Here is a 115,343-nt window from a genome sequence, read left to right on the forward strand (position 1 = left end):
GCACTATTGATAAAGATACTAACCTTGGCCTAAATGGTTCTCCTGGTCGTTATGATAGTGAAATTGATGCTGATTTATTTGAAATCAAAGCATTTGGTGCCTTTGAATTGTTTGGTAAAGAGCACCAAGCGAGCTTTGGGGTAAGCCATGCAAAAAGTGATGATGTGATGTATCAGCACCCGTTTGATTTTGCAAATACACCAGCGGCCGGACCAACGCCTGCGTTCCCGTACGATTTAGATGCGATCCCAGAACCTGAATGGTTAACGCCGGTTCTGTATTCAGATATTGAACAAAAGCTAACCCGTTACTTTGGCTCTGCTCAGTTAAATATTACGGATAAATTATTTACTGTGGTTGGTTTTAACGCTATTGAATTTGAACGCTCAGGTATGAATGCCGGTGCATCTATCGATAATGATGAGAGCGAAACTAGCCCATATATCGGTTTTACCTATAAGTTAAACGATGATTTAAACTTATATGCTAGTTACTCAGATATTTATCAGCCACAAGAGCAAGCTGATTACAACGGCCAATACTTAGCACCTACCAAAGGCACTAACTTTGAAACCGGTGTTAAGGCTTCTTGGTTTGATGATGCCCTAATGACAACATTTGCTTATTTTACTGCTGAGCAAGATAACTTTGCGCAATACGCAGGCCTGACAGAAGATGGCATTTATTACTATGAAGGCGTGTCTATTGAATCAGAAGGCTATGAATTTGAAGTCACAGGTAAAATCACCGACGCTATGAATATCGTCGCATCTTATACGCATATTGATGTAACAGATGAAAATGGTGATGACACCAATAAATGGGCACCTCGCGATGTTGTTGGTGTAACAGTAGACTATGCATTAACAGATGCAGTGGTTGTTGGTTTAAATGGCCGTTGGCAATCTAAAATCGAAAGCACTGATTACAATGTTAAGCAAGGTAGTTACGCGCTGCTAAACGCCTTCGCGCGTTGGAATATTAATGACCAAGTTGCAGTACAGGCAAACGTTAATAATATTACTGATGAGCAATACATCAATAGCTTACAAACTGTGGGTTATTATGGCGCGCCAACAAACGGTAGCCTAACTCTGACTTATAAATTCTAAACGCTGTTTAGAAAAAAGTGTCGCCCGAATGGGCGACACACATCTATTAATTAGGGCAATTACCTAATTCATAATACCCAGCACTAGTTTGCGCTAAGGTACTGGTATAAAAAGTGTTATAAAGACCTAGGTTATCACCTGAACCCACCGCATAAGCGTAAGAACCATTCGTGGTTGCGCGATTTGCTTGCACATGTGCATAGTTGCTTGAAGTAGTTTCGCTGCATTGGTAATCACCATTCGGTGTTGAGTCACACGCATCACCCACACCATCTGCATCACTATCCAGTTGATCACTATTGGCCACCAGCGGGCAGTTATCTAGGCTATCACTAACACCATCGCTGTCAGAGTCACTCGTTTCACCATCAGGAGTGCTGTCACACACATTACCAATCCCGTCATTATCGTTATCAGCTTGATCAGCATTCGCTACATTCGGGCAATTATCTGCGCCGTCGAGCACACCGTCGTTGTCTGCGTCATTAGTCGGTTCAGTGGTGGTTTTGCATGCTTGTAATGGCCCTGCACAACTTGAATCATCATCAGCAATCCACTGACATTGATTTGTACCCGCTGAATACTCGCGCATTGTAAAGGCAGCGGTTCCAAACGCTAAATAACAGGCAGAATAACCTTCACCCCAGCTAATATGGCCTTCGTTGATATGAAGATTGTAATCGCCTGTCACGCCAGCATCGATGACAAAACTAATGCTATCTGTTGATGTCAGCGCGGTATCATCTGTTGCGGTGATCACTGCGCTATTATTGCCGCCAGCTAGATTACATTGCTCAGCAAAATACTCAAGCCCATTCACTGTAGCTGTCACATCACCATTGCTAAAACTGACCACTACAGTACTTAAGTTTTGATTATTATCAATCACCGTTCCCGTCACTGTAGCGCACTGCCCGTTTACACTAGCCGCAGTATCACTCAGTAGTGGTGCTGTAGCTGCAGGCTCTGGTCCAACGCGTACCGTAAGATTAGCTTCATCACCTTGTTTCGCTTCATTATCTGTTGCACTGACACGCACTTCATAAAGTCCATCGCTGAGTGCACTTGTCACCCCGCTAAAGGTATTATTCGCATCGATTTGCACGTTCAGTGACTCAATTAAGCTTGCCGCGCCACTGACTAGGCTATACACGTTAATATCAACATTGGTTACACTGCCTTCTGGGTCGACTGCACTGCCTGTAATGGTGAGCTGATTATTACTGTCTGTGGCAGTTAAATTACTAATTTCAGGGCCTGCATTACGATCAACTCGTTTATTATTAGCCGCAAAGTACTCACCGAGATAGGTTGCAAAATTAATACTGTTTGCCGCCACATAATCGCCAGACGCACCTTGCCCGCCCGACCACGAATGATCCAAATTATTAAACCACAGCATAGCAACCCGATTCTCTTGCCAAAGTGACTGCTCAGCGTTACGCGTTGCATCATCACTTATTGTCGTTGTGCCTGAAAGTTGATTAACCCCATAAAGGGCAGCAAAGCCATCTGCGTTTTGCTGGTTGTAACAGGTATTCACTGTGGTATCGGCAGTACCATGACCAATCACCGCTATTTGTGTGGCAAAATGATCTTTATAACTGCCAGCATAGCTTTCACAGCGGGATACAAAGGTGTTTTCAGACACTGTTTCACAGGTCGAAATTGCCCCACTTGAACTTGTGCCGATGGTTGGCCCAGCGCTTGGTGCAACCCCAGCAAATACATCAGGCGCTACACAAGCCGTTTGTGCAGCCATTGCGGCTCCAGATGATAAGCCTGCAATATACACTTGTTTAGGGTCAATATTACGCGTTGCATCAGCGCTCAATGTATTGGCTAAATTAACCAGATTTTTATAATCGCCAGAGCTGCGATTGATTGCTCCTTGCCAATATGACCAGCAGCTATAGCCTGCTTTATTCATAGCATCAGGAACGGCTATTACCATGCCATGGGCTTCGGCTGCATCTTCGAGATTCGCAGTTAAGTAGTTATTAATGGGTTGCACGCAGCCATGCAGTACCAGCATCAAAGAATGGCCATTGCCTATGCTTGATTGCGTATCAGGAGTGTAAATATGAACATTATTAAAACCGCCAATGCTGACATTTTGCTGCCAACTCCCTGCAAAACTTGGCTGCGAGAAAATAGCAGCACAGAGCACTGCGAGCGGAGTAAACGACGCTGATTTTCGTTTACATAATTGTGTTACTTTTTGCATATATCGCCTTTATAGTCGTTATCATTGTTGTCTGTCAGTTGATGACTAACTCAATGTAGTAGAACTATTTAAAAAGCGACCTATAACTATAGTGCTACATCCATAAGAAACCTTAACCCTAAACAATCACTTTTTATTAATGCACTTTAGTGGATTAAAACAAAAAAGCGCTGCAGGTTTCTGCAGCGCTTTTACTAAAACGAGTAACTCTTTGTAAATTAGTATATCGTTAGCTTGATATTGTTTATTCCTCTTTCTGCCACAGGTCGACCTTGTGGACCAAGGTGATGTGCAGCGTGGAACTTAGACCCTATTGCACTAATTCTGTGTAAGAAGCTAATTTCTTCATCATATTTAAGTGCTAATGTATTATCAGGGCGCTCACCATCATCAGGCTGCATAATTCGCGCATATAGTTCCGGAGTTGCAGTAGAGAAAGTGATTTCACTTTGCTGAGAGCTTAATGTAAGCCACTGAACATCCGAGAAGTACCCTTTAAATTCAGGTAATTCCCAGCGCTCGCCAGCAACGCCTTCATTATAATCATTTTCCCAAACAGAGTAGTTTACACCCTCTAAGCGGTTAGCCCATACACGGTAAGGGCCATCACCTAACCAACGTTTATGCTCAATTGCTTTTTTCGGATAATTAAAACCAACGCCATGAAGGATGTATTCACCGTCAAGCCAGTAATCAACATCCATTGATAAATGACCTTCAGGGTGAACAGTCCAAGTTAGCTTTGTAATGCCTGCTGGCGGGTTCATCACTTCAATCACTAAATCATTAGCAATAATTTCAGACTTTAATTCTGTCGGTTTTTTATCTTGTTGCGCTTCTTTCTCAGCATTTGGATCATGAGTTAGCCATGAACCAATACCATTATAAACCCCTTTATTTAGTGAGTTATCAGAACGAAGTAACCTAGGACCATTAGTCAACGCCGCAGTTTGACCTTGCTTACTGTATGACTTTAATAGACCTGTTGTTGCATCAAAAATAATTGTTCTATCAGCAGCCTTAACCGCTAACTCAGATTCGTTTTGACTAACAATTTGAGCTGGTTTAGTTGCTGATGCCTGATTTTCAAATTGCTCTTGAGTTAATTTTGCAAGTTTAGCCGCACTCTGGATAGGCCAAGCATCTGTCCAAATTGAATTCTGCTGCTGGTCAAAAAATTCAACCTCTAACCACCCATTTTGCTGCCAATTGTCAGGTAAGTTCAATTGTACTGTTCCTGTCGAGTCTGGCTTAATAGCAGGGAGTGTGGCTTTATTGCTCGCTACAAGCTGCTTTTTATCAGAAAACGCTGTCACTGGCTGATATAAACGCCATTCGAGCGACATAGTTGATAGATCAACAAAGTCATACAGGTTTTTAACTTGCAACTGACCGTCAAAAGAACCGGCAAGTAACTGGCCATTCTTTAAGTTTTCAACTTGGATTGGTGACCAAATTTCTTTAATTGTAAAAAAGCTCGCTTCTTTTTCACCATAAGGTCCAACAATACCATCTGGCGCATGGTTAAAGTCGGTATCAACACGGCCATTTTGATCTGTACGCTCAACACCCTCATCAGCAAACACCCATAGGAAACCACCGGCACCAACAGGAGTTGACATCATGAAGTCCCAAAAATCTCTCAAACCTGCACCATGGCCACCATCATACAAGCCATGTAAGAACTCGGTTGGGAAAAATACTTCATTACGGGCTTTTTTAGCTACTAGTTCCGAGTAAGTTGGGTAATGATCAGTATCGATATTACGGAACAACTCCCAAGGATGAAGAATTGGACGGTTTTGAATGTCATAAAGGTGATAATCATCATCAACATCGGTATTAAAACCGCCTTCATTACCGTTCGCCCAGAATAAAATACTTGGGTGTGCTTGGTCGCGTTTAACAAGCTGTGCAACGAGGCGTCTCGCTGATGGCGTATCAATAACTGGCTTTTGCCATGTGCCTAACTCATTAATAACATAAATACCAAGACGATCTGCCGCTTCTAAAAAGTGCACATCGGGTGGGTAATGCGACATTCTAACAGCATTCATGTTCATGCTTTTCATCGTCTTAATGTCATCGATGCTGGCTTGTTTAGTCATAGTACGTCCAGTTGCTGGACGGAAGCTGTGACGGTTAACCCCTTTAAGGATAATTTTTTCGCCATTTAAATATAAGCCGTCATGTGGGCGTAATTCAAAAGTTCTAAAGCCAAAGGTTTTATCGAAACTATGTAGAGTTTTAGAGCCTTCTTTTAAATCAATACGTACTTGATATAAATTAGGCGTCTCGGCACTCCAAAGCTCAGGAGAGTCAACATTAGTGGCTAAGTGCACTTTGTTACCATCAAGTTTGGCATTAAACGTTTCACTTACTGGGTTGCCATCTAAATCTAAAATTTGTGCTTCAACTGCAGAAGCATTTGATTTATCTAGTCCTTCAAGATAAACATCCATTTTAAATTCACCAGACGCTTTTGCATCTAATGAAACCCAGTCAATATGAGATTGTGGCAAAGACTGTAAAAAGACTTGACGATAGATACCACCGAACACCCAATAGTCTGCTGCGCGTTCTGCTGCTTCAATACTTTTGTTAGCCGAAACTTTATCTACCACAACCTTTAGCTCATTAGCTTCACCACTTTTTAAAAATGGCGTTATGTCATAGCTGAATCGATAAAAACCACCTTGGTGAGTTGGCCCCACTTGTTGTTGGTTCACAAACACAGTGGCATCTGTCATCACACCATCAAAAACAATTTCAATTTTGCGACCAGACCAATCAGCAGGTAGGCTAAAATCACGACGATAAATACCTTGTTCGCTATGTTTATCTGGGATGTAGCCGTAATCATAGTTACCGAAGCCTTGTTGCTCCCAGTTAGAAGGAACATCTATTTTGCTCCATTGACCACAGTTTTGCCCTTCACTACAGTAAAAGTCCCATTTCACCGCATCGTCACTGCCAGTCCCACTTAACATCATTATGTCTGTTTTAGCGTCATCATTAGGCTGAATGTCAACACTTTGCTGACTATTACAGGCTACAACCAAGAAGCTCAAGCAAGCGATAAACGCATTTCTTAATATACTGGTTTCAAACCATGCTGGTTTGCTTATTAACCTTAGCTTTTTTTCAAGCCGGCCAAAATAATCCTTCCTCATATGTGTTCCTCTAACTGTTGAAATTATAATGTTTTTAGAAAATTTTTAGTCTACACAAGCTAATATTACCATTAAGTATATACATATCATAATACAATTGCCACCGGTAGCATTTTGAGATTTCATCCACCTTGTTCACGTGTTTTACTCATCATATTTGACGCTAAAAAACGACCTACTGCATTAATTTTAATAAATAAATTAACAATTATGTCATTTGTTTTTTGTCTTGCACCAAAAAGAAATCAAACCTTGCACTACAACTGAACCCTCTCTTTATGAAGCATAAAAATAATACGAACTGCTATGTAACTACATTCTCATGCTCTTTTTTCGAAATTCCACCGGAAAAATAAACACCTGATAAAAAACAACTTATTTTAGAAAATAAGCAGAAACATGTAACAAAATATTAAAAAGAATATAATAATACTTAAACATCTAAATTTTCTGTGTTATAAAATTTAGGAGCGTGGTTAGGGGGATGAAGACAACACAATAAGCCTGGCATGCTTACTTGCGGTGCAACTATTTGGCTAAAAATGCCACCGGTGGCAAAAATGCAGGGAAAATACACTTAATAAAAAAACACACGATATCAGCACCTTGTCGAACATTAGAGGTTTTTCTAATGATGCTGATTTAACACTGAATCAAATAACTTCTGTTATTGATTCGCATTAAAATAATTTTGGAGGTTATTTTAAATGTTTAAGAAAACGACATTAGCCAGCACAATTTGTATGGCCCTTTTTGGGCAATGTGTTTATGCAGCAGATGAGGCTGCAGAGCAAACACAAAACGCTCAAGCAAATGACAACAATGATTCCCTTGAAATAATTGAAGTTGTTGGGATCCGAAGCAGCTTAAATAAAGCCGTTAATATCAAGCGCCAATCAATTCAGGTTGTTGATGCGATTGTTGCCGAAGATATTGGTAAGTTTCCTGATAATAACCTTGTTGAGGCTCTGCAACGTGTAACAGGTGTACAGGTAACAGACCGCGCATCGGGTGAAGTAAATACTGTTACAATCCGTGGCTTAACCGATGTTACAACTACAATTAATGGCCGAGAAATGTTCACCGCAGCAGGGCGTCAACTTGCTGTTGCAGACATACCTGCGGCACTACTTGAAAGTGTAGAGGTATACAAAACACGAAATGCCAGCCAATTAGCGAGCGGTATTGCGGGTCAGCTTAATGTTCGCACCCAACGTCCATTTAATTTTGAAGGCTCAAAGGTTGTGGTCAATGCCCGTGGCGTTTATCAAGACCAATCTGAAGAAACCGATCCTATCGTAAGTGTGCTTGCCAGCAATCGTTGGGAGTCATCTGTTGGTGATGTAGGCGCATTAATTAACCTTTCATTTGCTAGCACCAGCTACCGAGATGAAAATAGTGCGCCAGGTGGTTTCGTGCCATTTAGAGCTGATAACTTAAATCGTATTTACCCATGGCCAACTGGCCTTGAGCACGGTATGGACAGAACGCCAGGGGCAACCATGTATGACCCTGCAACTGACAGTGAGGTTGAGTACTATCTAAGTCGTGACGCACTAAATCAGTCAGCTCTAACTGGTAAACGTGAACGCCCAGCAGTAAACCTGTCATTTCAATGGGCACCAAATGATACATCAGAGTATATTTTCGAAGCATTTTACAATGGCTACCGCAACGAAAGTAATAACCACCTACTATTCTCATACGCAGATTCTTCACGGGTAGAAACCGTGACACAACCAGTGTTGTTTGAAGGCACAAATGTCATCAAATCTCGTGCTTGGGGTGACTCAGGTGCATTTACCAGCGGCGACTTTTCTAAGAGCCAAACTGATAGCTACATGTTTGCATTAGGTGGTAAATGGGCGCTATCTGAAGATGCGACACTAAAATCTGAGTTGGTCTATCAAACAAGTAAATATGAACGTGAGTTTGTTGCTATGCAGGCAAATACTCGTTTTCCATTTGTCATGGCAGACTTCAATCATGAAGACGGCATCATGGCATGGACTGTTTACGATGAAGAGTTTGGTACCCCACTTGATTTAACCGATCCAAGCTTATGGACCACCAGTACCATGTTCGATAACGGCGGTGAAGATAATGGTGATGGCTTAACATTCACGCTTGACCTCGACTTCTATGTTGACTGGGGTATCTTTACAAAAGCTAAAGCAGGTGTTCGTTATGATAAACGTACAGCTGATAGCAGTAGTCGTGATTCTAATCGATTTAACCCTATTCCATTAGCATCTCTAGGCTCAGAAGCGCACTACGTAAATAGTGATTTCTTTGATGGGAAAAGTGATTTGCCGAGATCATGGGTTGCCTTTAATGCAAAAAACTTATGGCAAAACCGTGCAGAGTATCGTGATACGTTTAATTTCTACGATAGCGCCGATGGCGAGCGTCGAATGACGCTACAAAAGAACTTCGATATCGACCAAACTTCATGGGCTGCATATGTGCAAAGCCAATTTGAAACACAACTTTTTGGTAATCGATTAGACGGTGATATTGGTCTTCGCTATACCTACGCAGGCGCTGACATGGACTTTTACCACTGGGATGGAGAAGTTGGTGGCATAGTACAGAGTACTGGCCGAAATAGTAGCGCAAAGTTCTTACCTAATTTAACGCTACGCTATCATTTAAGCGATGATTTAATTACTCGTTTTGCTTATACACAAACCTTACGCCGCCCAGAGTTTGGCCAATTAAATAGTTTTATTAATTTACGTCCAGACACTACAAATGTTGGCTACGGCAACGCAAGCGGTGGTAATCAAAGCCTACGCCCAGTTGAATCTACTAACTATGACTTCTCACTAGAATACTACTTTAATGAAGGTAGCTCAGCGTATGCGACCTACTTCTACAGAGATATTGAAGGGTTTGTTTTTGATTCATTACGCCAAGCTCAATTTCCAAACCCAGAAACCGGTGAGATGGAAGATTATATACTTTCTCAACCTGGCAACACCTCCAATGGTGTTCTGAAAGGCGTTGAAGTTGGCTTAGTTTACTTCCCTGAATCTGTTCCACAGTGGTTAGATGGCATTGGCCTTCAAGCAAGTGGTACCTTCTTAGATTCGGATCAAGACATTCCAATCTTTAGCAACGAAGGTGTGTTAACAGGATACACAAACAGAAGCGTATTTGGTGTTTCAGATACCTCTTACAGCGGTGTATTAATTTATGAACGAGAAAATTTCAGCACTCGCCTCTCTTACGTTTGGCGTGACTCATTCTTAAATCGCTATGGCTCAGGTCGTTTCGCACATCCACGAGGTGTTTATCGTCGACCAGAACAAAGTTTAGACTTCCAAGTAAGTTACGATGTCACTGAAGACTTAGTTGTGACATTTGATGCGACAAACCTTACAGATGAGGTTTATCGTCAATACTACGAACTACCAACTGTTCTAAACGACTCAGCCTCTATTTATAGTCGTACATTCGGCTTAGGGTTCCGCTATAGCTTCTAACTAAGTTTAGCAAAACCAAGGAAGGTTTATTTGATTTCCCCATCAAGTTAGAAAATAAAGCACTGTACCCTTAGGGTCAGTGCTTTTTTCATTTTAGATAGACTAGATTTATCTACGCGTAACAACATTGCCACCGGTGGCAATGTTTGCTAAAGTTGATTGCATAAATAACAGCCTTAGGCCATTAAAAAACAACTAACGTGCCTAAGTTACTCACTGCTAATTAAGTTTAGTCATTACATATTTAAATTTTGCCACAGCTGGCAACGCAAGATTTTGAGGAACCTTATGTCAATTAAATCACAGCCGCTTTCACTTCACCCTGATAGGCTATTCTCGAGTGACCCGGCAATTGTTAGTGTTGCCCGAGAACTTTATGAAGAAATAAAAGATCTTCCAATAGTCAGCCCACATGGCCATACAGACCCAAAGTGGTTTAATAAAAACCCTAACTTTGGTAACGCCACTGAACTCTTTATAAAACCAGATCACTATGTATTTAGAATGCTTTACAGTCAAGGTATTGATTTAACCGAGCTTGGTATTCCTGAGCATGGTATCGATGGCGATTTAACACGATCAAAAAATGCAGATCCAAAAAAAGCTTGGCAGATTTTTGCGGATAACTATTACCTATTTGCAGGTACCCCAAGTGGCTACTGGTTAGATGCCGTTTTTTGTGATGTATTTGGTTTTAAAGAAAAACTTAACTCTGAAAACGCACAACAATACTACGATAAAATCACCGCTGAACTTGCAACAGATGCTTATAAACCGCAAGCATTAATGGACCGCTTTAACATTGAGCTCATAGCAACTACTGAAGGTGCATTAGATTCACTTGAACACCATAAAGAAATGGCTGATACAGCTATGGCCAAACGAGTTATAACCACATTTAGGCCTGATGATGTTGTGGATGCGAGCCGAGAAGACTTTACTGACAATCTCGCTAAGCTTGGTGAGTTAACAGATCAAGATACCAGTACTTGGCAAGGTTATTTAGAAGCAGTTCGCATTCGTCGCGCTTACTTTAAAAAGGAAGGTCGAGCAACTGCAACCGACCATGGTCACCCAAGTGCGATTACTGCTGATTTATCACTATCTGAATGTGAAGCATTATTTAAAAAATGCCGCACAGGTAACGCAACAGAACAAGAGCAAGAACTATTTCGTGGCCAAATGCTAACGGAGCTGGCAGGTATGAGTATTGAAGATGGCCTTGTGATGCAAATTCATCCTGGTGCACATCGTAATCATAACCAGCCAATTTTCAATCAATTTGGACGTGATAAAGGCGCAGATATTCCAAGCCAAACCGAGTATGTTAATGCGCTTAAGCCTCTTTTAAATAAATATGGTAATCATCCAAAGTTAAAAATCATTTTATTTACCCTAGATGAAACGACTTACAGTCGTGAGCTGGCACCGCTTGCTGGTCATTACCCTAGTTTAAAACTAGGTCCGGCATGGTGGTTTCATGATAGCCCTGCAGGTATGCTGCGTTTTCGTCAGCAAACAACTGAAACCGCAGGTTTCTATAATACCGTCGGTTTTAATGATGACACGCGAGCTTTTCTATCGATTCCAGCAAGGCATGATGTAGCACGTCGAGTTGATTGCCGCTACTTAGCAGAGCTTGTTACAAATCATCAAATAACGATTGAAACAGCCCACCAGCTTGCTTATCAACTGACTTATGGGTTGGTTAAAAAGGCGTATAACTTATAAAAATCTAGCACGGCATTATTGACATAATGTCGTGCTTATTCAGGAACTCGAGATGTTGATTCGCGTGTCACCAAATGTGGCGTTACTGTTTTTGGCATAGGTAGTTTGTCTTGATTACCACGAGAGCGATTAATCAACTTTTGTACGGCTAAGCATGCCATATTAAATACAGGTCGGCGTATTGTTGTCAGCGATGGAATGATCCGAGATGCAAGAATATTGTCATCGAACCCCGCGACCGATAACTGTTCCGGCACTTTAATACCTTGGTTGTTAGCCACACGGAGCACAGCTGCAGCCATCTCATCATTATTAGCAACGATTGCTGTTGGCCTAGGTTGTTTGCTTAACAACTCCCTAGCGCACTCTAAACCACTGTCGTAACTATTTTTGCCTTCAACAATATATTCTGAGGGTAAATTTACATCATAAACCTGCAATTCAGCTAAAAAGCCAGCTAAACGCTCTATTGATGAACGATAATTTTGTGGGCCAGAAATAAAGCCAATGTCCTGATGGCCTAATTCGACTAAATGGTCTGCCATATCACGCATTGCTGCACGCTCGTCAGATACAACAATATTATCAGCGTCATCCAAATCAACTGATGCAAGCCTTACGTATGGACAATCAACATCTCTTAAAGCTGCAGCGAGCTCTTTGTTTTCTGATACCGGAGGCAAGATAATGACGCCATCTAATTTTGAACGAGCGATAAAACGTAAGCAGTCATCAACAAAATCTTCGCGTTTTGCAGAACCTGGGTGTACTACTAACTCGTAGCCTAATTCAGCACAGACACTCAATGCACCTCGTTGCACTTCATCAATATAGAGTGCATCAGGGTTATCATAAATTAGCCCTAACAAATACGAACGGCTTGAGGCTAAACCCCTGGCTTGCTTATCTGGCGAGAAGCCTGTTTGCTTTATTATCTCAAGCACTTTTTCACGTGTTGCTTCACCTACCGCAGGTGAGCTATTTATTACACGAGAAACGGTACGTTTTGATACCCCCGATAAGCGGGCAATATCATTAATTGTCACTGACATAGAAGATCCCGAAATAACTAACTTAGCTATAGTAGCACCAAGCTTTTATCCATAAAAGCTGTTAACTCTAGCAAAGCAATTGTTTTTATTAATCAATCAACCCTAGTAAGCGAGGTAAAAACTCACTTATGGCAGGTAAATAGGTCACCAACATAAGCACCATAAACATCACACAATACAAAGGTAGCATTGGCTTAATGATTTTATGAAGCGAAGTTTTTGCTACTGCGCAGCTGACAAACAATACACTACCAACCGGCGGCGATACCAAACCGATTGATAAATTAAGCACTATCATTACCCCAAATTGCACTGGTGACATGCCAAACTGTGCTGCAACGGGCAAAAAGATCGGAGTAAATATAAGCACTGCAGGTGTCATATCGATAAAGGCACCCACTAATATCAAAATGAGATTGATTAATAACAAAATCAGTAATGGGTTATCACTTAAGGTTAAGAAAAATTGACTCACTATTTGCGGAATGTGTGAATAAGATAAAACCCACGACATCGCACTAGAAGCGGCAATAATAAGCATCACGATTGCCGTTGTTTCACAAGCTTTTAGCAGTAGTTTAGGTAACTCATCTAGCGATAATTCTTTATACACAAAAACAGCTAAAACCAGTGCATATAATACAGCGACAGCCCCTGCTTCTGTGGCTGTGAATACACCTCCTATGATACCGCCAATAACGATTATGATGAGTAGCAAACTAGGGATGGCTGCAATCACTTTTTCTAAAACCAAAGCAAGTGGTAAACGTGCTGCTACTGGGTAGTTGTTTTTTAAAGAATAGATGGCACAAACCAACATCAGTGTTAATCCCAGTAAAATACCTGGTAAATACCCAGCAACAAACAGTGCCGCGATCGACACTCCGCCACTTGCTATAGCATAAATAATTAAGATGTTACTTGGCGGTATTAGCATACCCGTGGTTGCTGCGCTGGCCGTAACTGCGGCGGCGAAATTTTCACTATAACCGTGCTTTTTCATTTCTGGCACCATAAAGCTGCCTATCGCCGATGTGGCCGCCACTGCAGAACCAGAAATTGCGCCAAACATCATACAAGACATCACATTGACCAGCGCTAATCCGCCCGGTAAAAAACCGACCATAGCCATAGCAGATTCAATTAAACGCCTAGCTATGCCCCCCTGCCCCATGATCAGACCCGATAAAATAAAAAACGGAATGGCCAGTAGTGCAAAGCTGTCTATTCCCCCTATCATTTGCTGCGCAATTGTCGTTGCCGCTGGGGTAAAATCCATGTGTAAAACCAGTGCTAACAACGTCGACAGAGCAATACTAATCGATATCGGCACATTGATTAGCAGCAGTGTGAAAAAACAAACAAGCAACAAGATGGCTGTCATTTCCATTATTCTTGCTCCTGTGTTTGTCTAAAAAAATAAATGATATTTTCAATGCAATTGAATGTGATGAGTACGCCACTAATTGGCAAAGCAGCGTAAATAAACCCCATATTGATCCCAAGAGCAGCTGAACGTTGATCTAATGCAAAGCTTAAGTTCATCAACATACCGCCTCCATAAACTAATAGGCTGAGCGCGGTAATCAGTACTGAAAACTCAATTAAAAATGAACACTTACGACGTATCGTTGGAATCATCTTTTGATAGAAAAGATCAAGCCCTAAGTGTGCTCGGGTACGATAGGCATACGAAGCACCTAAAACGCCAATCCACATAAGTAAAAAACGAGCAAGTTCTTCAGTGTAAGAGTTAGGGGACCGCAAAATAAAGCGTGAGAACACCTGCCAACTAACGACTGCAACAATGGCAAACATCGCAACAATTAATACCCATTCAATGAGCTGATTTATTTTCGCATTAAACTCTTTCATAACGCCTCCTGCATCGCTTTTATTGCCGCAATTTGTGCGGCGATAGGCGTGCCTTTAAATGAGGCATGAAAAGGGGCTACTTTCTCTTGAAACACTTGTTTATCTGGGTAAATAACCTCAACACCCGCATCAACAACGGCCTGTAATGCCTGATCAGATGCTGATTGCCACAAACTACGTTGATAGGTAACAGAATCTTGCATTGCCAACTTCAGCCAGTGTTGCTGCTGAGTCGTTAATTGCTGCCAAACCTTTTGACTAGCAACTACGATGTCAGGCACAAAAGTGTGTTCATCTAGGGTGTAGTACTTCGCAATTTCATAATGACGAGATAGGTAATAGCTAGGCGGGTTATTTTCTGCACCATCGACAACACCTTGTTGCAGCGCAGAATAAAGTTCACCCCACGCAATGGGAGTGGCAGCGCCACCTAAAGACTGCACAGTAGCAATAGCCATTGGGCTAGTTACAACTCTAATTTTGCTACCAATTAAGTCATCGGGCGTTCTAATAGCTGCATCTGTTGTGTAAAAGCTGCGACTACCCGCATCATAATAGCCAAGCCCTTTAAGGCGAGCTACAGCTAGGTCATCAAGCAATTTTTGCCCAAGCTGACTATTGAGTACTTTCCAAAAGTGCTCACTATCGTTAAATAAATAAGGCACTCCAAATACTTTCATTTGAGGCACAAAGCCTTCAAGTGGGCTTGACGATACTTTTGTCATCGACAAACTACCGATTTGTAATAGCTCTATTAACTCTCTTTCCGTGCCTAATTGTGCTGCGGGATAAATCACAATTTCCATTTGATTATCAGAGTAATAAGCTAAACGCTCTGCCATATACTCCATGGCTTGATGGGTAACATGACGGGTATCTAATGTATGCGCCATTGTTAGGCGAATAACCTTGTTGTCGTCACTGCAAGCACTGATAAAAAGTAAACAGCAGCAGAGAAATAGCGTGCTCAGAAGAATTTTATGCATTGTTGTGTCTTCTTTGTGTGTTCAGTTGTGTGTTCATGTTGTCTTATATAATCCTTTATATTTCATTAAGGTACACGGCAATCCAAGCTATGACCTGCGTATCCATTTAAAAAATTTTGTGAGTTTTAAATGGAAAGCTATAAACAAACGTTAATTGTATTACTTATTTGTTAAAGGCCAGTTTTGACTACCGGTAGCAAATTGTCAAATCTTATTTGCCACCGGTGGCAAAATTAACTACTATGTTCTGCAATACACTGTAACAATGCTAAGAGCGGGCACAAAAATGCAAACTTTAAATCGTAAAAACTTTAATAAAAACAAATATCCAACGAGTATAATGCAGTTTGGAGAAGGCAATTTTTTACGTGCATTTGTCGATTGGCAAATAGATAAGCTTAACGAACAAACAGGTTTAAATGCCGGTGTTGCTATCATCAGACCCATCGACTACGACTCGCTGCCGCTTCTTAATACACAGGATGGCTTATATACCTGTATTATTCGTGGTATCAATGAGCAAAACAAAGCTGTTTCTGAGCAGCGTATTATCAGTTGCGTTAACGAAGAAATCCCTGTTTACAAAGAGTTTGATAACTATTTAAAGCTTGCTGAGAACAGCGACCTTAAAGTCATTTTTTCGAATACGACAGAAGCCGGCATTGAATACATTCCCGAGGACAAGTTATCTGATACACCTGCAAAAGCATTTCCAGCAAAACTAACACAATGGTTATTTCACCGCTTCAAGCACTTCAATGGTGCAAGTAGTAGTGGCATGATCATAATTCCTTGTGAACTTATTGATTATAATGGCGAAAAGCTTAAAGATATTGTATTGCAGTACAGTCAGTTATGGGATTTACCAAGCGAGTTTGTGAACTGGCTTAACGAGCACAATCATTTTTGTTCATCTCTCGTTGACCGTATTGTGACGGGCTTTCCGCGCGATGAACATCAAGCTTTACAGCAACAATGCGGTTATTACGACAACTTCATGGTAACAGCAGAATACTTTCATTTATTTGTGATCCAAGGACCACAGCATTTAGCTGATGTATTACACCTTAAAGGCAGTGACTTAAACATTAAGGTTGTTGACGATATTGCGCCTTATAAGCAGCGTAAAGTGGCTATTTTGAACGGTGCGCATACCGCTATGGTTCCACTTGCCTATATGGCAAATATTGATTCAGTTGGCGAGGCTCTCGCTTCACCTCTTCTTGAAAAATATGTTACTAAACTGATATTTGATGAAATCATCCCTACTCTATCCTTGCCTAAAGAAGAGTTACAGGTTTTCGCTAATGACGTTTTAAACCGCTTTAGAAACCCTTATATATGTCACCTACTGATGTCTATTTCATTAAATAGCATGACTAAATTCAAAACACGCCTGTTACCTCAATTAGAGCAATATATTAGCGACAACGAAACTGTACCACTACTCATCGCAACAGCTTTAGCTGGGCAAATATTGTTTTATCGTGGCGAGCGAAATGACGACAAAATTGAATTAGCCGACAATCCAAAGTGGTTGGCTTTATTCAACGAGCAATGGCAACAACATCAGCAAGGATCAATAACAACCAATGAGCTAGTAAGCTCTGTGTTAGCTGCTAAGTGGCATTGGGATAAAGACTTAAATGAAATTGCAGGCCTTACAGATAAAGTGACTGAGCAACTAAATCTAATGCTATCAAGCTCAGTTGAACAAACGCTTGTTAACTTATTGGAGTCATAAGCATGAGCAGACTATTACGACTTCATAATACTGATGATGTGGCCATTGCCTTACAGCCAATCAATGCAAATGAAAGAATCGAATTTGAAGGCTTTTCTTTTACAACGTTAGAAGATATAGATAAGGGTCATAAAGTTGCGCTTAAGCCGATTGCTAAGGGTGAGCGAGTCATTAAATATGGCGCCCCAATTGGTTTTGCACTTGAAGATATTAATCCTGGCGCATGGGTACACACACATTGCATCAAAACAACGTTGCATGATGAATTAACATACCAATATCAGCCAGAGTTCGTTGCACAAGCCCCCGAGGAGCCATCACCTGAGGTTAATATTTATCGTCGTGCCAATGGTGAGATTGGTATTCGTAACGAGATATGGTTGATCCCCACCGTTGGCTGCGTGAATGGCATGATCAAACAAATGAAAGATGAGTTTTTACGTAACCATGCTGAACTTGAAATTGATGGCGTACACATATTTCCACATCAATTTGGCTGCTCTCAGTTAGGCGATGATTTAGCAACCACAAAAGTTTTATTGCAAGATATGGCCTTACACCCTAATGCCGGTGGCGCGTTAATCGTTGGTCTAGGTTGCGAAAATAACCAATTAGCAGCGTTTAAAGCGGGTTTAGGTGAAATAGACGAATCACGAATTAAGTTTTTAATTTCACAGCACTCTGATGATGAAGTTGAAGATGGCGTAGCTCTGCTTGAACAAATCTACAACGTCGTTAAACACGATAAGCGAGAAACCGGCAAGCTCAGTGAAGTAAAATTTGGCCTTGAGTGTGGAGGCAGTGATGGCCTATCTGGGATCACAGCCAACCCCATGCTTGGCTACTTCTCTGATTACTTAATTGCTCAAGGAGGCACGACAGTCCTAACGGAAGTCCCCGAGATGTTTGGTGCAGAGACATTACTCATGTCTCGCTGTAAAGATGAAGAAACCTTTAATCAACTTGTCAGCATGGTTAATAACTTTAAAGGTTATTACAAAGCACACAATCAACCTATTTACGAAAACCCTTCTCCTGGCAATAAAAAAGGCGGAATTAGTACATTAGAAGATAAGTCGTTGGGTTGTACACAAAAGGCTGGCACAAGCAAAGTACAGGCTGTGCTTGAGTATGGTGAACGCTTAAGTGTCGCTGGTTTAAATTTACTTAATGCACCGGGTAATGATCCCATTGCCACCAGCGCACTTGCCGCTGCAGGCTGTCATATTGTGCTATTCACAACCGGTCGAGGTACGCCTTATGGTGGCTTTGTGCCGACTTTAAAAATTGCTACGAACTCAGAGCTGGCAAATAAGAAAACGCGCTGGATAGACTTCGATGCCGGTGTGCTAGTCGGCGGTAAAAGCATGCCTGAAGTGCATCAGGAATTTGTCGATTTATTAGTTGAGATAGTAAATGGTAAGCCAACTTGTAACGAAGTTAATGATATTCGTGAAGTCGCCATTTGGAAAAAAGGAGTCACTCTGTAATGCAGGCTAAAAAAGTCGCCATTATTGGAGAGTGTATGGTGGAATTGTCTGGCGAGCTGTTCACAGCCATGCAACAAAACTTTGGTGGTGACACCATGAATACCGCAATTTACCTAAAGAAATTAGCGGGCGAAAAAGTCGATGTCTGTTATATAACTGCCATGGGTGAAGATGCATTAAGCCAAGCTATGATAGCTCGTTGGCAGGATTATCAAATAAATTGCGACTTTGTTCTCAAAGATAAGCAAAGACACGCTGGCCTTTATATGATTCATACAGACCAACATGGCGAGCGTTCTTTTCAATATTGGCGCAATAATTCTGCAGCAAAGCACCTTGTTCAGCAGCCCAAATTTTATAATATCATCAATAAATTAACTGAGTTTGATGCTATTTATTTATCAGGCATTAGTTTGGCAATTTTGCCCCCAGATGATTGCTATGCATTACTTAACGAGCTGACAAACTTAAAACGCGCAGGTGTAAAAATTATTTATGATAGCAATCACAGGCCTTCGTTATGGCATTCGATGCAATACTGTCAGGATATTAATAAGCGGATGGCGCAATTAGCCGACCTGGCTTTGGTAACGTTTGATGATGAAGCAATGATTTGGAGTTGCAAAGATATTTCAGCTTGTAAAGTGTGGCTTCATGAATTAGGCGTTAAAGAACTTGTAATTAAAGATGGTGGAAATGGTTGCCAATACAGTACTTTAGAGCAGCAAAATGCAACGCATTATCCTACCAATAAAATTAATAAAGTCATTGATACAACAGCGGCAGGAGATGCATTTAATGCTGGTTTTTTGTCGGCTTGGCTGCAGGATCAGGCTATTGAAAAATGCGCAAAACAAGGAAATTATATTGCAGGGCAAGTCATTCAGCACTACGGCGCTATCGTTGAGATAACAACCTAAGTTTTACTAAAATAAGGTTTAACCACCAATTAACTTAGTGGTTAAACCTGCAAATACGAATAACTTAATAATTATTTAAAAGTTAAAGCCTAGAGAAACCCAATAACGTCGACCATCTTCAACATATCCGTATTCATCTTCAGTGATTTCTTTATCAAACAGATTATAAACACCAAATCCTAACTTAATGCTGCGGCTTAAATCGTAGTTACCACCAATATCAGCCAAGGTGTAATCTGGCGCAATTAAGCTGTCTTGCGACGGGCCTGTTGTCGGCTGGCTTTCTTCGCCGCGGTAATGAACACGCAGCCAGGTACCTAGCTTATCAACCGGGCGCCAATTAAGTGAAGTTTGTAAAATATGCTTAGGTAATTGATTAAGTGGGCTGCCTTTGTATTCACCGGTTTTTTGCTCAGAGTCGGTGTAGGTATAGTTGGCACTGACATCAAGCTCACTGGTAATGTCGTAAGATACTGATAACTCAAAGCCTTGTGTAACGGCTTCATCTACATTGACATAGGTCGTTGGCATCGAACCGAACTGGTTTGGCCCATCAGTACACTGGGTGAGTGGGCACGAAATACGGGTAATTTTATCTTCAAATTCGTTGTAAAAAACCGTACTTGAAAGTGATAAATCACGGTTAGCATCATAGTAGATACCCATTTCGTAGTTTACTGATTTTTCAGGGCTTAAATCTGGGTTACCGTAAATATTACCACCTCGGCTCACTTGCCCCCACGCTGCGGTAGATTGACGAATATTCGGCGCTCTAAAGCCTGTTGAGATACCGCCTTTCACCGTCAACGACTTAGTTGCTGTATACACACCATATAAACGCGGGCTGAAATGGCCTGAAAAATTGCCATCATGGTCATAACGAAGACCGGTAGTGAGTTTAAATTGCTTGGTTGCTGCCCACTCATCTTCTGCAAATACTGACCACTGCTCGTTCTCAACATGCGTTAAGTCACTAATGCGGTTACTGGTGTAATCGTCCAGCTCTTCTTTTAAATATGACGCCCCAAATGCAGCATTATGATTGGTAAAAGGTAAAGTCCAGCTTGTTTGCGCATCAGTATTTTCGACGTACATTTCACGAGAGGTATTATCGAATTTATCGTACTTTAAGTAACTGCGTGATGAACCAAAATCATAAAAACCATTATGACTTAGTGAGTAGCTTTCTTGGTCATACTCTGTAGTGGATGACTCTGGGCAACCATTACGGCCACAGCTTTCACCTTCAGCTAAAGGAGCAACTGTTTTGCCTAATGTTTCGTCGAGTTTTTGTTTTGCAGAGCCTACTTCAAGCATAATTTCATGGCTATCAGAGGGCGTTAAGATAAACTTAGCTTTTATATTGCTTTGCTCTTTACCACGAAAACCAGCTTCAAAATCGTCTTCGTCACGCTTTGAAAACTGACCTGATAACTGCATACCTAATAACTCAGGAATTAAGCCACCCGCAGTAAAGAAACTGCCTTGGTTGATATTACCCGAGTCACTTGATTCTTGAATCGTGCTGTCTAAACGCAGTTCGCCGTACCATTTTTCTGGTGTTTTACGGGTAATAATATTGATAACACCACCGATTGCATCTGAGCCATATAGTGAAGACATAGGACCGCGAATAACCTCGATACGCTCAATTGCTGAAATAGGTGGAGTCCATGCTCCTTCTACACCTGGGCCATCACTGTTTGGACGAGTTTCGCGTGAGGTTTGGCGCTGGCCGTCAATTAAAATCAAAGTATATTGACTTGCCATCCCGCGAAGACTGATATCTTTTCTGTCGCCACCACCTGTGACAACCACACCGGGAACATCGGTCATTGCATCGGTTAGATCACGGTAAAAACGCTTTTCAAGCTGCTCACGGTCAATAACACTGATACTGGCTGGCGCCTCTTTTAGCATTTGCTCGTAACCAGAAGCTGATACAACGATTACTTCCATGTCTTGTTTTTTGTCATCAGCGTATGCAAAATGGGAAAGACCTGCTAACACAGCAGCGGTGAGTGGTAAAACAGAAGAAACAACCCTCGTCATAATAATACTCCGTGACTTTTTGTTTATAAATGATAATAATTAGCGTTTGCATACTAATGAGAAGTCCCGATTTTCACAATTTACGATTTCTTAAAACTGAATTAAGAAGGCCTGAACCATGAATTCCAAGCTGATAAAAACATTACGTGTATTTTCTCGTACTGTTGAAACAGGCAACATGAGCAGTGCAGCTGCAGAGTTATCGATGACCACATCGGCTGTCAGTCAACACATTAAGCAATTAGAACAAGAAATCGGATTGAGCCTATTTAACCGCAGCCCACGCGAACTCACGTTAACCGAGGCGGGCCATCTGTATTATCAAAGCTGTTTAAAAATACTGGCACTAGCTGATCAGGCCAGTACGCAATTGCAACAATTACAAAATAAGCCCAGTGGCGAGCTCAAATTAGTTGCGCCAGTGGGGTTTGGCGGTGGCCTATTAAGCGAGCCATTAGATCGCTTAATTAACGAGTTTGATGATTTACGTATTCAGTTAATTTTGACTGATGAGCCAATTGATATGATCAAATGCGGTGCTGACCTAGCGATTGCGATTGGCCCATTAACTGACTCTAACCTCGTTGCTCGTAAATTAGCTACTTGGCCGTTAAAGCTATGCGCTCATAAAGACCATGCAATTAGCAAACTCGATAAAGCAAGTTGGGATGACCTTGGCAACTTTGCCCGTATCGCTCATAGCAACGCCGACAGTAATGCGTTTAACCCATTGACGCTGGCAAGCAAGCCATTACCAAAAGCGAAGATCACCGTAAATAATATGCAAAGCTTAATTAAATTAGTGTGTGATGGTGTTGGCTATGGCGTGCTACCAGAGCCAGAAGTCAGGCATTTATTAAAATCGAAAGAGCTGGTTGAAATTGCACCCGAATGGGCAATGCCAAATTACACTGTTTATGCCGTAACACCTGCAAGAGACAGCTTAGCGGCAAAAACAAAAACTGCCATTGATACGTTAAAACTGTGCTTTAACCATGTGTCTAAGCAAGTTGAGTTAGTTGATTAAGACGCTACAAGGATAATACCCATTTGCCGTATTCGGATGGGTATCATCCAAATTAGTATTAGCCTAGCGCCAGCCAAACGCCCACACACATCATTAACGCGCCAGCAATACGGTTTAACCACTTCACATTATCGCCTTTATCCAAAAACAGCCTTAAGCTTTTACCGCCTGTTGCGTAAATCAACATACAGATAAATTCGCTCAGCATAATAATGCTCACTAATACCGCAAGCTGAGGAGCAACCGCTAAATCAACATTAATAAACGGAGGGAGTAAAGAAATCATAAATGCCCACCCTTTTGGGTTTGCAATGGCAGTAATATAACCCTGCGAAAACAATTGCCCACGACCAATTTGTTGCTGTGTATCATCGTTAGGTTTAAAGCTGGTTTTAGCGCGCCACATATTAACCCCTAGGTAAATTAAGTACGCACCACCTAAGTATTTTAAAAAGGCAAATAACTCAGGGTAATTAAGCATAATACTGGCAACCCCTATCACCGCAGCAATGGCTACCGTAGCAACGCCTAACACTTCGCCGACCATCATCCACAGCGTACGTCTAACGCCTACACTCATTCCTAACGTCATGGCGAGCGTCATACACATACCTGGTGTAATAGAAACAAAGAAAAAGGTCGGAATAAAAACCGCGAGTACTGCTAAATCGAGCATAAATGCAATCACATGTTTATTGCTTAAAAAGAGAAAGCGATTAAATCACATTCACTTAAATAAGCAAACAAACACGCGATTGCTAACAGGGTTATAAAAACATACCACCCGATGCTTCAATGCGTTGCCCGGTTACCCAACGGTTTTCATCACCGAGTAATTGCGCAATCATAGGGCCAATATCATTAGCTTGACCAACGCGCCCCATAGCTGTAAATGAACTCACTAATTGCGCAACCTGCTCATTATCACGAACAGCACCGCCACCAAAATCAGTGGCAATTGCGCCCGGCGCGACGACATTCACGGCAATATTGCGACCAGCAAGTTCTTTTGCCATGTATTTGGTCAATACCTCAACGGCACCTTTCATGGTGGCGTAGGCCGCTTTTCCTGATAATGCAAAGCGTGTCAGCCCAGAAGATAAGTTAATAATACGCCCGCCATCATTGATCATCTCATGCAATGTTTGCGTTAAGAAAAACACACCTTTTACATGTACATTCATCAAATTATCAAACATAGCTTCACTGGTATCAGCAAATGCACTATCACTGCCATGGCCTGCGTTATTAATTAAATAATCAAATCGAGATGTTTGCCATTGTGTTGCCAAGGTACTTTCAAGTGTTTGTTTAAATTCAGCAAAACCTAAAATATCGCTCACATCAAGTTGAATGGCGACGGCTTTTGCCCCTAGTGCGGCTACTTCCTCTACAACGTGCTGCGCTTCATCTTTATGGCTTCTGTAAGTAAATACGCAATCAATGTTCTTACGTGCCAAACTCAAAACTGTATTTTTACCTAAACCGCGATTACCACCTGTGATCACTGCAATTTTGTTGCTCATCGTGTTGACCCTTTTGCTTTGAAGTAATTGTGATCAACCAGTATATTTACACTGCAAATTCAGATAAACCATGTAAAATTGAATTAACTGTTCGTAAATAACAAACAATCATGAATGAACTAAATGCCATGAAAACCTTTGTTCAGGTTGCAGAGCAAAAAAGCTTTTCGGCTGCAGCACTTGCACTGAGCATGCCTAAATCATCTGTTTCGCAGTTAGTCAAACAACTCGAAGATACGTTAGGTGCTCGGCTTTTAAACCGCACAACAAGGCGAGTTACGCTGACCAACGAAGGCACGGTTTTTTATCAGCGCTGCAAAGATATGCTTGCTGATATAGACGAACTACAAACCCTATTTCATAAAAAAGACGAAGCGTTATCAGGGCGTCTTAGAGTAGATATGCCACAGCCAATTAGTCGGCGCTTAGTGCTGCCGAATCTAGACAGCTTTTTATCTTCACACCCGCAGTTAGAGATTGAACTGAGTAGTTCTGACAGACGAGTTAACCTAATTGAAGAAGGCTTTGATTGTGTAGTGCGAGTCGGTAATTTAGAAGACTCATCGCTGATTGCGAAAAGAATTGGCCACTGCCCGATGATTAACTGTGTAAGCCCAGCTTATATTAAAAACTATGGCAACATTACAGAACTTAGCGATTTAGCCGAGCACTACATTGTTCGCTATTGCCAAACACTCGGCCAACTTGACCCCGGCTTTGAATACCAAGATACACAAGGCGATTGGCAAACCCTCACCATGAAATCACAACTTACAGTTAACAATACAGATGCCTATAAAGCTGCGTGCTTAGCTGGGCTTGGTCTTATTCAAGTGCCACGTCATGGTGTTCTCGACGAGCTTAGTCGAGGTGAACTTATCCAAGTTTTACCTGACTATAATTTGCCGCCCATGCCTATGAATATCGTCTACCCAAATCGACGTCATTTACCAAGGCGCACCCGAGTGTTTATTGATTGGTTAAGCGAGCAACTAAAACCGATTACGCAGAGCTAAGATGCTTGCTATATGCGCTTCAGTTTAACTACCTTTAATTACAGATAGCAGAAGTTGATCAATTTCATTATTCACTCCACCAACGCTACTATTGTTTAAAATTACGTAACCAATATTTTTATCTGTCACAGAGCGAGTTAATGATGTCCAGCCTCTATTAAACCCTGCAAAACCTAGACTGTTATTCTCAGAGTCTACGACATAACTCATACTCCATCGCCCTTCTGTGTGAGGCTGAGCTTGAATCATATTTGCAATAAGCTGATTTGATAAAATATTTGAACCAATATAATTACCTTGCTCATTTTTTAGCACTGCCTGATTAAACTTAGCTAAATCATCTGCAGTTGTTATAAAGCCAGCGGCAGCAGTTTCTGTAAAATACACCATAGCTGTTTTGTTGCCATTCTCATCGTAAGGACTAGCCAGGTTTGCCGGAGAAATACTATTGATATCAAACGAAGAATTTGTCATTCCGAGGGGTAGAAGAACGTTTTCAGTCATAAAATTACTGAAAGATTGATTAGTCAGGTCTTCAATTAACAGCTGAACTATCGTGTAACCACCACCTGAATATGACCATTTAGTATCAGGTTCATGAATAATTTTAACGGCTCCATCACCCGTGTTATCGCCTTCTAATGACTCTACAAGAGTAGGTAATGGATCTTCAGCGCTCCATCCATTGTACCCACTTAATGAAAGCCCTGCAGTATGAGAGAGAATATTACGTAAAGTTACCTTGTTAGCATCAAACTGAGAATTCGGTATTTTCCAGCTTTTTAAATAATCATTAATTGGTTTATCAAGTTCAACTTTACCTTGTTCAACTAGTTTCATTGCGCCCCAAGCCGTAATCACTTTAGAAATGGAGCCAACATTGAATAAAGTTTTGTGTGTGATTGGGGTTCTATTTTCAGCGTCAGCATAGCCATAAGAATATGAACCAAGCACCTCATTCCCTTGAACAATCGATATAGCAATACCACGCGCTTTGCTTTTTTCAAGAATTAAAGGGATCTCCTTATCTAGCACTTTAGAAAATTCTAAACTTTTGGTTTGTTTTGCATGTAATGAGCAAGACGATATTAAAAATAATATTAGAATTATAAACTTATTCATGAGCATCCTTGTAATTATAACTGCCACTTTAATGGCTTAAATTAATTGACTAACCGCTTATCACTTAATAAAAATATAAAAGTAGGCAATATAAAAATCCCCGCTAAAAGGGCGGGGATTCCTAATATAACCATTTCACAAATTACTGAGTAACGCCTTCCGCGGCAACTGGCTCTGCGGGTTTTTCGTCACTTAGTAAGTATTTATCTAACCACTGCTCTTGCTCCCAAAGTACATGCAGCAAGCTCTTACGAGCGCGATAGCCATGCGCCTCATAAGGTAACATCACTAAACGGGCTTCTTTACCTAAGCCTTTTAATGCAGCATACATACGCTCACTTTGCATTGGGAATGTACCCGAGTTTGGATCTTCTTGACCGTGGATCATCAGCATAGGCTCATTGATTTTCTCAGCGTGGAAAAACGGTGACATTGCCGCGTACACATCTTGTGCTTGCCAAAAATCACGTTCTTCACCTTGGAAACCAAATGGCGTTAGGGTGCGGTTGTATGCACCACTGCGGGCAATACCGGTTTTAAATAAGTCGCTGTGCGCTAATAAATTCGCCACCATAAAGGCACCATAAGAGTGACCTGCAATGGCAATGTTATCTTTATCTGCCACCCCTTTTTCAACAAGTACATCTACTGCAGCCTTAGCACTTGCCACCAGCTGCTTACGGAATAAGTCGTTTGGCTCTTTACCATCAACACCCACAATTGGCATTTTCGGATCGTCAAATACGGCAATACCTTTTGCCAGATAAGGCATTGGCCCCCAATAACCGATATAGGTAAATTCATACGGCGACTCACGCATTTGTGACGCAACGGCTTTATCTTTATATTCAAGCGGATAAGCCCACATTAGAACCGGTAACGGGCCTTGAGTTGAATCATAGCCCGGCGGTAAATAAAGCGTACCACTAAGTTCAACACCATCATCACGCTTGTATCGAATTAACTCTTTAGTCACCCCTTTAAACTCTGGATAAGGGTGCTCAAAAGTCGTAAGTTGAGTCAGGGTTTTATCGTCTAAATCACGAATAAAGAAGTTAGGTTGCTCAGTTTTAGATTCTCGAATCGTAATTAAACGCTCGCCTTTATCATCAAGCATTGCACGCACACGCTCATAATATGGCGCTTCTGATTGCCAAATGCGTGTTGTGGTATTGGTCTTTACATCATAACGGTCTAAAAACGGGATATTGCCCTTTTCAGATGCACCATTACCGCGTAAGAAAAGATAACGTCCACCAACGACTTTTAATACATCAGCGCCCAAATCATTTTTTTCATAAATTGGGTAACCTGGGTTTTTGTAGGCATCGTTATAACTGCGTTCGGAAAATAGCACACGGTTTTTATCTGCATTACGTGGTTGAATAACAAATGTGCGAACTTGTCGGTCGCTAAAGCGCCATTCAGATAACAGAGCAACATTACCGTTGCCCCAAGTAATTGAATCAAAACGGCGTTCAACTTTAGCAAATAACTTAGCATCACGTTTAAATGGTGCTCTTAGGCTATAAAGGTAATCGTGATGAGGAACGTCAGTTTTCATATCACCGCCGTCTTGTGCTTCTGCCCAAATGACTTCAGCGCCTTGATCTGCTCGCCATTGAAATTCGCGGCGACCAGTACGCACACTGTCATAACCTTGTGGAATGTTATCTGCTAAAGGCTGCTTCGCAAGCTCTGCTAGCGTATAGCCACGCATTCCCCAAATTTGCCAAGTCGCAGCAAATCGGCTGTAAGGCACTTGATAAGAAAAAGGCTCATCAATCATGCCAACCAAAATATTGGTTGAATCAGGTGAGACCGAAAACGATTTGATTAAGCCCGGTTGACCAATTGGTTGGCCTTGACCACTAAGCGGAATATAAGTCAGCTGGCTTTGCGCAAAAAACTTAAATTGTGCTTCATCATATGGGCTAGTTAACAAGTTTTGATAAGTACGCGCAGGCGCTTTTTCACCACTACTTTGCTGAATAACTGGCACAATCTGCGAGCTGTCGTTGCTGATACGTGCTTTACCAATATTAACCGCTGCATTAGCTACAATGGCGCTGCTATCTGGCAACCAAGTATAAGGCGTGCGCGTTAGCACTGAATTGAGAGGTGTATCACTTAACTGGCGGGCTTGCTTAGTACTTACATTATAGACCCACAAGTTAGCACTCGATGCTTGTTCAACCACAAACGCCAAGTATTGACTGTCGCTTGACCAACTTGGTGAGCGTAAAATGCCGTTTGGCAAACCAGATACAACAATTTCAGAACCGGTTTCAACATGCTTAAGCACTAAAGATGTGAATTTATTACGCACTCGTGAGCGCGAAAAATTAGCAGGATTAAGCTTAATACCCGCAAGTTTCAACTCTTCTTTGGCTAAGTCTTGTAAGGTATCGATGCGTTTTCTATCAAATAACGCCAGCCACTGGCCATCATTTGATAAATAACTACTCGGTGCAAGCTTAGCATCAACCACAGCAGCCAGTGCGGGCGATGGAGTTTGATAACCTTGATTAGCAAAACTGGGTGTGCAAACAGCTGCGCCAATAACTAGCGCAAAAAGCAGTTTAAATGCTTTCATGTTCGTTCCTTTTTCGTTTTTATTTTCGATTCTGTAAACAAGTAGAACATGTTTGCAGCATTTCATAAAGAGTTTAGGCCCTTTTGGCAGCCAATCAGTGACTTAAACAGCTAAATTACGCTAAAATAAAAGCACTCTATTCGCCACTTTTTGCTAATAAAAATGAAAAAATCGACAGGCAAAGTCACAATTTGGGATGTTGCTGAACAAGCACAGGTTTCAAAATCAACGGTGTCTTTGGTCCTTACCAACAGTGATAAGGTCAGTAAAAAAAGTAAAGAAAAAGTACTGGCTGCCATTGATAAGCTTGGCTATGTGTATAACCGCGATGCTGCAGCACTACGCAGCAAGCGCTCAAACCTAGTCGCGTTGGTTATAAACGACTTAACCAACCCGTATTCAGCTCAGCTTGCTGTTGGCCTCGAAAAACACATCTTTGAGCTTGGCATGCTGCCAATGCTGGTGAATATTGCGGAGTGTGTCGAAAGGCAAACTCAAGTGGTGAAAACCCTAAAAGAATACAACGTATCGGCGTTTATTATGTGTCCGGCACCGGGGACTGAGCAACAGTGGCAAGATGATTTAATAAATAGTGGTTTTCCGGTTATTAATATCATGCGTGAAATTCCGTTTTCAGCAGCGCCGTGTATTTTGCCTGATAACAAAAAAGGCACGCATATTTCGACCAGCCATATTTTATCGCAAGGCATAGAAGAAATTGCCTTTTTAGGTGGCACGGCAGAAATATCTGATTATCATGAGCGTTTAAGTGGCTTTTTAGCTGCGCTTGAGCAATTTAATATCACTGACGAAAAACCGGTTATTCAAGCGCCGACAAACCGCCAAGGTGGCCGAGAAGCCTTCAATACCCTTATAAAACAAGCACCAAATACCAAAGCCATTGTCTGTTTTAATGATGTGATTGCTTATGGCGCGATTGAAGCTATGCGCCAACACGGTCTAGAGCCGGGTAAAGACATTAAAGTTATTGGTTTTGATGACCTAGAAGATTCGCGCTTAATGCTGCCATCTCTTTCAACCATCGCCATTAATGCCGATGAAATCGGTAAACGCACCTGTCAGGTGCTAAAAGAACTATTAGATAAATCAACACCACCCGTTCGCACCTTGGTGGATGTTAACTTAAAAATACGAGATTCAAGTCAATGAAAAAAGTGTTAGTGATCGGCTATGTATGGCCTGAGCCTAATTCGTCGGCAGCCGGCACCCACATGATGTCACTCTTGCGCGCCTTTCGTGCAGAAAACTGGCAAGTTGAATTTGCAAGCCCAGCGCAAAAAACCGAACACATGGTGGATCTCAGCGAAGATGGCATTACCACACAGGTCATTGCATTAAACTGCTCAAGCTTTGATGAGTACGTGCAAGCGTATAACCCTGATATTGTGATGTTTGACCGCTTTATGATGGAAGAACAGTTTGGTTGGCGAGTCGACAAATACTGCCCTAATGCACTTAAAGTTCTCGATACAGAAGATTTACAGTGTCTAAGAAATGCCCGTCACGACGCTCATAAAGCAGGTAGAGAATTCAGCTATGGTGATTTACACAGCGATATTGCCAAGCGAGAAATCGCCGCTATTTTACGCTCAGACATCAGCTTAATTATCTCGCATTACGAGATGCAGCTACTCAATGACGTTTTCAAAGTCGATAACGCCCTACTTCACCACCTACCATTTTTGGTTGATTTACAGCATATCCCCACCAGCACCAAAGCATTTTCAGAACGTAAACACTTTATGACCATTGGTAATTTTCGTCATGCGCCAAACTGGGATGCAGTGCTGTACTTACAACAGATTTGGCCGCTGATCCGCAAACAATTACCCGATGCCGAACTCCACATTTATGGCTCTTACCCACCACCTAAGGCTACAGCGCTTAACAACCCAAAAACCGGCTTCTTGATCAAAGGCTGGGCTGATGATGCTTATCAAGTGATGGAAGATGCCCGAGTATGTTTATCGCCACTGCGTTTTGGGGCTGGTATTAAGGGTAAGTTACTCGAAGCGATGATCATGCAAACGCCGAGCGTAACAACTCCTATTGGCAGTGAAGGCATGCATCAAGATGAGCCTTGGTCAGGCGCAATCTGTGAAGATGCACAGCAATTTGCAGACGCAGCAGTGGCACTTTATCAAGATGAAGCGTTATTTACTCAGGCACAGCAAAATGGCCAGCAGTTATTGCAAAAATATTATGATAAATCAAAACTTCAGTCGCAGTTAATCGCTAAAATCACCGCCATTAGTGAGTCATTAGCGCAGCATAGACAGCAAAATTTTACCGGCCAAATGCTTAAACATCACACCATGCGTTCGACCCAATACATGGCGCAGTGGATTGAAGCAAAAAATAAGTAATTTTGCCGTAAATAACACTAGACATAGCGGCTTTTGTCGCTAAAATCGCGCTGGTCAATTTAAGCGATATAGCCTAGCTATTAGACTATATCTTATTGAATTTTGGTCTATCCTTAACTGAACAATTTAACCTTTGGTTCAAAACGCCTTTGAAAACCGCAACGTTTACTGAAAAACGAAAATTTATCGTGAAGCTTGGCAAAATGCTTCATAAATACGGTACACCTGCATACCGACTAGAAGCGCACTTAATGGAAGTTGCGACTTACCTCGGTTTGAAATCATCTTTTGTTATGTCGCCAACATCAGTGACATTTGTTATTTGGACAGATGGGCACGAAGAAGAGTACACCCATGTTGCGCGTGTAGATCCGGGCGATCATGACTTAGGCTCGCTGGCAGATACCGATGACTTAGTAAACAAAATGCTTAATGGTGAGCTGACGCTACAAGAAGTCGATAAACAGCTCGATATTATTTACACCATGCCAAACCCATATAATAAATTTATGACTGGCGTTGCGTTTGCAACCTCAGGTGGTGCATTTGCCATGTTGATGGGTACTAGCTGGAATGATGTATTTTGGTCAGCACTTATTACCTTAGTGGTGTATTTATTTGTACTTTGGTCAACACGCTCTAAACGTGTTGCACATATGCTTGAGCCATTAGTAGCCATTGTATCGGCGATTATAGCCTGTGCTATTAGTGTCTATATTGATGCCCAAATTAACATACGACTGGTGGTACTTTCAGCCATCATTGTGTTTATACCCGGCTTAGCATTAGCCCTAGGTTTAGCAGAGTTAGCGGCAAGGCATTTAGTGTCTGGTACCGCTCGGGTGATGGACTCATTCATGCTGCTGTTTAAGCTGTATTTTGGTGCTTTTATTGGTATTGGTATTGGTTTTGCTATTTTTGGCCAAAGTGACTTTGTGCAACCTGAGCCTTTACCTAAATGGACGGCTTGGCTAGCTATATTCATGCTATGTAGCAGCCTAATCGTGATTTTTAGAACCAAGCTAAAGCATGCTGTTTGGTCTATTGCATCTGGCTTTATAGCGTATGGTACAAGTATTGGTTCAGCTATGTACCTAGACTACACATTAGGCACATTTGTAGGAGCATTAGCCGTGGGCGTTTTTAGTAACTTGTTTAACCGCGTTGTCAATGCACCCGCCTCTATTGTAGCTATGCAAGGACTGATCGTATTGGTACCTGGTAGTAAAACCTATATTGGCTTGAACTCACTTATTGAAGGCCAAGATTTCGTTTATGCAGACCATATTGGCCAGCAAACATTTTTGATTTTCATGTCATTAGTAGCGGGTCTTATCTTTGCTAACGTCGCGCTGCCACCGAAAAAAAGTTTATAACTTACTAAGCCCGAGTTTCTCGGGCTTTTTGTTTTTATTTCACCTTACATCCCTGATTTTATTGCTGCTGTTTGCCTACCTGACTTTGCTTATCAATAACAAACTGATATAACTCTAAGTGCATGTGGTAAAAATAAAAAGGATTTATTCAGTGATGAGATTGGCTTGGCTGTTATGCAGCTTTTTCGCATTTAGTGCATTTGCAGAACCTCAGTGTGTGAACTGTCATCAAAGCCAAGTTGAAGACTGGCAAACATCCCATCATTTTCATGCTATGGAACAAGCCACTCCCGCTTCGGTGCTTGGTAATTTCAACGAACAAACCCTCGACTATCAAGGCCAGCAAGCGCGCTTTTATCAACAAGACCAACAACTATTTATAAGCATGCCAAACCTTGAGGGCAAGCTCACTGACTACCCCGTTTTATATACATTTGGCTATGAGCCATTGCAGCAATACATGTTTGATATGGGTCAAGGCCACATTCAGCTGTTTCCATTTGCATGGGACTCACGCAGTAAAGCAGACGGCGGTCAGCGCTGGTTTGTACTGCACCCTGAGCAGAAAAAACACGACCTATTTCATTGGTCTCAAAAAGGCCAAAACTGGAATCACATGTGTGCCGATTGCCACTCCACTGATTTCAAAAAGCAATTTGACCTTAAAACGAATAGCTTTGATTCAACTTATTCAAGCATTAACGTGAGCTGTAAAGCGTGCCATGGCGATACACAAGCTCATTTAAAATGGGCTGATGGCGATAGCAGTATTACTGATAAGGGTTTTACTCATAATATTAAAAGGCAAACCCCGCTGTTTACCCAACAGGCCGATGGCAGTATGCAAAGTGTGCAGCCACTGGTAAAAAGCGAGCAAGTGCAAGTGTGTGCAACCTGTCATGCTCGCCGCTCACAACTTGATGACCGCAAAGACCCACATAGTTTTTTACAAAGCTTTCAAGGCTCTTTACTCACTCCTGAGCTTTATCATGTTGATGGTCAAGTGTGGGATGAAGACTATGTATGGGGCTCATTTTTGCAAAGTAAAATGTTCAATGCGGGGGTTACCTGTAGTAACTGTCATAACCCTCATTCGGGTAAATTAAAGCTACCGGGCAATCAAACCTGTACGCAATGTCATAGCCAAGAGGTGTTCGACACACCTAAACATCACGGTCACAAAGTGGCAAGTACTGGTAGCCAATGTGTTGATTGTCATATGCCTGCCACCACCTATATGCAAGTTGATGCAAGGCGCGACCACAGCTTTCGGGTACCACGCCCAGACTTAACATTAAAAACAAATGCACCAAATGCTTGTAATAGCTGCCATGAAGACAAGACGCCGCAGTGGGCGGTTAGCAAAATAAAAGACTGGCATCCAAATTCAAAACACCTTGGCACTGCGCATTTTTCTGAGGCGTTTTATGCCGCCGATAACCGTTTACCTAATGCCTCAACCATGCTGACCAAAATCGTGCAAGATAAAAGCTTCCCTGACATTATTCGCGCTTCAGCATTAAGCCGTTTAGCCGCAAGCCCAGATAACAACGCTGTCGTTGCGATTGCTCGCTCAGTAAAAGACAGCGAGCCATTAAAACGCCAAGCAGCCATTGAAGCGGCCATGCCTTTTGATATTAACCAGCGCTGGCGCTTATTAAACCCGCTTTTAGATGATGAGCATTTACCTATCAGAGCGGAAGCTGCAAGAGCACTTGCAGGTATGTTAATTCAACCGTTCCCTACGGGGCTCAACGAGCAAGACAGCAAACGTTTAAATTCAGCCCTTGATGAGTATAAAGGCATTCAAGAGTACCAAGCAGAGCGTGGCTATTCCCATACCAATTTAGGTAATCTGGCGCTCACACTACAAAAGCCCGCGCAAGCTAAAGCACATTACCTAGAAGCAATCAGTATTGAGCCTATTTTTGCTCCCGCTTATGTCAATTTGGCTGATTTATACCGAAATCAAGGCGATGAAAAAGCAGCACAAGCTATTTTAAAACAAGGCTTAGACGTTAACGCCCAAAGCGGCGATATTCATTATGCCCTGGCAATGAGCCTTATTCGCACAAAACAAAAAGACACCGCTCTTACTCATTTACAAAAAGCCGCGCAGTTCGCACAAGAAAATGCAAACTATCAGTTTACCTACGCCCTGCTATTACAAGATTTAGGCAATATGCCAGCTGCAATATTAGCCCTTGAGCGTGCTTTTAACCTAACACCGAATAACCCAGATATCAGCTACAGTTTGGCGCAGTGGTATGTAGCAGAAGAGAACTACAGCCAAGCGCTGTTTTATGCCAGAAACCTAGCCCGCCTGGTACCGGGTAACCAGCAAATTGAGCAGTTTGTGAAACAGCTGGAAATGATGAATAGCATTAATCATTAAGCATTAAAAAAGGGCCAAGTAGGCCCTTTTCAACTTAACTTATGGTTAATAATTAATGACCATAGTTTAGTGATTTTGCTTTTTCGATTGCTTCATTCACGTTAAGAGATGCAGACTCTTGACGCGGTGGGAACTCTACAAAAGATTGTACATGTTCGTTTAACTTAGCAATGATTGGCTGTAACAACCAGCTCTTACGCATGATTTGGTGGAAACCTGTTACTCCATCATAGTGCTCTAATGGATCTTTACGTAAGTTAAATAGTTTAGGCATGCTGTGAGTTACCATGTCTTCGTAATATAAACCATTTGGTTTAGTCGCAAAGTGCATTTTCCATGGGCCAAAACGAACTGCTGTAAGCTGAGACTCATAGTAATAGAAGAAATAATTACGTGCAGACTTATCCGCCTTACCTGTCCAATAAGCTAGGTTGTTTTCACCATCAATATACACTTTGTCTGACTTTTTAAGTTTTTCTCGTAAGTTCTTTTCACCTAGCGCAGCAGCAACAGTTGGGAAAACATCTTCATGTGAAGAAATACCATTTAGCTTTAAGCCTTTAGGTATTTTGTTTGGCCAACGAACTAAGAAAGGCACACGCACGCCCCCTTCCCAGGTTGTCATTTTTTCACCGCGGAACTCAGTTGTACCCGCATCAGGCCAGCTTGATTGCTCAGGGCCATTATCACTGGTGTAAATAACTATGGTGTTATCAGCAATTTTTAGCTCATCAAGTTTATCAAGCAATTTGCCTACGTGGCCATCATGCTCCATTAAACCACTACCAAATACGTCTTCTTCCGAACTAATGCCCGTCGCTAAATGACGGCTTTCTGGTTTTAAGTGAGTGTAAACATGCATACGGCTCGTTGCATGCCAAATAAAGAATGGCTTTTTGGCTTTAACTGCACGTTCCATAAAGTTAAGTGAGCGCTCTAACACTTCTTCGTCAAAGGTTTCCATACGTTTGCGAGTAAGCGGGCCAGTATCGATGATTTTTCCATTGGCGTAAGATTCAATAACACCACGTGGGCCAAATTTTTTCACAAACTCAGGATCTTTTGGGTAATCCGCTTGTTCTGGCTCTTCAGATACATTGAGGTGGTACAAGTTACCGTAAAATTCGTCAAAGCCATGCTTTGTTGGTAAGTGCTCATCTAAATCACCTAAGTGGTTTTTACCAAATTGCGCAGTCATATAACCGCGATCTTTTAAAAATTCAGCTAAGGTAGGATCGGCTTCTTTAATACCTAGTGGGTTACCCGGTTGGCCTACCGTTGTTAGGCCTGTTCGAATTGGTAATTGCCCCATTAAAAACGCAGCACGACCCGCTGTACAACTAGGTTGTGCATAGTGGTCTGTAAACAATGCACCTTCGTTAGCAATGCGATCAATATTAGGGGTTGGGTAGGTCATACCATGCGAATATGCACTGAGTGAGATTGGCGCAACGTCATCAACCATTATGGCTAATACGTTTGGTTTATCTGCAGCTAAGCTTACCGTTGAAACTAAACCACAAATAGCCGCCGCTATTAGTTTTTTCATAAATCATCCCTTTTCATTAATAGTACCATTTGCTCTTGATAAGCACCTTTTAGTATAGATTAAAAAACAACCCAGTCTAGTCTCTAAAAACGGCAAAAACGATTTAAATCAAATTTACACAAAAATCACACAATTGTATTAAACAACTGAAAAACAATAGTAAAACAATACTTAAGTGCTTTTTGATGGCCTCGTTTTATTTACTGAGGCTTGTTCGCTTTTTGTGCTCGCCTTTGTCACTATTTTTATGCTATTTTTATTTTAGAAAGGAATAAATTGATGCCTCTTTAGAGGCTGAAGTCGAATATTTATTAAGCCAAAAGTATCTAAATTCAACTTAAATAAACTAAACATTTATTATTCAACCTTTTGTGTAAGGAAAACACATGACTTCTCTTCGGTTCCCCTCTTTACTAGCACTTATGATTGCTGCTTCAAGCCATGCGGCTGAGCAAAAAGAAGTACAGGATATGTCAGATCCTCTGGCTGTTTATACACAAGCAGGAGTCGGTGTTACAAACAAAGGGCTCAACTTTAAAGTTGGCCAAGCATACGATACAGGTATCGCAACCACTGCTGGTATGAATGTTTTTGAAGTAAAAGGCATATATGGCGATGCGCTAGGCTGGGAAAGCGACAGCAAAACGACAGATTCTATTGATTCTTTTCGCTTTCGTAATTTCTCAGTTGACCTAACCACTACAATCGCAACGCAAATTGATGCTAACTATAACCTTAATGCCAACCTTGTCGCTGACGAAAGTATGGATGTTTCTTATAGCTTTATAAAAGCTTTAAAACCTATGGGGCGCTTTACGTTTTACCCGTTAGCTGGGGTGGGTGCATCACTCGGTGAAAATACCCTAGAAGATGACGGCAGTCGTGACAGCGGTTATTCCATTATGGGTGCTTATGGTTTAGTCGGTATGTACGCAAAAATAACCATTAACGATAAAATTTGGCTTAACTACAATCCATTTTGGCTAACAACTATCGGCGGTAGCGATAACTATAAAGATCACTACTACGGTCTAAACCAAAGCCATATTTTGACTCATGAATTTGCAGCAAGTTACCAAATTAACCCGCGTATGAATCTACGCTATTTCGCAAACTGGAATGAAAACGTTGACTTTATGGATGGCGATCATCGTCTCGAATTTAATTATCAGCTATAAAATTTGAAGTAACAAGAAACAACAAGGTAAGGGATTAAGTGAAAAAAGTTGTACTAATAAATATGCTTACAGCAAGTTTGCTAAGCACACAAAGCTTTGCATCAAGTTACGATGAATATGCAATAAAACCTGCAGAACAGCAATTAAGTAATCAACAACAAAAAGTTGATGAACCGATTTCATTTTTACCCATACCGACTTTTATTACAGAGCCAGCTGTAGGGCCTGGGCTTGGTGTTGTTGGCCTTTTTTTTCATGACAACGAAAAGAAGGCCAAAAAGAAGAAAAAAGAAGGCTCTACCCTACCACAAAGCATTAGTTTAGTGGGGCTAATGGGCACTAAAAATGGCACCAAAGGCGGTGCTGTTGGCCACATTACCTTTTGGGATGAAGACCGTATTCGCTATCAAGGGATTGTTGGCTGGGCGAGTATAAACCTTGATTTTTATACCTTCGACGAGATCAAGCTACTCACACCATTGTCGTTGAATATTGAAGGCCCAGCGGTGTTTCAAAACCTTAAGTTGCGCTATGACGACAGTAACTTCTTTTACGGCTTTAAACAGATTTATCGTAAAGTAGAAATAAGCTTAGCCGAAAACCCTATCGAAGATTTTCTGCTCGAAAACGATATTATCAAAGACCACCTTTCACTTGATGTAAATACGTCAGGTATTGGACCATTAATTGAGTACGATAGCCGAGATAACCCCCTAAACCCTGAGCGAGGCTTTAACTACAAGGCTGAGTATTTATATTATGATGAGGCTATTGGCAGTAAGGTTGATTACACCAGTCTAAAGCTTACCGCCTTAAATTACTGGCGTTACACCGATAAATTCAACTTTGCCCTGCGCATGCAGTATGACTCAGTTAACAACCGTGGTGAAAAGCGCTTACCGGTTTATATTCCGCCAAGTATTAGCCTTCGCGGTGTGTCTGCAACTCGCTATCAAGGTCTCGATGTATTTGTTACCGAAGCAGAAGCGAGCTATAAAATCACTCACAAAATAAAGCTCAATGTGTTTACTGGTATGGGCTGGGCAGCCGATAACTTTTCTGACTTATCGAAAGCTGAAACCATTGATACTGTAGGTGCAGGCTTTCGCTATTTAATTGATGAGCATTACGGAATTAGTATTGGCTTAGATGTAGCCCATGGCCCTGAACAAAACGCAATTTACATTCAAGCGGGGTCTACTTGGTAACCAAAACTAATACTTTTGTTATTATTTTAACAGTAATTTAAACCTAAAGATTGAATTAATTTATTTCATTGCTATTATCAATAGCTCAATAAATATTCAGGGATTGAACGGATGCATAAAAAAGTATCAACCAACCATTATCCATTCAAAGATTTTAAACCCCATGGGCTTGTCGAGTTTTATCAACGTGAACATGTGCTTTTAACGACTGCTACTGGGCCTTTCAACGAAGAGATTATTGACGCGCACTCTTTTATGCAAAAAGATTACATCAACAAGCTCAGCGCTGATTATGGTCAATGGTTTGAATTGGTTGAGTTTGAAAACTCATGCATGGCAACACCAGGGGCGCTTGAAAAACTAATGGTGTATTTTGTTGAGCTTCGACGAAAAGGCATCGCACCGGCCAAAACAGCTTTAGTGATAAAAGAAGGGCTTGAAGGCGGTAGTTTGCTTAGCGATACCTACTGCAATTTATATAAACGAGCAGGCATGGTAATGAATGTATTTAAGTCAAAAACAGCGGCCCTTAACTGGTTAGCAGAAGAGCCTGTGACTGAATTAGCCTGTTAACACACTATTTAATTTAAAAAGTGTTGCTCTTCTTCCCGCAAGGTCAACACTTCAACTCCCCTCTGGGTCTCCCAAACGCTTAGCTAAAGATACAGCTTAATTACAACTCGGCTATCATTTGAACAAGCACTGGCACATTGTCCTGGCACAATCACATAAACAGGTCTAGTAAACTGACTGGCGTTTTTTGACAAGTTTAGAGCTGTAAAGATGAGTGATAAGTAAAGCGTCAAGCGTTTCATAAAAATCCATTTTAAATAATTATTATGTTTAAAAAACACCCTATTTAATCACTAAGGCATTGTTATGACAATAAAAAGGACTTCACATGTGAATAGATTAAAAAAATTCATCTATCAGGTTTATTTTAATCGTTTGTCGATTTAGAGGGATTACTCTAAAGTTAACTCATCAGCGCTTTTAAGCTAAACAGCTTCACACCATTGAGAGTGTTTGCGCTAACCGAATTGTTGTCACAAAAAGTCTAGTTTGTGTGTTCTCTGGGCTTTTTATATACCGAGTTACTGCACACGCGGTAACTCAACCAAATTGTTGTCAAAAGCTTAGCTTGTGTGTTCTCTAAGCTTTTTTATTCCGAGTTACTGCACACGCGGTAACTCAACCACATTGTTGTCAAAAGCTTAGCTTGTGTGTTCTCTAAGCTTTTTTATTCCGAGTTACTGCACACGCGGTAACTCAACCGCATTGTTGTCAAAAGCTTAGTTTGTGTGTTCTCTAAGCTTTTTTATTCCGAGTTACTGCACTTGCGGTAACTCAACCACATTGTTGTCAAAAGCTTAGTTTGTGTGTTCTCTAAGCTTTTTTATTCCGAGTCACTGCAATTGCGGTGACTCAACCAAATTGTTGTCGAAAAGCCTGGCTTGTGTGTTCGCCGGGCTTTTTTATGCCCGTTATAAAATGACTTGCCAATAAGCTACATCAATCCACTGCCCGAACTTTTTACCAACTTGCTTAAAATGAGCGACTTTTTGCATATTATGCTTCTCATGCAAGGCGATACTTGCTTCATTAGGTAATGCAATGCCTGCCATAACAGCATGTACATTTTGCGTTTTTAACTGAGTAAATAGAGTGGCGTAAAGTTGGGTGCCAATCCCCTTTGTATGACTATCAGCATCTAAATAAACCGAGATTTCCACTGAGTGTTGGTAAGCTTTTCGTGCTTTCCAAGGTGTTGCATAACAATATCCAATGACATTACCTTCAGCTTCAGCAATCAACCAAGGTAAGTCAGCATCAAGATTAGCCTGTATTCGCTTGGCTATTTCAGTACCTGTGATTGCCTCAACTTCAAATGTCACCGTACTATTAACAACATAGTGATTGTAAATTGCAGCAATGGCTTCACTATCATCAATCCTTACATTTCTGATCATGATTGAAAATTCCTTACCCAACATTAATTAATTGGTTAATTAATAACAGAAAAGCAAGTTTGGAAATACATATACGCAAAATAAAAACGCCACTAGATGTGGCGTTTGGGTAGTTTCGACAACAATAAGAAATTGCTTTTAAAAGAAGCCCAGTGGATTCTCACTGTAACTTACTAATAGGTTTTTAGTTTGTTGGTAATGATCAAGGGCGAGTTTATGTGTTTCGCGGCCTATGCCTGACTTTTTATAACCGCCAAACGCAGCATGGGCAGGGTACATATGATAGCAGTTGGTCCAAACACGGCCCGCTTCAATCTTACGACCAAAGTGATAAGCACGGTTCATGTTTCGACTCCACACACCAGCACCTAAACCAAATTCTGAGCTATTAGCAAGTGCTAATGCTTCGTCTTCATCTTTAAAAGTCGACATTGAAATTACCGGCCCAAAAATCTCTTCTTGGAACACGCGCATGTCGTTAGTGCCTTTTAATAGTGTTGGTTGAATGTAGTAACCGCCGTTAAACTCATCAGACAGTTGTTCGACTTCGCCGCCCGCAAGCACTTCGGCCCCTTCTTGTTTACCAATTTCGATGTAGCTTAGGATCTTATCAAACTGAGCTTGTGATGCTTGAGCACCCACCATGGTTTCGGTATCAAGTGGATTACCCCGTTTAATTTGTAGAGTTCGGGCAAGAACACGCTCAATAAATTGCTCGTAAATATCTTCTTGAATAAATAAACGCGATGGGCACGTACACACTTCACCTTGGTTGAAGTACGCAAGTACGGCTCCTTCAATCGCTTTACTCAAAAATTCATCGTCTTTTTCCATTACATCGTTGAAGAAGATATTTGGCGATTTACCACCTAGCTCGACCGTCGAAGGAATAATATTATCAGCAGCACATTTTAAGATATGTGAACCCACTGGCGTTGAACCTGTAAAGGCAATCTTCGCGATTCGAGTACTGGTTGCCAGCGCTTCGCCCGCTTCTTTACCATAGCCGTTTACCACATTTAGAACACCTGCAGGCAATAAGTCACCAATCACTTCAAGCAGCACTAATATAGACGTAGGCGTTTGTTCAGCAGGTTTTAAAACAATACAGTTACCCGCAGCAAGGGCTGGCGCAAGTTTCCACGCAGCCATCAACAATGGAAAGTTCCAAGGAATAATTTGCCCTACTACACCTAGTGGCTCATGAAAATGATAGGCCACCGTGGTTTCGTCTATCTCACCGATTGAGCCTTCTTGCGCGCGCACACAACCTGCGAAATAACGAAAATGATCAGCCGCTAAAGGCACATCTGCCGCAAGTGTTTCACGAATTGCTTTACCGTTATCCCAGGTTTCGGCCACTGCCAGCATTTCTAGGTTTTGTTCAATACGATCGGCAATTTTTAATAAGATATTGCTACGCTCGGTGACTGACGTTGTTCCCCATGCCGCTTTTGCATCGTGGGCTTTATCAAGTGCCAGTTCGATATCTTCTTTTGATGAACGAGGTACTTTACAAAACACTTTACCGTTTACTGGGCTAATGTTTTCAAAGTATTCTCCTTTTACAGGGGCAACCCATTGGCCACCAATATAATTCTCATACTGCGCTTTAAAGTTAACTTTTGCGCCTTCACTACCTGGATTTGCATAAATCATAATGTGTTCTCTCTTCAAATTGTTGTGTTTTATTTAGCATTGACTAAATTATGCGGTAGGTTATTGTTTAATGAACCGCTAACAATTGAAGTTAGCTCAGTTACTGAAAACACACTTGATTCCTAGTCCAGACTTTTTGACTATTTGTCCAGAATTTAGGACGACAGCGAGGCAACAATGAACACATCAGTTAGTAACAGAAGTTTAGATAAAAAACGACAACGTATTGATGTGCTTATTGAAAATAAAGTCAGTTTTGCGGGCGAACATGCCGAATTAAGTATTTACGACACCTATTTAGATGCCCAAAAAGTGGCCTTACATTCCACTGAATTATTATTTTGTGGCATGATCAGCGGTAAAAAAATCATGCATGTTGCCGACAGTGATTATCATGAAGAGTTTTTACCAAACCAATCATTTGTACTTGCCCCAGAACAAGGGGTGCTAATCGACTTTCCCAATGCATCTCTCAATCAACCAACAACCTGTTTAGCGATTGAAATCAGTACCGATAAAATAAGCCAAGTAGTTGATGCTCTAAATTTTAACCAGCAAATTACCCAGGATGACTTTTTCCAATATCAAGCCAAGTTAGTGCACGCCCAGCATAATCCGCAAACTCAACAACTGCTTGAGCGCATGATCACCCTATTTAGTGAAAATGAGCAACACCGCGATTATTTAATTGATTTATCGCTCAATGAACTCATAACCCGTCTGTTACAGCAGCAAAGCCGAGACTTAATGATAGCAAGTTGTAAGCAAGGCAAGCTCGCAACCCCATTAAGCCATGTAGTAAGTTATATTGAACAGCATCTTGCTGAGAATATTGATATCGATGTGTTATGTAAGATAGCCTGTATGAGCCGCAGTAAATTTTATCAGCAATTTAAGTTAGCCTTTGGTGTTACGCCCGCTCTTTGGCAACAACAATTACGCTTGCAAAAAGCGTATAAACTACTCGAAAAAGGTGAGGCGATTAGCCAAGTTTGTTACCAATTAGGCTTTAATAACCCAAGCCATTTTAGCCGAGTGTTTAAACAGGCCTTTGGCGCAACACCTAAAAGTATCGCTAACCATTAAGTTCTGGATTGCGATGAGAATAAACACGATAGGTCAAGGCAAGTAAGATACAAATAGCACTTGGCACATAAAGCGCCGCAAAGCTCATTTTTGCAAATAACCATGCCCCTGCTAAGCCGCCAAAAATAAACCCTAAAATGATTAGGCCAAACAGTTTAGCCTTACGTTTATCAAGTGCCTCGCCACGTAAAACGCGACCAAACATAATACCTAAATCAGTGAAGATCCCCGTTACATGAGTGGTACGAACAATTGCACCACTGTAAGTTGTTGCTAAGGCGTTTTGTAAACCACATGCCGCAGAGGCTAAAAAGTGCCCGTAACCCGAGCCATTAAACAATAACCAAAGTGCGCCCAGTAAAAGCCCTGCTTCAATCAATAATGCCGTGTCGTAATGACGACCTAGTTTAAGTGCTGAACTATGCAGCAAGAACCCAGCAATACCAGACCCAACTAAAAATGACAGTAATACACCTAATAAATGTAAAGCATCAAGGCTATTGCCATGCATGAGATCTGCGCCAAGCAAGGTTGCAGTTCCTGATAAATGCGATACCGCTTGATGTTCAAAGCTAAGTAAACCAACCGCATTCACACACCCAGCCACCAGCGCCAAAATAAATGCGCCAATCTCAACCCATTTTGGTAACTTAGAAATCACTCACTATTCGCCTTTTTCTCACACTCGTACTCATTCTTTTATGGTACGCCTATTTTTATGACTAAAAACACTTTTTTTCGACTCTTTATATGGTAATTTACCATTAAGTAAATCGATTAAGAACCTACAATGACAAAGCCAAAAACTTGGACGCTAAAAAGTATTGCCAAAGAGTTAGGCGTTTCAAATGCCACCGTATCAAATGCCTTTAATCGTCCTGATCAATTATCGAAAGCACGCCGCGAAGAAATTTTGGCGGCCTGTAAAAAGCTCGGCTATTTTGGCCCAAACAAGGCGGCGCAATCATTACGCCGAGGCACCTTTAATATTGTTGCTTTAGTATTGCCAGACAGCGTTGAATATATGGTATCAGATCCGGTTGCTAGCAGCTTTATGCGCGGTGTATCAGCAGTGCTCGAAAAAAATGGTATTAACCTTTTATTATTTTCTGGTAACAGCGATAACCTAAATAGCGTAGTCGATTTTGTTGATGGCTTTATTTGTTATGGTCGCCCTCGTAATAAACAACTTGTTGAACAGTTAAAACAGGTTGCCAAGCATGTTGTAACGGTTGATTTTAACATCGGTCGTGATGCCTCTGTAAACGTAAATAACCAACAAGCCAGTTTCGATATTGCCAAGCATGCACTACAAAAAAATGATGATCGGGTTGCTATTTTAGGCCTGCGCTTACTCGATAACGACGTATTATGCCGAGTATACGAACATCATGAGTTTGAAGCCGGTCAGTCGATTGCTCATCAACGACTGCGCGGTTATCACCAAGCAATCAGCGATGCTGGCATCACCTTGGGTGATGATAGAACATGGAATATTCCAGAAAGCAGTGAGCGCTATGCCAGCATTGCCGCCAAAGAAGCGCTTAGCAGCACTCCAAGACCAAACGTACTATTGTGTATGAGTGATTTAATCGCCCTTGCCGCCATGCGCGAAGCATTAAAAATGGGCTTATCGATTCCTGAAGATGTCAAAATTGTTGGTTTTGATGGCATAGATGAAGGCCAACGATTTGTGCCAAAACTCACCACTGTCCATCAAAATAGCGAAGAAAAAGGCCGCATTGCTGCGACCTTGTTTCTATCGAAAGAGCAGCAAACAGCCGAAATCGACTATCAACTGCAATTGGGTCAAAGTAGTTAAGCTAAAAAGTCAGCCAAATTAACAATGCTTTGTTCGCCGTCTCGGTGATCGACAATGATCACTTCACGGCTAGCAAAGTCAACTTTTAACTCGATTGAGCTGGTATCATCATGCCAGCTTAACCGACACACACTGCCTTCACCTTTTGCAATAAACTCACCGTTAAATGCTGGATGCTCATTACGTAATTGAATCAGCTTAATCAACCCTTTCACAACAGGTTTAGCAAGCGCAGCATCAATGTCTTGCGCATTTAAGTAAGGGCGATTGATATCACGACCTACATTGGTGCGGGCCAGTAATTCCATATCGTTTTTACAAGCGAATAGGCCACCATAATAAACTTGTGGAATACCTGGCGCGAAGAACTGAATTGCACGCGCTAATAAGTAATCAAAGTCATCTGCGCCCAAGGCATTGTAGTATGTGCAGTTAACTTGATATAAATCGACATTACTTGCTGCTGCACCAGTTGCTAGGCGGCTTTGCCCTTCACTCTTTTCATGAATGGTTTCAACCAAATTATCAATTTCTGCTGCGTTTAATAAACCCGGTTTATCACCCATAGGGCCTGCGTCAATGATGCCAATGCCATCATGGGTATCAAGTACCGTTAAACAGTTTCGCGGCGAAATGGTTAGCCAATTCAGTAAAGCTTGCGCATCATTGCTAAACAAGCTGTGTAAAATAAGGGGTGGTAAAGCAAAGTCATAAACCATATTTACACGCTTTGCGACTTCAACCTGAGTCTGGAAATGGCTGTGGATCTCGGCAATGGTTTCCATACCCGCTTCATTAGCTTGTGCCGAAAGCTTATTTAAATACTCAAAAGTTTCATCCAACATAAAGCAGTTTGTGCCAGCTTCTTTAATCGCATAGCCTGCCGCATCTAAACGAATAATATTGACATTATTATCAGCAAACTTGCCAAGCACCGTATTTAAATACTCGATACCCGCCGTTGATTTCACATTAATATCAATTTGGTTATCGGTAAATGTGGTCCAAAAATCATAGGTTTGGCCATCACCACACGCAATAGGTGTAAAGCAGCTACCAGGACGCGGACGGTAAATCGCTTGTTGCTCAACCTCAGACATGCCATTTGGGAATACATCGTCTTTAGTTAAAAATAAATCCCAAAATTCAGATTGCTTGCCTTTAGCGAGTACATCTTTAAATTGGAAAGATTGTGCTGAAACGTGGTTAACAATTAAGTCAGCCATAAGGTCATAGTTTGCACCAAGCACGTTAATATCGTCCCAGCTACCAAGGCGCGAGTCTACTTCACTATGATCAATAGGATCAAAGCCAGCATCACTGCCATCAATCGGATTATAAAATGGCAACAAATGTACACCTGCAAACACATTGTTAAGTGGGCCATTTAATAAATTACTTAATTCATCAATACCTTGACCAGTAATACGGTCTGCGTAGGTGATTAATTGCACTTTATTGTTGATCATAATTGTTAATACCAAGTTGAAACTTAATCGATTAAGATATATCTTTAACCACGACAGCAAATTATTCAAGCAGTTTTTATAGTTTTTATACACTAATATACATAGTAAAGGCGCAGACCTTTCGGTGGGGATACAACAATGAATAGAACACACGATCCTTTGCAAACCATTAGATGGCTGACATACATGATGTTTTTTATGTTTGCGATGACCTCTGATGCGGTTGGTATGATCATTCCTGAGCTTATCGAAGAATTTAATTTAAGCATGACCCAAGCCAGTGCTTTCCATTATGCACCTATGGCACTTATTGCTTTTAGTGGCCTGTTTTTAGGTTTTTTGGCCGACAGTTTTGGGCGCAAACAAACCATCATGCTGGGGCTTGGCATATTCACCATTTGTTGTTTTCTGTTCGCCGTTAGCAGTAGTTTTAGCATATTTGTAGTGTTACTTAGCTGTATTGGTCTTGCTATTGGGTTATTTAAAACCGGTGCTTTGGCGCTGTTAGGTGATATTTCTAAAAACAATTTAGAGCACACAAAAACCATGAATTTGGTCGAAGGCTTTTTTGGTGTTGGCGCCATTGTAGGCCCTGCCCTTGTCAGCTTTTTAATCACCCAACAGGTAAGCTGGACCTACCTTTACGTTATCGCTGGGGTTTTATGTTTAATTTTAACCTTAATTGCTTGGCGTGCAGATTACCCTAAACCTAAAAAGCTTGAAGAACACGCCAAACCGGCTTCTCTTGCAACCACCATGAGTATGATGAAAAACCCTTATGCACTCGGTTTTTCATTAGCGATTGCCCTTTATGTTGCAACCGAAGTGGCTATTTATGTGTGGATGCCTACTCTACTTGGCGATTACAACGGCCCTTGGCAATTACTGGCAACCTATGCACTGACCTTGTTTTTCATATTACGCGCTGCGGGACGTTTCTTGGCGGTATGGCTGTTAAATCACTTCAGTTGGCAAGCGGCGATGCTGTATTTAAGCTTAGGAATCGCACTGTGTTATTTAGGCTTAATCTTCGGTGGTGTTGATTGGGCGGTATTCTTACTCCCATTATCAGGGCTATTCATGTCGATGATCTACCCAACTTTAAACTCAAAAGGTATTTCTTGCTTTGCGGTGCAACAGCACGGTGCAGTTGCTGGGGTTATTTTGTTTTTTACCGCCCTTTCTGCGGCTGCAGGCCCATTATTAATGGGTGTGATCAGTGACTATTTTGGCCACATTCGTTACGGCTTTTATCTCGCAACAGGTTTCGCATGTTTACTGTTTTTAGCCATGCTATATAACTACTTACGTAACCCTGCTGAACAAGCTTTAGCGCAGCACAGTGCATTAAGCCACTAAATAAAAATCGTTAAAAATCAATTATCGAACATAAATTGTGCAAGTTTTTCGCTAAAAAGACTTGCACTGTGTAAAATTATTGTTATCTTTACTTAATCGATTAAGATAGCAATTTAGACAACAAACCATCTGGGATTGAGACGAGGCACATTATGACAACACACAAACATGCCCTTTATACATTAAGCGCGCTTGCATTAGCAGTAAGCCAAAACTTACACGCCGAAGAGCAAGCACAACCTGAGGCTAAAAAAAGCGGCCTTGAAACTATCGTTGTAACCGGTGTACCACGCCGTACAACCATCATGGCATCAAGCTCATCGGTTAGCAGTGTTACATTAGCGGAAATTGAAGTATCAACACCTCGTTCTACTGCAGAAGCATTTAGAACAATCCCGGGTGTTCGTTCAGAATCAACTGGTGGTGAAGGTAACGCAAATATCGCGGTACGTGGTTTACCGGTTGCATCGGGCGGTGCTAAATTCTTGCAACTACAAGAAGATGGCTTACCAGTTATGCAGTTTGGCGATATTGCCTTTGGTAACGCAGACATTTTCATGCGCTTAGACTCAACAGTGCAAAGTGTTGAATCAATCCGTGGTGGCTCAGCTTCAACAGCAGCAAGTGATGCCCCAGGTGGTATCATCAACTTTATTTCAAAAACGGGTGAGAACGAATCAGGCAGTGTATCGACCACTGTAGGCCTTGATTATGATTCAATTCGTACAGACTTTGAGTATGGTACGTATTTAAACGACAGTGTGCGCTATCACATTGGTGGCTTCGTTCGCCAAGGTGAAGGTCCACGTGAAACCGGTTATACATCAAATAAAGGTGGCCAAATTAAGGCAAACCTAACTAAAGAATTTGATGCTGGTTATGTTCGCGTTTACTTTAAACACCTCGATGATAAGAGCGTAGGTTACCTACCTATGCCTATGTACTCAGATGGCGATTCAATCCCAGGTTTCGATGCACAATCAGATACGCCCCATTCAGCGCTTTTCACACAAACTCTGCGTTTAAATGGTGATAACCAAATCAGCACAGGCGATATGACCGACGGTATGAACCCAGTTGTTACCTCAGTGGGTTTTGAAGCAGCATTTGATTTAGAAAACGACTGGCGCATCGAAAACCGCTTTAGAACATCATCAGTAAGCGGTAACTTTATTTCTCTTATTCCAGCTGAAGTTGCATCTGCGAGCTCTATTGCTTCTAGTATTGCTGGTGATGGTGCATCGCTTGTTTATGCTAATGGTGGTTCAGCAGGCGAAGCCTATGGCGATGACGATTTAGCAATGCGTATTCATACATTTGATGTAACGCTAAACGACATGGGTTCAATTGTTAATGACCTTAAATTAACTAAGTCGTTCTCTGATGACACTAGCGTTACGTTTGGTTACTTTGCATCAAGCCAATCTATTGATATGTCGTGGCTTTGGAACTCATATGTTATGGAGCTAAAAGGCGACAACGCTGCATTACTTGACGTTTACGCTGCGAATGGCGACAGCTATTCAGATAATGGCTTGTACGCGTATGGTACACCTTACTGGGGTAACTGCTGTCAACGTAACTACGATACAGAGTACGAAACTCGCGCACCTTACATTAACTTAGCCACTAAGTTTGGCGATTTAAGCATTGATGCAAGTGCTCGCTATGATTCAGGTGAAGCACGCGGTAACTACGCAGGTGCAGTAACATCAACAATTGATATGAATGGCGACGGTACTATCTCAATTCCTGAGCAAAGTGTTGTTGGTATTGATAACGCGAACCCAAGCATTGTTAACTACGACTGGCACTACAGCTCATACTCAATTGGTGCAAACTACCAAATTGATCCAAGCTTTGCGACTTTTGCCCGTTTAAGTAAAGGCGGCCGCGCAAATGCAGACCGCTTACTATTCGGTAAAGTTGAAGCAGATGGTTCGGTTGACGAAGCCGATGCAATTGATGAAGTAAACCAATACGAAATCGGTGTGAAAAAACGTTTTGATTCACTATCAGTATTTGCAACAGCATTCTACGCAGAAACTGAAGAGCAAAACTTCGAAGCAACATCACAAAAGTTCTTTGACCGCGAATACGAAGCAAAAGGTATTGAGGTTGAATCAACCTACTACGTAGGTGATTGGGACTTCCGTGGTAACTTTACTTGGACAGACGCAGAAATTGCTAAAGATGCGTTATCGCCAGAGTTAGTCGGTAATACACCACGTCGTCAAGCTGACCTTATTTACTCACTAATGGCAACTTACAACTTTGATAAAGGTGCTGCTGGTCTAAGCTTTATTGGTACAACGGATGCTTACGCACAAGACAGTAACGACCTTGAGTTTGATGGCTATACACAAGTGAATGGATTTGTAAGTTACAATCTGTCTGAAAACTTAAGTCTATCGCTTAACGTGAACAACCTGTTCGACACCGTAGGTATCACCGAAGCAGAAGAAGGCTCAGTACCAGATAACGACATTATCCGTGCCCGTACTATTAACGGCCGTACAACGTCGCTTACTTTAAAATATTCTTTCTATTAATTACTCTCCTCCCTCGTTTTAGCCCAGTTTTTACTGGGCTTTTTCGGCTTTAATAGTCAGCTTTTTCTACTACACTTAATCAAATAGTCGTAATTACCCACTTTCTAATAAAAAACACTGATAATAAGTTAATACTTTGATCTATAATCAGGGTTGGTATAAGTATTAACCATATGAATTAGGAACATACATGTTTGTCTCTAGCAAAAGCCACTCTTTACTCCAAGATCAATACAACGCGCTATTAGCTGAAGTTGAGGCACTTAAAGCCGACAATCACGTATTACGTGACGAAAACGAACGCTTAGAAGCAAAATTACATCAGCAAGCTGATGACGCAGACCAACTGTTCCTTGCTAACTTATTGAATAGTTCGATTGAATGTATCACGCAAATTGAGGGCGTACGCCAAACTGTACTCGACTCATACCTTGTTATCGAAGAAGAAAGCCAAGTTACTTTACAAATAAGCCAACTACTAAACGACTCAAATAACGCTCTGCAACATATTGTCAGTGAAATGGCGAGTATGGCAGGTAAAATGGGTAGCATGACCAGTAACATTACGGGTCTGTCTGATATGGCCGATAGCATCAACACCTTTGTATCAACCATTTCTAAAATTTCTGATCAAACCAACTTACTTGCGCTAAATGCCGCAATCGAAGCTGCCCGTGCTGGTGAGGCTGGTCGTGGGTTTAGCGTTGTTGCCGACGAAGTTCGTACACTTGCAACCAACACCAATAAATCAGCCCAAGAAGTATCTGATCTAGTCAAAGAGATCATCAACAAAACCAGCGAAACGGTGACCTCGGTTGAAGATATCCAGCAAAATAACACTCAGCTTTCAACCAGTTTTGATACGCTAAACAATGACTATGGTTCAATCATGAGTCACTGTGATTCGATGAAAGAAACCATTATTAATGCTGCTACACGCTCATTCGTGCAAACCGTAAAACTAGATCACATTGTTTGGAAAGGTGAAGTTTATTCAGTTGCCAATGGCACAAGTAACAAGTCGATTGATGACTTTTCAGATCACACCATGTGCCGATTAGGTAAATGGTATAATTCAGAGCAATCAAATGGCTTCAAACAACATAACGCATTTCGTCAACTAGAAGAGCCACATCGTGAAGTTCATCGCAATGGTGTTGAAGCGTTAGTCATGCTGCAAACAGGCAATAAAGACGCAGCGATTAATCACATTAATAAGATGGAAGCAGCCAGTGAGCGAGTCATGCATTTACTTGATCAAATCGCCAATGGCTAATTATTGCTAATGGCTAAAAACGATAAAACCGAGCTCCGATGCTCGGTTTTTTATCAAGTTATTCAACTAAGCCTTCTTGCAGTACTGGCATAACAGCTCCTTGCTGCTCTTGGCGCTTCACATAACTAAACAACATTAAGCAGCCAAGGGCTAAACTTGCAGCTAGCATAGAACCAAGCGTTGCAAACCTAAAACTATAAAACTGTGCAACAACCCCTGTAGCCCCTGCCCCGCACATAACACCCAGTTTAATGGCGTTCGTGTAAAACGCTGAGGTAAACCCTATTCGTTCGGGGAGCTGATCTTGTAATACGGTTAACCCAATGCCCGCAAAAATACCGTAAAACAGTCCATTTAAAACTTGCAACGCGATTAAATGCCATACTTGAGTGGCAAAAAACACCCCTAAATAAAATACAATGGCACAACAAAATGCCACCGCAAGCATCGCAACTTTATTGTATTTTTTAGCAAGCTTTGCCCCATACAGCATGATAGGAATTTCTAACAGTGCCACCACACCCATAAACAGCCCGGGCGTATGTTCAGCAAATCCTAGTTCAGTAATGCTATAAAGCGGCAGTGCCGATGAATACATAATATTGCCCGTTGAACCAAGCATAATAGCTAAGCCCAACAACCAAAATGATAAACTCGCTGCGGCTGCAGGCTCTCTGCCATGTTGTGATTTTTTAGCGCTGTAGTCAGGAATAAACTTAAATGCGAAGATTAGCGCAACCAAGGCACACACCGCAGCAAAGTAAAACGAGCGGCTAAACTCGCCTCCAGCGGCTAACAAATAACCAAGCGGCGGGCCGCCGACCCAAGCAAAGGAAATAGCTGCACGTAAACGGGAATTAAAACTGGTAATGTCGATGTTCTGTTGACGCCCCGCCCATTGTCTTGCCAAGGTCATCATTTGCGGAATTGCCGCATTGCCCATCGCAAGAAACAACACGCCTGCGAGCAATACTTGCCAAAATGCAGTGGCATTCGCAAAGGTCACTAACGCACACACCATACCTGATACAGCCACCATAAATAACTTTCGCGCACTGGTGCCTTTATCTGCCATGCCACCTAACCACTGACTAATAACTAACCCAGTAATGGTGACCGCCACCATATAAACACCTAAATACACGGGCGGTGTTTGCAGCCCTTCGACAATGAATAAGCTCATCAATGGGTTAACAAATGCCCCCATTAACCCGGTTAGCATACTTAGAAGAATAAAAATTACACCATGCTGTTTCAGCAATGCTTTCACTCACAACCCCACATTAATACGACACGTGAACAGATATTTAAAGGGCGCAAATTATACACAGTTTTAGCGAAAACTTCATTTTGTAATACAAATAAAATTAAGTGCACCATCGATAGTTAAAATCTATCAACATGATAGAAACAATCAGTTTTACCAAACTAAAACACCTTCATATAATGGCTGCAACAAAACGCCAATGCCTTGGTGACTTATGAAGAGGTTTATTATGAAATTTAATCGCACACTGACTTTAAGCGCACTTGCTCTTGCAATCAGCCTTCCTGCATCCGCTGCTACACTTACCAAAGACAATGGTGCAGCTGTAGGTGATAACCAAAACTCCATTACAGCTGGCCCGCGTGGCAGCGTTTTACTTGAAGATGTTCATCTAATTCAAAAACTGCAACGTTTTGCTCGCGAACGTATTCCTGAGCGTGTTGTTCATGCTCGTGGTACAGGTGCACATGGTGTGTTTGTTGCGAGTAAAAACCTTGAAGACCTAACCATTGCTGCGCCGTTTGCACAAGCAGGCAAACAAACAGAAGTATTCGTTCGTTTTTCATCGGTTATTCACGGTAAAGGTAGCCCTGAAACTCTACGTGACCCACGCGGTTTTGCTACAAAGTTTTATACAGATCAAGGTAACTGGGACTTAGTGGGTAATAACTTACCTGTGTTCTTTATTCGTGATGCGATTAAGTTTCCAGACATGGTGCATTCATTAAAACCATCTCCGGTTGATAATATTCAAGATCCAAATCGCTTTTTTGATTTTTTCTCACATGAACCAGGTTCAACACATATGCTGACATGGGTTTATAGTGACCATGGAACACCAGCAAGCCTGCGTAAAATGGATGGCTTTGGAGTGCATTCTTATAAAATGATCAACAAAGACGGTGACGTAAAATACGTAAAATTTCACTGGCTTAGCCAGCAAGGCATTGAAAACTTAAATGCTAAGCAAGTTACTGAAGTACAAGGTAAAGATTTTCAGCATTTAACCCGTGATCTGTACCAAGAAATCAATAAAGGTAATTTCCCGAAATGGGATTTATATATCAAAGTATTAGACCCATCTGAACTGGATGACTTTGATTACAACCCGTTAGATGCAACAAAAATGTGGTTAGGTGTTAAAGAGACCAAAGTGGGTACCATGACACTCAACCGTATGCCAGGCAACTTCTTCCAAGCAACAGAACAAGTCGCTATGGCCCCTGCGAATATCATACCGGGTATTGAACCATCAGAAGATCGTTTGTTACAAGGTCGTGTGTTTTCATATGCCGACACCCAAATGTATCGTTTAGGTGCAAACCACCAGCAATTGCCAATTAACCGCGCCAAGGTAGAAGTGGTTAATTACAACCAAGACGGTGCGATGAACTTTGGTCATACCACCAGCAATGTGAACTATCAGCCAAGCCATGAAAACGTGCAAGAAAACCCAATTGCTCGTAAGGCACAAACTAAGCTGGCTGGCTATGTACAGCAAGCAGCCATTAAAAAGCAGCAAAACTTTGCTCAAGCTGGTGTGTTATATCAAAGCTTTTCTAAACAACAGCGTACAAACCTGATCAACAACTTAGCGGGTGATTTAGGGAAGGTAAAAGATAGCAAGGTAAAGCACATTATGCTCAGCCACTTTTACAAAGCAGACACCGAATACGGCATGCGCTTAACCAAAGCCGTTGGCGGTAACCTAGCGACCGTGAAAAAACTAGCAAGCTCACTTTAATTCACTCTCCCAACCTTGATGAGGAAGGCATGTCCTTCCTCTTTTTTTAGGAATTAACTATGCGAATTTTTACTTTTCTACTGCTGAGCCTTTTATTAACATGCAACCCAGTTAATGCTGATCAGCAAACAGACTCACAGACGCAATATCAAACCTTACTTGCCTATTATTTTGCTGCTGCGCGAACCGCAGAGAACGACATCATTGAACAATTTGTTGAGGCCGGATTACCAATCAACAGTGTTAATGAAAAAGGCTATACCGCGCTGATGATTGCCACTTATCATGGCCACAAACAAACGGTAAACCAACTATTAGCATTAGGCGCCAATGCTTGCCTTGAAGATAAACGCGGCAATACCGCTTTGATGGCCGCTATTTTTAGAGGTGAATTTAGCATCGCTAAAACATTAATGAAGCAAGACTGCGACACAGAGCATGCGAATAAAGCAGGGCAAACCGCCGAAGCATTTGCAGCACAATTTGGTCAACAGCATGTACTCGCTTTACTTACGCAATATAAGAAAGCAAAAAAATAAAAAAAGCCCAGTGGGGAAACTGGGCTTTGAGCAGTGAAACAATGTTAGTCGAAGGACACTGTCACTGGGTTAGAACAAACAGTATCAGATACACAAACTTGATATTCATAGCTTAGTAACTCAGCTTTACGCTCTACATCGCGATAGAAACCACGATCAGCTACTGTTTCAAGTAGTTCACCATTACGGTAGATGCTTACTTGATCAGCCACAGTTTGCCAGCTTAAATCAACACGCATAGTACCTAAACGTGTTTTGTTAGCACGTTTAACCGATAGCTCAATTTCAACATCAGATACCACAACCGTTTGCGTGAACGTATCTGTTTGACCTTCGCTATCTGTCGCAGTTAGCGTCACTTCATAGCTGCCTGCTTGTGCGTAAGTATGCATAGGATCAGCATCTGTTGATGATGCACCGTCACCAAAATCCCACGCCCAAGCAACAATATCGTCATTGCTATCTGTGCTGGTATTAGTGAAAGTGACATCTAAACCTGATGTTTCAAATGCAAAGCCAGCTTGTGGAGGCTGCGGGCTCACTTCACCAATAGCGCTAAACGTCAGTGACCAGCTGTTTAAAGTACCGGTATCAGCAGACAGTACGTCTTTGACATTGAGTACCCAATCACCTGTCGCAACTTCGCCATTAAAGTTAGCCAGCGAGTAGCTTTGTACTAGATCATCAGCACCACCGCCAGATTGGCTGTGAAGTGTTGCAGTTGTTCCTTGCGGCGACGTTAATGTGACGATTAAATCACCAATGTAAGTATGAGTAATATCAATACTTGCATCCGTTGAGAACACAGTAAGTTCATCAGCTACAGTAATCACCGAATCAATACCCGTGTCATTGTTATCTGGAATAGACACTGGTGTTTCATTTGAGAAAGTAAAGTCATTTAAGCCAACAGGGTTAACATACAGTGACGCACTGCTTTGTTTAGCTAACTCACCTGATGTTGCATCAACAACAAAACTATAACTGCCCCATGCTGTTGCTTCTTGTGTTGGTACCGTTAGTGTAACTACATCTCCAGGTACAGCTTCTGTTTGCGATAGTGTTGCACCCGCTAAATCAGCTTGAAGTGCTAGGCTAACGACACCATCCCACTGGGCGATTGAACCAATTTCAAAGGTATATGTTGCAGTTTCACCAGCAGTAATTTGCTGTGAACTTGGCGACACTGAGATTTTGAAGCTTGGAGTCGGATCAGCTTGCTCAAGTGCTTGATTCACATTTAAGCGATTGCCAGACACTGTTTTGCCTTGCAGCGCTTCATTTTGGTCGCCGCTATTCATTAGCAACTCTTTAAGTTCAAGCGCTGATAAATCAGGGTTGATCGAAAGCACTAATGCAGCTGCACCAGCAACATGCGGTGTTGCCATTGATGTACCAGAATAGCTAGCGTAACCATTGCCCGGTACCGTTGATAAAATTGCACTACCTGGTGCGCCTAAATCAACACTTGTTAAACCCCATTGTGAAAAGCTCGACATGTTATCTCTGTTGTCAGTACTGGCAACTGATAATACGCTGTCATGCTCGTAGTTAGACGGATAATGAGGGTTTTGATCGTTATCAACCGCATCGTTACCCGCTGCTGCTACAAATAGAATATCGGCTTGTTCACTTGCCGTAATAGCATCTGCCAGTGCTTGGCTAAAGCCACCGCCACCCCAGCTGTTATTTAAAACACGTACATTTACGCCTTGGTTTTTAAGATCAACCATGTAATCGATACACTTAATTGCATCAGAAGTTGAACCTGTACCATCTGCACTTAAGAACTTACAGCCCGCAATTGATACCTCATGGTTCACACCAACAACACCGGTGCCATTGTTACCTGACGCACCTATTGTGCCCGATACGTGAGTACCATGGCCTTGGTCATCCATTGGATCACCTGAGTCGGTAATCGCATTAATACCGTGCACGTCATCGATGTAACCATTACCGTCATTATCGATACCATCACCCGGAATTTCGCCTGGGTTGATCCATGCGTTATCAGCTAAATCTTCGTGGCTGTAATCAACACCGGTATCAATGACACCAACAACAACTTCGCGGCTACCGGTTGAGATTGACCATGCTTCAACTGCATCAATGTCAGCATCGGCGACACCACCTGTTTGACCTTCGTTGTGTAAACCCCACAGCGACGAAAAATCAGGATCATTAGGTACACTGGCAATCGATACACGGTAGTCAGGCTCTACATATTCAATAGCAGCATGGTTTTGTAGGCGTTTGATGGCTTCTTTGCTGCTCATACCTGAAACTTTAAATTTAGCTAAACGGCCAGACAAAATAGCTGAATAGTTATCATCGACACCATCTTTGTTGATATCGCTGATGGTGGCTTTAACTAAGCTACGAGCATGGGCACGCATTGCAGCAGAAGTGCCTTTTTTATACATAACAAGTACAGAGTCTTCACTTGCACCAACGACGGTTGTTTTTGCTGGTGTGCTGACTTGTGCAGCACCTAAACATGGTAATAAGGCTAGGCTTAATACAGATAATTTAGTTTTCATATTTACTATCCATAATTTGTTGAACTGATCGAATCACTATGATCCGACCACCAAAGCTCATTACTTCTGAATGATGAATATCACGTGGCATATTTCATAAATGGCAAATTGCAGATAACAGGCAAGAAAAAAAATGATGCTAAGTTTAAATCCATACTTTTTTGCTGATTGAATCAATAAAAATACGTCCAATTCACACTTTTTTGTGAAAAAAGCACCCTCAATGATCCATTAATATTTCTCCAACTTTTTTACTGCTTTTAAATCAAAAACCATACTAAAACCTAAACAAACACACATAACCAATTGAAAATAAATAATTTATAAAAACCACAAAAACTGATGATTTTATATTATTCCAAATCTGTCTAAAGTAATTTTCTTGTTATTTGTACGACCTCACAGTCACAACTAACAAAGTTGCTTCATTCACTTCTGATTGTTAGCTAACAGTTGAATATCACAGAAATTAATCCGGCAAGGCATGCTGGTACATGGTTCTAAAAGCGAAAATAATAATTTTAGAGCTTTGATTAATAATAATTTAAAGGAAATAATCATGAAGTTAAGAAAGTCTCTACTTACCTGTGCAATTACTATTGCGTTAGGTTCAAGCTTTGCAGCAAGTGCAAACACAGATGATAAAACACAATCTAGCACTGAGCTTGCAAGCCAAGTTTCAACATTGGGTGTATCAAACTCAATTACCCTAGATCAAGTATCGGTTACCGGTGTTGGTAACGATGCGGTTATTGCTCAACAAGGTACAGGTCATCGTGCAGAAACTGTCAGTGTAGGTGATGGCAACATGGTTGAAGTAAGCCAAGCACAAACATCTAACTTATCTCTTATCTACAACACAGGTGACGATAATACTGTTTCGCACAGCCAAAACGGCACCATGAATGGCGCATTGTCTGAAACTGTTGGTGTTGGCAATGCTATTCGCGTTGAGCAAGAAGGTGCAGGATTCTTTGGTGTTAACAACGAAGCTATCAACGTCATGGTTGGTGATGAAAATAGCGCAACTGTAACGCAAGGTGATGGTGGCCATTGGTTCTACAACTTTGATTTACAGGGTAACAGCAACACAATCAGCGCAGAGCAAAGCGGCTTACTAAATGAAGCAACGTTCAATGTAATTAGAGGTGATGACAACAGCATCGAAGTAATGCAAGAGGGTGTTTTCAATGCGTTTACCTCTGATGAAGTAATTGGCAACGGCAATGAAATTACTATTGACCAAACAGGTTTCTTCAACAGCGCTGAGCTTACTTCGCTGCATGGTGATTATAACGAAGTTGAGTTTGAGCAAGATGGTGACTCTAACAGCGCATTAGTTGCAGAAATCACAGGCAATGACAACGAGGTTAAGTCTGATCAAGAAGGCAACAGCAACAGCTTTGAGTCAGGCGTGATTGTTGGTGATGGCAATACATTATTGGTCAATCAAAAGCATGACAGCAATACCGCTGGCTTAGATGCTATTGGCAACGACAACGAACTCACTGCATTCCAAAATGGTAACGGTAATGATGTGTACTTAGGTGCTATTGGCGATAGCAATGAGTTTGTTGCTAACCAAATTGGTGACGCAAACAGTGCTCACGTTGCTAACTTCAATGGTAGCGACAACAACGTTGATATTGCTCAAGGCGGCAATGAAAACACTGTACTAGTGCAGTCTTCATACCCAGACGACTCACTCTCTTCAAACGATAATGACATTGCAGTTAATCAGCTTGGTGACCTTAACGAAGCGGCATTAACATTCGCAAGCGTGCTTGATAGCAACAACAACCAAGTTGCTTTCACACAAGTTGGTGAACTCAATGCCATCGACCTGATTATGGAAGGTAGCAACAACTCTGTTGATATTAGCCAAACAGGCTCAGAAAACTTTGTTGTAGGTATCGGTGAAAGTGCATTCTTGCTAGGCGGTGAGGGTAACTCACTGGTCGTTGTACAAGACGGCAACGCAAACCTTGTTGAAGGCTCAATGATTGGCTCTAACAGCACAGTTGTTATCACTCAACTAGGTGATGGCAATACCGCAACTGTAACCCAAGAATAATCGCTTAAGAGGGAGCCTTGCTCCCTCATTCCATTATGAAAATAAAAAACTTACTACGCATATGTTGCATCGTGCTTGCAGCTCAAAGTACGGCTAGTTATGGCGAAGACCTCGAAATCGATGGCTTAGTACTCGATAGAAGTATTAGCCGATTTGGCCATCAATTTTATTTTGAGTTTGCCAACCTATGGCGCGATCTACCTTCAACAGCAGGTTTTAATATCGAAATAAAAGAAACGGTATTACCCCGAGCGGGGACTCGACTTGTCTTAAAAATGAATAACCAAATAGTGTACGTCACTTATTTAGGACGTCGCTTAGAGCCATTAAATGAACGTGTAAAACAAGCCATGTATAGCGTGATGGATGCCATGGCACGCAGTCAAATGCAGCAATCAACACCTGATATGGCAAAAAATGGATGGTAAAATGAAATACTTAACAACACTAATAATAATCCTCTGCCCTCTTTCTAGTTGGGCAACCGAACTCGTTTATACCCCAATTAACCCAAGCTTTGGTGGCAGCCCATTAAATGCCAGCATGCTACTTAATAAAGCGCAATCACAAAACAAGCACAAAGCGCCGGTTATCGAACAAACCTACGGGGAAAAATTTCAAGATTCGTTAGAGCGTACATACTTAAATAGAATGGTACGAGAAATCACAGATATGGCATTTGGTGACGAAATCGACGACAGCATCTTTAATGGTGACTCGACCTTTATGACGGGTGATTATGAAATTCAAATTATCACCAGTACCAGTGACACAATCACCGTTAGGATTACCAACACCTCTGATGGCACAGTGACAGTAATTGAAGTACCGAGGTTTGGATAATGAAGACACTCACATTAGCAGCAATGGTATTACTTCTGTCGGGTTGTTCATCAATGGGCAATTTAATCCCGCCGACTAAACAACTAGCAGACTCTCTTGAGCCAACCGAAACTTTCCAGGCTTTGCAGGCCCTTCCTCAACCAATGGGAAGCATTCCTGTGTCAGTGTACTCATTTCGTGACCAAACTGGGCAATACAAACCACAGGCAAATGTAAGCTCATTTTCTACCGCAGTAACACAAGGTGCTAACTCTATTTTAGTGCAAGCATTGCATGAATCTGATTGGTTTATTCCGGTAGAACGCGAAGGTCTACAAAATATCTTAACTGAGCGTAAAATTATTCGCGCTGCGCAAGCCGAAAACGATAAGCTACCTGAATTACCACCGCTCACGACAGCTAAAATAATCTTAGAAGGCGGTATCATTAGCTACGACACAAATATCAAAACCGGCGGGATTGGTATGGAATATTTTGGGATTGGCGCATCAGAGTTATACCGTGAAGATGCAATCTCAATTTATTTACGCGCTGTTGATGTTCGCACAGGCCAAGTTTTGCTATCCGTTGCGACAAGCAAAAAAGTGCTCAGCCAAGAAATGCGCGCAGGCTTCTTTCGCTATGTGAGCTACAAGCGTCTTGCAGAAGCAGAAGCCGGATTCACCGACAATGAACCTATGAGTATTTGCGTAACACAAGCAATTGAAAAAGCGCTTAGCGACCTTGTATTAAAAGGTATTAACAAAGGTATTTGGTCTGCAAAAGCGGTCTAATTTAATGAATATATTAGTGTGGCGCTGAACATCACAGCGCCCAATTTGAACTTTCTGCTTAATTATCCATCGAAATAAATACTTATAGCATTCAGTTATACCAATTCGCTTAATTAAGTAGTCTATTTTGAGGCAATAAAACCTCGTTGATAGCAAGGCAATAATTTCGTTATTTAGTTTTTCTAAATCAGAAATTTTTAACGCAGATAGCGACAGGTTTAATCCCTCAAAATGATTAAGTATTATTGCGGGTTGGTATTAATTAAGTTTTATTTATGAAATGGATTACCTTCTCCAAATGCGCTTATTCTCTTATTGTTTTAGCCGCACTGATTACTCTAGTCATCACCATTGATAATTTTGACAGTTCAAAAAGTCTGCCAATTGGTTTTGTTTTATGGGGGATTTCGCCCTATTTATTAATGGCGTGGATGGTTGAACACAGTAAAACAAGAGTGGCACAAATTGCCACGTTTATTGTCACTATTATGTGTGTCTTATTTGGTACTGTGACCATAGGTTCAATCTATTTTTCTCATGATGCACAATCAGCGCTGGTGTTTCTTTTTGCGCCATTATGGCAATGGCTAGGATTATTAATACTCTGTATACCACTGTATTTTATGAATAAGGTCACATCTAAATCGAACCGAGGCTCGAATAATGGAAGCTAAACGGAAACACGATTTTGAAGGCTACTTGCTTGAAGCTGGATTTTTAAGCATCGAGCAAGTGCTAAACCAGCTTTAATAGCAAACACTACCACTGGGATTAAACTAGCTGCAGTTTGTCACTGTGTATTTTGTAAAGACAAACTCACTGCCATGTAATTTTGAGCCCAATTAGCCAGCTCCACGCGGTTACGCGATGCCGTTTTTTTGAATGCACTGTACAGATGGGTTTTAACTGTATGATCGCTGATATTTAAACGCTCTGCGATATCTCGATTACTCGCACCTTGGGCAAGTAAATGAATCACTGATTTTTCTCGTTTAGTCAGTAAGCTGAGGTCAATATCTGTATTTACCGAATCGTTACTAGCATTGAATTGGCTGCGAGACATTGCAGATAGCATATGGTTAAAGGTAGTAGAAATACTTTTACGGCTAAAAAACAGCTCGCCATTGATCACTCTGACCAGCCCTGCAAAAATATCCTCAGGTGATTGTTCTGCAAAAAACACCCCTTTAATGCCATTTAAAAGTAAGTTTTTTTCGCAAATTGCATTAGCGTCCGCATTAAAAATAACCACTAAATGTTGCTTAGCAAGCTGCACTAACTCTGCAGGTAGTAAGTCTTTCCAATGTGCGTCAGTGCTATCAATCAAATAAAGGTTAAACTCTTCGCGCATAGAGTCTTGAGGCAAGCTTGCATCGACTTTTACGCGCATAAAAAACGCATCGAGTATTTTAATTAAATATTGATAATTTTGGCTGCGGTTTTGTAACCTTGGCTGTGTTTTTAGAAATACAGAAGTTGGTTGAATCATCTCATTTCTTCCTTGAAACATTTTATTCACAATACCTAATTTAGATACATGATTCAACCATTCATAAGCCTTTATTTTGGCAATTTACAACATTGCTAACCCATTTGGATGGCCAGATATTCAGGTTAATATAATGTAAACAAACAATACTCACATCTCCCCTTTTACAGCGAGTCATCAAGTAGTTTGTAAAAACGTGATGTTACACCGTTTGTCCAACCAAATCCTTGCTGTACTGTGTATTCGCCACCACCTGCACGGCTAACTAATTCGCACACATTGTACTTTTCAAGAAGGCACTTATCTTCTACAAAACGCACTTCGATCATACTCAGCCAGTTTTTTATGATCGCTTGTGCCTCGCTGACAAAGCCATACTCTGTTAAACCCTTTACAGCGAACCATTGTAGCGGCGCCCAACCGTTAGGACTATCCCATTGTTGTGGTGTACTACACAATGTTGTCACTAAACCACCGGGTTTTAAAAACTCACTCATCAGTTTTTGCTTCACTTGTTGAGCTTGTTGTACAGATGCAGCGCCTACAAACAAAGGAACAGCCATTGCCATCGAATCGACACTACTTTGCTGATTGAGTCGAATATTGTAATCACGATAAACACCCGCCTCAGAATTCCAACAATAGGTATTAATTGCATCTAAGCGCAGTGTAGCCAACTCAGCAATTGATTGACTCTTTTGTTCTTCATCAAGTAAACGGTAAAAACGAGATAACGTATGCTCTAAGTTATAAAGTAAGCTATTCAAATCAACCGGTATGATATTGGTTGTTTCAATGCTTTTTAAGTCATTATGATCACAAAGCCAACGGCTACTAAAGTCCCAGCCAGACTCGCATGCAGCACGAATATGTTGAAAATAACTTTGCTGCTGCTCAGTTGTCAGTCCTTCAGCGTCATGTAAATCTTCTTTTAATGATTCTGGACGAGGTGTTGCTGCACTATCCCAATAGCGGTTTAAAATAGCCTTATTAGGCATTTTTACAACACGCCTAATAGCAGGCGTTTCACTGCTAAGGTCGTTACAGCCTTGCATCCAAAATTGATACTCAGCTTCAAGTGCTTTGACGGCGTTTGCCAGCCAAGTTAAATCTGTTTCATGTTTATATTTAGCGTCCCATAGCATCGCTATCATTAACGCCAAAACAGGTGGTTGCGAGCGAGAGCTATAATAAACACGGTTACCATTTGGAATACAGCCATTACGTTCTTGTAGGTCAATGAAGTTATTAACCATGGCTTCAATGGTGGCTAGATCGCCACAATCTTCTAAACCCAAGGCTGTAAAATAACTATCCCAATAATAAATTTCTTGAAAACGGCCACCCGGCACAATGTAATCAAACTGCAAAGGCATTAATGAGCTTGCTAAATCAGTATCAGCATTGCGATGCAAATGCGGCCATAGGTCAAGAATATACTGTTTAACTGATGTGGTATCTAATTTCGCAGTCGGAATAGACTGATCAGCAAAAACAAAGTTCGACATTACAAATTCACGCAGCGTATCACCTTTTAAAGGGCCTACAAGTTGATATAACTCACAAGCACTTTGCCAAGATAAGTTTGGCACTGCATCGGCAAACATTTTTGAATCAGCAAACACTTCTGCTAGCTGTACGTCTTTAAATAATTGGCTATTAACGAAGTTCATGATAATCCCTTATTCTGCGCTTGAAGCCGCTTGATACTGTGGTTTTAGAGTGATTTTCTTAAAGATTGAAACGGTGATTAATAGCAAGGCTATTGGCACTAATGTGAGATAAAATGCATGCTGACCGCTAAATTTATCAAATACAAAGCCCGTAATAATTGAACCTGTTGTTCCACCTAATGCAGAGAAAACCACAATTAAACCAGTCATAGCAGCATGCTTGTGCTTAGCAAGTGAACTCAGCATCACAGAGTTAAGTAACGGGTAAATCGGTGCCATAAAAAAGCCAATCAACGGCAGCATGTATGCTGCAAAAGGCACATCAAACACACTTTTCACTTGGCTTCCATCTACATCGTGAGTCAAAGGCAGCACCAATAATACGAGCACACCCATAGCGACCAAGCAGCCCATTAATAAACTAAACCAACTAATAAACCTAAGTACTTGCCCTGCTACCAAACGACCAAGCGCTAACGCAGCTGCAAACAAACTGGCAAGTTGGATACTGACATCAACAGGCAATTTTAAAACTTGGTTATTAAAGGTCGGCAGCCAAGTGCCCACGCCTTGCTCAATTAGTACATACATAAATGCACTAAGAACAAAAATAAGCACAAGGGGTTGGTAAGTCAGCTTTAACATATCAATAAAATCATGAAGCTGCGATTGCTGATTAGTTTTTAGTTCTGGCGATTTTATTGGTGCCGCAACCACAGAAATAAACGCCACCGCAACAATCACTGCAAGCAAGTAATAAACATTCAACCAGTGGCTACTTTGCGGGTTATCAGCGTCTATAAATAACGCAAAAATCCAATAACCCGACAGCACGCCAAGCATAAACACCCCTTCAATGGTGTTTAATAACGCTGAATGTTTATTAGCATTATCAGTCACTTGACCAATAACAGAGTAAACAGAGATTTTCATAACAGCAAAGCTGCAACCAATTGCGGCAAATAGTGCTTTTAAAATCCAAAAGTCGGCAATGCTCGGAACAACCAAGCACATTGCTGCTACCAGTAATAAAGCACCGAGCATAGCAATTTTATAGCCTATGCGAGGGATAAATGACGCCACTAAAAATGACACAATGGCAATACTAAGATCCTTAAATCCTTCAAGAACAGACGCCTGAGTTTTGCTTACATCTAAGCTATTGATTGCTTGTAAAATAACAGTGCCTACACTATTGAGCATAATAGCAAAGACAAAATAGCTGCATGCCAGCGCGATAGTTATTCTTATAGGATTCATTCACTTCAACCTATGATTATTTTTATTCAGTCTAGTTTAGCGCAAAACAAAATGCAAACGTTTGCATTTAAAATTACACATATTGCTAACATTCAATAGGTTTAGCGCTGACTCGACTGCCTATTTACTAGTTCTATTTCAACAACTTGAGATTCTACCGACTGGCCTGCTAACTGGGCTAACAACTTTTCAACAAGAATAACTGAAGCGCGTTGAGTATTTTGTTTAATACTCGACAAAGATGGGTGACTGATATCTGCCATGGCAATATCATCAAAGCCCACGAGGGCAACGTCGTTTGGAATACTAATGTAACGCTCTTTCAGGGCTTTCATCGCACCAAAAGCCACCATGTCACTACATGCCATAATGCCATCAAAGCACAGCCCTTTTTCTACCAACAATTGGTTAATTCCTTTATAAGCAGCACTACTAGTAATATCGATAGAAACCACGTGAGGAGTGGCTTTGGCTTCATTAATAGCATCTAAATAACCACGGTGGCGTTCACTAATTTCAGCGTGCCCAGGGTCACCTAAAAACAATATGTTTTTAGCGCCATTTGACAATAAGTGCTCAGTCGCTATGCGACCACCTAAATAATTATCGCTGCCAACAATTGGGTAACTGCTGGGTGTTTTTGGATCGCCCCACACAACTAAAGGAACACCAGCACTCGCTGCAGCTTCAATATTTGCTTGGCTTTTACCTTGGCCGACCACAATAATGCCATCGGCACGGCGGCTATTAATAAAGTAATTTGCCCAATCATCACTGGCCATAAACGAATTAGAGAGTAATAACTCTAAGCCAAATTTATTTAGCGCTAAATTTATTTCACCAACAATTTTAAGTAAGAAAGGGTCGTTAATAGACTGTTCTGTATCACCATCGAGGTTAATAATAACCGCAACAACATTAGTTTTTTGGGTGCGAAGGCGGCTAGCAGCCGTGTTTAAACTAAAGTTATGTTTTTTTGCTAACTGTTGAAGCTTGTCGCGAGTTTCCTGCTTTATCAATGGGTTATCATTGAGCGCACGAGATACTGTCGACGTAGAAACACCGGCTAATTTCGCAAGATCAGCTAACTTTAATTTTCTATCATTCATGATACTGAAACACTGCTTTCCTTTAAAACATATGCTGGCAATATACCACCATTTCGACCAAACCGCTGCGCCAAAGAGCATAATATTTTTTCAGTAAGCAAAACAGACCAACTCACCCTGTGGGTAAAAAAAGGACAAAAAATTGAAAAAACAAATTGCAAACGTTTGCATAAATCTTTATGGTTTATAAAAGCAAGGTGTTAACAATTGCAAAATATTCGCTAATACATTGCTTTCAACAACATAAAAAATGGGAACACACAATGACAACTACATACACACGCAGTGCGCTAGCCTCTGCAATTTTGCTAGCTTTGAGTGGCCAAACAGTTATGGCCGAAGAGCAAACTGAGCAACCAGCTAAAGAAAAAGTAGAACGAATTATTGTATCTGGTACACCTGCAGGTATTGGCGTACGTAAAATTGATGCTGGCTATGCCGTGACCAATATCGATGCAGATCAAATTGTTAAATTATCGCCAAAAAGTACAGCTGATTTATTCAAAGCCGTGCCGGGTGTGTGGGTAGAAAGCTCGGGTGGTGAGTCTGGCGCGAACGTATTTGTACGTGGTTTCCCTGGTGGTGGTGATGCACCATTTTTAACATTAAGCCTTGAAGGTTCGCCAATTTATCCTGCGCCTACTTTGTCATTTTTAGAAAACTCGTCGTTATTCCGTTTAGATGAAACAATCGAAACAATGGAAGCACTGCGCGGCGGTCCAAACCCTGTTGTATCAAATGGTCAACCTGGTTTAACAACTAACTTCCGCCTTAAACGTGGTAGTGAAGATACCGAAGGTGTATTCAAATACACAACTTCAGATTATGACCTACAACGCATTGACGCTATGGTTAGTGGTGAGATTTCTGATGACTTATTCTTTATGGTGGGTGGTTATGTTAAAAGCTCTCCAGGTATTCGTGATGCAGGTTTCACATCAGAAAAAGGCAGCCAGTTCACCATTAATATCACTAAAGAATTAGAAAACGGCACCATTAACTTATACACGCGTCAAACAGACGACCATGGTGCTTGGTACTTACCAACGCCACTAAATGTTGACGGTGTTGATGCAAGCTACACGCAGCTGGGTACTTTAAATCGCCAAGCGACTATCTACACAGGCGCAAATAATGACGAGCAACAGATCGACTTAGGTGAAGGCCGTGGTTGGAAAGGTCATGTTTCTGGCGGTAGTATCAAACTTGAATTCGATAACGGTTGGAGCTTCACAGATCGCTTCAACATCACCAAAGGTGATGCAAACACGTACGGCTTAGTACCTGCGGGCTCTGCGACAACAGTGGGTGCAGTGGCAGATAACGGTGAGACAGCAACAGGTGCAGTAACTGGCACAGAATACGATGCAGACACAGCGGTTCAACAACTTGGTCGTTGGGTGGTATTAAAAGAAATTAGCGCATTCACCAATGATTTAGCATTCGCTAAAAAGCTTGATAATTTATCACTGGCCTTTGGTTATTACACAGCAAGCACATCAGCAAATGACTGGTGGAGCTTAGGTAACACAGCGTATCACGTGCTTGAAGCAGGCGGCGAAATGCTAGACGGCATCGAGTGTAATGCAAGTGTTGATGGTTGTGACTTCAACTACGATATCAACTCTACAGGCGATGCACGCACCAATGCCTTTTACACAACAGCTCAATATAAATTCAACGATGACTTTACGCTTGATGCCGGTGTTCGTTTTGAAAACCACGAAGTGGAATACTCGGTTGATGAAGGTCTTGATGGCGTAATCGACAAGTCAGTTCAATATGACGAAAGCAAAACATCGTGGACAACGGGTATCAACTACTCAATTAATGATGACATGGGTGTATTTGCTCGCGTAAACCGTGGTTACAAAATGCCTTACTTCGACGACTTCCGCGATAACTTTAGCGCATACGAAGGTGGCGAAAAGTTAATTAAAGAAGTAACACAAGCCGAGTTTGGTTATAAGCTATTAACTGATAGCACCGATTTCTATGCAACATTCTTCACTAACGAAGTAAAAGGTGACACCTTTGTTCGTCGCCCTGGTGTACCAGCTGAAATCTTAACAAACGAAGCCTACGGTATTGAGCTTGATTATAACTACAACCACGAATCTGGTTTCTCAGTTAACTTAAACTCAACGCTTCAAGAAACAGAAATCACAGAAAGCCCAAGCAACGAAGGTAACGAAAGCCAACGTCAGCCAAAATGGCAAGTACGTGTAACACCAAGCTATGACTTTGAAGTAAGCGATATGTATGCAACCTTATACGGCACAATCTCAGCGGTTGATGATCGTTGGGGCGACAACGAAAACACAGTTGTATTAGAAGGTTACGAAAAAGTAGACATTGGTTTAATTGTTGAGCCTATGGAAGGTATTAAAGTGCAATTAGCGGTTGATAACTTAACTGACGAGCAAGGCATCACCGAAGGTGACCCTCGTAATGCTGATGCACCGAATGGTCGTTACATTATGCCTCGTACTACACGCTTAAGCATTAGCTACGAGTTTTAAGCGATTCTCCCAAACCCCTTGATTGAAAGAATCAATACCCAAGCCACAGTGTTTTATAACCTGTGGCTTTTTTGTTTTTATACTTCCAAAAAAAGTTTATTAATTAAGCCATTATCTTGATCATCAAGTTGTTCTTGTAAAGCTCGAATAAAATCCATTGACGTTGCTGGTCGATTTGGATGTGCGTATTTTTGCCATACTGATTTTAAAGCTGCCACAATCACTGCATCCCCAAATTCATTCCTAAGCTTCGCAAATACAAGAGTAGCTTTGGAATACTGATCGTAACTTTTTGAAGAATCTACCAATGCTTGCTTTGTTGAAATATCTAACCTAGAAGCTTGTTGATATCGTTGAGTTTCATACTTAACTAATGCTTCGACAGCCTTTTTTCCATAACGCTTTTCAATCACCACAAGCTCTATATATTTAGCTAGTGATTCAATCAAAAAAGCGCTATCTTCAGGAACACTATTGCCAATATCATGACCAAACCATTGATGAGCCGTTTCATGTACTGCACGGCGGTAGCGTTGATCAAAACCTCCGCCCTCACTTGGTTTAGCTCTAAAACCGACCTTATTATCAATCAAAATAATTTCAGGTAATGCAAACCCTGTCCCACCAAAACCCGTAGAGTCAACCAGACTGAGCTTTGAACCTTTGTACGCATTTAAATTATTCTTAAACCAAGAAAGCGTATCACTCATAGCTTGTAAGTTAACTTTTATAGCATCTTGATCAGCTTCAGTTGCACTTGATTTAGCATAAACCTGTAACTTCACCTCTTCATAAACTAACTCAGTTGCTGCAAATGGAAACGATAACCAAGCCGGTAAGTTGTTAATTGGCACTGTCGTCTGAAATTTAAAAACAGCTCTTTGCCCTTCAACAATATGCTCTATATTCTTACCCTGTGAGACGACCTGATAACCTAATGCAGTGGTAACTTTGCTTTTCATGGTAATGCGTTCATAGCTATCTGGTACTTGGTATGTTGCATTAAAAAGCTTTGAAGGCGGTGTTTTAACATACATTGGAAGCCCATAATCTAATCTTAACTGCTCGTCATCTAATTCATAGTTTCTTTGATATCCAATCGTCGGTAATAGCGGAACTGAACGAATATAACTAAATTCAGGCGTTATGATTTGATGCCCTTGTATGGGCCATAATTTGCCCTGTTTTACTGCAAATTGCGTTTTAAGTTGCCTTGTTTCGAATGGCTGAAGTGCATATTTAAACTCGTAAATAGCTTGGTTCATAGATGGATAAAATGCGACTAGCTCAGCTCCTTCTATTTTAATATCTGCCCATTGATAAAAGCCTGCACGACCTATCAATACCTGTTTTATTGGTTTTGTGTGAGGGTTAGTAAATGAGTAGGTTAAGTTGAATTGGGCTGATTGCTTATACGGATAGAAATCTATTTCTGCATCGATATGACTCACTTTTGGCTGAGCTTTATGTTTCCAATCAGCGAACATTTTTTCATAATTTGCTTTAAATGTTTCTCGTTTATGAGAATTACTTAGTGGCTTTTCTGAAATTAAATTAGCATGCAGCTGCCAAAATAAACTGATAGCCAAAACCGCTGGTGTTAAGAGCCAAACATCTTTATTTTTAAAAGCTCGACTTCCCATTCCTGTGCCACGGTGATTAAAAGCCTGACTAACAAGCACTACACTAAGTAATAATACTAGCCACGCGCGGACATAAGGCCAGTAACTACTCAAACTTGCGCGATAGCCCCAAAATTCATTAGCCGGCTGCAATGGTGTCCAAGCTACACTCCAAAACGTGTGTGTTAGCCCTAAATAAGTCATTACTGGAGTAAATTTAAGTAACAAAATGGCAAAAACCACTAAAGATGCAATAAGCTCTGAACGCATTAAATTGAAAATACATATAAATATCGAAGCAATAATAGCTAGCGGCAGTCCCATTAAAGCTAAGGTATAAATATGTTGATAAGCATCAAAGTTACTACCAATAAAAAACTCAGCTAGTGATGCGCCAACGAAACCAACAAACGAAAAAACAAACACCAAACTCACTATTGCCAATAATTGGCTATGCAAAATCGAAGCAGTCTTAATAGGCGCTGCCGCAATTATCTCTGCTATTTTATAGTGCCTAGCATGACAACTAAGTTGCCAACTCCATAGAGCTACCAGTAAACAGCCGAGCAATATATACATATCAAAGGCATATTGATTAACAGCATCAATGCTAGTTGCTTTAATAACACTCATTGGTTCTGCATACTGAGAAGAAGATGCAACACTATTAAACACTAACCCTAGCCATAAAAGTAACAGAATGAGAGTTATTGGTTGTTTTAAAATATTTAAAATTGCAGCTTTATATAGCTCAAATAGAATCGAGCTTTGACTAAATGTAGGCTTTACCGTTTGATATTGAGTGTTAGGCCTAAAGTCAGGCTCAAGACATTGTTGTTTAGGTTGCTTTGGCTGTGAATGTGCTTGGGGATGCGAGCTAACAGCATACGTAAAAATAACAAATGCCAGAGTAAAACAAATAAAACGATTAGTATAAAAGGGCGTATTTTGTGACTCGCTAAAACTTGCTATTACCGTTGTATAAGCAAATGGATCTAACCAGATAAATAGTTGATAGAACGTTTCGTTTAGTACATTACTTCCTGCCAAAATTGGATTACCCGTTATACTCGCAGCGAACAAATAAGCTATCCAAATGCTTGCAAAAACGGCATAGATAATCATTGAGCTTCGAAACCTTTGACAAAGCCAAAATGCCAAAGCAATAAGTAAAAAACAGTTTATAAGTAGGACAAAGCTACTATAAAAAATTGTATAACCAAGTATTTGCCAACTAAATCCATTATTTTGAAAATCTACGAAACTCATAACCAACGTACTGCTTAATGAAACCATCATTAATAGACTTACAAAACCACCTATTCGAACATAGTTTTTTTGTCTTGAACTTACTGATGCAACAGCAATAATTTCATCCATATGAAAGAGGTGATCACGTAAGAAAATTGCTGGCGATAATGCTCCAACCAATAAAACCAATTGCATCATGTGTAATGACACTAAATGCAATTGATACTGCTGTAATGGGTCAACATTACTTGTTGCAAGTCCTGAAGAAAGTGAAAATGCAAAACTTGGCGCAATAAGCAAGCACACCCAAACTATTGGTTGACGAAAAAGATACTTTAACTCATTAATTATTAACATAATTCGCCTCTTTGAGATTTTAGTTCAAAGAAGTACTTATCTTGTAATGATTCTGTCGCCAAAACAGCTCCTATAGTTGGGCGTTCTGCGGCATAAACTCGAAAGACGGGCTCACCATATCGATAACTTTGGCTCAGTACTAAAGCATCTTTTGGCAGTACGCTTGGCAAAGTTTTTAATACCCATACTTTACCTTTGAGTTGGCTTACTAAGTTATCAATATGGCCACTTTGGATCAGTTGACCACCTTTAATCATCGCCACAAAGTGACATTGGTTTTCTATGTCTTCCACTATGTGTGTTGATAGCAAGATCAATCGATTCTTACTCATTGATACTAATAAGTTATTGAGACTCTCTCGCTCAGCCGGATCAAGCCCTGCTGTAGGCTCATCTAAAATAATTAATCTGGGATCACCCAACAATGCTTGAGCAATACCAAAGCGTTGTTTCATTCCCCCAGAAAAGTGACTGACTCTTTTATTTGCATGTTGAGTTAAGTTTAACGCAGTAAGCAGGTCATCAATCTGTTGCTTTGTCTTTTTAATTTCAAGCCCTTTTAATATGGCTATGTGTTCAAGTAGTGCTCTACACCCCATATGTGGGTAAACACCAAATTGCTGTGGTAGATAACCAAGTTGCTTACGTAACTTTTCAGGGTCTTTTAATATATCTAAGCCACTAAACTTTATACGGCCAGAATTAATAGTTTGCAGGCATGCAAGGGTTCTCATCAAACTAGACTTACCAGCGCCATTTGGCCCCAGCAACCCTACCATGCCACTGGGTAACTCAATGGTTATATCGTTAAGTGCTTGAGTTCCATCAGGGTATGTTTTCGAAATATGCTCAAGTGTTAGCATTTATTGGCTCCTTAATTAGCACAAATCTAGATTAAGGAATGGTAAAGCTCGCTGCTATGAAGCAATGATCAATGATTCAAGTTTGATGATGAAAGCAAAAATTCTTCTTTCGTCATCAAAAAAAGAACTTTCATCAAAATGTGGGTGAATAAAGAAATAAAAACGTTAAGCTAAATCTATCATAACGCTTAATCAGTGTATTACTCTCTCAGTTTCCACATTATTTAGAAATTAGAGTAATATATAAATATCATAAAAAACAACAGTGTAACGTAGCAAAAATAAAAATGAACGGAGTAGATTTTGCTGGCAACTATTAGCTATTTATCATCACCTAAAAACATAAAAAGCATGGTTACTCTACTACCATTAATCGCTGCGATACTACTTGAAAGCCATATTCGTTATCTTTCGCTGAGAGTTGATTCACCCAGTACTTATCTAACAGTAAATTTACAGCTAATTTTTGAGTGTATCCCCTTCTTAATCGCTCACTGGATGGCATCTCAGCATTCTTTAAAGCAGGCTTCATTGTGGTGGTTGTCTGGGTTTATTGGTTACCCAATACTCACTTATCTATTAAGCAACAGCTTGCCAACTTATGATAAATGGCACTACTTACAAGAACAATGTTGGTTACTTTGCAGTCTAGCAAGTTTACTTTGGCTTTCATCCCAACGTTTTAAGAAAAACCAAAACTCTAAATTAACCAGTTGGATTAGCTCATTGTTTACATTAAATAAAGTTGTTTTTGTTATATGTTTTGGCTGGGCATTTGTCATGGCTGGCATACTTAATAGCCATGAAGCCCCTCTGCTAAATCAGCCATTCGCATTGATATTTGATACTCAAAAACTACTTACAAACTTTTATCAATTCATTTGGTATTTTTCTCAGCTTTTGGTCTACGCAATTATCGTTCACGGCATTTTTTTATTTAATCGTTACATTTTAATACGTCAACTATTAGCCAAATATGGAGTGCTCATTTTTGTATCTGCATGCTTAATTAGCATGGTTATTTTCACACCATTATTTGTCGCTATTGTGCTCACATTGCCTGTTAATGACTTACCCTCATATGTTGCCAATTTAACTCCTGGAGGCAACCAAGATATTATCAATAAGTACAATTATCAGTTTATGTTTTTATTTTTAAGTATCTCGACTCCCATTATCTTGGCGTTTGAACGCCAACAGCACCACCATAAATTAGAAGAAGTTGCCAAACAGCAAATAAGAACAGAACTAAAGCTATTACAGCAGCAAATTAATCCGCACTTTTTATTTAATACATTAAATAACTTATATGCACTTGCATTAACAAAATCAGAAAAGACACCTGAATTGGTATTACAGTTGGCTGACTTACTGAGATACACCGTCTATGAAGGGCAAAAACCACTCGTTCCACTCGAAAAAGAACTAAATTACATTAAAAACTTTCTTGAACTGCACAAGATAAGACATGCAAATAATTGTAGATTTAACCTAGTATGGCCTGAAACTAGTCACTCTCTTTCGATAGCACCACTGCTTCTAATCATTTTAATTGAAAACACCATAAAGTACGGTGTTGAACACGCAAAAGAAAACGCTGAAGTAACGATAAAACTAACATTAAATGATAACGTTTTAACTTTATTTTGCGAAAATAGCATTCCTCACAAAAGTGATAACGCTGATTCAGGTATGGGGCTAAACAATTTAAAGCGGCGTTTAGAGCTACTTTATCGAGAAAGACATACTTTAGTGGTGCGCAATCACAATGGACTTTGGCAAACCACCCTCTCTTTGGAATTATCAAATGATTAAAGCAATTGTTGTTGATGATGAACCACTTGCTCATCAAGTAATTCTTCATCATTTAGAGTCTCATTCAGATATCAAAGTAGTTTCTCAGCATTTCAGCGCTAAAGATGCTTTGTACCAATTAGCAAAATCAACTATTGATGTCGTATTTTTAGATATAAACATGCCAGAATTGTCAGGGTTAGAACTCATTCAAGCACTCGCTAACCCGCCTCAAATTATTATTGTGAGTGCTTATGAAGAATATGCACTCACAGGCTATGAGCTAAATGTTACTGATTATTTACTCAAACCTGTATCAGCACAACGTTTACAGCAAGCAATAAATAAAGTGCGTGAGCGGATTTCCCAAACTCCGGAAAGCAAATCAATCACTCTAAAAATAGATCGCGAAAAACGCAAGCTTAGCTTAGATACAATTAAATACATTGAAGCATATGGTAATTATGTAAAAGTACACCAAGATGACCACACGATCCTCGCAACAACGACACTAAAGCAGATCTTAGAGCAGCTAATAGGCTCATTCACTCAAGTCCATAAATCATACATAGTGAATAACAGCAGAGTCGTAGCTGTTACAAACGAACATGTAGAGTTAGATACTAGTGACAAGATAAAAATTGGTAAATCATTTAAAGAACACTGCAAAGTTTTACTTTAGAGAATGCATATCAGATGATCTACAAGTGTCTTATGCTGTGAGCTTGGCCAATGAACGCCTTCTGAAGGGCATGGCGTTATTAATTCAAAGCAGTTAACAAAACTACAGTCGTTGCTGTCAGCAACATTTTTAAACTCTTCCACTAACTGTTTTGCTTTTAGCTCTGCACCTGCATATATAGATTGATACGCGCCAACCTCATACACCGCCGCCGGGCTTAGTATCATTATTTTGGGTAATTCGCGGTGCAGATAGTAGTTTTTTATATCTAAAATGAGTGTTTCGAGGGCATTGGCAATATCAGCAACCGACAGTGCAAAACGGCGCTTTAAATCATTCGTGCCGAGCTGAATAACAATCATATCTAAATGATAAGCCGCTAAGTAGGGCTCTAAGTATTTAATGCCCAGTTTATCGCCACTGAAAGGCGGGTCGTTCACCAGTGTACGATTAGGCTGGCCAGCTTCAATAACTTGGTAGCCGGCACCTAATTTAATACCCAGTAAACTAGGCCAGCGCTCATCGGCTGCAAAGCGCTTACCATCGACGGGGGAAATACCATAAGTATTTGAATCACCGAAACATAAGATATTCATTAGAATGGATTCAGTGTGTAACCTTGCTGCTGCAACTGTGCATGCGCGGTCATTGCCGATAACGCCATTTGCACACCAGGAATAAGCTGCTGCTGTTTTACCTTCATGTGCGTTGCAGACTGCCCGCACACATACACAACGGTATTATGTGCCAACAATTGTGAGATCAATTGCTGATTTTTATTGTCACTGTCAAAGCGCTGTTTATAAAAACTGTTTTCCAGTACATCAACACTTGCGCCACCATGCACAACTAAAGCGAGTTGAATGTTCTCAGGCTTCACACCATGGGCTATATGCATATTAATGAACCGTGCTAATGAGTTCATTTTGTTATTCTGCGCCCCTTTTTCTGCCGCATCAGCTACATCAAATGCCACTTTAAAAACCGTTTGATCAGAGATTGCTGCATGATTTGGCACATCATAATAAAAACCAAAACCTTTAATAGCAGGCTCAGTTTGCTCTGCATGACTAAACGAAGATAATAAGGCTAAAGATAATCCTAACAGTATTGATTTCATAAAAGTTCCTGTTGTTTTTTACTCTAGCCTACCTTGTTTAAACCCGTTTAACTAGCATCAATATGTTGGTGCGCTTTAAAGGTCATGCCTAAGTAATTAAAGGTGTTTTTAAACATCTCGATAAACGCGTTAGGTGCGTGAGCAGATCCTGCATTTGAGAGCAATGAAAACTGCTTTTCACGCAGTGTTCTCAGTTTTGTCCTGAGTGTTTCATCATCCATGTAATCAGTGATCCGGTCTAAAAATGCTTTAAACTGCGGTGTGGTGTTATACCAATACACAGGTGATGCCAGCACCCAGTGTTGATAATTCAACAGCGCTTCAAATACCGCATAAAAGTCATCATTTTTATATTGCTTATCGTAGCAATAAGGCGAGATAACATAGTCATCTAGACATACTACATCGCCGCCATACTGCGCTTTATATTCATTAACTTGTAAACTCGTATTACCCTTTTTTCGCGCACTTGAATAAATAATTACCGTATTTGTTATTGGTTTTTGTTGCATGACTATCACTCCTTTTTTATGATGTGCGCAGCGTAAAACCTCAAGCTAACTTTAGGTCAACACCTTGGAGCAAATTATGTCAGATAAGAAACTTATTGATGCAAACCTAGCGGTTGGCTTTGTGGCAAAACGCAGTGGCGTAAAAGTTTCAACTTTGCATTTTTATGAGTCGAAAGGACTCATTCGCAGTTGGCGTAATAACGGTAACCAGCGCCGCTATAAACCCGATGTATTACGCCGAATTGCCGTTATAAAAGCTGCGCAAACCATGGGCATAACTCTTGAAGACATTAAACAAACGTTAAGCACCCTACCCGAGCAACGCACACCCACTAAACAAGATTGGGCAGCTCTTTCAAAAGTCTGGCAAACGCAATTAGATGAACGAATTCAATACATGCAACGTTTGCGCGAACGCGTTAATGGTTGCATTGGCTGCGGCTGTTTATCAATGGCCAAATGCCCTATCTACAACAAAGATGATTATTTAGGTGAAGAGCACAGCGGCGCTGTGCTGTTAGAAAGAGATTAATACGCGACTGTTTGTGCTCTTATATTAACTGCAAATAATACAGTGAAGACAGTGCACTGCAATTAACAATAATTGTTAGCCAAAGTACGGCAATAAAACTGCGTTTTTTAGATTTATGTCTTAACCATTGCTGTGCAATTAATGAACCTGGCCAGCCGCCGATTAACCCTAAAATATGCAGTGTACGCTCAGGTACTCTTATCACATGCTCGCCATGTTGCATCGCTAAACGTTTATCCCAGCCATATACCAAAAAGCTTATTAAGCTCGCTACGCTGTAAGTGCCTGCAATAAAGTAGGTAATATTAAGTTGCCACGATACCAGCCATAGCAGCGCTAGAAACAACAATGAAAATGTAATTAATGTTTTCTTAATCAACGAATTATCACCTATACTCTGCAAAACAAATTAATTTTATCGGGGCGCTATTATGGCATACCTAAAATCACTTTTACTATCAATCTGCCTATGTTCACTTTCTGCTATGGCAGCAGAGCAACAACTTGATGACAAGCTAAAAGTGTTTGAGCCTTACTTAGGCACGTGGCAGTCTGACTTTAATGTCTCAGCAGGTAAACCTGCGGTGCAAGATGTGAGTACCTGGCAACGCGCGCTCAATGGCATGGCGATTAAAACTATTCACTCTATCAATGAAGGTGAATATGGTGGTGAGTCGATGATTTTTTGGGACAATAAAAAGCAGTCTTTGGTGTTTTATTACTTCACTACGGCAGGGTTTTATACTCAAGGTACTATGAATGTACTTAGCCCTACTCAATTTGTTGCTTATGAAAATGTAACGGGTAATAAAGAAGGGATCACTAAGGTGAAATCGACAAGCGAGTTTAAAGACAACAGCTTTGTGGTGTCGACCTCTTACCTTAAAAAAGGTCAATGGACAAAACCCGATACCCGAACTTACACCCGCAGCGAAAAAACAGTTAAGTTTAAATAAAAGCTTTAAAAAAGGGTAAGGCGTTTATCACCTTACCCTTATATATTAATGTCTAAAGTCTGCCATTAATGCTGGAATACCTGGCAGCATACCTACCATCGCCATTACGCTTGTTAAAATAACAAACATTACTAATGGAATGATCCAGCGGCTCATTGGAGACAGCTCAGAGCTTCGTTCTTTACAACCAATTAAGCCCAGATTGTCGAGTAACATAGTTAATGACCAGCCAAATGCAGGATTAACTAAAGTCGATGAAAACACCACAATAGCAGCCGATTGCGTAGTTTTACCTTCGCGGGTCATTTCCATACCCGCTTCTAGAAGTGGGATAAACACACCAACTATTAGCGCGACGCATAACACGGGTTGCCAAATAGCTAAATCCATTGGGTAACCCCAAATACTGGCAATAATACAAAATAACGCCGTTAATACCGCACCTGCTGGAATTGGGCGTTTAGCGATGGCTGCTGGCACGATGTAGGTTCCCCATGAAGAGGTAAAGTTAGAGCCGCCTAACAAAGAACCAAACGTTTGACGGATTGAAGCACTGAACATGGTATCGTCAATGTTCATTTGTACTTTTTCTGTGCGTTCTGGGTAACTAATTTTTTGGAATACTTGATGCCCTAAAAAGTCAGGTGACCACATAGCAACCGCAAGCACCGCGAATGGCAATACCACAACAAAGCTCTCTAGGGTCGGTAAACCCAGCATCCAACCAGTGTTTTCACCCCACCAATACATTGGGTTCATATTTGGTAAACCCGGTGCTGTTTTAAACTCAAACGGCGCTCCCAGTAAAAATGCCATTAAACCGCCAAGTAAACAGCTTAATGGCACGGCTAGCCAACGTTTTTTGTAGTGCTCAAGTAATGCATATAACACGATAGTCGACAAAATCACAATGAAAGCAATATGGGTCATATCAATACCTTCAGCCCATGCAAACAGCTTTTTAACCTGCGAAATCGTGCCAATAAAACCAAGGTAGAGCAGTAAACCTCCACACACGCCTCGGCTGGTTAACCCCGCCAGTAAACTCCCGCCTTTACTAAGTGCCAGTAACAGACCAAACGCCCCTATTAATAGACCGAAGGCCATTGGGTGACCCCCTGCAGCAACCACAATAGGGATCAAAGGAATAAGCGGCCCATGCGTACCCGCTAAGTTTGCTGTTGGTAAAAAGAAGCCCGAAAATAATAAAATGAAGATCGATACAATTAACAGTTCATAACGCACGTTTTCTAGAATAAAGCCTTCACCTAAGCCCAATGGCGCGGCAAATGTTGCAGCAATTGCACCCACCATGACCACCTTGCCTATGGTGCCTGCCATGGCAGGGATAGAGTCTTCTAATTCAAACCGATAATCACGAAACGGTAAGTTAGGACGCCAGCGCTTAGGCTGCATAATTTGTAATTCGTGTTCAAGGTATTCGTCACGACTCGAAAATTCACTACTTGGTTTATGAAGTGCTTGATAGCTTTGCTGGTCGGCATGAGTATCCGATCCTTGTTCAGCAGGCGTTTTTGACGCTGATTGCTGCCTCGTATTCATGAGTTCTCCTACTGCCTATCTTGAAAAATTGTGTGAGTTTTTATTATGCAGTTAGGGTAAAGCAGCCAGATACAAAACACGATTAGGCAAAAGGTCGGGTATGAATTTATAAAATAGGTGTTTTTAATAAGTTGAGAACATCTGAATATAATCTTAACGCATTGATATTTATTGAATTACTGATAATAAACCCTTTTAAAGAATAAGCTCTTGGTTGTTTTTTAAGCACATTAACTATTAGTCTAATAAATTGTATGAATAGCAAACAACTAGAGAAAAATCACTTTTAGTTTAATCGAATTTGCCTATTCTCCAACTACTAATATACTAATTTATTAGTAGCTTGATTAATACTAACTCGCCGGTCGGTGGCTTTCTTACATAAGCACATAAAGGGATGTATGAACACACAGCTCAAGCCTTGGCAATTTAATATCATTGTTTGCTCTGTTTATCTGCTGTTTGGCTTGTTTACTATGCAAGTGTTAAAAACACTGGCGGTATGGCCACCAGCAGGAGTCGCATTAGCAGGCTTGATGTTATTTGGTCGTAAAGCCTGGTTGGGCGTTGCATCAGGCACCTGTTTAGTTGTGCTTTGTTACTTTTATCTCAGCGGCTTAAATCCATTCACGTTTAAACACATAGCAATAAATGCCGCAACAACCACAGGTAATACTCTCGCTGCTTTAACTGCATTTTGGCTAATTAACCGAAAACTTAAACAACACACACTGCTGACAAGCGTCACCAGTTTAGCCAGAGTGTTTATTGTTGCTTGCATTGCGATTGGCGTGATTTCTGCGCTTTTCGGTGTGGGCATATACTCGCTAGTTAGTATCGAGTGGTCTAATGGCTTCTATGTTGGCATATTAAATTGGAGCATTAGCAATGCCCTAGCGGCGATTGTATTCACCCCTGCCCTTTACTTTTTCTGGCGAAATTGGCCACACCCGGTCACGCCTAGTGAATTTTCTAAACTTCTGTTGCTAACTTTGACCGTGGTTTTGTTGTGTTATTTTATTTTTGGCCCCGCATACACAACCATGACATTACCATTTTTGCAACCTGCATTACTGTTGTTTCCGCTACTTTATGCTGCCACGCGATTATCACCAACCGCCACCAGCTGCATGAATATGTTGGTGTTTTTTGCAGCTTGGGTCGGAAGTAATCAAGGCTGGGGCTATTTTTATTATCATCATCCTAAAACAGCAGAAGTGACCATGCAGTTTTTCTTTTTATTCACTCTTTCAGCGGTATTACTTATTCAAGCTGTGTTTATTCAGCGCAAGAAAGAACAACAAAAACTAACCACCATGCTCGAACAAAAAGTAGAAGAAAGAACCTATGAGCTAGAACGTGCTAAGCATGAAGCATTAGCCTTATCTGTGACAGATCATTTAACACAACTTTATAATCGCCGTGGTTTCTTCGAAAAGGTTAATCAGCAGTTTGCAAAATATCATGACGCGCAAGGTACCTGCTCCTTATTACTGTTAGACTTAGACCAATTTAAAGCTATAAACGACAAGTTTGGCCACGCTACTGGCGATGAAGTAATACGAACCACCGCACATAAGCTCATCCAACATAGCAAAGCATCAGATATTGCGGGACGCATTGGTGGTGAAGAATTTGTCTTATTTTTACCTATGGCAAATAACCACACAGCCTTTGCTATCGCAGAAAAGATCAGAGCCGATATCGAACAACAAGACATCATCGCCGACAACAAACACGTTAAATTCACCGTGAGTATTGGCGTAAGCACCTTACAAGCAAGCGAACAGCACATAGAATCGATGTTAAAACGCGCCGATAAAGCATTGTACCAAGCCAAAAACCAAGGCCGTAACCAGGCGCAATGTAGTTAGAATGAGTTTCGAGTTGCTAGTTACGAGAGACGAGGTGCGAGTTACGAGATGCGAGGTGCGAGGTACGAGGTACGAGATGCGAGGTGCGAGCATGTAGCAGCGATTTTATATCGCGTTTTATTCTCCTATCGCCCTTACCTCACCCATGTCGCGGCATAAAGCTGCTGCTACCTTGTAGGCGTCACGCTTGCTTGGCGCGCGAAACAAGTTTCACGCCTACGTCCAAGGGTTTAACTTTTGTGTGGTGGTTAATTATTCATGACTAAAGTCATTCCTACGAGATGTGAGGTGCGAGATGCGAGATGCGAGATGCGAGATGCGAGATGCGAGATGCGAGATGCGATAATGAGCTTAAGACTCCTTGCACTATACGACTAGTAATTAATTAACGGCTCTGTTAAAAATACACTGACTATGGAAGAAAACGAGCTATAAGCCCGTTAAGTTTAATGGAATTACTATCCTTGTGAGGTTCAAATGGAAATTGAAGTAAACAGACCAAAACAATATCATGATAAAATTAGAGATTACACTTTATGGGCCGACTCTAAAAAAATCGGCAAAGTCAAACCCAACTCTTTAGCCAACTACACAATACCTGATGACGCTGAATTTATCTGGTTCTCCATTGATTGGTGCTCTAGCCCTAAACTTTCTGTCAAAGATATTCAATCAAATAAAGTAACTGTTTCGAACACTATGAGCAGAAACTTACTATCGGGACTATTTTTACCCATTTATTACGTTACTTTTGGTAAAAATAATTATCTAACAATTACGAGCGATGTATAACCACCCTTAATCGATTTTAGGTTCGATTACTTCATCGCATAACGATATTTTTACCCTTTGTCGCGGCATAAAGCCGCTGTAACCTGTAGGCGTCACGCTTGCTTGGCAGGCGAAACAAGGTATTAGTTACGAGTTACGAGAGTAAAGTTACAAGGAACGAGATGCTAGGGGCGAGAAACGAGATGCTAAGGGCGAGCTTGTAGCAGCGATTTTACATCGCGTTTTTCTCGAACCTCGTATCTCGTATCTCTCACCTAGCACCTAGCAGCTGCCACCTAGCTCCTAGCTCCTAGAGCCTAGCACCTAGCACCTTAAAACTATTTCGTCTTTAACTTATTCAACTCATCATCTTGTTGTGCAACGAGTGCATTGAGTGTTTGGCTACCATCTCCGGCTTGGGTAGATAGCTCAGCTAGTTGCGATGCGGCATCTGAAATTAACGTCAGGTTGCGGTTTATCTCTTCTGTAACTGAGCTTTGCTCTTCTGCAGCCGTTGCAATATGGGTAATTTGCTGCGTGATTTCGTCCACTTTGACGACAACTTCGTGTAATGCATCAAATGCAACGGAAGTTTCATCTACCGCGGTTTGTGCACGCACAACTCCTTGTTCAATTACTTTAGAAGCGTTACCTACTTCTAGCTGTAAGCTGTCGATTAGGCCACTGATGTCATCGGTTGATGAACGTGTTTTTGAAGCAAGTGCCCTTACTTCATCAGCCACAACCGCAAAGCCACGGCCTTGTTCACCGGCCCTTGCCGCTTCAATTGCTGCATTCAGTGCAAGTAAGTTTGTTTGCTCTGCAATTGTTCTGATCACATCTAAAATTTGTGTAATGTCGTTACTGCGTGCCGCAACTTTTTCAACCGCTTGATTGGCCTCTTTGATTTCATCCGACATGGTTTTAACTTGGGTAACCGCAGACGACAAGCTCGATTCACTGCTCACAACAAGGCTGTTTATTTCATCAGCTTGTTGCGCTGATTGCTCTGAGGCTCTTGCTACTTCGAGTGCTGTTGCGCTCATTTCATTCATGGCGGTTACTACGCTCTCAATTTCTTGGAACTGCGCTTGAACGTTGTGCTTAGTATCAACAGCAACACTGGTCGCTAAGTGAGCCTGCTCTTTGGTTTGCGTTGATACATTTTTAAGCTCACCAATTAAATCACGTAATTTAGCAAGAAACGCATTAAAGCCAGTTGCCAATGCTATTAGCTCAGCGTGGGTATCAACATGCAAGGTTTGGGTTAAGTCACCTTCAGCGCTGGCAAGGTTATCAACACGCTGTTGAATTTGCTGTAATGGAGCCACAATGGTACGGATCACTAAGGTCATGATAACAAAGGCTGCACCAGCAATAATAATACCTGTAACCAAGATTAAGCCGCCTAGTGTATTGGCATTTTCACTCATGCTATTTGCCAGTGCATGCGGCCCTTCAAGGGCAAGCTCAGCGGGTACTTCAATCAATAAGTTCCACTGTGTTTTCGCAAGCTTAATGCTAATTGGATAGTTAACTAAATACTCATCACCGACTTTAAATACACCACTTTGTTTTTTCGCTTTAACGTAATTGTCTAAAGTGCTTTTTGCCACCGCCTCTTTTAAGGGTCTGCCTAGCTTATCTTTGTAATGGCTACTCCCAACCACTAAATCGAGTGAGCTTAATAAAGTGACGCGGGCTTTACCGTTATATAGCTCTTTTGAGAGCTTTTCAGTCATGCTTTGAAATACAGGCAATGTTAAATCAACCCCAGCAACACCAATAAATTCGTTATCACGAAGAATGGGCACAGTTAAAGAGGTCATCATTTCAGAGTAACCTGGGGTGATTTCGTATAGGTAGGGCTCCATAATGCAGGGTACTTTGGTGTCTTTTACACACAAGTACCACTCAGCTTCCCGCTGGCCAAATTCATTGAGCGTATCGACATATTTCTCAGCTACATCGTCAACCACTTGTTGTTCAATTGCGCCGTCTCGGTTGCGCGTAAAATAGATTTCGAGTGTGCCAACGCCTGCTACAGAATGATCATACCCGCTGATAAAATTAGCATCACGGCCATCAAACGCATTTGCTTCAAATTGCGAATAAATAGATGAAAGAATAGTATTTTTTTGTAACAGAGAGCGATTCAACTCAACCACAGCATCGCGAGTTAAGGTACCTGCCGCATCATGATCGCCTAAAATAGCGGCAAATGAATAAGGCACTCGGTACGCTTCATTAATAAATCCGGCAACCTGTTCACCATATGCGGCAGCATTTGAGGCGAGTTTGTCTTCAACTTCAGCAACAATCAGCTTTTCTGATTGCGCAGCTAACTGTTGGTTACTGTTTGACAGTTGCCACCATAAAACACTCGATAAAACAAACACAGTAATAAATATACTGCCTACCGTAAGCCATAATAACTTTTTCGCTAATGCTAACTGCCGCATCGACATTTCCTGTTTTTATTGTAGGTTTGCTAATAGTTTAGACCATTTGCATGACTTTACAGGGACAATTAGAAAAAAAGTATGGAGTTTTAGTGTGATTAGGCCGCTTTGTTAAGTTAGCGCAAATTTTGCTGCCATTCGGTGGGTGACACACCAAACCATAGCTTAAAGCGACGACTAAAAATCGACAGCTCCGCATACCCTAAACGCAGTGCTAAGTCGGTCATATTTATATGCTTTTTTTGTAATAGCCGCATTGCCTCTGACTTTCTTACTTCGTCCAACAATTGCCGATAACTGGTGTTATGCTCGGTTAATATACGTTGCAGCTTTTTGGGGTGGAGCCCTACACTTTTGGCGGTATTTTCTTTATTGCACTCACCGGTTGCTAGCAACATTTTCATCGCACTTTCTATTTGCAGCATTTCATCGGGGAGTTTGTTAAGACGTTGCAGCTCAAGTTGGTCGGCTATTAAGGTGTCTAAAATGGCATCATTGAGCTGAGGTTTATAGGATAAAAATGCGCTTGAAAAGTAAATCGCATCAACGTCACTTTTAAACTCAACCTCGCAATTTAGCACTTTATTAAATAAAGGCCGCTGGTTCACCGCGACAGATTGCCGTAAACACACTTTATCGGCGCGCCATTTCGGGCCAACTAATTCTTTTAATATTTTATTGACCAAACACACTGCCAACTGCGATTTTTGCTCAAACTCGTGTTTTTCGTCAGAGAGTCGGACAAAACGGACCTCACAACTCGTTTGCCCAAATAAGGCAAGGTTTAGCACAATGCCTTCGGCATGCAGGTATATGTATTTTTGAGCAACATTAAGGGCATCAAGAATCGTAGGTTGGCGAGACATGTAAGCACCAATCAAGCCCACAGTGCTCATACTTTGTGATGCGCCAAGCTTTAAGCCAAAACATGGCTCATCACACACTTGGGCAGCAAGTTCAAGTAATTCAAGGTAATGAGCGTAAACAACAAAACTGTCTGGGTCGCGTAGTTGTGCGGGTAAAATACCCGCTTTCTCCAACAAAGTAATAGGGTTTACACCATATTGTCTCACTAAATTCTCAAACCCAGCTAAACTAGAAGAGCGAATTAAACTTTCCACGCAGTGTGCCTTTTGTCCTAAAGAGTCATTTCAGTGTCCTAAAAAGTCAAACCAACTGCAAGTGATTTATTTATGCTAGAACAAACTCTGACAAATAGAACATACAGATGAACATTGCAGCAAAACCGATAAACATCGACAACATTTTAATGGCCGACTTATTCGCGCAGCGCAGCCACGCTAAAGCTGAGGGTAATGAAAACTACCAGCAAAGACGTGAACACTTACTTGCGTTAAAAGCTATGATCACTGAAAACCAAGCACGTATTATCGAGGCTATTAATCAAGACTATGGTAATCGCTCTCGCCATGAAACCTTACTTGCCGAAATCATTAATGCCTGTGCAGATATCAATAGCACTTTAAAGCACCTAAAAAAGTGGATGAAAGTGCAAAAGCGACATGTTGATCATCGTATGTATTTAGGGGCAAAAAACCGAGTTATTCCACAGCCGCTTGGTGTTGTAGGGTTAATTGTGCCGTGGAATTTCCCGATAAATTTAGCCTTTAGTCAATTAGCTGCTGCATTTGCAGCAGGTAACAAGGCGATGGTTAAAATGTCTGAAAACTCTCGGCATTTAAGTGCGCTTTTAGGGGAGCTTGTAGGCCACTATTTCAAACCCGAAAAGCTGCAATTTTACTGTGAGACTGGTGAAGTAGGTATCGCCTTTTCAAAGCTTCCCTTTGATCATTTAATGTTCACAGGCTCAGGTGAAACCGGTAAAAAAGTGATGGCTGCAGCAGCGCAAAACCTAACGCCTGTAACCCTTGAGTTAGGTGGTAAATCTCCTGCTGTGATTGCGACTGATTACCCGATGCAAAAAGCTGTAGAGCGCATCATGTATGTAAAACAAATGAACGCGGGGCAAATTTGTACCAATGTTGATTATGTATTTGTGCATCAGTCTCAACTTGCGCTATTTATCGATACAGCAACACGCTGGGCAAAAAAGCATGTACCAGATATTCATAGCCAAGACTACACAGCCATTATTGATGACCGCGCATTTAAACGCCTTACAACCTGTATTGAAGAAGCCAAGCAACTCGGCGCTGACGTTATTACGCTTAGCGACCAAGTGGCAGATGCCAATACGCGAAAGCTGCCTCTGACATTAATTTTAAACAGCAATGACAGTATGAGCATTGATACTCGCGAGACATTTGGACCTATTTTAATGGTAAAAACCTATCAAGACTCGCAGCAGGTCGTTGATTATATTGCAGGGCGAGATAGGCCTTTAGCTTTTTACCCTTTTAGCTACGACAGACAGCTTATTAACTTTTATATTGAGCAGGTGATGTCGGGTGGTGTAAGCGTTAACGATGCCCTTTTTCATGTCGGTCAGCACGACTTACCTTTTGGTGGCGTAGGTGCCAGTGGTATGGGGCATTACCATGGCTATGAAGGCTTTTTAACCTTTTCAAAATTACGTCCGGTGTTTTATCAAGCCAAGTTTTCGAGCGCGAAATTTTTAATGCCGCCTTACGGTAGATTTGCCGATAAGCTTTTAGCCTTTTTAAGTAAATTAAATTCATAATAATAAACACCAACAGGTGATAATAATGCAGCAACACACATTTGATTTTGACCAAATTATTATAGGCTCTGGATTTGGTGGCTCGGTTAGTGCGCTTCGCCTAAGCGAAAAAGGCAACCGGGTTTTAGTACTCGAAAAAGGCCTACGCCGCGACGATAAGGAGTTTCCAAAGACCAACCTAGATATCAAAAATTATATGTGGCAGCCAGAAATTGGCCTAAAAGGCTGCATACAATTTTCGTTTACCAGCAAAGTCACTGTGCTGCATGGCGTGGGTGTGGGTGGTGGCTCACAAATTTATGCCAATGTGCACCTTATTCCTGATGATGAAGTATTTCAATCTCCAGCGTGGACACGAATAAAATCAGACTGGAAAGAAAGTCTAAAGCCCTACTATGGCCTTGCACAGCGCATGTTAGGCAGTGCCAAAAATACTTATACCAATGTTGCCGATCACACACTAAAAGAGATTGCCGAGCAGATGGGTCAAGGTGACTCATTCAAAACCGTGAACACTGGGGTACTTTTTGCAAAACCCGGCGAAGCCTATAACAAAGAGCTACCCGACCCATACTTTAATGGCGATGGTCCAAGGCGAAATACCTGCCATTACTGTGGTAGCTGCATGATTGGTTGTCGCCATAATGCCAAAAACACCTTAATGAAAAACTATCTGTACTTTGCCGAGCGCAATGGCGTAGAGATAAGACCCAGCTCTGAAGTAATCAAAATCACCCCGCTCAATGCAGATGGCAGCGCCGGATACAAAATTAAGATTAAAGATACCAGTCATCGCAACAGCCATATTTATACGCTAACAACACGTGGCGTTGTGCTAAGCGCAGGGGTCATGGGCACCGTGCCTTTGCTTTTAAAAATGCGCGATAAAGACAAAACATTGCCCAATATTTCAGCTTGGCTAGGTCAGCAAATTCGCACTAATTCAGAAACCCTCACCACCGCGAACAACACCACTAAAAAAGTTGATGATGGTGTTGCGATCAGCTCATTTATTTCGGTCGACAAAGACACCAATATTGAAATTTGCCGGTTTAGGGAAGGCGCCGATGGCACATGGCTATATTTACCTTACGTTCCTATGGTGACTGGAAAAGGCCTCAAGCGTATTGCTAAGTTTTTAGTTAATACACTGCGCCATCCAATAAAAACAGCCAAAGTCTTGCGGCCAAAAGGTAAAGCCCGCAGCTCGATTCTATTTTTGGTGATGCAAAAATCAGAGGCGTTTATTCACCTTGAATGGCGACGTAAATGGTATCGATTATTTAAAAACGGCATTACTGCGGTGCAAAAAGACAATGACACGCCGCTTAGTGTTAGTTTTCCAAAAGCAGAAGAAGCAACCAAACTCTACGCCGAAAAACTCGGTGGCGTGCCGGGCTCAGCCTTATCTGAAGTGCTCTTTGGTGCCCCAATGACGGCGCATATAATGAGTGGAGTCGCCATGGGAACTGATGCCTCTAACGGCGTAGTTGATAGCTCTGGAGAAGTGTTCGGCTATCAAAACCTACGAGTTATTGACGGCTCAATCATACCGGGTAATTTAGGGGTAAACCCATCATTAACCATTACCGCATTGTCGGAATATGCAATGAGCCAAGTGCCGGTATTCGATGCAGCCCGAGCAAGCAAGATAAAGCCAATAGAATTTAGTGAACCACGCGAAGGCCTAGTATCAGCGCTTACTGGTTCAGGTGATTTAGCAAAATCGATTGCTGAAAAACAAAAAAGCCGTGCATAAAGCACGGCCTATTTTGATAAATAGCAATTAGATCACTGATAATTCTACAGCAATGTTACCACGCGTTGCGTTTGAGTATGGGCATACTTCGTGCGCTTTATTAACCAGTGCAAGAGCAGTGTCTTTATCAAGATCACCTACCGATACCGCAAGCTTAACAGCAATACCAAAACCACCTTCGATAGGACCAATTGATACTTCAGAGTTAATGTGAGTATCTGCAGGTAATTTAACTTTTGCTTGGCCAGCCACTAACTTTAATGCACCGATAAAACAAGCCGCGTAACCTGCTGCAAATAATTGCTCAGGGTTTGTACCTTGACCATCATCACCACCTAACCCTTTAGGAGTTGATAGTGCCACATCTAAACGACCATCATCTGATTTTGCTGTGCCTTCACGGCCACCTGTTGCTGTTGCTTTTGCTGTGTATGCGACGCTTTGTAGTTCTTTCATGATTACTCTCCTAATTGAGTGAAAATATACTTTGCATGCAAAATATATTAGATCAGCTTTTTCGGGATTGCAAATACTTTGCATGCAAATTAAAATACACGTATTGAATTTTGAGGATCGAGTATGAAATACCCACAGCTAAAATTAGATAACCAGCTATGCCATCGCTTATATATGGCATCGAATGGGATTGCCCGTGCGTATAGAGATTCTCTTAATCAATTAGATTTAACCTACCCGCAATACGTAGTGATGATGGCGCTGTGGGAAAGAGATCAGATCAGCATTGCTGAATTACTTGAAAAAACCGCCATTGATGGTGGTGCAATGACGCAAATTTTGAAAAAAATGAGCGATAAAGCATTGTTGTCGATCACCAAAGATAGCCAAGATAAACGCAAACGACTCGTGCAGCTCGAAGCCAAAGGCAAGGCGATGCAAGATCAAGCTGCCGATATACCGTCGCAAATTCGTTGTCGCTTCCCAAGCATTAACGAACAACAAGCACTGCAACTGATTGAGTTACTCGATTTAGTAAATAGTGACCTTAATTAACAAAAATTATTTGAAAGTGAATTTGGATAATACCAACTTGCTTAATAAAGTGGGCTTTTTGAGGCAAGAAAACCTCGTTGATAACAAGGCAAAAATTTCGTTATTTAGTTGTTCTAAATGAGAAATTTTTAACGCTGGTAGCGACAGGTTTGCTCCCTCAAAATGATTACGTATTATTGCGAGCTGGTATCTAAACCTCTTTTTAATATAATTCTATACGCTATAGTGTTCAAAACTCATCAATACGGACACCATCATGAAAGCATTTGGATACACTACAGCAACCCCAACGTTATCGGACTCATCATTACAAGCGATTGAATTACCTGATCCCGTTGCGACAGGTCACGACATTCTTGTCGCCGTAGAAGCAATTTCAGTAAACCCTGTTGATACTAAAATTCGCGCCAATGTGTCACCAGGCAATGGCTACAAAGTTATTGGCTGGGACGCCGTGGGAACCGTTAAAGCTGTTGGCGACAAAGTTTCGTTATTTAATGTCGGTGATCGTGTGTTTTATGCTGGCGACTTAACGCGCCAAGGCAGTAATGCTGAGCTGCAACTTGTTGATGAACGCATTGTCGGTCTTGCACCAACAAGCCTCAGTAATAGTGAAGCAGCCGCCCTGCCATTAACCAGTATTACGGCATGGGAGTTATTGTTTGACCGTTTACAAATTGAAAAATCTAAAAGCAATAAGCCAGCCTCTGTATTAGTGATAGGTGCCGCAGGTGGTGTAGGCTCAATTTTAGTGCAGCTTGCCAAACAGCTTACCAATTTAACAGTTGTTGGTACCGCCGCACGAGAAGAAAGCGCCAACTGGCTTAAAGACTTAGAAGTTGATCATGTGCTTGATCATAGCAAAAACCTTAACGAGCAACGTCTTGCGGCCGATCTGAATGAATTTGATTACGTAGTGAGCTTAACGCACACCGACCAACACCTTGATAGCATTATGGAAGTGATCAAGCCACAAGGTAAATTGGCACTGATCGACGACCCTGCAAGCTTTGATATTTTAAAGTTAAAGCGTAAAAGTATTTCGTTGCATTGGGAGTTTATGTATACCCGCTCAATGTTCCAAACCGATGATATGATTGCCCAGCATCAGCTTCTTTCTGAGCTCTCGACCTTAGTTGATAACGGCACAATCAAAACAACATTGGGTGAGCATTTAGGTAAAATAAACGTAGCAAACCTTATTAAAGCCCATGGGATTTTAGAATCTCATAAAGCTCGCGGAAAGCTTGTGTTGGAGGGGTTTGAGTAACGAAGGGAAAGTTGCGAGGGGAAAGTTAGCGAGAGTAAAGAAGCGAGATGCGAGATGCGAGATGCGAGATGCGAGAAGCGAGATGCGAGGGACGAGGGGCGAGAAGCGAGGGCGAGCATGTAGCAGCGATTTCACATCGCGTATTTCCTCGATCATTAATAAAAAAACGCATCATTAAAGTGCATTACTACGCTTGCCTTTCACTATTTTAGTGCCAGTTTTTGGGGACGCCCTTACCGCTGAATATTAACCAATTGATTTTTAATGCATTTAATTTTAATAAAGGTTTGGCACAGATCTTCCAATAGTGAGTATGAACTGGCACTAACAAGGAGACTAACGTGACTAACTTCTTTCACACTCTTTATCTACTTTGGCGATTAGACATCAGCACATGGCATATGCATGAAGCAAACGATCCGCATAATGTGGCTGATTTGGAGCGTCGCTATGTTAAATAATGACCCCGCATTTATTGAAGCGCTTAAAAAAATTTCGGTTCATCAACTAACAATCACTGAAGCGTCTGAGCAGTACGACATTCCTAAGCGTGTGTTATACAAAGCCGCACGACAGCAACAAGTTAAGCAGAACAAACAAAAAGCGTATTTAATCGCCACTCAGAAGCGCCTTCAACAAAGTCTACGTAATGTAGAAATGGAGTTAGCTAGCTTCAGCTAAATAACTTCTGTATGGTTAAAATACACGCACAACAATGATGGATTAAGTATGCACGCAGTAGAAGTAAACTTTGATGGCTTAGTGGGGCCTACTCACAATTACGCGGGATTATCGTATGGCAATGTCGCTTCACTAAGTCACGCCTCTTCGCATTCCAACCCTAAAGAGGCCGTGCTTCAAGGCCTTGAAAAAATGAAAGCAATGCACGAATTAGGGCTAGAACAAGGTATTTTTGCACCTCATGCTCGCCCCGACATTAATGTGCTAAAGCGTTTAGGCTTCTCAGGCAGTGATAGCCAAATTATTGAAAAAGCATTTAAAGCAGACCCTATTTTACTGCGAGCTTGTTATAGTGCATCGGCCATGTGGACAGCCAATGCTGGCACTATCTCGCCTTCAGTCGATACGCTTGATGGCAAAGTGCACTTTACAGCTGCTAACTTAAATAACAAATTTCACCGCTCGCTAGAGCCCGTTACAACTACGGCTTTATTAAAAGCCATGTTTAACGATGAGCGTTACTTTAGCCATCATACGCACTTACCTGATCAAGGTTTTTTTGGTGATGAAGGCGCCGCAAATCATAATCGATTATGCGACAGCCATGCAGATACAGGGCTTGAGATCTTTGTTTATGGTGCAAGTAGTTTTAATAGCGCCTTACCAAAACCCGTGAAATTTCCTGCAAGACAATCTCTTGAAGCTTCGCAAGCAATTGCTCGTTTACATCAGCTAAAGCCAGAAAATCAATTATTTATTCAGCAAAACCCTGATGTAATAGACCAAGGTGTCTTCCATAACGATGTAATCGCTGTAGCCAATGGCAATGTACTTTTATGCCACGAACAAGCGTTTTTACATCAAGCTGATACGCTAAAACAGATTAAACAAGCTTACTTAGGTAACAAGCCACTCCATATTATTGAAGTGCCAACCAACAAAGTGAGCATTACTGATGCTGTAGGCAGCTATTTATTTAATAGCCAATTAATTACCTTAAGTGATGACAGCATGATGCTGGTTGCACCTAAAGAGTGTCAGCGTAATCAAGCTGTTCACGATTACATTCAAGAAATGATTTTGGCTGATAACCCAGTTCAGCAAGTGCGCTTTTTTGACTTGCGCCAAAGCATGCAAAATGGCGGTGGCCCTGCTTGTTTACGCTTGCGTGTAGCGCTCAACACTGACGAACTCGCAGCGGTCAATCCGGGTGTACGATTCAGCGAAGAAAAATATAACCAATTAGTAAGTTGGGCGAATAAGCATTACCGTGACTCTTTAAGTAGTGACGACTTTGCCGATCCAATGCTTTTAACCGAAAGCTACCAGGCACTTGATGAGTTAACCAGCTTACTTAACTTAGGCTCTGTGTATCCATTTCAACAAGAATAAATAATGAAAATTAAAGCTGTACACTCTATTAAAGGGGTGTCTAAATCACTCAATAGTTTACTGATTGATAGCGTTGCCAGTGGCGCATCAATCGGCTTTATTGCCCCGCTATCATTACAGTCAGCACATGACTACTGGCAAGGAGTCGATGGGGATTTAGCAACGCCTTACCGTAGGCTTTATCTTGCCCTTGATGGTGATACGGTGATTGGCTCAGTGCAGCTTTCTTTGTGCGCTAAAGCCAATGGCACTCACCGCGGCGAGGTTGAAAAGCTCATGGTGCACAGCGAACATCAAGGTAAAGGAATAGCAAAACAATTGATGAATAGCCTAGAAACCGACGCCCGTATATTAGGGATTCAATTATTGGTACTTGATACCCGCCAAGGTGACACTGCTTCATATTTATATCGCAAACTCGATTATATTGAAGCTGGCACGATTCCTGGTTTTGCGAAAAGCTCATCCGGTGAATTTGACGCAACGGTGTATTTTTATAAGCAGGTCGCCTAGATCTGCTTTTTATAGCCAATTGATATAATCATAAAGTCGACTAATAAAAATCTATAAACGTACTAAACTAGTACTGCGGATTTTATTAGGAGCGATAAATGGCGCTATCAATACAGCAACGGGTACTCTTTCTAGCCCTACTTCCCCCCCTACTCATTGCAATTATGCTGACACTCTACAACTATGTGCAATCAAAACACAGTGGTGCACAAACCGTTGAAAGTTTTGCCACACAAATGGAAAACGACCGAAAAGCAGAAGTTAGTAACTATCAAAAAATTGCCATGAGTTCGATTGCTCATCTCATCGCACAAGATGATGGCTATAATACTGAACAGCTACAAAACCAAGCAAAAAGCATTTTGCGTAATTTGCGTTTTGATGATGCTGGCGATACAGGCTATGTGTTTGTATATGATGTAAAAGGTGTCAACATTGCTCATGGCGTTAACGCCTCACTTGAGGGTAAAAACCTTTATGATTTTAAAGATCCTAATGGGGTTTATCTGATACGAGAGCTGATTGATGCTGCGAAGAAAGGCGGTGGCTATGTGCAGTATTCTTGGAAAAATACCAATGGCAGTGTAAACCCTAAACTCGGTTTTGCCGCTTTGCTACCAAAATGGAACTGGGTGCTAGGAACCGGTTTTTGGATCAGTGGCCTTGAGCAACAAGTTGCAGTGACAGAGCAACGTGTTAATGAAGGTATCGATAATGCCTTTATAAACACCGTTATCGCTTCAATATTCGCAGTTGCAATTACCGCAGCGATTGCAGTGGTGGTATCGCGCAGTATTACTAGCCCTCTGCACACAACCGTACTAGCAATGAACGATATATCACAAGGTGATGGCGATTTAACCCAACGTTTAATGGTGAAACGAGACGATGAACTCGGCAAGCTTGGCAGTTCGTTTAACCGTTTTGCCGATGACGTTGGTAAGATGGTTATTGATATTCGCCAATCATCGCAATCGATGAATCAAGCGTCACACAAACTCAACGAGCTACTTGCCAATATGCACGCAGGTATTAATCGTCAACATGAAGAAAGTGAACAAGTTGCAACCGCAATAAACGAAATGTCGGCGGCGTCAATGGAAGTTGCCCGCAGTGCTCAAGAGGCCTCAACCGCTGCTGAACATGCCGATCATTTAGTAAAACAAGCTAACAACCAATTACTCATTGCCATAAAAGTGATTAATGGCCTTGCCAAACAAGTTGATGAAGGGGCTAATGCGGTCGATCAGCTTAATCAACAATCGAGTCAAATTGGTAGTGTGCTTGATGTGATCAGAAACATTGCCGAGCAAACAAATCTACTGGCACTGAACGCAGCTATTGAATCTGCCCGAGCTGGTGAAGCGGGTCGTGGCTTTGCGGTGGTGGCTGATGAAGTGCGAACTCTAGCAAAACGCACGCAAGATAGTACTCATGAAATAGAGGCAATGATTGAGCAAGTACAGCAAGGAACAACAACTGTAAATAGCATTATGCAGTCAATCAAATCTGGCAGTGCAACCAGTGTTAATGAGGCAGGCGAAGTCGAAAAAGCGCTTAATGAAGTACTGCTTTCGGTTAACACCATCACATCACAAAATGCACAAATTGCCACAGCCGCTGAAGAGCAAACGTCAGTGTCTGAAGCCATTAATCAAAACATGACGACCATTGTCGATATCGCTAACAAAACCGCTAATGATACCGATGTAGCCACATCGTACATGCATGAACTAACAGACACGGCAACGCAGTTAGAACAAAATGTTAGCCGTTATAAAACCTAATAACTGATTGATGGTTAGGCAGGCATTGCAGCCTGCTTAACAAAAATCATTGGTCTTTTGTAAGTTCTTTAGCCAATCGAACAAGTCATTATCGTAGCGCTTTAGACGTTGTTGATGTTTGTCATTAAGACTATAAAAAGGCGCAATACAAATATACTTTTCGCCCATAATAAGTACTAAGCGCAAACCAAAAAATGAGTAATGGTGAATAAACTGCACTTGTCTTGCATGCATATGACGGCATTGTCCAAATAAATTACGGTAATGCACACCATGGCGACACACCGTTAAATTGCGCTTTGAATTAAACACAAGTAGCGCTAATAACAACGTAACTGCACAAGCTAAAAAGCTAAAAAGTAAGCTGCTCACTTCTGATACGCTATTAATAAATCCCACAAATAAGATTAAGTTAAATGCAGCTAGCAGTGCCCAACTCCTCAACTCAAAGCGCTTTTCTAAATCAATGACCTTCATTTTTGTTCCTAGATTTTTATTTTTTGCGATGGTGTCAGCAAAATGTGGAAGAAAAATGAATTTGCTTAAAAAGCACGCTAAATTTGCATTTATATTTTGTCGTGGCTTTCAGCTTGTTACATAAAAGGTACAAAGGTGTTAATCGAAACTTATCATTAGCAATTCAAGTTACATTAAGTTTTAGTTATTACACTATTAGTAAATTTTTAGAACACAAAGGGAAGAAATGATGAACTTTAAAACTACATTACTTAGCAGCGCCGTTTTATTTGCACTTGTTGGTTGTGGCTCAGATGACGACAAGAACGACTCGGTTGATCCTCAGCCACAAACTGCACAGTTCACATTAGGTGTGTCTGATGCACCAGTGACAGGTTTAAAAGCTGTTAATGTTGTGTTTGATTCAATCACATTGAAAACCCAAGGTGGTGAAGAGTTCACTTTTGAGACCCGTGAAGATGATGATGAAACCATGCCTGAAATGGTTAACCTATTAGACTACACAGGTGATGATGTGTTTTCTTTATTAGAAGATGAAGAAGTACCTGCTGGCGAATATCAATGGATCCGTGCAGATGTTATCAATGGTGACACAAACGATTTAACCATGACTTCGCATGTTGTTTACGAAGATGACAGCATTGCACCACTGGTTGTTAAACGTAAAGGCAACGATGGTATCGGTGAAATCCAACTTGATGGCTTTACCCTTAACCAAGCTGGTAACGACTTTGTTATCGAATTTGACCTTAAAAAGTCACTAGTTGATCCACAAAATAGTGATGAGATCTTCTTAAAACCACGCGGTGTTCGCTTAGAAAACCTTGCTGATTCTGAAGATATCGAAGGCACTGTAAGCGATGTACTTATCGCTAACTGTGAAACTGATAATATCGATATCGCACTAGAAGATGGCTCATTCGGTCATGCTGTTTACCTATACAGCAGCGATGTTGAAATGCCAATGGACAACTATGAAGTTAACGAAGATGAAACACCATTAGATGCACCTATTGCAACGGCGGATGTTGTTTTCGATAGCGAAGATAACCAATACGAATTTGAACTTGCGTTCATTCAACCTGGTGATTATCAACTTGCTTATACCTGCGCTGCGCACATTGATGACGTAGAAACGCAAGACGAAGCATTTACGCTTTATCAAGTAAAACCAATTACAGTAACATCGGGTGAAGACTTAGACGTGTCTTTCACTGTTTCTGAATAATATTGGAATCAATACCCCCATTAAAAAGCCCGCACTGCGGGCTTTTTGTTGTTTAGAGTGTGTCGTAACGAATAATTACTTCAGATATTTGATCCACCACTTTATCTGCACCGGTTTTAATGTCTTCCATGATCATGCTGACTTCTTCAACATTTTGCTGAGACTCACCAGACAGAGCTTCGATTTCTTCGATAAGAGCCGTCATTTTTGCTGCGATTTCTTGCGTTTTTCCAATTAAGCCTGATATTTCACTGGTCGACACAGAAGTACGTTGCGATAAATTTCTAACTTCATCGGCAACCACCGCAAAACCGCGACCATGCTCCCCGGCTCTGGCAGCTTCTATCGCTGCATTTAAGGCGAGTAGGTTTGTTTGTTCTGCGATGCTATTAATGGTTGTTACAATTTCACCTATTTGTGATGACTGCTGCGCTAACACATCCGACAGTTCACGGGTTTGATGAACTTGCTCGCTCACTTTTTTTGATGACGCAACACTACTTAAAATTCGCTGCTGACCATTCGTCACGACTTGCGAGGTTTCTTCAGACGTGTGGCCGGCATTTTCAGCTGCATGTTTAACTTCTTCGGTGCTGTTAACTCTGGCGGTGACATCAGATGCAAACTTAATGATCTGCGTCACTTTACCCTGTTTATTAAAAATAGGGTTATAGGTTGCCTCTAAGTAAAGCGGGCTGCCATCACGTTTTTTACGAGAAAATTGCCCAGAGAAAATGCGCCCGTTTGCAAGATCTTGCCAAAAGTTGGGGTTCTTTTGATAAAAGTCGTCATAACAAAACAGTTTATGATGCTGACCTTGGATTTCAGCAAGACTGTAACCTACAACATTTAAGAAATTATCATTCGCAGAAATAATATGACCATCCGGCGTAAAGCGGATCATCGCAGTGCTTTTATTAACGGCATCATAGATTGCCGACATTTCATCAAGTTTTTCGACTTCTTTAGTAATTTCTGAAGCGAACTTAATTGCACAGCGCACCTTGCCATCATCACCGCGAACAGGAAAATAGGTTGCACGCAGCCAAATATCTTCGCCGGCACCATTTATGCGCGAGAAAACCCCTGACTTTGCTTGGCCTCTAGCAATATCTTGCCAAAACGTTTGATACTCTTTTGAGCTGCTATATTCAGGCGCACAAAACTTACTATGATGCTGACCAATAATATCGCCAGCTTGCACTTTCATTGTTTTACAAAACAAATCATTGGCTTCGAGAACAGTTCCATCTGGTGTAAATTCGATATAAGCAATATTTTCTCTGATCCCAGATAAATATTGCTGACTTTTATCAACATCATGCTGCAAGGCATCAATGAGTTGATCTTTATTTTTACTAAACCACATTGAAACACCAGTTATTAGGGTCGTTAAATAAATATTAGCTCAGTAGCATAAGAAATAGAATTACAAAATGGTTCTTTTTTCTTAATGATTAACAGGTTAACCAACTGCCTGTTCTTACACTAAAGCGCTTTCTTCTTAAACATTGAGCAAATATATAATATTATAAGCCTTACCCAAACAGCCTAGGCTTTGTTATGACATCGCGTATTCTCAAATCAATTTTTTACTCATCTTTTCTATTAGGCTCTGCTGTATTTTTGCAAGGCTGCCAAGAACAACCTCAATCTGATCATATTGCCGTCACTGGCGGGCTTATCCAAGGGCAAAAAGAAGGGCGTTTTATTGCCTATAAAGGCATTCCGTATGCTGCAGCTCCGGTGGGAGAGTTACGCTGGCGAGCACCAGAGCCTGTTCCTAAGTGGCAAGATGTAAAAGTACTTAACGATTACGCGCCTGACTGTATGCAAAAGCCGTTTGCAGCCGACGCTGCACCGCTTACAACAACTCCTTCGGAAGATTGCCTTTATTTAAATGTATTTAAACCCACTAAACACAGCGATACCCCTTACCCTGTTGTGGTATGGATACACGGTGGTGGCTTTGTAAATGGTGGTGCATCACCCGCAGTTTACTCTGGTGAGAGCTTTGCTAAACAAGGGGTTATTTTTGTTAGCTTTAATTATCGCCTAGGCCGATTTGGCTTTTTTGCGCACCCTGCTCTCAGTCGTTTTGAGAACGATGCGCTTGGCAACTACGCTTTAATGGATCAAATTGCGGCCCTTGAATGGGTTAAACAAAATATTGCTCAATTTGGTGGTGATGCTGCAAAAGTGACACTCATGGGTGAATCTGCAGGAGGCGCATCGGTACATGCGATGATGCAAACACCTGCTGCTAATGGCTTATTCCAGCAAGCGATTATTATGTCAGCGGGCGGACGAGAGCTTTTTAAGCAGTTGCCTCTAACTAGTGATGATGACACCGTATTAAGTGCCGAAAAAATTGGCGAAAACTTTGCCAAACAACACACCATTTTAGGCAGTGATGAAAATGCCCTTGCTGCACTACGTGAGTTATCTGCCGAAGACGTGGTTGATGACCTAAATCTGAGCACATTAAACCGACAAAATGATGTTGAACCTACGTACGTTGGCGGGCCAATTATTGATGGCACCATCATCAATTCGGCGACAGAAGCGCGCTTGAGTAAAGGCACGTTTAGCCATGTTGCGACCATGGTCGGTACAACAGATATGGATTTAGGCTTTGCTAATTTTGCTTCTAAAGAGGCGCTATTCGCAAGTTTTGCTCCGCACAGTACACAAGCAAAAATGACTTACGATGCAAGCGGCGAAACGCCATTGCCTTTACTCAATTACCAAGTTGGGCAAGATGCTTTGATGCAAGAGCCAGCAAGGTTCGTTGCAAAACGTGTGACAGATATGGGGAAAGATGCCTTTTTATATCGTTTTGGTTATGTGGCGCAAACTTTAGATAAACCCGGTGCAGAGCACGCCAGCGAAATTCCGTACTTTTTTAATACTGTGGCAGCGAAATATGGGCATGTAACCACTGAGCAAGATAAGCAAGCCGCTAAAATAATGCACCGTTATGTGACGAATTTTATTAAATTAGGCACACCAAATGGCCCGGGTTTACCGACTTGGCAAGCATATAAAAATGATGAATCTTTTATACTGCAAATGAGTAAATCAGGGACTGCAGAGTTTTTACCGGATCCCTTACAAGCGCGGTTAAACATCACAGAAACAAAAGCTGAAAAGTAATCAAATAAGGCGCTTAATTAAAGCGCCTTATTTTTACCCTTGCTGCTGAACATACTCAAGCGCAGTCATCTTGTGGTATGTCACATTAGGATGAAATACATGAGTAGGATCCGGGTCAACCACCTCAATTGGCGTGCCTTGGCTACGTGCAATATCGAGTGCCATTTGCGTTATATTGACACTAAACGAGGTGCCGATAAAGACGATTTTATCGGCATCGAGCATACGCTGTTGCGCCTCAGAGATTCGATAAAGCTCAGTGTAGTATTCGTCAAATAACAGCACGTAAGGCTTAAACGATTCATTAAGCTTGGGGCTTTCATTATCAATATTAAAAACCTCGAGCAGTGAGTTGTGGAGGTTGTCTTCGTTGACTTTGTCCCACGGCGCGTTAAAAGCCATCACATCGTCACCTTGATGGTGAAACAGTGTCATTTGATCTAAGCGACCATGAATAGCAATAAAATCGGTGTTACCTGCTTTACCATCAAGGCCATCGATATTTTGCGTAATGAGATTTTTATCACTCAACCAATGATGCACTTGATTGGGACCGTGATGGCGATAGGTTGCAAAACGATGATAATACCAAGCTAAAAATTCGCGGGGATTATTTTCGTACATAGCACGTGTTGCCATTTCCATCGGCGTATAATTTTTGCTGCCAATGGTCCAATAACCATCTTCGCCACGAAAGGTCGGTATACCGCTAGCGGCACTCACACCTGCCCCAGTAATATAGAGTGTATTCATAGAGATAACTTTACCTTGTAACCAAGTGAATCGGCTGTCACTTGTTGATTATTATCCATACCACCAAGACGATACAAGCTTCCTTGGTGCTCTAATAAACCTCGATGATCCATGCTCGCGGTATCGGCTTTTGGCATTACATGCCACGTGTTTTTATCAACATCAAAGCGCCAAACATGATCACTCGCTGGCGCTGGTTTACCATCGTACCCCATACCATTGTAGTTATATGGGTTATCAGAGCCGCCCATCATATAAATGTCGCCATTAAAACTGGTTGCTGCCATACGGTAATGAGCAACACCTGTTGGGTGTGGCACGGTACGCCAATCTATCTTTAATGGGTTATTTGCATCAATCGTACCTTTTAAACACTGTGCAACCGCAGCGAAAGAACGACGTTTATCAGCATTCGCCTGTGTTTTAACGCCATCACACACCAATATAGTGTTCCCACTAATTGCCGCCGCTTGGCCAAACACCGGTTGACCTAAAAATGGCGAAGCCTGTTGCCAAGTATCTGTATGCGTATCATACACTTGTACAAGGTTTACATTCCCATCGTTATGCCAACCACTGACTAAATAGATATAACGCTGCTGGTACGAAAGCGCTACACTGTCATCCACCGGCACTGGCATATTGGCAAGTTGCGTATATGAATTAGAGAGCACATCATAGCGATATACATCGGGTGTAGAGATTTCTTGATGATCGGCGCTAACGGTATACCCACCAAATACATAGGCATGCTTACCCACACCCACAGCGGTACTCGCCAAACGGCCAGTAAGGGGCAACGTACTTGGTACGGCTTTAGCTGCTTGCCACGCCTTATCGCCCACTTTAAGGACCCACACTTTATTGTGAACATCGGTATGTGCTTTGCCTGAGCTCAAGCCCATAAAACTTAAAAAGTAGGCTTGTTCATCAATAACAACTTTGGCAACAGCATTGTTCGCGACGGGTTCAGGTAAGGCAGGTATGGTTGCAAGTGCAGTAGAAAATAACAGGCTCATAAATTAAATAGGTAACTTAACACATAGTTTAAGAATACCATTTTATGAGCCTGAAGAAAGGCTCGCTATTAGTAAGCAATACTAATACGTTGATTTAAATGAGCTGCCGATTGTGCTTCATCAAGCATCGCTTTAGCATAATCAGTGACTGATATTTTGCTTTCGCCTTTTGCATCAGTAAAGAAGCTGTCGCCACCAACACGGTACGGGCCTTCTGACTCACCAGGGTAAATGACCGCAGCTGGTGATACAAAAGTCCAAGCTGTATCTACTTTTGAGGCTCTAAACACATCAAGTGCCTCACCTTGAGCTATGGCTTCTGCTTTGTATTCAGTAGGAAAATCTGGACTTGATACCAGTGTTACACCGGGTGCGACTTCTAAGCTACCTGCACCGCCCACCCATAAAATACGTGTGTTAGTACCTGCAAGTGCGTTTAGTAATTGTTTTGCTGTATTTGCCACAATTTCATGGTTACCTAAAGCACGACCACCAATTGCAGCAATAACAACATCACTACCTGCAGCTGCAGTTGCGATATCGTCTTTAGTTAAATCAAATTCAGTCACAGTAACGTTATCTTGGGTTACTTTACTTGCGTCTCTAACTAATGCATTTACTTGATGACCACGTGCGATTGCTTCTGAAGTAATGTGGCTGCCAATCCAACCTGTTGCGCCAATAACTGCTAATTTCATGAGGAATTCTCCGTTGTTTGTTTAAATGAATGCAGTTTACTTGTTCACTAATTACTGATAAATACACTATATAGATACACATTGTTTCACTTGAAGATACCAATGGATAAACTCAATTCAATTACTAGCTTTGTCGAGGTTGCCCGTACCGGCAGCTTTACTCAGGCTGCAGAGCATTTAGGTTTAAGCCGATTACAAGTTTCTAGACATATTCAAGATATAGAAAAGTGGCTAAATTTAAGGTTGTTTCATCGCACAACACGCAAAGTAAGTTTGACCCTTCAAGGCGAAGAAGCCCTTAGCTATTGCCAGCAAATATTAAATCAAGTGTCTGATTTACAAAGCCGAGCACACAGCCATAACAATGAATTGGTAGGTACCATTCGAGTTGCCTCTCCGATTGGGCTTGGCCAACATAAACTGTTTGATGCCATTGAAGTATTCACCAAGCGCCATCCTCAGACGCGCTTTGAACTGTTACTTTCAGATAGTTTATCGCAGCTGGTTGATGACCGCGTTGATATCGCTTTGCGTTACATCCACCAGCCCGATGAAGGTCTTATTGCCCGTAAGCTAATGTATATCGCAACCGCAGTATGTGCTTCTAACGATTATTTAGCTGCGAACCCACCGATTAATGAGCCGAGTGACTTAACCGCACATAATTGCCTTGTTCATAACAAACACACTATTTGGCAATTTCAACACGACGACAACACACAAAAAGTCACGGTTAAGGGCAACATTGTTGCCAACGATATGGGGGTGCTTTTAAAAGCAGCGAAACAAGGAATCGGGGTAGCTCACCTACCATGTGATCTCGCCAATGACTATTTGGCATCAGGTGAGCTTGTTAAAGTACTGCCTGAGCATACTACTATGGGCTCTCACTTATGGGCAGTGTATTTATCACGTAACTTCCAACAAAATGTGGCCAGAGCGTTCATCGACTTTTTAGCAGAGCACTGGCAACACGATATTTTATAATCTAAACCTGCTGCAAATACGTATAAGCTACAAAAAGGAGCCGTAATGCAGCACTTAGATCATGAAATATCACGCATCATAGAGATGGCGTGGGAAGATAGAACCCCGTTTGAAGCAATAAACCAACAGTTTGGTTTAAATGAAAAAAGCGTTATCGCGCTAATGCGTGAGCAATTAACAAGCTCGAGTTTTAAACTTTGGCGAAAACGCGCAGCGGGTAGGCAAACCAAACACTTAAAAATACGCCATCCAGATATATCCCGTGGTTACTGTAAAACCCAATATAAACATAGATAAAGTTATTTTATCTTTTGTGAAAACTGCCCAACCGCATCTACCACTTTTCGAGCGCCATGTTGAATGTCGCTCATCACGCTACCAGACTCTGAAGCAAGTTTAAAACCTTGTTCAGCTTTTGCTTTTCCTAATTCGATAACTTCAACCGTTTGTTTAGTCAAAGACCTATTTTGTTTTACAACATCAACAATCTCGACTGTCGAATTAGAGGTTCTTAAAGCAAGTTGTCTTACTTCATCAGCCACCACCGCAAAGCCTCGGCCTTGATCACCTGCACGAGCCGCCTCAATGGCAGCATTAAGCGCCAGTAAGTTTGTTTGATCTGCAATACTACTAATACTTTGTACGATGGCAGAAATATGTTGCGATTGCTTATCGAGCTCAGCCATTTCAGCTGCAGCTTGTTCCATTTGCTTCGCTAAATCGTCCATTACATGAACCATTTCATCTAAAACGGTGGCACCTTGCTTTGCTGCTTTATCGGTTTCAGTGGATGTGCTGTAGGCAATATCCGCCGCTTGAGACACAGCCATTTCTAGATTCACTTGTTCGGTGATGACGGTGGCAAACTTAACGACTTTATAAAGCACATCTTGCTCGTTAAAAACCGGATTGTAAGTCGCCTCCAACCAAATGGATTCACCAAATTTATTCACCCGCTTAAATCGTGACGAGATAAATTGGCCTTTTTGTAATTTCTGCCAAAACTCAGCATAGCCAGTTGAGTTTGCTTCAGCTGGTTCACAAAACATACGGTGATGTTTACCGATAATTTCGTCTTTTGTATAACCAACCCCCGCTAGAAATTGCTCATTCGCTTTTAAAACATGGCCATCTAAATCAAACTCAATAACCGCCATAGACCGATTAATTGCTTTCACTAAGTCTTTATTTTCTTGCGATGTTTCAATTGTTCGGGTCAGTACACTGGCGTGAAGATCAAACTTTTCAAAGCCCTGCTGTTTATTTAAAATTGGATGGAAAAATACTCTTAACCAAACATGCTGGCCCTGCGTATTTAAAAGTTGAACAGCACCGACCCAAGCTGATTTATCTAAAATAGCTCGTTTAAAATGAAGATAATGCTTTGCGTCTTTGGCGCTGCTAGGCACCAAATCAAGCAGAGGTTTTCCTATTAGTTGTGCTTCTGTAAAGCCGAGTTCTGCTAATACTTGCGTATTGGCAAACGTGATATGACCTTCCCTATCGAGTTCCAACGTAAACATTCTATTATCTAATGTATCTTTCACTTGAGATACACGAAACAATTCATCTTCTAACTGAGCTATCCTTTCTTTCAATGGTTGGGTAAAAAACATAAATCATCCCACCTTTAATACCAAAATTATCACAGAGTAGCTCGATAAGAACTACTAACTTCTGTACCGCCAAATGATTTTAGCGTAAAAAAGTTGGATGAATACTGGCTTTCAAAACAATAGGAAGTTTCTTGAGGCAAAATAAGAAATGATTTAATTAAATAGCATTATAAAAGCCTAACTGAGTAGGCTTTTTGTCAGTGATTCAGTTGGTTTGCAAATTGCCCAACTGCATCAACCACTTGCTGCGCACCGTGTTGTATGTCTTCCATCACTTGACCAGACTCATTTGATAAAGACACGCCTTGCTCAGCTTTCACCTTACCTTGCTCAATAACCTTTACTGTATTTTGCGTAAGTGACTGATTATTATTTACCACTTCAACAATTTCTTCGGTGGCTTTTGAGGTTCTTGAAGCAAGCTGTCTGACTTCATCAGCCACCACCGCAAAACCTCGCCCTTGCTCACCGGCACGAGCAGCTTCAATTGCTGCGTTTAGCGCCAGCAAGTTCGTTTGCTCCGCAATGCTACTTATACTTTGCACAATGGCTGCAATTTGCTGTGACTGTTTATCAAGTGCTGAAATCTCTTGGGCTGCTTGCTCCATCTGCTGGGCTAATTCATTCATCACCGTCATGGTGTTTTGTAACACCTCAGCCCCTTGTTGAGCGAGTCTATCAGTCTCTGTTGATGTGCCATACGCAATTTCGGCCGCTTGAGAAATTGCCTGTTCACGATTAACTTGCTCAGTGATCACAGTGGCAAACTTCATCACTTTGTAAAGCTCACCAAAATCATTTGAAATGGGGTTGTATGACGCTTCAAGCCACACTTCATTGCCATGACGGTCAACACGTTTAAACCGATCAACAACAAACTCACCACGCTTTAAGCGCTGCCAAAACTTCTCATACTCAGCTGACTCAGCAAGTTCAGGCTCACAAAACATACTGTGGTGCTTACCTACTATCTCATCTTTTTTATAACCCATACTCTCTAAAAACGGTTCATTTGCGTTAATAACCTTGCCCTCTAGGTCAAACTCAATAACCGCCATCGAGCGATAGATTGCATTAATAGTATCGCGCTGTTCACGAGAAGTAGAAATTGCATCGGTAAGCACAGTGCCGTAAATAGCAAAGTAATTAAGCTCACCTTGCTCTGTGTGAACCGGGTGTGCAATCAAACGGAGCCACTCAAGCTTGCCGTCATAGCGAGTTATTTGTAAGTGCCCAACCCCATGCTGTTGATTTTCAATGGCATTTTTCAAGTCTTTAAACTGGTCAGTATTTCGAGATTGTTCAGTAATAATATCTTGGAAGGGTGAGTCAATTAGCTGGTTGTGCGAGTAGCCTAATTCATCTAAAAAGTTCTGGTTAATATAAGCCATCGTGCCATCTGCACGCAGCCTAAGCACCAACATCTCTTCATCAATACCCGAAGTGAGATCTTTTAGCGGATAAAGCTCAGCTTTTAACGTATCAATTTCAGCCTGTAAGGATTTACTAAACCACATAAAACGCCCTGATTTTTTATTAACGTGTTGTTGTTCATAAAATTGTAGAACAATTATCGCAGGGCGCTACTTTAAGATAAGCAAAAAGAATTAAGAAAAGTGATTTAACTAAGAAGCTTGAGAGGTCAATTTAACGTATTTCTCAGCCAACTCATCTAAAGTTTCACGATGATTTGGATCTGGCTTAATGCAATCAATAGGACACACACTAACACATGTAGGGTTATCGTAATGCCCAACACACTCAGTGCATTTATTTGGGTCTATTTGATATATTTTCGCGCCCATATAAATAGCTTCATTCGGGCACTCAGGATCACACATATCACAGTTAATACATTTGTTATTGATGAGTAATGCCATTTAATGACCTCGAAAATAAATCACTATAAAACAAATAGTTACATGAGTCGGTATGTAACACATATATTTTTCAAACAAGCTTAGTTTGAAAAATATTCGATAAATAATAACACAATTCGTAGCACACTCTGTTTATGAGCAGCCGTTACAAAAGCGGTCGCGCATTCTACTTTACCCCACTCTAAATTTTGTTGATCTAGATCAAACGACAGGCCTGCAGGGCTTAATAAACCTGAGTTTTAGAGAAATGAAAAACACGAATAAACCCATTACAAAAGCCGAATACATCAAAGCAAAAGCAGTTTGGAAAGAGACGAAGGCACCTTTTTCAATGTTGTACATAAAAAAGTGTGTTACTGCGATTCAAATAATTTCAAATTTTGAGAGAAAAGTTGCTTTAAAACAAGGAATTAAAAATAAGCCCTTGGTTCGTTTGTCTAAATATGAGCAACAACACAATTTACGGCTCGTATTCACCCCAAAAGGTAAGGTCATCTTCTATTCTAATTTCCCGAAAAAGTTAGAGATTCGAAACGTAAAGCTAGGGGAGCTACCAGAACTCACCATTGCAAAAGCAAGAGAGCTTACGAAAACGATATTGGAGGGAAGAACGATATTCGCCGATTTAAACACTATTTTTAAAGAATATGAGCAGAACCTGACAAACCGACATTTACTCGCACCAACAAAGTTTGCAGCCGGTTCATTGAGAACATATAAGTGCAGAGTAAAAAAGCTTAAGCAGTACTTTAATATGAAAACGAGATTTCAAAGTATTACGGCAGGGGATCTTGAGCGAATCATTGATAAAATTATTGCTAGCGAATCCAACAACCAAGCCATAGAGCTATTTGCTCAAATAAGGCGTATATGGAAGTTTGCCAAAAATAAGTTTAACAATGGCCGTAATCCTGCTGCTGACATTGATGATTATTATGTTTCTGATCGAGTTGATACTCCCCGCCCGTGTCAAGCCTACACTGACTTAGATTCAATTGCAGAGTTGTGGATCAACCTTGCAACTACACCATGCATTCACCAGAAGAACGCAGCCAGGTTTATGATTTTAACAGGCTTGAGGCCTATCAACATTCCTCAAATGAAATGGTCATGGCTGAATAGTATTACCTTTCCGACCTTAATAACTTTTCCGTCATCCATCGTAGGTGTACGTGGTGAAATGAAAAACCAAAAAGAATACAGACTCCCACTAACAAAAATGATGCGTACTATTATCCTTGAACAAAGGGCATGGATGGAATCGGCACGACCTAATTGCAATCAAGAGTTCATTTTTCTGCAACCTCGCGACCCTATGAAGCAATTTTCTAAACGCTCCCTCGATAAAATTATCAAAGACTATTCTCCATTTGATGCAGTAAAAGGCGATATCGAACAGATTGTAATGAAAGGCTCTGCGGGTGCATTTTGTACTATGTGTAGAAGCTTTTTTAAATCCAATACAAAAGAGCTGTTAGTATCAAACGGCTACCACTTTAAGCATGCAGAAGACTTAACCCGGTTAGCACTTCATCATTTGAGAAAGTCTGATGATCCGAATGGGCTTAACTACGATAAATCTGAAGAGCTCTACGGCACTTCAACAAAACTTAAGTTTAATGTATTTAAGTTACACGAGGTCAGCATTTTAAAACGAGTCCATGAATTTCAAAGCTTAGAGTTAAGGCCTACAGCATTTCAGGTAAACCAACAAAAAATAATCAAAGATAAGGAACATAAGAAAGCGCTAAGAGAGCGAATTAAAGCATCTCTTGTCCATAAAGGTGCATACATTCAATTCATAAATCAGCCTTTTGGCGATACAGGAAAATCAGTTAAAGAGTTAATTCTGACTAAAGATGGTAGAACTGTAATCGAAAGTTACCTTGATGATATTGCTGTTTAAGCTAAATACTCATCCGAAAAGTATACTGAAAGAGCATATAGAAACTAAATAATGACTTAGCGTAAAGCCGGGTCATTTTTCGTACAACAGCAAAGGTGATGAACACTTTTCGCTCAAAAATAATAAATAGTATTGGCAAAAATAAATTTAACGGTAGAACGAAGAAAAGTATTGAATTTTGATGAACTTACAAAGAATTTATAAAAAGTACACAAAAATCGTTAAAAAATTTTATTAAAAAAAATTTAAAAAAGTTTAGTACCCAAAACATACTAATACACCACCAAAAAGCTCAGATTTGATAATAAGCTTATAAACGACATATCAGTAGCTTAAACAAAGCCATTTAATTTCACCACCAAAATGATCTTAGTAGTCATAGGCTTAAAGCCATAGCTGGCAAGGCTTCCCCCCTCTTGCAGCAATCAAAAAACTCATTCAACATAATAAAAAAGCGACAAAGTTAATTCATCCCAGATGAAATAATAAAGACTTAATAAAATATGAAAAAAACCAACAAGAAGTTTAAGAAAAATAAAATAAGCAGAATATTAGATAAAATTAGAAACCTATCTAAGATAACAAGTGAAAATGAGTCTGAGAAGCAAAGTGAAAGTGAGTGTATTAGCAAGTCGAAATTCGACAGTATTAAACCACCATATAGTGATAAAGATATTTTAATATTATCTGAATGCGCTGCAGCAATTAAATACCCAGAACCAGAACCAGGTCAACCAAAAAAAGATCATAGGAAATCTAAATATTGTAGCAAAAGCAAATTAAGGTTCGTTTTTAATTTAAATGGAATCGTGCAATTTTTTGCACACTATCCTGACCATCCAAAGTTAAAACAGCCTTTATTAGGTAACAATAGAACAATGACAGTCGCTGAAGCTGCAACTCTTAGCGCCTATATTTTAGAGAATCAGTTATATGGTCAAACGCTTGGAGAAGTTGCTGAACTGTATATAGAAGAATTAAAACAAGAGCAAAAGAGTGATCGTCGTTTATTTTCAGATGGAACCATTAGAACGTATTCATGCTACCTTAGAAAATTTTCAACTATCATTGGCGTTGATAAAAGGTTTATTGATATTACAAGTGATGATATTCAACTAGCATTTACGAAATTAAAGAGTGATCTTACAAGGGAATATGTAGAAACTATTTTCCATCGCGTTAAAGATTTATTTAAGTTTTCAATAGACAGGCTAAATTATAAGAACAACCCTTTTAATAATGTCAAAAGTTTATATTTATCTAAGAAAAGATGTGAAATAAGAAAGTATGAAGGCTACACAGATAATGAATCTACAGCAAAGCTATTAATCGCTCTGGAACACAACGAAAATAGAAATTTAGTAAATGCTTTAAAGCTTTGTATTTTTGCTGCATTAAGACCTCAGTGCGCTTGCACATTAAAGAGCAGCTATTTAGATAATTTAGATGATCCGAAGGTTTTGATAATACCAGGTAGTACCACAACAGAAAGAGGGCCAACAAAAAACCAACAAGAACAGAAAATAATATTAACCAGTGAAATGATAAAAGCCATAAAAGATCAATTAGCATATTCAAAAAGAGTATATGGTGAGATAAAAGAGTACTTGTTTGTAAGCATACGAAATCCTGAAAATCATTTACCATACAATACGCTTAGGGAGTTCATGCAGAAAAATGCACCTAAGAATATGGATAAGGCAAACCCTTATAAAATTAACAAGAAAGGCTCTAAAGGTTCTTGCTTAACTATGTTTAGAAAACTTGCTAAAACAAATGTAATGGTTGCATTAACAAATGATTATTCAACACTAACGGAAGCTGAAATTGACTCAAAAGAAATATTACACCACATAAGTAACTCTGAGAAAAAGCCATCAACAGAAGAAAAAAATGAAGCTGAAGCAAATAGGATGCTGCATATTTTACATACAAATCATGACCGCTCCGGAAGGCATTACACTTCCGCAGAGGAGCAACACGGGACGTACTCAAAAGAATCAAACAATTTATTCATGATGCATGAAAATGCAATCCTTGAAGCTATGAATAAAATAAAGAAAAGTAATGAAGAATATCAAACCATTTAAGTCTGGCGCATTATCTAACTCGTTTATGGACAAAAGTTTCTTAGCCCATTCGGGCGATACCTACCCATGAGTTTACTTTTGATAGCCCTAAAACCAGAACGGCACTACTTTTCAGGATGCCGAATCTGCAAGAAAATTGACAATAACTTGCACCTTGGGTATTTGTTAGTAATTTAATTCTATTCGATATATGCGCATAAGTATGCATTGAGCGCAAGTAAGGTCTTCTCAGCATTGTGCAAGACCTATGCTTTGCCGCTAACTGCTGCTATGTCGTGTGTGAATAGAATAAGGGGTGACTAGGATCACCCCAAGCATAGATACTTTATTCTACTCTTACATGTCGTTTTACTAGTTCCCTATACCTCTCATACTTTACCATTAGGTCTCGTTGAATGACTGCACCACCACTTATTATCCTATCTGTCATTACAATACCGTCTAAATGATCAATTTCATGCTGCAAAAGTTCGGAAAAATCAGGATCTATATTGGTCAACGAACATTGCTGTCCGCTCTCATCTGTATAGCGGATATCAATACTACAATGCCTTTCTACTTCCACAACAATATTAGGCATGCTCATACAATCATCCCAGACCACCATTTTCTCTGAGCTTGTACGGGTAATTTGAGGGTTAATTAATACTTGGGTGTCTTTTTTTATCCTAATAGCAATTATACGCTTGTTTATACCAATTTGCGGTGCTGCCATAGCTCTACCCCAGTCATGCTCAGACTGGAATTCTTTTAAAGCTACTATTAGTTGTTCAATCTCATCGGACAACTCAGGATCGTTGAAGTCAGCTTCCGCACTTGGAATATGTAAACTTGGTTCGCCAAAGGCTAGGATTTGCACTTTTTTCATCTGACTAATCTCTTGTTCAAAGTTGTTAAATACTATCTGTTGGTTTTTGCTGAGTTATGCTTGTTCAAATCGTTTTTCGTTCTCACTGTGTCTCTGTAACAATGATTAATGGTCTAGCATTGCTTGGAACGGCAGAAAACATTAAGCCAGCTAATCCAGCAGCTCCTGATGTATGACGCCACTTTATCATCTGAGCTTTCAATTTTTGTTCCTGTATAATTCACAACGACTTATTACTATTTTGGGTTGCTCAACGCGCTGTAATAGCTAAAGACAGCCCAAAATACAGGAAGAGAGATCCAACAAAGCGATTGAGCCAAGGTTTAATGATCCCTGAATGGTTAAGTTGGCTTGCGATTGCTGATGCTGTCCAAGCAACAATTAGGTTCCAGAGTGTGCCATTAATATTAAAAATAATGCCTAGTGTTAGCATTGCCATTGGATAGTTGTCGGAACTGGCGGAAATAAACTGTGGTAGAAAAGCAATAAAGAAAATTGCCACTTTGGGATTCAGAGCATTCGTCATAAAGCCCTGCCAAAAAATGTTCTTAAGGCTGGTTTCAGCAGCCACACTATCTTTTTGTAGATTCTTCTGTCGAGAAAAAATCATTTTGAAACCGATAAAAACGAGATAGGCTCCGCCCAACCATTTAACAACCGTGAACAATGTCGCAGACGAAGCGATAAGTGCTGAAATACCGACCGTTGCGCCGATCACATGGACACCACAGCCTGCGCCTATACCTAAGGCTGCAACGGCACCGCCTTTGAAGCCATTTGAAGCTGAACGACTGAGAATATAAAGAACGTCTGCGCCTGGGGTCATGTTTAACAACAGCCCAGAAATGATGAAAAGCATTAGGTTTTCTATGCCAAACATTTCTTATCCCCCTATGGATAATGGTCTAATTCAATGGTTTACTTTACTTGTTTTACTAGGATCTCTTGTGCCGTTAGGCCAGTGAGCTCCTG

At 41.1% G+C, this 115,343-nt stretch carries 91 protein-coding genes (2 of these 91 only partly in view); 48 read left to right on the top strand and 43 right to left on the bottom strand.

The annotated features are described in order from the left end of the window. A protein-coding gene (locus tag AOG26_RS10830; protein ID WP_054562493.1) for a TonB-dependent siderophore receptor crosses the window boundary here: on the top strand, window positions 1-1,112 show its 3' portion. 967 nt of this gene lie to the left of the window's left edge; 1,112 of the gene's 2,079 nt are visible here — the last part of the coding sequence; its start codon lies off the left edge, out of view; its stop codon occupies window positions 1,110-1,112. A gap of 46 nt (window positions 1,113-1,158) precedes the next feature. Here AOG26_RS10830 and AOG26_RS10835 read toward each other — a convergent pair whose 3' ends face one another. Further along, window positions 1,159-3,339, bottom strand: a complete 2,181-nt coding sequence (locus AOG26_RS10835; RefSeq protein ID WP_054562494.1) for an extracellular catalytic domain type 1 short-chain-length polyhydroxyalkanoate depolymerase — start codon at window positions 3,337-3,339, stop codon at window positions 1,159-1,161. A 218-nt stretch (window positions 3,340-3,557) separates the two neighbouring features. Further along, a complete protein-coding gene (locus tag AOG26_RS10840) occupies window positions 3,558-6,512 on the bottom strand; it encodes a glycoside hydrolase family 2 protein (RefSeq protein WP_054562495.1) in 2,955 nt (984 codons plus the stop codon). A 707-nt stretch (window positions 6,513-7,219) separates the two neighbouring features. Between AOG26_RS10840 and AOG26_RS10845 the strand changes: the two genes are divergently transcribed. Beyond that, window positions 7,220-10,000, top strand: a complete 2,781-nt coding sequence (locus AOG26_RS10845) for a TonB-dependent receptor (RefSeq protein WP_054562496.1) — start codon at window positions 7,220-7,222, stop codon at window positions 9,998-10,000. A gap of 288 nt (window positions 10,001-10,288) precedes the next feature. Continuing rightward, window positions 10,289-11,731, top strand: coding sequence for a glucuronate isomerase (uxaC, locus tag AOG26_RS10850; RefSeq protein WP_054562497.1), 1,443 nt, complete (start codon window positions 10,289-10,291; stop codon window positions 11,729-11,731). A gap of 35 nt (window positions 11,732-11,766) precedes the next feature. Here the strand turns inward: uxaC and AOG26_RS10855 are convergent, their stop codons facing one another. The 4 genes from AOG26_RS10855 to AOG26_RS10870 form a co-directional block, all read right to left on the bottom strand. Next, window positions 11,767-12,783, bottom strand: coding sequence for a LacI family DNA-binding transcriptional regulator (locus tag AOG26_RS10855; protein ID WP_054562498.1), 1,017 nt, complete (start codon window positions 12,781-12,783; stop codon window positions 11,767-11,769). Window positions 12,784-12,871: 88 nt separating this feature from the next. Beyond that, the gene (locus tag AOG26_RS10860) at window positions 12,872-14,173 is read right to left on the bottom strand and encodes a TRAP transporter large permease (RefSeq protein WP_054562499.1); all 1,302 of its coding nucleotides are present in this window, start codon (window positions 14,171-14,173) and stop codon (window positions 12,872-12,874) included. After that, on the bottom strand, window positions 14,173-14,658 hold the full coding sequence (locus AOG26_RS10865; protein WP_054562500.1) for a TRAP transporter small permease: 486 nt from the start codon (window positions 14,656-14,658) through the stop codon (window positions 14,173-14,175). Before AOG26_RS10865 ends, AOG26_RS10860 begins: the two co-directional genes overlap by 1 nt. After that, window positions 14,655-15,644: a TRAP transporter substrate-binding protein gene (locus tag AOG26_RS10870; protein WP_054562501.1), complete on the bottom strand. Its 990-nt coding sequence runs from the start codon at window positions 15,642-15,644 to the stop codon at window positions 14,655-14,657. Before AOG26_RS10870 ends, AOG26_RS10865 begins: the two co-directional genes overlap by 4 nt. A 286-nt stretch (window positions 15,645-15,930) precedes the next feature. Between AOG26_RS10870 and AOG26_RS10875 the strand changes: the two genes are divergently transcribed. Genes AOG26_RS10875 through AOG26_RS10885 form a run of 3 tightly spaced genes read left to right on the top strand, consistent with a single transcriptional unit; the run spans window position 15,931 to window position 19,798 of the window. Next, the gene (locus tag AOG26_RS10875) at window positions 15,931-17,388 is read left to right on the top strand and encodes a tagaturonate reductase (RefSeq protein ID WP_054562502.1); all 1,458 of its coding nucleotides are present in this window, start codon (window positions 15,931-15,933) and stop codon (window positions 17,386-17,388) included. 2 nt (window positions 17,389-17,390) lie between these two features. Further along, entirely contained in the window at window positions 17,391-18,878 is a 1,488-nt protein-coding gene (locus AOG26_RS10880; RefSeq protein ID WP_054562503.1) for a UxaA family hydrolase, read from the top strand. Then, entirely contained in the window at window positions 18,878-19,798 is a 921-nt protein-coding gene (locus AOG26_RS10885; protein WP_054562504.1) for a sugar kinase, read from the top strand. The genes AOG26_RS10880 and AOG26_RS10885 overlap by 1 nt, the downstream gene beginning before the upstream one ends. Window positions 19,799-19,873: 75 nt before the next feature. Here the strand turns inward: AOG26_RS10885 and AOG26_RS10890 are convergent, their stop codons facing one another. Beyond that, complete coding sequence (locus AOG26_RS10890; protein ID WP_054562505.1) at window positions 19,874-21,850, bottom strand: ligand-gated channel protein; 1,977 nt, start codon at window positions 21,848-21,850, stop codon at window positions 19,874-19,876. Between the two features lie 118 nt (window positions 21,851-21,968). On the opposite strand from AOG26_RS10890, the gene AOG26_RS10895 reads away from it, so the two are divergent. After that, on the top strand, window positions 21,969-22,877 hold the full coding sequence (locus tag AOG26_RS10895) for a LysR family transcriptional regulator (RefSeq protein WP_054562506.1): 909 nt from the start codon (window positions 21,969-21,971) through the stop codon (window positions 22,875-22,877). A gap of 58 nt (window positions 22,878-22,935) precedes the next feature. Here AOG26_RS10895 and AOG26_RS10900 read toward each other — a convergent pair whose 3' ends face one another. Further along, window positions 22,936-23,553 (bottom strand): LysE family translocator, encoded by a 618-nt coding sequence (locus AOG26_RS10900; RefSeq protein WP_054562642.1) that lies wholly within the window; start codon window positions 23,551-23,553, stop codon window positions 22,936-22,938. A gap of 91 nt (window positions 23,554-23,644) precedes the next feature. Continuing rightward, window positions 23,645-24,403: an SDR family NAD(P)-dependent oxidoreductase gene (locus tag AOG26_RS10905; RefSeq protein WP_054562507.1), complete on the bottom strand. Its 759-nt coding sequence runs from the start codon at window positions 24,401-24,403 to the stop codon at window positions 23,645-23,647. 110 nt (window positions 24,404-24,513) lie between these two features. Here AOG26_RS10905 and AOG26_RS10910 point away from each other — a divergent pair, with 110 nt between their 5' ends. Then, entirely contained in the window at window positions 24,514-25,419 is a 906-nt protein-coding gene (locus AOG26_RS10910; protein ID WP_082401606.1) for a LysR family transcriptional regulator, read from the top strand. Between the two features lie 24 nt (window positions 25,420-25,443). Here the strand turns inward: AOG26_RS10910 and AOG26_RS10915 are convergent, their stop codons facing one another. Beyond that, window positions 25,444-26,541, bottom strand: a complete 1,098-nt coding sequence (locus tag AOG26_RS10915) for a serine hydrolase domain-containing protein (protein ID WP_235575484.1) — start codon at window positions 26,539-26,541, stop codon at window positions 25,444-25,446. Between the two features lie 142 nt (window positions 26,542-26,683). Then, complete coding sequence (locus tag AOG26_RS10920) at window positions 26,684-29,137, bottom strand: S9 family peptidase (RefSeq protein ID WP_054562510.1); 2,454 nt, start codon at window positions 29,135-29,137, stop codon at window positions 26,684-26,686. 162 nt (window positions 29,138-29,299) lie between these two features. Between AOG26_RS10920 and AOG26_RS10925 the strand changes: the two genes are divergently transcribed. The 4 genes from AOG26_RS10925 (at window position 29,300) to AOG26_RS10940 (ending at window position 35,295) form a co-directional block, all read left to right on the top strand. Beyond that, window positions 29,300-30,307 carry a LacI family DNA-binding transcriptional regulator gene (locus AOG26_RS10925; RefSeq protein WP_054562511.1) on the top strand — a complete coding sequence of 336 codons (1,008 nt, stop codon included), beginning with the start codon at window positions 29,300-29,302 and terminating at the stop codon, window positions 30,305-30,307. Continuing rightward, complete coding sequence (locus AOG26_RS10930; RefSeq protein WP_054562512.1) at window positions 30,304-31,524, top strand: glycosyltransferase; 1,221 nt, start codon at window positions 30,304-30,306, stop codon at window positions 31,522-31,524. Before AOG26_RS10925 ends, AOG26_RS10930 begins: the two co-directional genes overlap by 4 nt. A 149-nt stretch (window positions 31,525-31,673) precedes the next feature. Further along, the gene (locus AOG26_RS10935) at window positions 31,674-32,900 is read left to right on the top strand and encodes a threonine/serine ThrE exporter family protein (RefSeq protein ID WP_082401625.1); all 1,227 of its coding nucleotides are present in this window, start codon (window positions 31,674-31,676) and stop codon (window positions 32,898-32,900) included. Between the two features lie 154 nt (window positions 32,901-33,054). Beyond that, entirely contained in the window at window positions 33,055-35,295 is a 2,241-nt protein-coding gene (locus AOG26_RS10940; RefSeq protein WP_054562513.1) for a tetratricopeptide repeat protein, read from the top strand. A gap of 52 nt (window positions 35,296-35,347) precedes the next feature. On the opposite strand, the gene AOG26_RS10945 is transcribed toward AOG26_RS10940, so the two are convergent. Continuing rightward, on the bottom strand, window positions 35,348-36,844 hold the full coding sequence (locus tag AOG26_RS10945) for an arylsulfatase (protein WP_054562514.1): 1,497 nt from the start codon (window positions 36,842-36,844) through the stop codon (window positions 35,348-35,350). Window positions 36,845-37,230: 386 nt separating this feature from the next. Here AOG26_RS10945 and AOG26_RS10950 point away from each other — a divergent pair, with 386 nt between their 5' ends. The 3 genes from AOG26_RS10950 to AOG26_RS10960 all read left to right on the top strand — a co-directional run bounded on the left by AOG26_RS10950 (window position 37,231) and on the right by AOG26_RS10960 (window position 39,803). Continuing rightward, a complete protein-coding gene (locus tag AOG26_RS10950) occupies window positions 37,231-38,022 on the top strand; it encodes a hypothetical protein (protein WP_082401607.1) in 792 nt (263 codons plus the stop codon). Window positions 38,023-38,060: 38 nt separating this feature from the next. Then, window positions 38,061-39,230, top strand: a complete 1,170-nt coding sequence (locus AOG26_RS10955; RefSeq protein ID WP_235575485.1) for a BamA/TamA family outer membrane protein — start codon at window positions 38,061-38,063, stop codon at window positions 39,228-39,230. 111 nt (window positions 39,231-39,341) lie between these two features. Continuing rightward, the gene (locus AOG26_RS10960; protein ID WP_054562515.1) at window positions 39,342-39,803 is read left to right on the top strand and encodes a hypothetical protein; all 462 of its coding nucleotides are present in this window, start codon (window positions 39,342-39,344) and stop codon (window positions 39,801-39,803) included. Window positions 39,804-40,714: 911 nt separating this feature from the next. Here AOG26_RS10960 and AOG26_RS10965 read toward each other — a convergent pair. Both AOG26_RS10965 and exaC read right to left on the bottom strand, forming a co-directional pair. Beyond that, on the bottom strand, window positions 40,715-41,200 hold the full coding sequence (locus AOG26_RS10965; RefSeq protein ID WP_054562516.1) for an arsinothricin resistance N-acetyltransferase ArsN1 family B: 486 nt from the start codon (window positions 41,198-41,200) through the stop codon (window positions 40,715-40,717). 138 nt (window positions 41,201-41,338) lie between these two features. Next, on the bottom strand, window positions 41,339-42,859 hold the full coding sequence (exaC, locus tag AOG26_RS10970) for an acetaldehyde dehydrogenase ExaC (protein WP_054554003.1): 1,521 nt from the start codon (window positions 42,857-42,859) through the stop codon (window positions 41,339-41,341). Window positions 42,860-43,036: 177 nt separating this feature from the next. On the opposite strand from exaC, the gene AOG26_RS10975 reads away from it, so the two are divergent. Continuing rightward, window positions 43,037-43,945, top strand: coding sequence for an AraC family transcriptional regulator (locus AOG26_RS10975; protein WP_054562517.1), 909 nt, complete (start codon window positions 43,037-43,039; stop codon window positions 43,943-43,945). Here AOG26_RS10975 and AOG26_RS10980 read toward each other — a convergent pair. Further along, window positions 43,935-44,606 carry a YoaK family protein gene (locus tag AOG26_RS10980; protein ID WP_054562518.1) on the bottom strand — a complete coding sequence of 224 codons (672 nt, stop codon included), beginning with the start codon at window positions 44,604-44,606 and terminating at the stop codon, window positions 43,935-43,937. The two genes, AOG26_RS10975 and AOG26_RS10980, sit on opposite strands and share 11 nt — an antisense overlap. Window positions 44,607-44,735: 129 nt before the next feature. Here AOG26_RS10980 and AOG26_RS10985 point away from each other — a divergent pair, with 129 nt between their 5' ends. Further along, entirely contained in the window at window positions 44,736-45,767 is a 1,032-nt protein-coding gene (locus tag AOG26_RS10985; protein ID WP_054562519.1) for a LacI family DNA-binding transcriptional regulator, read from the top strand. On the opposite strand, the gene gtfA is transcribed toward AOG26_RS10985, so the two are convergent. Next, a complete protein-coding gene (gene gtfA / locus AOG26_RS10990; protein ID WP_054562520.1) occupies window positions 45,764-47,236 on the bottom strand; it encodes a sucrose phosphorylase in 1,473 nt (490 codons plus the stop codon). The two genes, AOG26_RS10985 and gtfA, sit on opposite strands and share 4 nt — an antisense overlap. 138 nt (window positions 47,237-47,374) lie before the next feature. On the opposite strand from gtfA, the gene AOG26_RS10995 reads away from it, so the two are divergent. From AOG26_RS10995 to AOG26_RS11005, 3 genes are all read left to right on the top strand, one after another. Then, a complete protein-coding gene (locus tag AOG26_RS10995; RefSeq protein ID WP_054562521.1) occupies window positions 47,375-48,595 on the top strand; it encodes an MFS transporter in 1,221 nt (406 codons plus the stop codon). Window positions 48,596-48,747: 152 nt separating this feature from the next. Beyond that, the gene (locus tag AOG26_RS11000; protein WP_054562522.1) at window positions 48,748-51,147 is read left to right on the top strand and encodes a TonB-dependent siderophore receptor; all 2,400 of its coding nucleotides are present in this window, start codon (window positions 48,748-48,750) and stop codon (window positions 51,145-51,147) included. Between the two features lie 190 nt (window positions 51,148-51,337). Next, on the top strand, window positions 51,338-52,423 hold the full coding sequence (locus AOG26_RS11005) for a methyl-accepting chemotaxis protein (RefSeq protein WP_054562523.1): 1,086 nt from the start codon (window positions 51,338-51,340) through the stop codon (window positions 52,421-52,423). A gap of 58 nt (window positions 52,424-52,481) precedes the next feature. On the opposite strand, the gene AOG26_RS11010 is transcribed toward AOG26_RS11005, so the two are convergent. Next, window positions 52,482-53,693: a sugar efflux transporter gene (locus AOG26_RS11010; RefSeq protein ID WP_235575486.1), complete on the bottom strand. Its 1,212-nt coding sequence runs from the start codon at window positions 53,691-53,693 to the stop codon at window positions 52,482-52,484. A 226-nt stretch (window positions 53,694-53,919) separates the two neighbouring features. On the opposite strand from AOG26_RS11010, the gene AOG26_RS11015 reads away from it, so the two are divergent. Next, window positions 53,920-55,434, top strand: a complete 1,515-nt coding sequence (locus AOG26_RS11015) for a catalase (RefSeq protein ID WP_152966958.1) — start codon at window positions 53,920-53,922, stop codon at window positions 55,432-55,434. 59 nt (window positions 55,435-55,493) lie between these two features. Continuing rightward, entirely contained in the window at window positions 55,494-55,973 is a 480-nt protein-coding gene (locus tag AOG26_RS11020) for an ankyrin repeat domain-containing protein (RefSeq protein ID WP_082401608.1), read from the top strand. 44 nt (window positions 55,974-56,017) lie between these two features. Here the strand turns inward: AOG26_RS11020 and AOG26_RS11025 are convergent, their stop codons facing one another. Continuing rightward, window positions 56,018-58,516 (bottom strand): S8 family serine peptidase, encoded by a 2,499-nt coding sequence (locus tag AOG26_RS11025; RefSeq protein ID WP_054562525.1) that lies wholly within the window; start codon window positions 58,514-58,516, stop codon window positions 56,018-56,020. A gap of 559 nt (window positions 58,517-59,075) precedes the next feature. Between AOG26_RS11025 and AOG26_RS11030 the strand changes: the two genes are divergently transcribed. From AOG26_RS11030 to AOG26_RS11050, 5 genes are all read left to right on the top strand, one after another. Further along, entirely contained in the window at window positions 59,076-60,590 is a 1,515-nt protein-coding gene (locus tag AOG26_RS11030; protein WP_054562526.1) for a curlin, read from the top strand. 35 nt (window positions 60,591-60,625) lie between these two features. Beyond that, the gene (locus AOG26_RS11035) at window positions 60,626-61,018 is read left to right on the top strand and encodes a curli production assembly/transport protein CsgE (protein WP_054562527.1); all 393 of its coding nucleotides are present in this window, start codon (window positions 60,626-60,628) and stop codon (window positions 61,016-61,018) included. Next, window positions 61,008-61,433 (top strand): curli assembly protein CsgF, encoded by a 426-nt coding sequence (locus AOG26_RS11040; RefSeq protein WP_054562528.1) that lies wholly within the window; start codon window positions 61,008-61,010, stop codon window positions 61,431-61,433. Before AOG26_RS11035 ends, AOG26_RS11040 begins: the two co-directional genes overlap by 11 nt. Further along, window positions 61,433-62,206 (top strand): CsgG/HfaB family protein, encoded by a 774-nt coding sequence (locus AOG26_RS11045; RefSeq protein WP_054562529.1) that lies wholly within the window; start codon window positions 61,433-61,435, stop codon window positions 62,204-62,206. The genes AOG26_RS11040 and AOG26_RS11045 overlap by 1 nt, the downstream gene beginning before the upstream one ends. Window positions 62,207-62,481: 275 nt before the next feature. Further along, entirely contained in the window at window positions 62,482-62,880 is a 399-nt protein-coding gene (locus AOG26_RS11050) for a hypothetical protein (RefSeq protein WP_054562530.1), read from the top strand. Window positions 62,881-62,996: 116 nt separating this feature from the next. On the opposite strand, the gene AOG26_RS11055 is transcribed toward AOG26_RS11050, so the two are convergent. The 4 genes from AOG26_RS11055 to AOG26_RS11070 all read right to left on the bottom strand — a co-directional run bounded on the left by AOG26_RS11055 (window position 62,997) and on the right by AOG26_RS11070 (window position 67,737). Next, a complete protein-coding gene (locus AOG26_RS11055; protein ID WP_054562531.1) occupies window positions 62,997-63,695 on the bottom strand; it encodes a helix-turn-helix transcriptional regulator in 699 nt (232 codons plus the stop codon). Window positions 63,696-63,859: 164 nt separating this feature from the next. Further along, window positions 63,860-65,368: a trehalase family glycosidase gene (locus AOG26_RS11060; protein WP_054562532.1), complete on the bottom strand. Its 1,509-nt coding sequence runs from the start codon at window positions 65,366-65,368 to the stop codon at window positions 63,860-63,862. A gap of 9 nt (window positions 65,369-65,377) precedes the next feature. Beyond that, a complete protein-coding gene (locus tag AOG26_RS11065; protein ID WP_054562533.1) occupies window positions 65,378-66,628 on the bottom strand; it encodes an MFS transporter in 1,251 nt (416 codons plus the stop codon). A gap of 101 nt (window positions 66,629-66,729) precedes the next feature. Next, complete coding sequence (locus tag AOG26_RS11070; RefSeq protein WP_054562534.1) at window positions 66,730-67,737, bottom strand: LacI family DNA-binding transcriptional regulator; 1,008 nt, start codon at window positions 67,735-67,737, stop codon at window positions 66,730-66,732. 263 nt (window positions 67,738-68,000) lie between these two features. Here AOG26_RS11070 and AOG26_RS11075 point away from each other — a divergent pair, with 263 nt between their 5' ends. Further along, a complete protein-coding gene (locus AOG26_RS11075; protein WP_054562535.1) occupies window positions 68,001-70,259 on the top strand; it encodes a TonB-dependent receptor in 2,259 nt (752 codons plus the stop codon). Window positions 70,260-70,336: 77 nt separating this feature from the next. On the opposite strand, the gene AOG26_RS11080 is transcribed toward AOG26_RS11075, so the two are convergent. Next, window positions 70,337-73,489 carry a M1 family aminopeptidase gene (locus AOG26_RS11080; RefSeq protein WP_054562536.1) on the bottom strand — a complete coding sequence of 1,051 codons (3,153 nt, stop codon included), beginning with the start codon at window positions 73,487-73,489 and terminating at the stop codon, window positions 70,337-70,339. Continuing rightward, window positions 73,483-74,352, bottom strand: a complete 870-nt coding sequence (locus tag AOG26_RS11085; RefSeq protein ID WP_054562537.1) for an ABC transporter ATP-binding protein — start codon at window positions 74,350-74,352, stop codon at window positions 73,483-73,485. The genes AOG26_RS11080 and AOG26_RS11085 overlap by 7 nt, the downstream gene beginning before the upstream one ends. Before the next feature lie 591 nt (window positions 74,353-74,943). Here AOG26_RS11085 and AOG26_RS11090 point away from each other — a divergent pair. Both AOG26_RS11090 and AOG26_RS11095 read left to right on the top strand, forming a co-directional pair. Next, window positions 74,944-76,167 (top strand): sensor histidine kinase, encoded by a 1,224-nt coding sequence (locus AOG26_RS11090; RefSeq protein ID WP_235575487.1) that lies wholly within the window; start codon window positions 74,944-74,946, stop codon window positions 76,165-76,167. After that, window positions 76,160-76,828, top strand: coding sequence for a LytR/AlgR family response regulator transcription factor (locus AOG26_RS11095; protein WP_054562538.1), 669 nt, complete (start codon window positions 76,160-76,162; stop codon window positions 76,826-76,828). Before AOG26_RS11090 ends, AOG26_RS11095 begins: the two co-directional genes overlap by 8 nt. Here AOG26_RS11095 and AOG26_RS11100 read toward each other — a convergent pair. The 3 genes from AOG26_RS11100 to AOG26_RS11110 are packed head-to-tail and all read right to left on the bottom strand — an operon-like array spanning window position 76,825 to window position 78,460. Continuing rightward, window positions 76,825-77,424, bottom strand: coding sequence for an SGNH/GDSL hydrolase family protein (locus tag AOG26_RS11100; protein WP_054562539.1), 600 nt, complete (start codon window positions 77,422-77,424; stop codon window positions 76,825-76,827). The two genes, AOG26_RS11095 and AOG26_RS11100, sit on opposite strands and share 4 nt — an antisense overlap. After that, entirely contained in the window at window positions 77,424-77,948 is a 525-nt protein-coding gene (locus AOG26_RS11105) for a DsrE family protein (protein ID WP_054562540.1), read from the bottom strand. Before AOG26_RS11105 ends, AOG26_RS11100 begins: the two co-directional genes overlap by 1 nt. A 47-nt stretch (window positions 77,949-77,995) precedes the next feature. Further along, window positions 77,996-78,460 (bottom strand): flavodoxin family protein, encoded by a 465-nt coding sequence (locus AOG26_RS11110; protein WP_054562541.1) that lies wholly within the window; start codon window positions 78,458-78,460, stop codon window positions 77,996-77,998. A 76-nt stretch (window positions 78,461-78,536) separates the two neighbouring features. Here AOG26_RS11110 and soxR point away from each other — a divergent pair, with 76 nt between their 5' ends. Continuing rightward, entirely contained in the window at window positions 78,537-78,992 is a 456-nt protein-coding gene (gene soxR, locus AOG26_RS11115) for a redox-sensitive transcriptional activator SoxR (protein WP_054562542.1), read from the top strand. A 19-nt stretch (window positions 78,993-79,011) separates the two neighbouring features. Here soxR and AOG26_RS11120 read toward each other — a convergent pair whose 3' ends face one another. Beyond that, window positions 79,012-79,371 carry a DUF1294 domain-containing protein gene (locus tag AOG26_RS11120; protein ID WP_054562543.1) on the bottom strand — a complete coding sequence of 120 codons (360 nt, stop codon included), beginning with the start codon at window positions 79,369-79,371 and terminating at the stop codon, window positions 79,012-79,014. 52 nt (window positions 79,372-79,423) lie between these two features. Between AOG26_RS11120 and AOG26_RS11125 the strand changes: the two genes are divergently transcribed. After that, on the top strand, window positions 79,424-79,948 hold the full coding sequence (locus AOG26_RS11125; RefSeq protein WP_054562544.1) for a hypothetical protein: 525 nt from the start codon (window positions 79,424-79,426) through the stop codon (window positions 79,946-79,948). A 45-nt stretch (window positions 79,949-79,993) separates the two neighbouring features. On the opposite strand, the gene AOG26_RS11130 is transcribed toward AOG26_RS11125, so the two are convergent. Continuing rightward, window positions 79,994-81,511 (bottom strand): DUF3360 family protein, encoded by a 1,518-nt coding sequence (locus AOG26_RS11130; protein ID WP_054562545.1) that lies wholly within the window; start codon window positions 81,509-81,511, stop codon window positions 79,994-79,996. 401 nt (window positions 81,512-81,912) lie between these two features. Between AOG26_RS11130 and AOG26_RS11135 the strand changes: the two genes are divergently transcribed. Both AOG26_RS11135 and AOG26_RS11140 read left to right on the top strand, forming a co-directional pair. Then, window positions 81,913-83,385 (top strand): sensor domain-containing diguanylate cyclase, encoded by a 1,473-nt coding sequence (locus AOG26_RS11135; RefSeq protein WP_054562546.1) that lies wholly within the window; start codon window positions 81,913-81,915, stop codon window positions 83,383-83,385. 477 nt (window positions 83,386-83,862) lie between these two features. Further along, window positions 83,863-84,177 carry a hypothetical protein gene (locus tag AOG26_RS11140; protein WP_054562547.1) on the top strand — a complete coding sequence of 105 codons (315 nt, stop codon included), beginning with the start codon at window positions 83,863-83,865 and terminating at the stop codon, window positions 84,175-84,177. A gap of 317 nt (window positions 84,178-84,494) precedes the next feature. Here AOG26_RS11140 and AOG26_RS11145 read toward each other — a convergent pair whose 3' ends face one another. Then, window positions 84,495-86,618 (bottom strand): methyl-accepting chemotaxis protein, encoded by a 2,124-nt coding sequence (locus tag AOG26_RS11145; RefSeq protein ID WP_054562548.1) that lies wholly within the window; start codon window positions 86,616-86,618, stop codon window positions 84,495-84,497. 116 nt (window positions 86,619-86,734) lie between these two features. Next, window positions 86,735-87,739, bottom strand: a complete 1,005-nt coding sequence (locus AOG26_RS11150; RefSeq protein ID WP_054562549.1) for an AraC family transcriptional regulator — start codon at window positions 87,737-87,739, stop codon at window positions 86,735-86,737. Between the two features lie 107 nt (window positions 87,740-87,846). Between AOG26_RS11150 and AOG26_RS11155 the strand changes: the two genes are divergently transcribed. Together AOG26_RS11155 and AOG26_RS11160 are read left to right on the top strand one after the other, a co-directional pair. Beyond that, window positions 87,847-89,280, top strand: a complete 1,434-nt coding sequence (locus AOG26_RS11155) for a coniferyl aldehyde dehydrogenase (protein ID WP_054562550.1) — start codon at window positions 87,847-87,849, stop codon at window positions 89,278-89,280. Between the two features lie 25 nt (window positions 89,281-89,305). Further along, window positions 89,306-91,039 carry a GMC family oxidoreductase gene (locus AOG26_RS11160; RefSeq protein WP_054562551.1) on the top strand — a complete coding sequence of 578 codons (1,734 nt, stop codon included), beginning with the start codon at window positions 89,306-89,308 and terminating at the stop codon, window positions 91,037-91,039. 27 nt (window positions 91,040-91,066) lie between these two features. Here the strand turns inward: AOG26_RS11160 and AOG26_RS11165 are convergent, their stop codons facing one another. Then, the gene (locus AOG26_RS11165) at window positions 91,067-91,495 is read right to left on the bottom strand and encodes an organic hydroperoxide resistance protein (protein WP_054562552.1); all 429 of its coding nucleotides are present in this window, start codon (window positions 91,493-91,495) and stop codon (window positions 91,067-91,069) included. 123 nt (window positions 91,496-91,618) lie between these two features. Here AOG26_RS11165 and AOG26_RS11170 point away from each other — a divergent pair, with 123 nt between their 5' ends. The 6 genes from AOG26_RS11170 (at window position 91,619) to AOG26_RS11195 (ending at window position 97,693) form a co-directional block, all read left to right on the top strand. Continuing rightward, window positions 91,619-92,050 carry a MarR family winged helix-turn-helix transcriptional regulator gene (locus tag AOG26_RS11170; RefSeq protein WP_054562553.1) on the top strand — a complete coding sequence of 144 codons (432 nt, stop codon included), beginning with the start codon at window positions 91,619-91,621 and terminating at the stop codon, window positions 92,048-92,050. Window positions 92,051-92,306: 256 nt separating this feature from the next. Beyond that, a complete protein-coding gene (locus AOG26_RS11175; protein WP_054562554.1) occupies window positions 92,307-93,320 on the top strand; it encodes a zinc-binding alcohol dehydrogenase family protein in 1,014 nt (337 codons plus the stop codon). A gap of 450 nt (window positions 93,321-93,770) precedes the next feature. Then, a complete protein-coding gene (locus tag AOG26_RS11180) occupies window positions 93,771-94,001 on the top strand; it encodes a helix-turn-helix domain-containing protein (protein WP_054562555.1) in 231 nt (76 codons plus the stop codon). Window positions 94,002-94,049: 48 nt separating this feature from the next. After that, window positions 94,050-95,393: an N-succinylarginine dihydrolase gene (gene astB / locus AOG26_RS11185; protein WP_054562556.1), complete on the top strand. Its 1,344-nt coding sequence runs from the start codon at window positions 94,050-94,052 to the stop codon at window positions 95,391-95,393. Window positions 95,394-95,396: 3 nt separating this feature from the next. After that, window positions 95,397-95,906, top strand: a complete 510-nt coding sequence (locus AOG26_RS11190; protein ID WP_054562557.1) for a GNAT family N-acetyltransferase — start codon at window positions 95,397-95,399, stop codon at window positions 95,904-95,906. Between the two features lie 98 nt (window positions 95,907-96,004). Beyond that, a complete protein-coding gene (locus tag AOG26_RS11195) occupies window positions 96,005-97,693 on the top strand; it encodes a methyl-accepting chemotaxis protein (protein WP_054562558.1) in 1,689 nt (562 codons plus the stop codon). 36 nt (window positions 97,694-97,729) lie between these two features. On the opposite strand, the gene AOG26_RS11200 is transcribed toward AOG26_RS11195, so the two are convergent. Then, window positions 97,730-98,170 (bottom strand): hypothetical protein, encoded by a 441-nt coding sequence (locus AOG26_RS11200; protein ID WP_054562559.1) that lies wholly within the window; start codon window positions 98,168-98,170, stop codon window positions 97,730-97,732. Window positions 98,171-98,399: 229 nt separating this feature from the next. On the opposite strand from AOG26_RS11200, the gene AOG26_RS11205 reads away from it, so the two are divergent. Then, window positions 98,400-99,398, top strand: a complete 999-nt coding sequence (locus AOG26_RS11205; protein WP_054562560.1) for a DUF4382 domain-containing protein — start codon at window positions 98,400-98,402, stop codon at window positions 99,396-99,398. Window positions 99,399-99,450: 52 nt separating this feature from the next. Here the strand turns inward: AOG26_RS11205 and AOG26_RS21060 are convergent, their stop codons facing one another. Next, window positions 99,451-100,767, bottom strand: a complete 1,317-nt coding sequence (locus AOG26_RS21060) for a methyl-accepting chemotaxis protein (protein WP_054562561.1) — start codon at window positions 100,765-100,767, stop codon at window positions 99,451-99,453. Between the two features lie 194 nt (window positions 100,768-100,961). On the opposite strand from AOG26_RS21060, the gene AOG26_RS11215 reads away from it, so the two are divergent. After that, complete coding sequence (locus AOG26_RS11215) at window positions 100,962-102,554, top strand: carboxylesterase/lipase family protein (RefSeq protein WP_054562562.1); 1,593 nt, start codon at window positions 100,962-100,964, stop codon at window positions 102,552-102,554. Window positions 102,555-102,587: 33 nt separating this feature from the next. On the opposite strand, the gene AOG26_RS11220 is transcribed toward AOG26_RS11215, so the two are convergent. The 3 genes from AOG26_RS11220 to AOG26_RS11230 all read right to left on the bottom strand — a co-directional run bounded on the left by AOG26_RS11220 (window position 102,588) and on the right by AOG26_RS11230 (window position 105,024). Further along, a complete protein-coding gene (locus tag AOG26_RS11220; protein ID WP_054562563.1) occupies window positions 102,588-103,307 on the bottom strand; it encodes an SIR2 family NAD-dependent protein deacylase in 720 nt (239 codons plus the stop codon). Next, on the bottom strand, window positions 103,304-104,326 hold the full coding sequence (locus AOG26_RS11225; protein WP_054562564.1) for a Kelch repeat-containing protein: 1,023 nt from the start codon (window positions 104,324-104,326) through the stop codon (window positions 103,304-103,306). The genes AOG26_RS11220 and AOG26_RS11225 overlap by 4 nt, the downstream gene beginning before the upstream one ends. A gap of 68 nt (window positions 104,327-104,394) precedes the next feature. Then, window positions 104,395-105,024 (bottom strand): NAD(P)-dependent oxidoreductase, encoded by a 630-nt coding sequence (locus AOG26_RS11230; protein ID WP_054562565.1) that lies wholly within the window; start codon window positions 105,022-105,024, stop codon window positions 104,395-104,397. A 102-nt stretch (window positions 105,025-105,126) separates the two neighbouring features. On the opposite strand from AOG26_RS11230, the gene AOG26_RS11235 reads away from it, so the two are divergent. Together AOG26_RS11235 and AOG26_RS11240 are read left to right on the top strand one after the other, a co-directional pair. Then, on the top strand, window positions 105,127-106,011 hold the full coding sequence (locus AOG26_RS11235) for a LysR family transcriptional regulator (protein ID WP_054562566.1): 885 nt from the start codon (window positions 105,127-105,129) through the stop codon (window positions 106,009-106,011). A 45-nt stretch (window positions 106,012-106,056) separates the two neighbouring features. Then, window positions 106,057-106,308 (top strand): TIGR03643 family protein, encoded by a 252-nt coding sequence (locus AOG26_RS11240; protein ID WP_054562567.1) that lies wholly within the window; start codon window positions 106,057-106,059, stop codon window positions 106,306-106,308. Window positions 106,309-106,310: 2 nt separating this feature from the next. On the opposite strand, the gene AOG26_RS11245 is transcribed toward AOG26_RS11240, so the two are convergent. From AOG26_RS11245 to AOG26_RS11255, 3 genes are all read right to left on the bottom strand, one after another. Further along, entirely contained in the window at window positions 106,311-107,627 is a 1,317-nt protein-coding gene (locus tag AOG26_RS11245) for a methyl-accepting chemotaxis protein (protein ID WP_054562568.1), read from the bottom strand. A gap of 197 nt (window positions 107,628-107,824) precedes the next feature. After that, window positions 107,825-109,144: a methyl-accepting chemotaxis protein gene (locus AOG26_RS21085; protein WP_054562569.1), complete on the bottom strand. Its 1,320-nt coding sequence runs from the start codon at window positions 109,142-109,144 to the stop codon at window positions 107,825-107,827. 108 nt (window positions 109,145-109,252) lie between these two features. Beyond that, window positions 109,253-109,507, bottom strand: a complete 255-nt coding sequence (locus AOG26_RS11255; RefSeq protein WP_054562570.1) for a YfhL family 4Fe-4S dicluster ferredoxin — start codon at window positions 109,505-109,507, stop codon at window positions 109,253-109,255. A 247-nt stretch (window positions 109,508-109,754) separates the two neighbouring features. Between AOG26_RS11255 and AOG26_RS11260 the strand changes: the two genes are divergently transcribed. Next, entirely contained in the window at window positions 109,755-111,413 is a 1,659-nt protein-coding gene (locus AOG26_RS11260) for a tyrosine-type recombinase/integrase (protein WP_054562571.1), read from the top strand. A 503-nt stretch (window positions 111,414-111,916) separates the two neighbouring features. Then, window positions 111,917-113,503, top strand: a complete 1,587-nt coding sequence (locus AOG26_RS11265) for a hypothetical protein (protein ID WP_054562572.1) — start codon at window positions 111,917-111,919, stop codon at window positions 113,501-113,503. 325 nt (window positions 113,504-113,828) lie between these two features. Here the strand turns inward: AOG26_RS11265 and AOG26_RS11270 are convergent, their stop codons facing one another. The 3 genes from AOG26_RS11270 to AOG26_RS11280 all read right to left on the bottom strand — a co-directional run. Beyond that, on the bottom strand, window positions 113,829-114,371 hold the full coding sequence (locus AOG26_RS11270) for a peptide deformylase (protein ID WP_054562573.1): 543 nt from the start codon (window positions 114,369-114,371) through the stop codon (window positions 113,829-113,831). Between the two features lie 250 nt (window positions 114,372-114,621). Then, a complete protein-coding gene (locus AOG26_RS11275; RefSeq protein ID WP_054562574.1) occupies window positions 114,622-115,251 on the bottom strand; it encodes a LysE family translocator in 630 nt (209 codons plus the stop codon). A gap of 38 nt (window positions 115,252-115,289) precedes the next feature. Further along, window positions 115,290-115,343, bottom strand: the 3' end of a protein-coding gene (locus tag AOG26_RS11280) for a diaminopropionate ammonia-lyase (RefSeq protein WP_054562575.1). The gene runs 1,140 nt beyond the window's last position; the window shows 54 of its 1,194 coding nt (coding positions 1,141-1,194); the start codon falls outside the window, past its right edge — the gene reads right to left on this strand; its stop codon occupies window positions 115,290-115,292.

The organism is Pseudoalteromonas sp. UCD-33C, from assembly GCF_001306895.1.
Taxonomy (GTDB): Bacteria; Pseudomonadota; Gammaproteobacteria; order Enterobacterales; family Alteromonadaceae; genus Pseudoalteromonas.

What these genes read in the sequence shown, in the direction of transcription:
- AOG26_RS11075 (WP_054562535.1), top strand. Translation starts at nt 68,001, where the DNA reads ATGACAACTACATACACACGCAGTGCGCTAGCCTCTGCAATTTTGCTA.
- AOG26_RS10905 (WP_054562507.1), bottom strand. Translation starts at nt 24,403, where the DNA reads ATGAGCAACAAAATTGCAGTGATCACAGGTGGTAATCGCGGTTTAGGT.
- AOG26_RS10900 (WP_054562642.1), bottom strand. Translation starts at nt 23,553, where the DNA reads ATGCTCGATTTAGCAGTACTCGCGGTTTTTATTCCGACCTTTTTCTTT.
- soxR (WP_054562542.1), top strand. Translation starts at nt 78,537, where the DNA reads ATGTCAGATAAGAAACTTATTGATGCAAACCTAGCGGTTGGCTTTGTG.
- AOG26_RS11195 (WP_054562558.1), top strand. Translation starts at nt 96,005, where the DNA reads ATGGCGCTATCAATACAGCAACGGGTACTCTTTCTAGCCCTACTTCCC.
- AOG26_RS10845 (WP_054562496.1), top strand. Translation starts at nt 7,220, where the DNA reads ATGTTTAAGAAAACGACATTAGCCAGCACAATTTGTATGGCCCTTTTT.
- AOG26_RS10915 (WP_235575484.1), bottom strand. Translation starts at nt 26,541, where the DNA reads ATGAATAAGTTTATAATTCTAATATTATTTTTAATATCGTCTTGCTCA.
- AOG26_RS11095 (WP_054562538.1), top strand. Translation starts at nt 76,160, where the DNA reads ATGATTAAAGCAATTGTTGTTGATGATGAACCACTTGCTCATCAAGTA.
- AOG26_RS10995 (WP_054562521.1), top strand. Translation starts at nt 47,375, where the DNA reads ATGAATAGAACACACGATCCTTTGCAAACCATTAGATGGCTGACATAC.
- AOG26_RS10895 (WP_054562506.1), top strand. Translation starts at nt 21,969, where the DNA reads ATGAATTCCAAGCTGATAAAAACATTACGTGTATTTTCTCGTACTGTT.
- AOG26_RS11105 (WP_054562540.1), bottom strand. Translation starts at nt 77,948, where the DNA reads ATGAAATCAATACTGTTAGGATTATCTTTAGCCTTATTATCTTCGTTT.
- AOG26_RS11235 (WP_054562566.1), top strand. Translation starts at nt 105,127, where the DNA reads ATGGATAAACTCAATTCAATTACTAGCTTTGTCGAGGTTGCCCGTACC.
- AOG26_RS10880 (WP_054562503.1), top strand. Translation starts at nt 17,391, where the DNA reads ATGAGCAGACTATTACGACTTCATAATACTGATGATGTGGCCATTGCC.
- AOG26_RS11035 (WP_054562527.1), top strand. Translation starts at nt 60,626, where the DNA reads ATGAAAATAAAAAACTTACTACGCATATGTTGCATCGTGCTTGCAGCT.
- AOG26_RS10940 (WP_054562513.1), top strand. Translation starts at nt 33,055, where the DNA reads ATGAGATTGGCTTGGCTGTTATGCAGCTTTTTCGCATTTAGTGCATTT.
- AOG26_RS10865 (WP_054562500.1), bottom strand. Translation starts at nt 14,658, where the DNA reads ATGAAAGAGTTTAATGCGAAAATAAATCAGCTCATTGAATGGGTATTA.
- AOG26_RS11200 (WP_054562559.1), bottom strand. Translation starts at nt 98,170, where the DNA reads ATGAAGGTCATTGATTTAGAAAAGCGCTTTGAGTTGAGGAGTTGGGCA.
- AOG26_RS11260 (WP_054562571.1), top strand. Translation starts at nt 109,755, where the DNA reads ATGAAAAACACGAATAAACCCATTACAAAAGCCGAATACATCAAAGCA.
- AOG26_RS10920 (WP_054562510.1), bottom strand. Translation starts at nt 29,137, where the DNA reads ATGAAAGCATTTAAACTGCTTTTTGCGCTAGTTATTGGCGCAGCTGTT.
- AOG26_RS21060 (WP_054562561.1), bottom strand. Translation starts at nt 100,767, where the DNA reads ATGTGGTTTAGTAAAAATAAAGATCAACTCATTGATGCCTTGCAGCAT.
- AOG26_RS10950 (WP_082401607.1), top strand. Translation starts at nt 37,231, where the DNA reads ATGACTTCTCTTCGGTTCCCCTCTTTACTAGCACTTATGATTGCTGCT.
- AOG26_RS11190 (WP_054562557.1), top strand. Translation starts at nt 95,397, where the DNA reads ATGAAAATTAAAGCTGTACACTCTATTAAAGGGGTGTCTAAATCACTC.
- AOG26_RS11110 (WP_054562541.1), bottom strand. Translation starts at nt 78,460, where the DNA reads ATGCAACAAAAACCAATAACAAATACGGTAATTATTTATTCAAGTGCG.
- AOG26_RS10875 (WP_054562502.1), top strand. Translation starts at nt 15,931, where the DNA reads ATGCAAACTTTAAATCGTAAAAACTTTAATAAAAACAAATATCCAACG.
- AOG26_RS10975 (WP_054562517.1), top strand. Translation starts at nt 43,037, where the DNA reads ATGAACACATCAGTTAGTAACAGAAGTTTAGATAAAAAACGACAACGT.
- AOG26_RS10870 (WP_054562501.1), bottom strand. Translation starts at nt 15,644, where the DNA reads ATGCATAAAATTCTTCTGAGCACGCTATTTCTCTGCTGCTGTTTACTT.
- AOG26_RS21085 (WP_054562569.1), bottom strand. Translation starts at nt 109,144, where the DNA reads ATGTGGTTTAGTAAATCCTTACAGGCTGAAATTGATACGTTAAAAGCT.
- AOG26_RS10985 (WP_054562519.1), top strand. Translation starts at nt 44,736, where the DNA reads ATGACAAAGCCAAAAACTTGGACGCTAAAAAGTATTGCCAAAGAGTTA.
- gtfA (WP_054562520.1), bottom strand. Translation starts at nt 47,236, where the DNA reads ATGATCAACAATAAAGTGCAATTAATCACCTACGCAGACCGTATTACT.
- AOG26_RS11030 (WP_054562526.1), top strand. Translation starts at nt 59,076, where the DNA reads ATGAAGTTAAGAAAGTCTCTACTTACCTGTGCAATTACTATTGCGTTA.
- AOG26_RS11060 (WP_054562532.1), bottom strand. Translation starts at nt 65,368, where the DNA reads ATGAACTTCGTTAATAGCCAATTATTTAAAGACGTACAGCTAGCAGAA.
- AOG26_RS11025 (WP_054562525.1), bottom strand. Translation starts at nt 58,516, where the DNA reads ATGAAAACTAAATTATCTGTATTAAGCCTAGCCTTATTACCATGTTTA.
- AOG26_RS11015 (WP_152966958.1), top strand. Translation starts at nt 53,920, where the DNA reads ATGAAATTTAATCGCACACTGACTTTAAGCGCACTTGCTCTTGCAATC.
- AOG26_RS11265 (WP_054562572.1), top strand. Translation starts at nt 111,917, where the DNA reads ATGAAAAAAACCAACAAGAAGTTTAAGAAAAATAAAATAAGCAGAATA.
- AOG26_RS11245 (WP_054562568.1), bottom strand. Translation starts at nt 107,627, where the DNA reads ATGTTTTTTACCCAACCATTGAAAGAAAGGATAGCTCAGTTAGAAGAT.
- astB (WP_054562556.1), top strand. Translation starts at nt 94,050, where the DNA reads ATGCACGCAGTAGAAGTAAACTTTGATGGCTTAGTGGGGCCTACTCAC.
- AOG26_RS10835 (WP_054562494.1), bottom strand. Translation starts at nt 3,339, where the DNA reads ATGCAAAAAGTAACACAATTATGTAAACGAAAATCAGCGTCGTTTACT.
- AOG26_RS11140 (WP_054562547.1), top strand. Translation starts at nt 83,863, where the DNA reads ATGGAAATTGAAGTAAACAGACCAAAACAATATCATGATAAAATTAGA.
- AOG26_RS11165 (WP_054562552.1), bottom strand. Translation starts at nt 91,495, where the DNA reads ATGAAAGAACTACAAAGCGTCGCATACACAGCAAAAGCAACAGCAACA.
- AOG26_RS11100 (WP_054562539.1), bottom strand. Translation starts at nt 77,424, where the DNA reads ATGAATATCTTATGTTTCGGTGATTCAAATACTTATGGTATTTCCCCC.
- AOG26_RS10945 (WP_054562514.1), bottom strand. Translation starts at nt 36,844, where the DNA reads ATGAAAAAACTAATAGCGGCGGCTATTTGTGGTTTAGTTTCAACGGTA.
- AOG26_RS11155 (WP_054562550.1), top strand. Translation starts at nt 87,847, where the DNA reads ATGAACATTGCAGCAAAACCGATAAACATCGACAACATTTTAATGGCC.
- AOG26_RS11070 (WP_054562534.1), bottom strand. Translation starts at nt 67,737, where the DNA reads ATGAATGATAGAAAATTAAAGTTAGCTGATCTTGCGAAATTAGCCGGT.
- AOG26_RS11050 (WP_054562530.1), top strand. Translation starts at nt 62,482, where the DNA reads ATGAAATGGATTACCTTCTCCAAATGCGCTTATTCTCTTATTGTTTTA.
- AOG26_RS11080 (WP_054562536.1), bottom strand. Translation starts at nt 73,489, where the DNA reads ATGTTAATAATTAATGAGTTAAAGTATCTTTTTCGTCAACCAATAGTT.
- AOG26_RS11175 (WP_054562554.1), top strand. Translation starts at nt 92,307, where the DNA reads ATGAAAGCATTTGGATACACTACAGCAACCCCAACGTTATCGGACTCA.
- AOG26_RS11240 (WP_054562567.1), top strand. Translation starts at nt 106,057, where the DNA reads ATGCAGCACTTAGATCATGAAATATCACGCATCATAGAGATGGCGTGG.
- AOG26_RS11180 (WP_054562555.1), top strand. Translation starts at nt 93,771, where the DNA reads ATGTTAAATAATGACCCCGCATTTATTGAAGCGCTTAAAAAAATTTCG.
- AOG26_RS11130 (WP_054562545.1), bottom strand. Translation starts at nt 81,511, where the DNA reads ATGAATACGAGGCAGCAATCAGCGTCAAAAACGCCTGCTGAACAAGGA.
- AOG26_RS10860 (WP_054562499.1), bottom strand. Translation starts at nt 14,173, where the DNA reads ATGGAAATGACAGCCATCTTGTTGCTTGTTTGTTTTTTCACACTGCTG.
- AOG26_RS11255 (WP_054562570.1), bottom strand. Translation starts at nt 109,507, where the DNA reads ATGGCATTACTCATCAATAACAAATGTATTAACTGTGATATGTGTGAT.
- AOG26_RS10925 (WP_054562511.1), top strand. Translation starts at nt 29,300, where the DNA reads ATGAAAAAATCGACAGGCAAAGTCACAATTTGGGATGTTGCTGAACAA.
- AOG26_RS11220 (WP_054562563.1), bottom strand. Translation starts at nt 103,307, where the DNA reads ATGAATACACTCTATATTACTGGGGCAGGTGTGAGTGCCGCTAGCGGT.
- AOG26_RS10890 (WP_054562505.1), bottom strand. Translation starts at nt 21,850, where the DNA reads ATGACGAGGGTTGTTTCTTCTGTTTTACCACTCACCGCTGCTGTGTTA.
- AOG26_RS10855 (WP_054562498.1), bottom strand. Translation starts at nt 12,783, where the DNA reads ATGTCAGTGACAATTAATGATATTGCCCGCTTATCGGGGGTATCAAAA.
- AOG26_RS11170 (WP_054562553.1), top strand. Translation starts at nt 91,619, where the DNA reads ATGAAATACCCACAGCTAAAATTAGATAACCAGCTATGCCATCGCTTA.
- AOG26_RS11040 (WP_054562528.1), top strand. Translation starts at nt 61,008, where the DNA reads ATGGATGGTAAAATGAAATACTTAACAACACTAATAATAATCCTCTGC.
- AOG26_RS11215 (WP_054562562.1), top strand. Translation starts at nt 100,962, where the DNA reads ATGACATCGCGTATTCTCAAATCAATTTTTTACTCATCTTTTCTATTA.
- AOG26_RS11160 (WP_054562551.1), top strand. Translation starts at nt 89,306, where the DNA reads ATGCAGCAACACACATTTGATTTTGACCAAATTATTATAGGCTCTGGA.
- AOG26_RS11225 (WP_054562564.1), bottom strand. Translation starts at nt 104,326, where the DNA reads ATGAGCCTGTTATTTTCTACTGCACTTGCAACCATACCTGCCTTACCT.
- exaC (WP_054554003.1), bottom strand. Translation starts at nt 42,859, where the DNA reads ATGATTTATGCAAATCCAGGTAGTGAAGGCGCAAAAGTTAACTTTAAA.
- AOG26_RS11045 (WP_054562529.1), top strand. Translation starts at nt 61,433, where the DNA reads ATGAAGACACTCACATTAGCAGCAATGGTATTACTTCTGTCGGGTTGT.
- AOG26_RS10930 (WP_054562512.1), top strand. Translation starts at nt 30,304, where the DNA reads ATGAAAAAAGTGTTAGTGATCGGCTATGTATGGCCTGAGCCTAATTCG.
- AOG26_RS11065 (WP_054562533.1), bottom strand. Translation starts at nt 66,628, where the DNA reads ATGAATCCTATAAGAATAACTATCGCGCTGGCATGCAGCTATTTTGTC.
- AOG26_RS11005 (WP_054562523.1), top strand. Translation starts at nt 51,338, where the DNA reads ATGTTTGTCTCTAGCAAAAGCCACTCTTTACTCCAAGATCAATACAAC.
- AOG26_RS11230 (WP_054562565.1), bottom strand. Translation starts at nt 105,024, where the DNA reads ATGAAATTAGCAGTTATTGGCGCAACAGGTTGGATTGGCAGCCACATT.
- AOG26_RS11205 (WP_054562560.1), top strand. Translation starts at nt 98,400, where the DNA reads ATGAACTTTAAAACTACATTACTTAGCAGCGCCGTTTTATTTGCACTT.
- AOG26_RS10910 (WP_082401606.1), top strand. Translation starts at nt 24,514, where the DNA reads ATGAATGAACTAAATGCCATGAAAACCTTTGTTCAGGTTGCAGAGCAA.
- AOG26_RS10885 (WP_054562504.1), top strand. Translation starts at nt 18,878, where the DNA reads ATGCAGGCTAAAAAAGTCGCCATTATTGGAGAGTGTATGGTGGAATTG.
- AOG26_RS11020 (WP_082401608.1), top strand. Translation starts at nt 55,494, where the DNA reads ATGCGAATTTTTACTTTTCTACTGCTGAGCCTTTTATTAACATGCAAC.
- AOG26_RS11275 (WP_054562574.1), bottom strand. Translation starts at nt 115,251, where the DNA reads ATGTTTGGCATAGAAAACCTAATGCTTTTCATCATTTCTGGGCTGTTG.
- AOG26_RS11135 (WP_054562546.1), top strand. Translation starts at nt 81,913, where the DNA reads ATGAACACACAGCTCAAGCCTTGGCAATTTAATATCATTGTTTGCTCT.
- uxaC (WP_054562497.1), top strand. Translation starts at nt 10,289, where the DNA reads ATGTCAATTAAATCACAGCCGCTTTCACTTCACCCTGATAGGCTATTC.
- AOG26_RS11085 (WP_054562537.1), bottom strand. Translation starts at nt 74,352, where the DNA reads ATGCTAACACTTGAGCATATTTCGAAAACATACCCTGATGGAACTCAA.
- AOG26_RS10965 (WP_054562516.1), bottom strand. Translation starts at nt 41,200, where the DNA reads ATGATCAGAAATGTAAGGATTGATGATAGTGAAGCCATTGCTGCAATT.
- AOG26_RS11145 (WP_054562548.1), bottom strand. Translation starts at nt 86,618, where the DNA reads ATGCGGCAGTTAGCATTAGCGAAAAAGTTATTATGGCTTACGGTAGGC.
- AOG26_RS11000 (WP_054562522.1), top strand. Translation starts at nt 48,748, where the DNA reads ATGACAACACACAAACATGCCCTTTATACATTAAGCGCGCTTGCATTA.
- AOG26_RS11125 (WP_054562544.1), top strand. Translation starts at nt 79,424, where the DNA reads ATGGCATACCTAAAATCACTTTTACTATCAATCTGCCTATGTTCACTT.
- AOG26_RS11270 (WP_054562573.1), bottom strand. Translation starts at nt 114,371, where the DNA reads ATGAAAAAAGTGCAAATCCTAGCCTTTGGCGAACCAAGTTTACATATT.
- AOG26_RS10960 (WP_054562515.1), top strand. Translation starts at nt 39,342, where the DNA reads ATGCATAAAAAAGTATCAACCAACCATTATCCATTCAAAGATTTTAAA.
- AOG26_RS11055 (WP_054562531.1), bottom strand. Translation starts at nt 63,695, where the DNA reads ATGATTCAACCAACTTCTGTATTTCTAAAAACACAGCCAAGGTTACAA.
- AOG26_RS10840 (WP_054562495.1), bottom strand. Translation starts at nt 6,512, where the DNA reads ATGAGGAAGGATTATTTTGGCCGGCTTGAAAAAAAGCTAAGGTTAATA.